This is a genomic window from Amphritea sp. HPY (genome assembly GCF_050870985.1).
Classification (GTDB): domain Bacteria; phylum Pseudomonadota; class Gammaproteobacteria; order Pseudomonadales; family Balneatricaceae; genus Amphritea.
Map to the genome: position 1 here is coordinate 975,139 of NZ_CP194015.1, position 111,958 is coordinate 1,087,096.

Here is a 111,958-nt window from a genome sequence, read left to right on the forward strand (position 1 = left end):
TTCCCCGGAAAATTGATTCTCAAGTAGTGAGTCTGGAACCTGGCGAAGGTTCAGCCTAAAGCAGATTGATTGTCGAGAAAAGGGGAGGGTAAAAATAGTTGAGGATATCAGTCTGGGGTATTACGCCAGACGGGAGAGGTGCCCGGCGTAATGTCTTTATCTTCGGGTCATATTTACTGCAGTTGCTGCCAATCTACAGCACCGACGAAGATTGAAGTGGCATCCGGAATCAGATCAACAAAAGACCAGGCATCTTTCATCTCGATATCCAGCTGTTTGATTTTCTTCTCGTCGGCTACTTCCAGGCGCAGTTCGGTACCATCATCGGTAGTACCAGTGAAAACTAAAACGCCGTTGCGGACACGGCTCAGGTTAAGTTGAGTGTCGTTGTATATGTACAGTTCGCTCATTGACATACTTTAATCCTCCAGTTTTTTATTTTATCAGCAAGAACGATTGGCTCGTTCTGCATCTTTTATCGTACTTTTTGGGAGAGAGCGTAAGATTATGCAGATCGGGAGTTAATGTTAAAGTGATACGCAATTATAAGTTGTTATAGTTGATCTGTATCATTAAATTTTATGTGGAACTAGTGATCACGCTCAATATATTAATAATGAATTGGCTGCCAGAGGCGCTATGGGTCTTTTTCACACCTTCCTAAGCTTCTTCTATACTTCTGTTTATTGCGGGATTGTATGGTTGAGCTGATGACGGAACAGATAGAAGAGATTTTAAATTTCTGGTTTGGCAGATTGGAAAATGGATTTGCACTTCCGGAGCGAAAAAATCTGTGGTGGTATGGCGGTGATCATACCGATAAGCTAATCGCGGAACTATTCGGCCATAAGGTACGTCAGGCAATGTGGGGGCAGTTGGATGGCTGGGCGGGACAACCGAGGGGGCGGTTAGCGCTGATCTTGTTATTGGACCAGTTTGCGCGCAGTATTTACCGCGGCAGTCCGGATGCGTTTGCCGGAGACGATATGGCTCAGTCGATATGCCGCGAGGGTATTGATAACGGTCACGACAGGGCGTTGGAATATAGCGAAAGACTGTTTTTCTATATGCCACTTGAGCATGCAGAAAGTCTGACGGATCAGAATCTATGTGTGGCCCGGCTTGAATCAATGCTCTGTGAGACCCCTAAAGAGTATCGTCATCACATAGATAACGCGCTTGATTTTGCCCACGAGCACCGTGATCTGATCATCCGTTTTGATCGGTTTCCGCACCGGAACAGGGTGCTGGATCGTTCATCTACGCCGGAAGAACTGGCTTATCTCAACCAACCTCATAAACGCTACGGTCAATAACAGCAGAACCACTGAGACCACTAGAGTTATTGGGGAGGTAAGGGTTTGCATCGCCATTAAAAAAAGTATTAACTAAACAGTAATATAGCCGTCCAGAATAGTAGGGGACAGACTTTGGTTGATACCAGTTTGCAGAAGAAAGACAGTAAAGTTCAGCCAGCGCTGCTTATTATCGCGGCATTAATGGTTTTTTCAGCACTTTATGTCGGAGTGCGATCTTATGAAGAAAGAGTTGCTGTACAAGCGGTTCGCCTGGCCGTGGAGCATCGGGTGGATGAGGTCGATTACGAGCTTGTTGGCAAGGCTAAAGGTATCGATGAACTCTGGTCCGCTTATGGTCCGCAGCAGGAATTGACGGAAAGTGATTTTTACAGTCTGGCTGATCCGATAGTTGATAGTCATCACACATTTCTGCCGTTGTTTATTTCATTGATGGGGGGCGGGTTGTCCTTTGTTATGCTTGGTATGGCAATGAGCCTGTCGGGTCGGAGCAAAGAATACCATCAGATTATCGAGCATAAGAATCAGGAACTAAAAAGACATAAGCAGAAACTGGATCAGGCATCCATTATTGATGATGAGACGGGGCTGATAAATCGCAGGTACTTTGATACCCAGCTTAATACGGAATGCCGTCGGGCGGTACGTGAGTTCAGCCCTTTGACTCTGTTACTGATTGAAATAGATCCGGTTGAGAATGAGCATATTACCGAGAGCTTTCCAGCTGAGTGCGTTGCACATATATCAGACCTTCTCAAAACAGCAATTTCCCGCCCGGGAGATGTTGCTGCACGTTTTGACCAACGTAGTTTCGCATTGTTGCTGCCTGCGACGAATGAGCAATCCCCGGTGTTGGCAGACAGGTTATGTGAACAAGCCAGAGAGATTGAGCTCAGTGAACAGAATCTGAGCATCAGTATCGGTATATGTACGATGCAGCCATCGGCTCTGTTAAGTTCTAAAACAATTTTACTGACTACACAGAAAGCGTTGGAGAAAGCGAGAAAACAGGGAGGGGATCAGGTCTGTTCTGATACTGAGGCGCCAAGAGATTTTCCAGTAACCTATTGAGATTGATAAAAGGCCTGCATATATGCGGGCCTTTTGTTTTCTGGAACACATGTTTTCAGCGTCATATGATATAGACGAGAATTAAAGGCTGTTCAGCAGGAGGAGGAATGGGAAGTTCGATAGAAGATCAGCATCTTTCATTTGCCGACCGGCTTATCGCCCATCGCGGTTATGCTGCCCGGTTTCCTGAAAACACATTATTGGCGATAGAAAGAGCTCTGCATCAAGGTGCTCGCTATATTGAGATTGATCTGCAGTTGAGCGCTGATCTGCAACCCGTTCTGTACCATGATCGGGATATGCAACGCCTGTCGGGTATTAACAATACTATTCAGTCACTGACCTATGACCAGTTGGAACAATACCGCCTCTATAACCCCGCAATGTTTGGTGATCGATTCGATGATGAGCCCATTGCCCATCTGCAACAGCTGATAAGCCTTATTAGACTGTACCCGCAAACGACATGGTTTATTGAGTTTAAACGGGTAGCGTTGGAAGCATTTGGTGTGCAAGCGTTTCTTGATGCTGTATTACCCCTTTTGGAGCCCGTTGGCGGCCAGGTCGTTTTGATCAGTTATTCCGAAGGTCTGGTCTGTGAAGCATCTGCTCAGGGATGGTCCGTGGGGTTGGTAAAAAATCAATTACCTGAACCGCACTGGCAGCAGCGGTTAGGAATAAATCCGGATTATCTGTTTCTTAACTATATAGCGCTGCAGGGACAAGTTCTGCAGCAGCACCGTCGTAATTGGAAGCCAGTACAGGTTGCAGTGTTTGAGGTGGCTGATCCCGAGCAGGCTCGACAGTTCATGTTAAGTGGTGTCGATCTGGTGGAGACTTTTTCTATCGCTATGATGCGCCAGCAATTAGGATCAGCGGGTTGAAATGTAATGGTCTATGACATTCTGGTGGTCGGCGGTGGGATTCACGGGGTTGGAATTGCTCAGGCTGCAGCGGCAGCTGGTTATTCAGTGTTGGTGTTGGAACAAACCGGCTGGGCCAGTGCGACTTCCAGTCGTTCCAGTAAACTGATTCATGGTGGGCTGCGCTATCTGCAAAACGGTCAGTTGGGCCTGGTGCGAAGGTGTCTGAGTGAGCGTCGCTTGTTGTTGGAGTTAGCCCCTGAATTGGTGCAACTGAACGATTTTTATATTCCCCGGTATCGCGATAGTTATTACCCCGGTTGGCAAATCAGCCTTGGGCTTGGCCTGTATCAGGTACTGGCCGGTGAAAGTCCGTTTGCCTCATCCCATCTGCCCCGCCATCAATGGTCGCAATTAGATGGCCTGCAACAGGATCAGCTACAAGCGGTTTATTGTTATAGAGATGCACAAACGGATGACCGCCTGCTGACTTTGGCGGTTAAAGCTTCAGCCCGGGAATTGGGGGCGAACTTTTGTTGCCCTGCACAGATGGTTGCAGCCCATATCGGACATGGATCGGTACGGGTTGATGCACTGCTTAATGAAAAGGAGGTTAGTTTTCATGCTAAGGTCATGATCAATGCGGCCGGGCCATGGGTGAGTCATGTGATGACGAGGATTAACCCCGGGCTGCCACGGTTGCCAGCTATAGAATTGGTGAGCGGTAGTCATCTTGTGCTGCGTTCACAGCTTAGTCGACGATGTTTTTATCTGCAGGCTGCAGACCGTAGGGTTATCTTCCTGCTGCCATGGCAGGGAAAGACTTTGGTGGGCACAACTGAACAACCGTTTACCGGGGAGCCTGGCAGTGTGTCTGCTTCGGCTGAAGAGATAGATTATCTGCTTACTACCGTCCACCGTTACTTTCCACAGGCAGATCTGAGTATTGATGAAACCTTTGCCGGGGTCAGGGTTCTGCCCGTGGCTGGTGGTGCCGCTTTTTCCCGGGTCCGGGAAACCCGGATCTATTATGATTGCCCCGATAATCCTAAAGTGGTTGCCCTGTACGGTGGTAAGTTGACCGATTATCGGGCTGTATCAGAGGGACTGGTTGATTCGCTTGCCGATCGTTTAGGGCCTTCGTCGGGGGTTTCAACCGCAACTATTTCACTGTCACGAACGCTAGCCATCCGCGAGCGGGATAACCCGTTCGAGATGATCTGAGAACTGTTCAGACCAGCGCTTGTAGCGTTGTTTCAGTGGCTTATTTTCAGAAGGTTTAAATATTTTTTCCGGTTTTTGGCTACGATGGCTGTTGGGTAGCGCGAGCCAGGCAGCTCCCAGGGCGGTAATCTCAATTTCCTGGTAGCGGGTTACCGGAATACCGGTCAGATCAGCCATTTTCTGACATAAACTGTTAAGGCTGGAAATACCACCGCCGACCAGAATTGAGGTCGGAGTATCAAGTTCTTCCATAGCGCTCATGTTGCGTTGAATCAGGAACAGAATGCTTTCGAGTACCGCAACTAATCGGGCTTTAGGGTCCTCTTCATTTTCGTCAATCCAGATCGAGCGATCCAGGGGGCACCAGTCAGGCGAACCGACACCGCCGATCATATTCAGGAACAGTGGCGGGTGTTTAATCTCAGTTGCCCATTGATCAAGGTTACGGCTATGGGGGCGGCAGGTATTAAATCCCCAGTCGAGGGCGTTAGCCGCACCGTTGATGGTGGCTTCCGCGCTGAAGCGTGAGCGGTTCCCGGCCAGAATGAGGTGGTGTAGCAGACGTAGCGGAGGTTGTTGCTTACGGGTCGGTAGCACCCGGTTGAGAAAGGCACCACTGCCGAGATTGATAAATAGTTGTTCCGGAGTCGGGTCGCCGAAAGCGAACAGCGCTGCAGCCTGATCACCACTGACAAACTCCAGCGGTAACTGACATCCGGCCAGCTTAAGCTGACCATAATGGTGTTGGCAGGGGAGTATCGTCGGGAGCATCGATTCTTCTAATTTGAATAGATCCAGCAGCTCCTGATCCCAGTTTTTTTGTTGCAGTGAGTAAAGCATCGTACGGGCAGCAGTGACGCCATCGATCAGGTCGGGTTGCTCGCGCAGCAGGTTTTTCATCAGCCAGGAACTGATCGGGCCGTATTTTATACGGTTGCTGGCGGTTTCGAATTTAAAGTGTTCCATACACCAGCGTAGTTTAGATGCCGGGGTATGGGCGTTAGGGTAGAGCCCGGTGACTTTTCGGATCCATTCACTCTGGTCGCTAAGCTGATCGATATAATGACTACCGCGACGGTCTTGCCAGCTGAGTACCGGGGTCAGGGCTGCGCCGCTATCGGCATCCCAGCATAGTACACTTGATCGTTGAGTAATCAGGGCCGCGGATTTCAGCCTGGATCGATCTGTTTGATTCAAGCGGCTTAAGGCTTCCAGAGCTGCGCGTTTTAACGCTAGAAGAATCTCATCCGGTTGCTGTTCGGCATGGTTTGGCGGGGTAAGTTGAATATGTATCGGCACAGCAGCCTGAGCGAGACAGACTCCAAAGCGGTCAAATATCAGGGCGCGGCTACTGTGGCTGCCCTGATCCAGTACCAGGCAAAGGTCAGAGTGCATCCGATTCTCCCATATAACCCTCCTGTTAAAGGTTCAGCTTATGTTTTTTCTGCGGATCTGACTGGGCCTCGGAGAAAGAGCAGTGTAGACTTTTTACACTTCTCGCCAGTCGCCTTTTGTCAGCGGTCGGTACCAGCTATTTTATATTGCCATTCCTATAAGGATAGATCAGTGACCGGGATTGAGCCTGTCTGTCAATTTATCATGCATTTACAGCAAGTTCAGAGATTTTCTCCCTGGCGGCAGCTGTTACTGATCAGTGGTGAAAAAAACTGGTCAGAGCGGTTATTGCATCGCGCATTCAGCGCCGCAGAAAATTGTCTCTGGATCGGCGATCAGGCAGTGGGTGGGATGCAGCCTTGTATCGGGATGGAGCAGATAAGCCCGAAGCAGGCACATCAGGTATTGGGGCAGGAACGTGAGGTTTTAATTTTTGATAGCTGGAGCGGTTTCAATCCCAACGCTTTTGGCCAGACCTCTGGCATTGTTGTGGCCGGTGGCATATTGGTGCTGGTAATACCCGCGCTGGACAGTTGGCAAGCCTACGATGATCCGGAATACCGGAGTATTGCAACAACCCCCTACCGAACAGAGGATGTCGGTCGGCGATTCATCTCTCATCTGCGACGTTGTATCGGGCTGGATGAGCGATTGACATTGGTTGAACAAGATAAACCATTACCTGAGATATGGCTCCCTGATCAACCTGATCCCAGAACAGACTTTCTGCCACCTTATCGCAGTGATGATCAGCAGCAAATGGTTGAGCAGATAGTCAGGCACTTCTTGTCACCTGAACAGCCGTTATTGACGTCTTCTGCGGAACCGGTTGTGATAACCGCTGATAGGGGGCGAGGCAAGTCTGCAGCGCTGGGGATTGTTGCCGCCAAATTGTTGCAGGCCGGATACCGAGATATAGCGGTTACTGCGCCATCAAAGGCCGCAGTTCAACCTTTGATGATGCTCGCAGAGCAGCAATCACAGCCCTGTGAGCAAAACTCCGGCCTGATTCATACCGCGCAAGGGCAGATCTGTTTTTATACGCCGGATAAGCTGTTGGCTGAGCGGCCGCGGGCGGATCTGTTGCTGGTAGATGAAGCCGCAGCAATTCCCGCGCCGGTACTGAAACAGATGCTGGAGCAGTATCCCAGAATAATATTCGCATCCACTATTCATGGCTATGAAGGAACCGGGCAGGGCTTTGCGGTCCGGTTCCGTCAGGTGCTGGATCGGTTAACACCTGGCTGGTTATCGTTAACACTATCGCAACCTATTCGCTGGGCGAACGATGACCCACTGGAGCAGTTTACCTATAGCGCGCTGCTTCTTGATGCAGAGCCTGCCTCCGAGGTGTCAGTGCAGGGTGGCGCTATCAGCTATCGTCGCCTGAATCGTGATCAGGTGATCGCTGATCCTGGCTTGCTTGAGGAGCTGTTTGGCCTGTTAGTGCTGGCACATTATCGTACTACTCCCGGTGATCTGAGGATTATGCTGGATAGTCCCAACCTTCAGGTCTGGGCGGCATTTTCTGACACCGCCACTAATAGCGGATCAGAACGACATCTTTTGGCAACGGCGCTGGTCGCGGAAGAGGGGCCGATTGAGCCGGATCTGGCTGCTGCGATTATGGCGGGTAAGCGACGCCCCCGTGGGCATCTTATCCCACAGACCTTATTAGCTCATTCCGGTATACAAGCGGCGGCAAGTTATAGCGGTTTGAGAGTTATGCGAATCGCTGTTCATCCTGCGTTACAGCGCCGAGGGATTGGCCTGAACCTGTTGCACTATATCGAGTGTGCTGCCCGGCAGCAGGCTATCGACTGGCTGGGTACCAGTTTTGGTCTGACTTCCGGCTTACATGATTTCTGGAATCGGGCCGGTATGATCGTGGCCCGGGTTGGCTTTACCCGGGATAAAGTCAGCGGTACCCATGCTGGCGTGATGTTGAAGGGAGTCTCAGAGCAGGGTGTTGAATTTCAGCAACAGGTACAACAGCAATGGCAGCAGGCATTGCCGGAACTTGCTAAAGGGGAGCTGGCTGATCTGGAACCGGACCTGATGACCCGGCTAAAACAGGAGTGACCGGGGCCTAATTGTTAGTTGCTAAGATCCTGATAGCCTTCTGCCGTTTGCGTCTCAAGTACCTCCATAACATCACTGAGTTCAATTACTCCACTGTTAAGCGGGATCAGGTTCTGACCGAAGTGGGCTTCACCATCGCGACCTATTCGATATTGTTTGAGAGTGCTGAGAGGCTCGCGCAGGGCATTGCGTTCGCTGGTTTCAGGATCAACGGTGGTCAGAATACAGCGACCACAAGGCTTTACTACCGCAAACTCAACGCTGCCGATACGGATGCGCTTCCAGTGATCCTCGGCATAAGCTTCAGTACCGCTGATGACAATGTTGGGCCGCATATTGGCAGCAGTGATTGTATTCTGACAACGGTTGTTGAGGTCGTCCAGAGAGGCTTGAGAGATAAGCAATAGGGGGAAGCCGTCGGCAAAGGCCACTGGTTTGTCAGCGATAGCGGTCAGGCGCTGGGATTGTTCGCCGAAGAACAGCAGCTGGCAGTCCTGCTGCAGGTATTCGGAAAACCAGTGATCGTAGCTTCGCCCACAATGCTGTGCCGACACTTCATCGCCCCAGATAGTAACCCGGCAATAGTTAGCAGAAAATTCCGCGTACCGGATCTCCAGCGGCTGCATTTCGGGGGCCGTGAGGATCAATCCCGTGGGAGTCAGGGCAACCGCAATCTTAAGCAAGGCCGGTTTGGTTCGGGCGGTAATGAACTTTCCCCGACTATCACTGAGCACAAACTGGCGGTCAAAGGCCAGACCATATTCATTAATGGCACTTCTGCTGATACTGATACCTGCCGTAGATTTCAGTGGATAGATGTGTAGTTCCGACAGCGTTGCCTGCATTTTATGTTTCCCTACTGGTCGATTCAGGATCGGGTGATCAGGCAGTATAACGTAATTGCAGGAATGCTTAGTCTTTGTTGGTTAGGATCTTGGTGACTATCGGCTGCAATTATATGGCGCTGATTATCCAGTCTTATGTGACAACGCAGGAAAAATAGAAAAACCAAGTGCCAGGAGGAACAGAGGCTGTGCATGGTAGTAGGTGCCATCAGTCAGGCTGTGCAGTGTAAGTGCTATGACAACCATTAAAGCAGGCAGGCTGCTTTTGTCTTGGCTATAGCGGCAGCGCCAGGTAATCATCAGGCATTTTATAAGTCCGTAGCCAAGTAATAACAGAAAGGCCGCGCCGCCAAGAAATCCCCACTCAACAAAAAGCTGCACAAACAGATTGTGAGGCTGAACTCCAATCTGCTTATCAGGTATGAATCTATACCCTTCAGGCCCTAGCCCCAGCCAGGGGGACTCAAGGGCCGCATTGATTGCCAATCGCCACATATCCAGTCGGCCTGAAGTAAAACGGTTATATCCTTCATTGTCCGTAGGCAGTGAATTGACTCCCTGTGTAGCGTCATTCCATGGAAATACTGAGGTGAATGTGGCGATCCAGGTTGCGCTGAAGATTAATAGCAGTAACAGCAGGACGTTAGTGAGTTTGATTTTTGACAGGTATTTTAGGAAGAACCCCGCGAGTGTCAGGCTAATCAAAGCTGAGCCGATAGTTGTTCTTCCCCCCAACCAGAAGAGCAGGCTGAAATTAATAAGGGTTAGTAAAATTGCTATCAAACTGAAGCGGTTTTCCAGAGATAAATTCAATATCCAGAATCCGGATACCGTAGCACCAACAGTGCAGATAAAACCGATATGACGAACATTGGTTGCAAGGGGAGGATTTTCAATGAAATCAAATCCTGTAACCGGAGGGAAAAGTCTGAGACTGAAAAAATATACTAAGGCGATAATGCATACAGCGACAGGGATAGAATATAAAGCCTGTGAAGCGGGATATTTTAAACTGCTTAAATAGCTGGACAGGCACAGGGCGAACAAAATGTGGATTAAAATGAAACCATACTTGAGGCTGGCAGCCAGTAACTGAAGGTATGGCGCTTCATTCGCGAACAGTTGAAGCAGGGATAATGTTAATAATATAAGCCAGAATAAAGTCAGTATTAAAAGTGGCTTGTCATTGCGTAGCCATCTGAACGTGATGATTCTGTGTTCCAGCAGATAAAAATAAAGGATAAAGATCAGTTCATAGATGGCGACATAGAACGCAGTGGCAAAGCTGTTAGCGACCCCGCTGAGGCAGACGGCAACTGATATGCATACCAGCAGTGTTGCAACAGAGCGGTTTTTGTCAGCTTTAGTAAGCATTGAACTCATCTGGTTTGTCACGTTTCCCCCCAGGATGGATATTCAATAGCGGCTATGAGCCATCGTTTCGACTTGCTTACAGTAACCATGCTCATCAAATCCCGGGTCATCCTGATAGTGCTCGCACAGGGCCCGTAGCATCACTTGCCAGGGAGCATCACCCTTATAGTCGCTGAGCTGGTGCAACTGGAGGGATTGGGTATTCACCAGAACAGGTTGTTGCTGATCGGGCAGTATTGCCAGCTGCCAGTTATCTGAATAAACCGCGCGTTGTTTTTTTTCCAGCAATTCAGGGTAGAGCTCAGTTTTTAATTGCGGCCGCCCGAGACTGTTTATCTCGTATTTAGAGGCTGTTTCACTGACTACTTTCTTTTCATCGATGAAACTGGTGTTGATGGCTTTTACCGGAATCGATGATTCGGTAAAGACCAACCTGTCCCCATTGCTCATATTCGGAACGGTTTCCGGATGCAACGCTTCACCATCGAAGGCGTGGGCAGGATTGGATAAGCCAAGTTGAGAGAACAGTGTCGGCGCAATATCGATTAGCGAATAAAGCCCGTCGACGATAGCGGGAGCAATAGCGGGCTCACCATCTTGAAAACGGTTGAACGCCAATAACACCTCTGACTGGGGCTGGTTAAGTATATTGGTGCCATGGCCCCAGGCATTAACCTGAAGCTCTGTCGGCTCAGTGCTGGAGGTTGTAAGCTGGTCCCGGGGTAGATTAAATCCCTCACCATGGTCTGAGAATACATACACCAGAGCATTGTCCAGCTGACCGCTGCGTTTTAGTTGATCCATAAAAGCGCTGAATTGTGCGTCCATTTTTGGCAGCATTGCCTGATACATATAATGATTGTAATTGCCTTGCCAGGGTACCGGCAGGTCAGCAATAAATTCCCGGGAGGTATAGGGCCAGTGCAACATACAGAAATGCACTGCCACAAAGTTAGGCCGATCAGTTGCCATGCTGGAGATAACGCGTTGATTAAAGTTTTCAGGGTTATAGGCTTTACCGTAGGCCCGATTAAGATTAAGGAAAGGCATAAGGTATTCAGACAGTGAGGTATTCACCAACAGATTAACCAGAGGCAGATCTGCAGAGTGCGTAATGATTGCATCAGCAGCTCCCAGCTTTGGTCCAATCACCCGGTCGAAGCCATATTCCTCATCGATATGATTGAAGCGGCGTTCATCCATAGCGTATAGGGTTCGATAATTTTTATTTTTCAGTTGCTGCAGTAATGGAAATTTTTTATCGACTATGTCGGGGTCTGTCAGGTTGAAGCGGGCTTCATGGGTGACTGGATACTGACCTTTCAGAAGACTCATCCAGGCAACATAGGTTCGCGCCATAGGGGTATAGGTTTTATCAAAGATGATTGAATTACTAAGGAAGCTGTTAAGCCCGGGGGCCAGCTGTGGCGTCATTCCCCGGTGTGCCAGGTGGTCCGGCCTCAGGCCATCTATACCGATAATGATGATATTGGGTGATTGTTGTTTTTCCTGGTATCCGGGATATGAATTAAGGCCCGTCAGAATACCTGCTGTCAGAATGGTGAACAGAACTGATGTAGTGAAACGACCAATGAGTTGCCATAGTGCATGGAGCAATAACAGCCCGCTGGGTATAGCCAGTAAGATAACCGCTGCCCAAGAGTCGAGCAAAGTATCCCGGAGAAAAGCAAGCAGCGAGGTTGGGTAGAGGATCGAGTTCAGGGCCAGGCTAAGTGTCAGATGAGTGGTGAAAATAGTTAACCAGATCAGGGTCTTGGTATTGTCACTGTAGTTACTTTTTATCCAGGGAATACAGCTGATGGTAATGAGCATTACCCAAAACAGATGCAGGCTGATCACGACCACAATAAAATAGACAATGTCCAGGATCAGGGCCGTATTCAGCAGATGCTCCTGTTTGATATGAGTAATAGTATCGGCAATGGCCAGTGGTGTATAAAACTGGAGAATCTGGCGATAATAAAGCAGCAAGCCGATACTCAAAAGCATTAGAAAAGCGGTTCGCCAGAAGGTTCGTTTGACCGTGATCTGTGCCGGCAGAGAACTTTCGCTAGTCATTTTTCAGACCGGAATAATCGATGAGAAACCGACTATGTTGTTCGATGGGATGCAGGTAATTGTCTGCTTCAGGCCAGTCACCGAGCATAAGGTAGCGCTCTGCCAGACTGGAGCCACCAACGGTGTCGGTTTTTATCGACTGGCTGGTCTGATAGACCTTCTGTGCAGATATCAGGTTCATCAACAACAGAGTAACAAGAACAGTTACCAGGCCGAATTGAAGATAGCGCTCTGCTTTTTTCATGGCAATAATCCCCCCGCCGCTAACGACTTTTTAAGTATAGCCGTTGATCTTGAAGTGGCAGGTGGAGAAGAGAATTTTTATCTGCAGTGGCGATGATTCTGCTATGGTATGGGGCTTTTTGAGCTACTTAATGATCGACTGAATAGGACGGCTATGGATATTACCCCTGAACGGCTACAGAAACTGGCAAATATGAAGATGCCTTTTGGTAAATATCAGGGGCGGACTTTAGTTGATTTGCCGGAACCCTATCTGGTCTGGTTTGCCGGCAAAGGTTTTCCTGAAGGCGAAATTGGGATTCTGCTTAGCATTCTATATGAAGTGAAGCTCAATGGTTTGGAGGAGGTCCTGAGACCTCTTCGAAACAGGTAGTGTGGATCAGCTTAATCCCAGATGCTGCCGGATTATCGGCAGCGCTTCCTCCCCTGTCTGTAGCAGTTCTGTGCATAGTTGATCGGAGAAATCTGCACTGACGGCGAGTTGGTATGATTTTCGGTTGCTGATTGCATTAAACCATTTGGCAACTGTCGGTGCAGAAGCAAAGAATATTTCCCAGCCAAACTGCTTTATGGTCTGAAAGTAGGGGGCCATAGCGCAATCTGCTAAAGAGAACTGATCTCCTGCCAGCCACTCCTGCCGTTTCAGGGTTTGTTCCATCATATCGATAGTCGTGGCGTAAGTTTTTACTGCATCCACCACATCAGGCGCCAGCAGGCCTTGTTCGAGTAACCTGCGTTGCCGTTCTCGGCGAGGTTTTTCGACCACCTGGTTAATTAACGCTTGCTGCTCCTCTGCGGTTTTTTCCAGCAAAGCCGGGCGCATCACCAATGGCCATTGCAGAGCTCCACAGGAGGGGTGAAGTTTTGTGTCTATGTGTTTCATCCAGAATCGCATCTGAGCGGTTTCTGCCGCAGAACCTTGTCTGAGGGATATTTCCGGGTATCGGTCTTCAAGGTACTCGCAGATGATGGATGATTCGATAATGGGCGTTTCGTCTTCTACCAATGTTGGTACAACGCCCAGAGGGTTAAGCGCTAAATACCAGGGTTCGAGGTTTTCCTTTTGTTGCAGGTTTATCAGGCGCGGTTGCCAGCTGAGCTGTTTCTCAGCCAGTACAATTCTTACTTTCTGGGCGCAGGGAGACATGGGGTGGGTATAAAGGGTAATCATAAGTATGCACCTGTTCTGGATTAACGGATTGAATTGATGATTAATAGTCTAAAAGTGCATTAATGCATTTAAAACCTATAAAAATGCAAAGTAACAATGCAATAATGCAGTATGAACTGGAATGATCTTAAATATTTCCTGGCCCTGTACCGGGAAGGTTCGCTGAATGGCGCTGCCGCTAAACTCAAGGTTAATAGCACGACCGTTGCCCGGCGTATCCAGCAGCTGGAACTTGATCTTGGCTGCCGTCTTTTCCATCGGCAGAACGGCCGTTATATACTCAGTGACGACAGTACCGAGGTCTTGCAGGTAGCAACTGAGTTGGAGCGGCAATTCAGTATGCTTGATCAGCGGCTGGGTGGTCGTGATCAGGCGCTGTCCGGAAGCTTGCGTGTTACCTCGGTCAGTACTTTTATAAATGGCTATCTGTTGTCCAGGATCGGTGGCTTTCAACGCCGTTATCCTAATATCCAGCTGGAACTTATTGCCGATGCCAGTCAGTTGAGCCTGACCCGGCGGGAAGCTGATATTGCTATTCGAATGGGGCGGCCGGAGAGCGGTAATCTGGTGATTAGTAAATTAATAGATATCGCCTACGCAGTTTACGATAAACCAGGTGCTGGTGATGACCGACCTTTAAAGGATCGGCAATGGGTATGCCTGGATGAGCAGTATGCGGATCTGGCTGAGGCCAGATGGGTGGCTAAGCATTTTAAAAATGTCAGCACGGTATTACGTACTAATATCGGGCTCGGCTCGGTTGAGGCGGTACGGCAAGGGGTAGGTATCGCTTATCTGCCCTGTTTTCTGGCAAACAGTTATGGCTTAACTCAACTAAGCCAGCCGCAAGCACTACGTGAGCTGTGGTTACTTCAACATCCTCAGCTAACGCAAATGGCCCGGAGTCGGGCTTTTATTGAATGGCTTGGTAGCCAGCTGGCAGCTGATCGGGAATTGTTTGCCGCGGGTTAATCTGTAGCCCATACTTGACACACAATTTTGCGAAAAAGGATGCCGTTATGAGATTGTTTGCCAGCTTATTAACAGTACTGTTGCTGTTTTCACATCAAGTGTTCGCCGCCTCATCCCAGGAAATAAATGCGAAAGCAAACCAAGCGCTTAAAGAGTTCTATCGGCACAGCCCTGCGGGTAAAGAATTAATTTCAAAAGCGGCGGGTGTATTGGTTTTTCCTGAAGTGTATAAAGCGGGCTTTGGTATAGGCGGTGAGTATGGCGAAGGTGCACTGCGAGTGGGTGGTAAAACAGTTGCTTACTATAATGTTGCGTCCGCCTCGATCGGGTTTCAGCTAGGCGCTCAGATTAAGTCTGAGATTATTTTGTTTATGAGTCAGGATGCCCTTAAGCATTTTCGTAACAGCGATGGCTGGGAAGCGGGGGTTGATGGCAGTGTCGCAATAGCTACCCTCGGTGCCGGTGGTGAAATAGACTCGAATACTATTCAGCAGCCGATTATTGGTTTCATTTTTTCCAATAAAGGTTTGATGTATAACCTCAGTATTGAAGGTTCTAAAATAAGCCAGATTGCCCGCTAGGAGAGAATTAATGAGACAGGTAACCGCGATAGTCAGTCTTTCCCTTACCCTGATTGCTGGAGTATATGCCCAGCCAGTGTTGGCTAAGAAACCGGATTGGGCCGGGCAGGGGAAGCAAGAACATACGCCGAAGGAAAGTGAGCATTCAGCCGTTGAGAAAGTTGAATCTGGCGATGCAGCAGAACGGTTTGATAACGAAGGTTTTTCTTCCTATGAGCGGGCGCGCATTCGTGGTTACTTTCTGGAAGGAAACGACGAGTCCGGAGTGGACAGCAAGGGGCAGGGCAGAGGAAAGGATAAGTCCCGTTCGTTACCCCGGGGATTGCAGAAAAAACTGGCGCGAGGTGGTGAACTGCCCCCAGGCTGGCAAAAAAAGGTTGCAGCTGGTGAAGTACTGGATGAAGAGTTGTATGACGGGTCTGAAGCGTTACCGGATGATTTGGATCTGATTTTGAACCGGACCGGCGGTGCCGAGTACCGTCGCATAGGTACTAAGGTGATAAAAGTATTGGAAGGCGATGGCACTATTATCGATGTCATCGATATAGCTGATGGTGTGTTAAGTGGATCGACAGAATAGCGGAGTCTAAGTATGAAGGAACCTAAGCATGACACCCGCAATCAATAGCGCAAAAAAGGCTAAGATAAGCTTTCAAACCCACCAGTATAAGCATGATCCAAAGGCTGATTCCTATGGCGGAGAAGCTGCTGCTGTGTTGGGGCTCGAACCACAGCGGGTATTCAAAACCTTGCTGGTAGCACTTAACGGTGATAACAAACAACTGGCGGTTGCGGTTGTACCTGTATCCGGTCAGCTAGATCTTAAAGCTGTCGCTACAGCGCTCAAGGTAAAGAAAGTCGCAATGGCTGATCCTCAACAGGCACAAAGGACAACAGGCTATCTGGTTGGAGGGATAAGCCCCTTAGGGCAGAAGAAGCGGTTGCCAACACTGATTGATGAAACGGCGCTGGCACAAGATACTATCTATGTCAGTGCCGGTAAGCGTGGCCTTGAAATTGAGTTAAAACCCGCTGACCTGCAATATCTGACGGCAGCGGGTTTCGCGGATATAGGCCGCGGCTAAACTATATAGCAGCAAATGATCCAGAAAATGCCGGCTAAATAAAGTTAGCCGGTTTTTTTATGTAGCAGATCTGTATCTTCGCCGATCTTCTCTTTTTTCGCAGACGTCTTGAATTGTGACGCTTCAAGGTCGTGTTTATTCAAAAGTTTATAGAAGTCGGTGCGGTTGCGCTGAGCAATCTTAGCTGCCTGAGTAACATTGCCCGCGGTGATATGCAGTACTTTAGTCAGGTAGCTCTTTTCAAAGGTGGCACGGGCCTCATTGAAGGATGGAATTACCCGATCCTGATTTGCCAGGGCCTGATTGACCAGTCCTTCACTGATAATCGGTGCGCTGGACAGGGCTACCGTCTGTTCAATAACATTTTCCAGTTGCCGGACATTACCGGGCCAGGCGGCTTGTGCCAATAAATGAATGGCGGCAGGGGATATGCCTTTAACTTTCGGGTTATGCCGCTGTGCAGATTTTTCAACGAAGTGCCTGGCCAGCAATGGAATATCTTCCGGGCGGTCGCGTAATGGCGGTAACTGCAGGTTAACCACGTTAAGGCGGTAATACAGGTCCTCTCTGAATTCGCCGTCCTGCATCGCAATCTCTATATCGCGGTGAGTGGCAGAGATGATTCGGACATCGACCTCAATAGACTGGGTCGACCCTACTGGTCGAATCAGTCTTTCCTGCAAGGCTCTGAGCAGTTTAACCTGCAACGTGCTTGGCATATCGCCGATTTCGTCGAGAAACAGGGTGCCGCCCTGAGCCGCTAGAAACAGGCCTTCATGTTGGCTGACCGCACCGGTAAAGGCGCCTTTGGCGTGGCCGAAGAGCTCAGACTCAAGCAGTTGTTCCGGCAGTGCGCCACAGTTAATCGCTATAAAGGGCCCGCTAGCCCGGTCACTGGCATTATGGATCGCCTTTGCCATCAACTCTTTACCGCTACCGCTGGGGCCGGTTATCAGTACGCTGACATTGGATTTAGCGACCCGGTGTGCCTGGGATAAGCGCTGTTGCATGATCGGGCTCTGGGTAACTATGTTGCTGCCCCAGGTGCCACTTTGCTTATGAACTGAAGCCAGTGCTGAAGCAATAGTGCTGAGCAACTGATCTTTATCGATCGGCTTAGTGAGGAATCCGAAGACACCTTCCTGGGTGGCAGAAACCGCATCGGGAATAGAGCCGTGGGCGGTGATGATAATCACCGGTAGTGCCGGATCAAGTTCCTGTACGGCGGCGAATAGAGCCATGCCGTCCATGCCATCCATTTTAAGGTCACTCAGCACCAGATCAGGTTTTTCTGCCCTGATTCGTTCCAGTGCTTCGGCACCGGAGCTGGCGGTGTTTATTCGATAGCCTGACGCGCTCAGGCGCAGACTGAGTAGTTTTAGTATTCCGGTGTCGTCGTCAACAATCAGAATAAGTGGTTGAGTAGACATCTTACTTACCTATCCTCTTTTTTCTGGATTGAAAGATCTCTTTCAATCTCAGTCAGGGCTCTGATCTGATCGAGCAGTTTGTTACGCTCATTGAGTAGTGCTTTACGTTGTGCGGTCGTGCTGTTGAGGTTCTGTTGTAGCTGCAAAGTCCCGCGAGCATACTGGTAGCGTACATAAATATAGCGATCAGTCAGGCAGTTTGAATCCGGTTGCAGTTCCATCTTGCGGAACAGCGTCAGTGATCTTGATAGTTCTGTTTCAGAGTTGCCAGGCTGGCTGAGTAAAATAGCCAGGGGCGTTGGGTTTGAATCTTTTCGTGCCTTGGCGAGTAACTTCACCTTCTGTGCTTCTGCCGCGCTCTGATAACGTTGTTCAAGAGATACCCAGTGACCGATGTCACCAGGTTTTACAGCGCAGCTGATAGTATCACCGGCCTTGATGAGTGAGTCTTTGACCTGGCATCCGCCCAGGGCGAAGGCAATAGCGATCAGTATGGATGTTCTAATCATCAGTCTCAGCTTCTTTTTTTGGCAGGGTTATTATAAAACTGACAACCCCGTTGTTGTTTTTGTTCAGAATAAGGTCGCCATCCTGGGCGCGTACAGCTTCTCTGGCAATGCTCAGGCCGATCCCCGAACCCTTGATAGATCCCTGGCGACGGTTTTGTCCCTGATAGAATGGATCAAATAGCTTATCCAGATCCTCTGTCGGGATGGTTGGGCCGGTATTTGAAACTTCGATCATTAACAGCTCTTTGCTATCAACCATATCAACGGTCAGAGCGCCAGCCTGGTTACCATATACCGCAGCATTGGAAATCAGATTACTCAAAGTGCGTAATAATAACCCCTTATCGACCCGGCACTCCACTTCATTCTCGGGTAAAGCGACTGATATTTCCTTTTGTTGTAATAATAATTGATGGGCAGCAAGTGCTTCTTTGATTATTGGTCCTACTGGGGATATTGAATATTCCGGCTCGCCGCTATGTTGCAGGCGGTTGTAGTCAAGTAATTGTTCTATAAGAGATTGCAATGCCAGGCCATTTTGCTGCATCAGCTGAAGGATCTCCTGCTGGCTATCATTGAGCGGTCCGGCCAGCTCTTCTGCCAACAGGTCGGTACCTTCACGCAGAGTAGTCAGTGGTGTTTTAAGCTCATGGGACATATGCCGCAGAAAGGCTTGTTTTTCCTGCTCCAATAGCTGTAGATGTTCTTCCAGCCAGTCCAGTTGCTGATTAAGTGCGATAAACTCCCTGGGTCCGCTGAAAGATATGCCGAGTGAATTCTGGCCATAGCCCAATGCCTGAATACGTTTCTTAAGGTGTTTAACCGGTGTCGTAATACGGATACTGAAGAACAGGATCAGTACTGAAGACATCAGAATCAGCAGTCCTGCCTGTAACCAGAGCAGGTTCTGTTGGTGCTGGGCTCTGGCATTAAGCGATTCAAGCCGCTGTTCCAGTCTCTGGCGGGTGTCATCGTAAAGGGTGCTGGTCAGGGCAACCAGTTTGATTACCTGATCGACACCTTTCTTATTGGGTTTTTTTTGTTTCAGGTCTTGCGTCAGCTCAAGCAGTTCGGAGATGGTATTTGAATCGATCAAAAAAGCATGAACCTGCAATAGCTCGCTGAATTGCTCTAGCTGGCTGTTAAAGCGTTTAAGAATTTCTGGTTTTTGGACAACGACATATTGCCTCGATGAACGCACCAGATCCTCAGACAGGCTTTTCAGCTGCTGCCCCCGACCCAGGAATTCTAATGCTTGTTGGGCTTGCTCCCGCCCAAGGCGGGATAGTGTCACCATCGAGTCCGTCGCCTGGTAAATCAGCACTCCCAGGGGCATTACTACCAGGATGAATGCCAGTACTACCAGTTGCAGTAGCGATCGGGTACGCCAGGGGGAGGCGTCAGCGGTAGCCATATTGTATAGATCCAATCCCTGAATTTGGTTGTATTTATCAGATGATTCGCAGAGCCGTCAAAGACAGTAGGCGGCGTAATCCTTTAACTTCACTCTGCAGCGGCGATATCTCTCTGCGGCTGAGTACCCCGTCATTATTCAGGTCAAGTTTGTGAAAAGAATTAACTAGTCCTGGTCTGCTTCGCATCTCTCTGAAAGTCACCTGGTTATCGTTATTGCTATCAAGGGAGTCAAATATATTCAGCGTTTGCTGCTCCCTGATGCGCGTCTGCCGGGGTAATTCCGAACGGATATGTTCTATGACTTCAACGTTCGTTAATACCTCAATAGAATTGTTAACTTCCGCATGCAGCGGCGAACTCAATAAGGCGCAGATAAATAGTCCGGCAGCCTTCGTCATGGTGTTCTCCTTAATCTTCCATAGTGTGAGATAGTGTATTGTTTTTTTCTATAACAATAACTGTGCCACTTATATTGTTTTCAAATAAAACAATAAGTTAGAAGGTTGAGGTGCCATGAACACTGGTTTAATTATGGGTTATAAAAAGCCATTTGTCTGCTAAGTGCGACATTGAATCGCTTGTATGTGTAAAGTTGTAATAAATTCAAAGGGTTATAGGGTATCTTATGCCAGACAGGTACTACTCTATAACGCTGTTATTTTCAGGCTCAATAATGACCGGATTCGATAGCCGACCGATTCCTTCGATCTCAATGCTGACCTTATCGCCTGGCTTCATATAGCCCCGCGGCTTCATTTTTACGCCGACACCGCTGCAGGTGCCTGTAGCAATTACATCGCCGGGTTCTAAGGTGCAGACAGTCGATAAGGTCTCTACCAGCTGGTAACAATCGAAGATCAGATGGCGGGTATTGGAGTGCTGTCTGAGTTCATCGTTAACCCAGGTTTTAAGTTCAAGGTTGTGTGGATCGATCTCATCAGCAGTGACTATCCATGGTCCCATCGGACCATGAGTATCAAATGATTTCCCCAGAGTCCAGGTCGGTGATTTTACCTGCCAGTCACGGACCGATACATCATTTACAATGGTGTAGCCGGCAATTACTTTGTGGGCGTCGGCAACACTCACGTGGCGGCAACGTTTGCCGATGATAAAAGCGAGTTCGCCCTCATAATCAAGCTTGTCTGAAATTCGCGGACGATGGATGGCATCCCCTGGCCCGATAACACAGGTAGATTGTTTATTAAAAAGGGTGGGAAAGTCGGGGCGTTCAAGCCCGGTTTCAGCAATATGATCGGCATAATTCAGTCCGACGCCGAGATATTTGCCCGGTCGGGCGATCGGCGCCAGTAGTTTTACGTTCGTCAGAGGGATGCTGTGTTCAGCTTTATTGATTAAGCTCAGCAATGAATGCTGTAGCGTCTGATACTGATAGAGCAGTTCACTCATATCTTCTGGCAGACTGGGGTCATTGTTGAGTGGGATAATCCGATCACCCTGAACGATGCCCAGGCCGGGTTGGTTGTTATAGCAATATCGCGCCAGTTTCATAGTCGTACCTTGCTCGCCGGATAACGGAAGTGGTCAGGATGTTAACAGAGCTCATCCGGGGCAGCCAGTGGCGAACTATCCGCAATGCAGTTGTACCGGCAGGGGATAATCAGAGGTATCCTTAGGCTAGCTGATTTTCTGTTTATCTGATGCTCTATACTCTACTTTATTTGCTTAAGTAACTTTTGCCCATGATGGATCAACAATTGCTGTTACCTTTATTCATAAGATTTTTTAGACACCTGAGTCCCGTTAGTATTTTATATCGCTCGGGTGTCGTGTTACTTACGGGGCTCTTTATTACTGCCTGTAACCAGGTAAAACCGCCCCAGGATAGTCTGCACAGCGTTGCGGGAGTCCTCATTAAGGAGGATGGCCAGCTTTGGCTTCAGCCCTGCTATGAACGTAACTGGTGGCCTGTACATGACATGACAGCTGAGCAGGATCTTATGCAGTATTATGGACGTTTGAGTGGCGCGGCTGACCAGCCCGTATACATGGAGCTTGATCTGCAGCCGGGATCTGACGCTGATCCGGTCCTGAGGGCATATCAACTTCGGGTGGCCGGAGGTACTGCGACTACCTGTTCATTCCGATTGGGAGGAATGGAATATCGGGCAGCAAGTTTTTCACCATACTGGGTTGCAGATATAGATGAAGAAAATGTCACGGTGAAAAGTGCGAATCCAATCGGGCGTTACAGCTTTGCAACGGGAAAAAAGTCACTGCACAGCAGAGGCTTTGAATACCAACAAGTAGGAGTTGTCCCAGATCCTTTCAGTATCCGAATTACAGCGGGTAGCTGTGTCGATAAGAGTAATGGTACTTTGCTGAATTATCGGGCACAGATGAAGCTGTTTGGGCAAGCGTATAGCGGCTGTGCCAGGGCGGGGCAGACGAGCAACAACAATCCGGTGAGTGGTTATTATTGGTATGGAGATAGTAGCGCATCAGGCGCTGAACGGATGCTGTTTCGACTATCTGAAAATAAACGTGTGGATCTGGTTAGCCGACGTCCGGGGCAGGAAGCTATGACTGTGCGGGGGACGTGGCAGTATCTTGAGTCGGGGAAATTGATTCTGACGATGAAAAATCGTCAGAATAAGGAATTTCTGCTTATTTTTACCCGGCTAGATAATCGATCCCTTGTGCTCGAAGCAGGGCTTTCTGGATACGGCAGCAAGGGTACAGAGTATCGCTTTTGGCAGCCCCTTGATCTGCCGGGAGGCCAGTCGACACGGAAACTGATACCTCAGGCCGAAGTATTGAAACAAACGACGCAACAATTACCTAAATCAGTTGCTGAGATCGGCTTCAAAGTCGTACCCGCTCAAACAGGTCAGGTACTCCCTGAGATTATGGTTTCAGAAGAGGGGGTTACCCATTAATCTCCAATTGGCTGGGTAACCCAGGTTCTGTCTTTGCTTTACAGCAGCTCTAGTAGCAGGTCCTTAGCCCGATTAATCTTGGCTGCCAGGTAGTCACTGCCACCGCGGTCAGGATGCATCTTTTGCATCAATCGACGATGTGCTTCTATGATCTCTTCCCGGCTGGCTCCTGGCTGCAATCCAAGAATCTGGAATGCTTCTTCAGTTTCAGAGGAGGCATGACGCTGTTCGCCATGGTCATCTTCACGCCAGCTGTCCCCAAAGCGTTTGTCGAGGTAGGTTTCAAGCAAACGGGCAGATTGCGTATCGTTATCTCTGCAATAGCGTAGCAGTGAAATAAACTCCTTTTCACTGAGGCTGCCTAGTTCCCTGTTCTGCAAAGGCCCCTGAAGGACAGTGCCCTGCATTATTCCACTGTCGTGATCCAGCGTCATGTGCAGGGTACGGGTATTGACTTCAGATTGGTTGCCGCTGCTTTGACGGCTACTTTGATAGTGTTGGAACAATCGCCCGAAAATAGGTAGCAGGGGGAACAGGCGGCGGGCAAAAGGGATCAGCATGGCAAACAAAACACCCAGCCAGTGAAGCTTGCCGGTAACGGCGAGGTAAAATATCAGACAGCCGATCACGCCTAACAACAACATTAAGTTGGCCCTGCGCTGCTGAGCAACAGGCTTTGATTTAAGCCACAGGAACCACCCCAGAAAAAGTGAGCCTAACAGGAATAAGGTAATTGGATTCAAAGTGACTCCCGGTTACGTTTTAAGCTGGTGGGTGAGTTGTAGCACGGCATCGCCATGTTTATTGGCATATTGCAGTAGCGCCTGATTCCCACCCGCAGCATATACGGCAACCGCGCCGAGCAGGGTTTTTAGTTGTTGGGCGCTGCTATTATCGAATCGACAGTAAGCTCCGTTTGATAGTTTAGCCATCTGCTTAAAGGCTCGGCTGGCCGTTATATCCCGGCCTTCGTGGAAAATAAATATCGGGGTTTTCAGCAGTCCAAGCTGACCGGCTAACTGGCACAGGAAGTCAACCGGCTCTTCAACGCAATCACCGATAAAAACCAGCGCCTGAACTTGCTGTTGGCGGGTTTCTTTCAGGCTGTGCTGCAGCAGCTTACTTATCTGTGTGTGGCCACCCAGGCAGTGGACTGCATTCATATGGTTTAGCAGGGTTGCGGTATTATTAAGCCAGGGGGTGGCGGTAAAGTTGTTTAACCCGCCATAGTGGCACAGCTGTATCGAAAGTCCTCCCAGACTCTGGGTTTCAAGAAACATCTGACTTTGCAGATGGCAGGCATGATCCCAGGTTCGTTCACGGCTGGCGGTGGCGTCCAGGGCAAAAATAAGACGGCCCGTGTCGCTACTGGTGACTGCTGGCGCTTTATTGATCTGCTCCAGAAATGCTTCAACTTCCTTATCACTGGAGTGATGTGTGGCACGCAGGTCTTTGTTTTTTTTCATAGTTGTTTAACCTGATATCGGAAATATTTGCCGGTAATACAGAGAGATTACACTTGTTACTAAAAGTTTGGCAGAAAAAAAGGGGCTTAGCAGCCCCTTCTTACATACGGAAGTGGGTGCGACTAGGGGGGGGCACCAGTATAACGCTGCTTTTTTTTCTATTTAAGGTAGGCCATGTCCACTAATACCAGGCCGTCAATGCAGAAATTGAAATCGGCATCGACTCCGAAATTGAGAACACGGTTAATGAACTCAAAGCCCTGATAGTGCAGGCTTTCATCCAGGAACTTATTCACTTCCTGCTCCCGGACCAGGCGTCTGAGGCAAAACAGGGTAGGCTGCTTTAGGAAAACTGAGCGCAGGCTGAAGGAGGGAAACTTACAGTTGGTGATCTGTTCAACATTGATCACGTTATCTAACTATTATTTAATCAATTCAGACTCAAAAGGTATGAGGGTTTGACGACATGAAGATGGCAGAAAGGTGACAGAGTGATGACGGGCTGAAGTTTAACGCATGTCGGCTTTTTAAAGGTAAGTGCTTCATTCAGAAAAGCCTTGCCAGGAATAAACAACTTACACTAAGGGCTTGTATTCAAATAGTTAAATTCAAGAGTGTCATTCCTGGGTAGCTCTTAGCGCTGACCTATACCGTTGCACTGTTCAGTAGTAGAGCATTCAGTATGCGAAATGCTGTTATCAGCAGTGGATCACTCCGTTGTGCCGCCTCTCTTTTCAGATTAAGAGCTTAAAGATAGATGAATTTTCCTCATTGGCGGGCTTGTTACTTGACCCTGTGGCCCGCGCGTTGCAAACTTAAGGCTTGGAAAAGGAACTTCCAGTTGATCTAAGGGAATAGAGAGTATTATGGACAAACTGAACTCAACATTTGCACGCCGTTTATTAATTTCACATCTGGTCGTAACAATCGACCGTCCCAGTGTACCTGCCTTAATGGCTGAGACTGGCTGGCCCCGCCGAACTATTCAGGACGTTATTAAAGCCATTCCAGGTATGGGCGTTAATATCTATTTTAAGCAAGATGGTTGTCGTAATAATGATGGTTACTATGTGATCGATCATTGGGGTGCTATTGACCCGGGATGGCTAAATACCAATATTCATTCCGTCAAAGCTGCCCTGGCTTATTAGTACTGTTTTTTTGTACAGTTCTTTGTAGTAGGCTACTGTCTGATTAGCGAGTCTAAATACAGACGGGAACCTGGACATTGAGCGCTACTAAACAGAGAAAAATCATCCATTGCGATTGTGACTGCTTTTTTGCGGCTGTGGAGATGCGTGATAATCCTGCTCTGAGAGATATTCCAATCGCAGTAGGAGGGGCATCGGATCGCCGAGGCGTTATCTCTACCTGTAATTACCTGGCCCGGAGTTATGGCATTCACTCTGCAATGGCGACTGCGCAGGCGGTCAAGCTTTGTCCTGCACTGAAAGTAATTCCCGGCAATATGGGAAAGTATCGCGATGCTTCCAGTCAGATTATGGCTATCTATCGTGATTATACTGAACTGATCGAACCTTTATCGCTGGATGAGGCCTATCTTGATGTATCAGAATCCAGGATGCATGGTGGCAGTGCTACTTTGATTGCTGAGGATATCCGGCGCAGGGTTAGTGAAACGGTAGGTATTACAATTTCTGCAGGTGTTGCGCCGAATAAGTTTCTGGCAAAAATAGCCAGTGATTGGAATAAGCCGGATGGTTTATGCGTAATAACCCCGTCAGAGGTTGAAGCCTTTGTCCTGCAGCTACCGGTTAACAAGATATTTGGTGTTGGTAAGGTTACCGCGGCAAAGCTAAAGCAGATGGGAATTGAAACTTGTGCTGATATCCGCGAGCTTACGTTGGCGCAGTTAGTTAATCGTTTCGGACGTTTTGGTAAGCGATTATTCGAACTCAGTCAGGGGATTGATGAGCGGCCGGTTAAGGTGAGCAGGGATCGGAAGTCTATCAGTGTCGAACATACTTACTCTATCGATCTGCCAGATTTGGCAAGTTGTATCGAAAAACTACCGTCATTACTGGATGAGCTAGAGCAGCGTTTTTCTAAACATCGTGATACAAGGGATATAGCGGGAGCGGTGGTAAAACTTAAATTTCATGATTTTAATCAGACCACGGTAGAGCAGAAATCAATTGAGTGCTCACTGCAACTCTATGAGAAACTGTGTCAGGAAGCCTGGCATCGGGGAGAGAAAGCGGTGCGCCTGATAGGTATTGGTTACCGGCTTGAACCGCATAATCCGCAGCAGGTGGTACAGCTTCCTTTGCTGGATTGATTTTAGTCGCTGCACAGCTGCTATGATTTGTAGACTAATTGCCTGAGCGAAGCTTGTTTTAATTGGAGTTTTTCATCGCGGTTTTAAAATTATGCACGGAGCCTGTGATGCCGCAATCTCATGATCCTGATCAGTTACAAAATCTTATTCAGCGCCTTGATAATATCCATCCGGATCCACGGATGCATGATGATGCGAATGGACTTATTTGCTGTCGCCTTGCGTTAGATGCTTTAGAGCAGGGCAATTATGGGGTTGCAGCGGTACTGATTAGTCCGATGGGTGAAGTCGTTGCTCAGGCTGAAAATCGGGTATTTAGTCACGGCTATAACAGCGCCGCGCATGCTGAAATGCTCCTGCTGGACCTGCTAGAGCAGGAAACGATAGGTTATGCGCCCGCACAATTGACCATGTTAGTTAGTCTTGAGCCTTGCCCCATGTGTATGACCCGATTATTATTGTCGGGTATAGGCACTGTTCGCTACATGACAAAAGATGCCGATGGCGGTATGTTGACCCATCTGGATAAGCTACCCCCCGCATGGAGAAACCTGGCACAACTGCAGAATCATTATCCTGCGCACCTCTCTGATTCCATTAGGGAATTAGCTGCTGAACTGGCTGGCATGAACCTGGTTCATCTGCGTCATAAACTATTCATACATATACGCCCCTGAACTCTGTTGCGTGCAGCTGCACAATGCTATAATCCCGCGCCTTTTCATCGGCAGATTAGTTTGTATCTTTCTGTCGATTGAGCCCTGCTCCTCAATTAATCAGCACAGAGACCGACAATCCCATGTTGCAGTTGTTATATAAACGATCCCAAAGCCTGAAAGCGGATGTGCTTTCAGGTCTGACAGTGGCGCTGGCGCTGGTGCCGGAAGCCGTAGCTTTTGCTTTTGTTGCCGGGGTTGAACCCCTGGTCGGCTTATACGCAGCTTTCATGGTTGGTCTGATTACCGCAGCAATTGGTGGTCGTCCGGGAATGATTTCCGGTGCGACTGGTGCTTTGGCCGTGGTGATGGTCAGTCTGGTTGGGTTGCACGGAGTTGAATATCTTTTTGCCACTGTGGTGTTAATGGGTATTTTTCAGATTCTGGCGGGTACGTTCCGGTTAGGTAAATTTATTCGTATGGTGCCCCACCCGGTAATGCTGGGTTTTGTGAATGGTCTGGCGATAGTGATCTTCCTGGCTCAGATGAAGCAGTTCCAGGTTGCCGATGAGAGCGGTAATCTCGGCTGGATGCAGGGCGAGCAGTTGATGATGATGTTAGGTCTGGTTGTGCTGACCATGGCTATTATTCATTTTTTGCCGAAGCTGACTAAGGCTGTACCATCTACTTTGGTTGCGATTGTCACAGTGACTGCGATCGTGATCGGACTCGATATTGATAGCGCCCGCAGCGTGCAGGAAGTGCTGGCAGATATGACTGGCGATCCGGCTGCTTCGATTGCCGGTGGTTTGCCACAGTTCCATATCCCGATGGTACCAATCAATTTTGAAACCTTACGTATTATCGTGCCATATGCGTTGATTCTGGCTGCAATTGGCCTGATTGAATCACTTCTGACATTGACTCTTATTGATGAAATTACTGAGACCCGCGGTCGTGGTAATAAAGAGTGTGTTGGTCAGGGCGTTGCCAACGTGGCGACCGGCTTCTTCGGTGGAATGGGTGGCTGTGCGATGATCGGCCAGAGTATGATCAATATCAGTTCAGGTGGTACCGGGCGCGCGTCTGGTATCTCTGCCGCTTTGTTTCTGTTGCTGTTTATCCTGGTGGGTTCCAGCTGGATTGAGATTATACCGGTGGCTGCCCTGGTGGGTGTGATGTTTATCGTGGTAATCGGTACTTTTGAGTGGGCCAGTATCAACCTGATGCGTAAAATTCCACCGGCCGATGCAATAGTTGTTGTTATTGTTACAGTTGTTACCGTGATGACCGATCTGGCGATCGCGGTAATTGTAGGTGTCATTGTTTCGGCGCTGGTTTTTGCCTGGAAACATGCCAAGCATATGGTGGTAGAAACCAGTATGGAGAATGGAGGCTTCCTGAAGGTGTATAAGCCAAATGGCCCGTTATTCTTTGGTTGCATTCAAAATTTCCGTGATCACTTCACTCCGAAATTTGATCCGCAGGAAGTAATTATTGATTTTGAAAATTGCCGTGTAATGGATCACTCAGGTATTGAAGTCATAGACTCTCTGGTTGAGCGTTACCAGAAAGCAGATATCGATATTCATATTCGTCACCTGAGCCCAGAGTGCATCAGGCTGCTGGAAAAAGCGGGTAGTGTGGTTGAAATCGACCGTAATACGGATCCTGTTTATAAAGTTGCCGACGATAAGCTGGCCTGAGCGGGTGCTTGTTAATTCCTGAAAAACCGCGACAATAGTCGCGGTTTTTGTATCTGAGTTTTGCCTGAAGAGGGTGTTATATGGAAATTGAACTGATTATCTCCTTTGTCCTGTTGGGGTCTGTCGTTGGCTTTCTTGCAGGCTTACTGGGGATAGGTGGGGGGCTGGTAATGGTACCAGTACTAACCTCTCTGTTTGTTTGGCAGGGTTTTCCGCTGGAGAGTGTTGTCCATCTGGCGCTGGGAACTTCAATGGCATCCATCATAGTGACCTCAATATCCAGTATGCGCGCGCATCATAAAAAGGGTGGTGTACTGTGGTCAGTAGTAAAACTAATCGCCCCAGGCATTGTTGTCGGTGCTTTCATTGCTACATTTATTGCAGCTAAGCTCAGTGCAGTGTTTCTGGCGACGTTCTTTGCTTGTTTTCTGGTGTATGCCTCTGCTCAGATGTTTCTCAATAAGAAGCCAAAGCCTTCACGTTCATTGCCGGGAGCAGGAGGTTTATTTGCTGCGGGTAGTGTAATCGGAAGTATTTCTGCTTTGGTATCCATCGGTGGTGGTACGCTGACAGTACCTTTTCTTAGCTGGCATAATGTGGATGTTAAGAAGGCCATAGGTACCTCTGCAGCAATTGGCTTGCCGATTTCGGTAGCTGGTACCATCGGTTATCTGGTGAATGGTTGGGGCGTTGATATAGCCGGCGATTATATTTTTGGTTATATCAATCTTCAGGCTGTGATACTAATCTCGATTATGAGCTTTCTGATGGCGCCGGTCGGCGCACATGTGGCGCATAAGTTGCCGGTGCCAATCTTAAAGAAAGTGTTTGCAGTATTATTGCTGGGGCTGGCAATAAAGATGATCAGTTCAGTGATCTGAGGATATGTCTGACGTTGTGCTCGAGTGGCAGGCAAAAAAAAGAGCAACAGTTCCCTGTGCTCTTTTTTGTACCGGCTAGCGATTTATCCGTAATCTAACCTCTTCTCAATCCCGGAAGAGGCTTCCCGTCCCTGGAAATTTATTGCGAAATACCCGTCAGCGTCCTGCCAATAGATAAAATCCGTTTCGCGTTGATACTTCCCTGTTAGCCAGTCTGTCTAACTTTATGCCTTCTTATCCTTAAACTTACCTCTTCTCAATCCCGGAAGAGGCTTTCCGTCCATGGAAATTTATTGCGAAATACCCGTTAGCGTCCTGCCAATAGATAAAATCCGTTTCGCGTTGTTACATCCTTGTTAGCCAGTTTGTCTTACTCTTTCTCTTCAATCCATGAAGTGTGTCGATCCAACGGCGTTAAGTATGCTTAACAACAGGCCGACAATATATAGGAAAAAGTCTTAATTTGTCTCCTAATGGAGACATTTTGTTTTTGGCTGTTTTGCAGAGATAAATTTCAGGCAATAAAAAAGAGCATCAGTTCCCTGTGCTCTTTTTTAGCGGCTAATGGATTGTCCTTAATCTAACCTCTTCTCAATCCCGGAAGAGGCTTCCCGTCCCTGGAAATTTATTGCGAAATACCCGTCAGCGTCCTGCCAATAGATAAAATCCGTTTCGCGTTGTTACATCCTTGTTAGCCGGTTTGTCTTACTCTTTTCTTCAATCCTTGAAGTGTGTCGATCCAACGAAAGTGATTATGCTTAACTGATTGTTGGAGCGATATAGGAAAAATTCCTAATTTACTAACCTATTACTACTTTTCTTGCAGGGCTGGTTGGTCAAAGTTGATCCCTTGCCAGCCGTGTAGCATGAAGTTACGGATATTTCCGTGGTCAGTGCCTGTTGGGTTTTGCAGGACATCATTGCGGTAGAAGCGACCGAAGCATGTCAGCGTCTGTTGCGGAGTAAGCTCGTTAAGTTGAGCAAATGCAAAAATTTTACAAGATCCTTCATTGGTGCCCGCTTCGTTAGTTACGGAACCGTTGCTAAAGCGGGTCGGGGTATACTGATAGTTGGCTTCGATCACCGCCATCGTATCTTCAAAATCGAGCGTGTCACTATTCAGTTGTTGAATGAATGTTTGCAGATCCATTAAGCGGTCCTCTGTTAGTCCTGTCAAAGCAGGGGGATTAACCCATTTAGCAACCGGGATGATAATTCCCGGTTGAGTTGCGGTTTTTAACACAGGAAAGTTGATCTCGTCCAGTATTCAGGGGGCTTGATTTATGCGGAGAAACTCTTATGTCAGTTTTTCCTGAACACTGGTGACTTTGTCTGCCATGGTTTGATCCCGATCGGTGCGGGTGCTCAGTTTCATATGGCTGGTAATTCGTACCGCTCCGGCCTGATGAAGCTCTTCATGGCAGCGTTTGACTGCGGCTGTTACGTCTTCCCATTCGCCTTCCACGTTTGTGCCAAAGCCATGCATAGTGTGAGTAAGTCCGGCTTCTTCAAATATCTTCTGGCACATTGCGACATATGGGGATACAGAAGTACCAACGCCACCGGGTGAGACCATGATATCCATTAATACGTACATTGCTGCTGTCCTCTGTAATGATCTGAAATTTATGACTATTGCAACCTGCCGGTAAGCTGTAAGCAAGGGCCAGTCGGTAGTTTTTCATAGGCCGCAGTCAATTTAACCAGAACAGCGTAAGGTTGTTAGCGGTCTGTGGTTGTTGCTGGCTATGATTAGCCCTCTTCCAGCAATAGCAGGGAGTGCACCAGTTCAGTATTCGGAACATCAATTTTCAATTGCTTTGCGCGGTTTAATACAGCGCCGCTGATGCCTTCAAGTTCTAAGGGGCGTCCTTTTTCTTTATCAACGAGCATTGAAGTCTTTATTGCATCGAAGGTGCTGATCAGTTCAAACATTTCATCGATATCATGTCTGCTTAATTGCACATCGTCGGCCGGTGCGACTGCTGCGACTTCCTGCATCATCCGGTATACAGTTTTGCCGAATATAGGGTGTGAGGTAAGGTTTCGTGTATCCAGTCGGGTCAGTGCAGACAGCGGGTTTACGCCGTTATTGATGAGCAGTTTGCGCCACAGTTCACGGCGGATATCTGGCGCAATCAGAGTTGGAATACCGGCTTCGTTAAATGTATCAGCGAAAACCTGAAGGGCATCAGGGCTGAAGATCCGTTCGCTCTGATGATTAGGCCAGCTGCCCATGATCACCTGAGCTGGCCCCTTGGCTTGTACTTGGCCGGGCCCGGTAATATGGCCTCCAATTCGAACTGCCAGTCCACCAAGTGTACGATGGCGCCCGAGTGCTTGCGCAATAAGAGGTTCGTTATCGACACCATTTTGTAACGACAGCATCGGAATATTTTGATTTTTAAGCCACCCACTGAGCTGTTCAAGGATGGATTCTGTAGCTCCTGCTTTAAGGGTGAGCAGGATCATGTCGAAATCGTTACATCGATATTGTTGTTGCAGAGTATCGATCGCTACAGCGTCCACTTTCTCGTGAAACTGCAGTTCATCGTGGCTTACTTTGAGTCCCGTTGTCTGCATGGCCTGTAGGTGATTACCCCTGGCGAGGTAGGATACCGAATGCCCCTGTAGCTGTAGTCGCGCACCGTAGTAACAGCCAATTCCACCGGCGCCAATAATCAGAAAACGCATAGCTGATCCTTTTTAAATGCTAATCGGCGGAGCATAGCATTTACCTGGTCAGAAGAGAGTAGGAGTTTTTGGGATTATAGGTTTCATAAAAGGATAGCTCATAGTTCGGAAGAGTCTTGTAAAAAGTGGCTCGTAGCTCGTAGCTCGTAGCTCGAAAAAGCAGAAAAGCCTTCTTAATCAGTTAACAAACGGATCAAAATTTCGTTACGTTGTAAGATGATTAGGTAAATAAAACGCGCTTCGGCGCGTTTTGTTTTGCATGACAGAATGTGCGGGCCGGAAAATCTTGTCGAGCAACGAGCCTTGACTGCTTGTCAGTCGCGGCGCAGTTTGTCTGAGATCGCGATAGGGTTCGGAAAGTTGAATATCACCAGATAGGTTGATAACAGGAAGGTCAGTATTGCCGTGGCCTGAATGACGTGTGACGCCTCCTGACCGATCATCGCTGATGCGGTAGCCATATAAGCGATCAATAATGAGAACTCACTGATCTGGCCAAGTCGGAAACCGACTTCCCAGGCGAGCTGATTGTTTTCGCTGATTTTTTGTAGCAGAAATCGGAACACTATTGGCTTCAGTACTAATACAAGAGCAGTAAGAATAAGCGCTGGCATCAGGATCTCACCGACTAAAGTGAGATTGAAGCTGGCTCCGATCGAAAAGAAAAAAAGAATCAGGAAGAAGTCCCTTAATGGCTTAAGGCTGGTAGCTATATATTGTGCTATCGGGCTGGTTGCGACGCTGACTCCGGCAATAAAGGCGCCAATTTCAGCGGATAAACCGACCAGTTGAGCCAGTTCTGCAAGACCAAGGCACCAGCCGATTGCGACAAGAAAGATATACTCGTGAAAACGATCGAAACGGTGTATCAGTGGCAGCAGAATATAACGTACAAACACCAGTGCGCCGGCAATAATCAGGGGTAAGGCAATAGCTGTTCTGAGGAAGCTGATTAACTGGCTTTCACCGTTATCACCGCTGTTAAGAAATAGTAGCACCAGAATAGCTATAACGTCCTGCAGCAGTAGCAGGCCGACAACAAGTTCACCGGTATGCTTGTGGTGAAGTACCGTTGTCGGTAGTAACTTGATGCCGATAATTGTACTGGAGAACATCAGGGCGACACCGATAATAACGGCTTCTGTTTGGGTGTAGCCGAATGCTATGCCAACGCCGTAACCGATCGCCATAAATATAACGGCACTGAATATTGCGACTAATGTGGCTTTCTTCAGCATATGTACCAGGTGGCTGGGTTGCATATCGAGACCCAGCAGAAATAGCAGGAAGATAATTCCGATATGGGATATATCCGATAGCAGGCTGGTGTCCTGAATGAGGCTGTAACCGTAAGGGCCCAGAATTGCTCCGAGAACTATATAGGCAACCAGTAGTGGTTGGCGGGTATACAGGGCGACAGATGCCAGTACCGCGGCGCCGGTAAAGATCAGGAAAAATGAGAAAACCAGATTGTGTTCAACCATGCGCTGCTTAATATCCCATTGATTTAGCGGAGAAAGACCAGTGTATCGAATCTAAAGATGGATATGAACCCAGCGCTGCTTCTTCCATATATAGATAAAGGCAGCGGATGACAGGGTTCGGTGGGCCACTTGCAGTAACCAGATTCCAGTCAGGCCGAAGCCAAGATAAGGGCCTACTAACCAGGCGAGTGGCAGATAAAAGCACCACTGTCCGGCGGTAGTGATCAGCATTACTGTGCGGTTGGCTCCCGCGCCAAGTAGCGCCTGGGTGAGTACGATGGCGGCAACATCAAGGCAGATCGCCAGACCCGTGAGCATGAGTGGTAGTCTGGCTTGTTCGATAAGTATCGGATCTTGTAAGAATAACGCAAGAATTGGATCCGGTATCAGCCACATCGGTAAGCTTAAAAGTGCCATCAGGATCGTAGCTGTTTTGATGATATCCCAGCCCCAGCGGCATGCCAGTTCTGGTCGGCTTTCACCTAAAGCATGGCTGACCAGGGTTGTGGAGGCGATGCCGAAACCGACGCCAGGCAGAATCAGGAACAGCGCCAGGTTGATAAGAACATGGCCTATCGCCTGTTGATCGGTGCCCAGTTGGCCAATGATCCAGAACAGTACCGCTACAGCCGCGGCGAAGAAAAACTGTTGTATCGAATGAGGTATAGAAAGTTTTAATAATGTCCTGAGTGAGCTTGGCGAGCTCTGGCTTCTGCGGCGCATTTTCATAAAGCCTTTAGGTCGGGCGTCCTTCCAGGTCACCACTGCAATCAGGGCGCAGCCGATATAGAGCGCGATGGTAGTACCAAGGCCGGCGCCGGCAGCGCCCATCTGAGGCAGGCCGAAGTGGCCGAAAATAAGCCCGAAACTGATCAGTACGTTAGCAATATGCATGATGATCAGAATGCGCAGATAGACCATTGGGCGGTTGGTACCGTTCCAGTAACCCCGGAAACAGAGGTTCATGCCGACCGCGAGTATCGCAAGAATGCGATAACGAAAATAGTCATCCGCAATTGATAAAGCCTGATGGTCGGTGCTCATCAGGGCAACCATCTGTTCTGACACCGAGGTATAGAAGAAAGTGAGAGGCAGAGCTGTAATAAGCGCAAGAAAGATGCCCCAGTTAAGTGGACGGGCTATTTCTGAATTACGGTTTTGTCCGCGACGACGGGCAACCATCGCTTGTACACCTGATGAGAGGCCAAGGATCAGGCTGAGGGCAAGAAAGGTTGCGTAGCCGCCGATACCGATGCCTGCCAAAGCAACCTGTCCGAGAGATCCGACCATTGCGGCATCAATGAGATTTAACAAGCTCTGAGACAGCATGCCTCCAATGATAGGAAGGCCCAGCGAGAGTATGGTTTTTATCCGATCGCTACGTGTCATCTGGGCTCTTGGCGGCAGTCAAAAGAATAGGAAGTGGCGAGTTTAGCAGATATTCTGGCGCTATGTTTTGTATAATATCTGATCAATTTACTCGGGTTTAGAAAGGGTGTATCCTTGGCTCAAATTGTTAAGTGTTTTGTGACAGGAATATAGATGAATATCACGGTTACTGAATCAGCTGAAAGCTATTTGGCTGAGTTGCTGGAAAAACAGAATGTTGAGGGCATCGCGGTTCGGATGTTTGTAACCCAGCCGGGTACGCCTTATGCAGAAACCTGTCTTGCGTATTGTCGTCCTGACGAGATCGTCGAAGATGATGTCGTGATGGAAAAGGCTCTGGTGAAGTTCTACTTTGAGAATAATAGCCTGCCGTATCTTGAAGAGGCTACAGTTGATTACGCAACTGACCGTATGGGTGGTCAGCTGACGATTAAAGCGCCTAATGCGAAAGTGCCTAAGGTATCTTCGGATAGCCCGATTGAAGAGCAGATTAATTATATTCTCTACTCAGACGTTAACCCTGGTTTGGCTTCCCACGGTGGTGAAGTGAAGCTGGTAGAGCTGGTTGAGGAAGAGCAGGGCAATATCGCAATTCTTCAGTTTGGTGGTGGTTGTCAGGGCTGTAGTGCTGTCGATATGACGCTGAAAGATGGTGTCGAAAAGACCCTGGTAGAGCGAGTTCAGGGGCTGGTTGGAGTGCGCGATGTGACCGACCATACCGTGACGGACAATGCATATTATAAATAGCCCTGTCTGTGTTTTTGGAAAGGCCCGCCTGAGATTCAGTCGGGCCTTTTTTGTGGGTGATTGTTGTTTGGTCTGTGGCTTAGAAAGTGTCACATGTCTGAGTGAAAAATAATCACTCATTTTGGTACGTTGTTTACAGTCGGGTGACCTGTTATAAGTTTTACCAGTTATTGTGCATTACGGGTCGCCAAAGGTGTAATTAAATCAATATTTTTGGCTTGCTGTGGTTGTAATTTATAGTGCCGGCCCCCACGTATTGAGAAACGCTGTATCAGTTTGTTTTATCAGTTCTATGTATGTCCGTATCGGTTTTAAATACGGTCAATATCTGACAAAGGAGTAAGGTCCGTTATGGCACCACTCGAGAATAACCAAGAGATCACTACCACCACGCTGCCGGTATTGCCGTTACGCGATGTTGTTGTATACCCCCATATGGTGATCCCCCTGTTTGTTGGGCGCGAAAAATCGATAAAGGCGCTCGAATCCGCCATGGTGCAGGATAAAGAGATCCTGCTTATCGCACAGAAAAACGCTTCCGATGATGAGCCGGTTGGTAGCGATCTGTTTGAGATAGGCACAGTGGCCAGCGTGCTGCAGATGCTGAAGTTACCCGATGGTACCGTCAAAGTACTGGTTGAAGGTGATTATCGCGCCAGAATTGAAAAATTGCATGAGACCGAAGAGCATTTCAGTGCTGATGTTTCTTCTTTGCCTGCTGAACAGCTTAGCCCGGCAGAGGTTGATATATACAAGCGCACTGCTCTGGATCAGTTTGAGCGTTTTGTGCAGGTGAACAAAAAAATTCCATCTGAAGTGCTGACTTCGCTTTCGGCTATCGATGAGATTGGTCGTCTGGCGGATACTATTGCGGCGCATATGTCCCTGAAGCTGGATGAAAAACAGAAGATTCTGGAGATGCTCGGTGATCAGGCACGTCTTGAGCATCTTATGGCGCTGATGGAAACCGAAATTGACCTGGTCGAGGTTGAGAAACGTATTCGTGGCCGGGTTAAGAAACAGATGGAGAAAAGCCAGCGCGAGTATTATCTGAATGAGCAGATGAAGGCTATTCAGAAAGAACTCGGTGATCTGGATGAAAATGGCACCACCGATATCGAAGAGCTGAAAAAGCGTATCGATGAGGCGGGGATGCCGAAGGAAGCGCTTGATAAGACCATGGCCGAGTATAACAAGCTGAAGATGATGTCGCCGATGTCTGCTGAAGCGACAGTTGTACGCGGCTATATCGATTGGATGTTGCAAATTCCATGGTCTAAGCGCAGTAAAGTACGTCATGATATGAAGCGTGCCGAAAAGATTCTGAACGAGGATCATTACGGTCTGGAAGAGGTTAAAGACCGGATTCTGGAGTATTTGGCGGTACAGAAGCGGGTGCGTAAGCTCAAAGGGCCTATCCTGTGTCTGGTTGGGCCTCCGGGTGTAGGTAAGACTTCCCTGGGGCGTTCTATAGCCCGTGCAACAAACCGTGAGTATATCCGGATGGCGTTGGGTGGTGTGCGTGATGAGGCTGAGATTCGTGGCCATCGTCGTACCTATATTGGCTCAATGCCGGGTAAATTGATTCAAAAAATGGCAAAGGTGGGTGTTAAAAACCCGCTGTTCCTGCTGGATGAGATCGATAAGATGGGTATGGATCAGCGGGGAGACCCTGCGTCAGCCTTGCTTGAAGTGCTTGATCCGGAGCAGAACAGCAGCTTTAACGATCACTACCTTGAGGTCGATTACGATCTGTCGGATGTAATGTTCGTCTGTACTTCCAACTCAATGAATATCCCGGGCCCTCTGCTGGATCGGATGGAAACTATTCGCATTCCGGGTTATACCGAGGATGAAAAGCTTAATATCGCCAAGAAGTATCTGATTCCGAAGCAGTTGAAGACCAATGGTCTGAAACTCAAAGAGCTGGTGATAGAAGATGAAGCGGTGATTGATCTGATTCGCTACTACACACGTGAAGCGGGTGTGCGTGGGCTTGAGCGGGAGATCTCTAAGATCTGTCGTAAAGTGATCAAAGAGATTGCACTCGAGAATAAGAAGGATGTCAGTGTAACGGCAAACAGCGAGAATCTGGAACACTACTGTGGTGTCCGTAAGTGCAACTTTGGTATGGCGGAAGAGGAAGATCAAATCGGTCATGTTACCGGTCTTGCCTGGACTCAGGTCGGTGGTGATATCCTGACCATCGAGTCCGCAGTAGTGCCTGGTAAAGGTCGTCAGATCCGCACAGGCTCTCTGGGTGATGTGATGCAGGAGTCTATACAGGCCGCACTGACAGTAGTAAGGAGTCGTGCTGAGACTCTGGGGATCTCTCCAGAATTTCATGAGAAGAATGATATCCATATCCACGTGCCTGAAGGTGCTACACCAAAAGATGGACCGAGCGCGGGTATCGGTATGTGTACTGCCCTGGTCTCGGTGCTGACCAATATTCCGGTCAAATCTGACGTCGCGATGACTGGCGAAATTACCCTGCGGGGACAGGTTTTGCCTATTGGCGGACTAAAAGAAAAGCTGCTGGCGGCACACCGTGGTGGTATTAAAACGGTTATCATTCCAGACGAAAATAAGCGGGACTTGAAAGAGATTCCTGATAACATCAAGGCCGATCTTGAAATTTGTCCGGTCAAGTGGATTGATGAAGTACTGCAGATAGCGTTAACATACCAGCCAGAGCCGCTCGGCAAGGGCGATAAGCCAACCTCGTCTGCGAAGAAAAAGCAAGCAAAAAGTGAGCGGGGACAAATAAAACCCCATTAACACAAAATAGTTATAAAAGTGGCTGAAACCCGCTTGACACCTGATTTAGCTGCTTGGTATAAATTGTCCGACAACCTTGCTGGGCATGGACAACAGAATATATAAAAACGATTCATATAAGGGGAACAATGTGAATAAATCTGAACTGATCGACGCAATCGCAGCTTCTGCGGACATTCCAAAAGCAGCTGCTGGTCGTGCACTGGACGCTACACTGGAATCAATCTCTGGCGCTCTGCAAAATGGCGATTCCGTTGCTCTGGTGGGCTTTGGTACTTTCGGCGTTAAAGAGCGTGCTGCACGTACTGGTCGTAACCCACAGACTGGTCAGCCAATCCAGATCGCTGCGGCGACTCTGCCTACTTTCAAGCCTGGTAAGGCTCTGAAAGACTCTGTAAATAAGTAATACACTGCTAGCGCCTGATCCGTAAGGATCGCCTGGCAAAGGAGCGGTAGTTCAGTTGGTTAGAATACCTGCCTGTCACGCAGGGGGTCGCGGGTTCGAGTCCCGTCCGTTCCGCCAACACAAAGGCGCATTCTGATAGGATGCGCTTTTTTTTATCTGTACAAACCATAGAGGCCAACAGGCATCATGCTTCAGAATATCCGAGATAACTCCAAGGGGATCGTCGCTAAAATTATCGTCGGCCTGATCGCTGTCACTTTTGCGCTGTTTGGTGTGGAATCCCTGGTCAGTCTGACCGGAGGATCAAATGCCCCGGCGACTGTTAATGGCGTCGAAATCAGTGAGCGTGATGTACTGCAAGGGGCCGACTTACAACGACGTCAGTTGCTGTCACAGATGGGTGAGAATGCCGATCCTACGCTACTGGATGATAATCTGATCCGTAAAGCGACTCTGGATAATCTGATTCAGCAGGAGATACTGTTACAGTCTGCGGAAAATCAAGGTATGACAATCTCGGATCAACAACTTGATCAGATGATTATCAGTACTCCGGATTTTCAGGTAGACGGTCGATTTAATCGCGATCAATACCAGGCTGTATTGCGTAACGCTGGTTATAGCCCGCTGATGTACAAAGAATTGCTGCGCAAAGAAAAACTGCTGGAGCAGGAACGTGCCGGTTATATGCTGTCTGCTTTTTCCCTGGCTGGTGAAACTGATCGGGTTATTGAGCTGGATCGCCAGACCCGCGATATCGCTTACCTGCAGGTAGCTCTTGAAGATTATAAAAGCAGTGTTGAGTTGAGCGCAGATGAGCTGACCGCTTATTACGACTCACGCCTGAATGAATTTATGACTCAGGAGCAAGTTGTTGTTGAATACCTGCTGCTGAATAAGGCAGATCTGCTGAAGGGCGTTTCGGTCGATGATGCTGAGCTGCAAAGCCAGTTTGATCAGCGTCTGGCTGCGTTTACCGCAGACGAAGAGCGCTCCGTTGCGCATATCATGATCGAAGTATCTGATGATGTGAGCGATGAGGCCGCCCTGGCAAAGGCGCAGGTTTTGGCAGACAAGTTAGCTGCCGGATCAGATTTTTCTGAGCTTGCTAAGGTTGAGTCTGATGATCCTGGTTCTGCTCAAAGCGGTGGTGATCTGGGGGTCTATACGCAAGGTATGTTGGACGGGCCTTTTGAGCAGGCGGTTTATTCGCTGGCCAAAGACGAGGTATCGCAGCCGGTAAGAACCGAGTTTGGTTATCACCTGATTAAGCTGACCGATATTCAGAGTTCAGAACCACCAAAGTTTGATGATGTTAAAGATCAGCTTATTGCTGAGCAGTTAGACAATAAAGTTGAGCAGCTTTACGTTGAGAAGCTCGAACAGTTGGCTGATCTGACTTTCTCTGCAGGCGATCTGCAAGAGCCTTCTGAAGAGCTGGGTCTGGAAATTCTTACCACAGAGGCGTTTGGGCGTCAGGGTGGAAGCGATGAGTTGACCAGTAATCAGAGAGTGTTGCGTACCGCTTTCAATGAAGAGTTGATCCGCGAAGGCGTGAACAGTAACCCGATAGAGCTGGATTCCGGACGTACTCTGGTGCTGCGTGTTAAAGAGCACATTCGTCCCCGTCAGCAAACCCAGGATGAGGTCGCTGAACAGATTACTGCTCAGTTGACGACTGATCGCGCTGGTGAGGCGTTACAGCAGGAGCTTGATGGTTTGCTGGCAGATCTGCAGCAGGGCGCAGAACGTACTGCGGTGAAAGGTATTGAGTGGGTTGTAGCGGAAAAAGTCGGTCGTGCATCGCGTGATCTGCCGTTTGAAGTGCTGCAAGCCTCATTTAAGCTGCCTCAGCCTGCTTCAGCTGCGAGTTATACCAGTATCACTATGTCAGACGGTAGTAAGGCTATTGTAGCTGTAACAGCTGTTGCAGGCCCTGATCTGGCATCGCTGACCGATGAAGAGCGCAAGGCGATGCAGTCGGTTCTGGGTCAGCGCTCGGGGCAGTTTGACTATCAGGCGATGACTGATGCGCGCAAAGCGCTTGCTGAGATCGAAAGGTTATAAGCGAAAGAGCTAAATTGATAGCCGGGCCGACGATTACGTCTATGGCTTTATGATCGTGCAATAAAAACCTGAATACCTGTTATTACTAACGCGTAATAATAAGGATTCAGGTTTTTTTATGCCCAATTAGTGGATATTAAACTGGTGCCTTGGCATAAAAGCTGGCACATGTTTAGTCATGTTGTCTGTGACCAGATGGGCTAAATGAAAATATATTTTCATAATCTGCACGCAGCTTTTCTGCTGTTGTGCTCTGTGCTCTGTGCTCATGCTGGTGCCATGGCGGCCCATGCCGTTTCGCAATGGGTCAAACGATGGCGTTCAGGGCGGGCGTGGTAGTTTTGTATTTAAACCTTTCCCGAAAAGGGTGCTGAACACTAAACAATAAAGCCAGCTGAAATTATCTGGTTTTGTTCGAGATGATGAGGGTTACTGTTGCGTGCAGGGCTGAATTTCATTCTCTGTTTTTTGTTTAGCATCCAGGTAGTCTATCAGCCGCTCAGGGGGTAGTGGTCGGCTGTAGTAAAACCCCTGCGCCCGCTCACAATTCTCTTTAATCAGGAAGCTGCGTTGCGCGTCGGTCTCTACTCCTTCGGCTACGATTCCCAGTTGCAGGCTTTGTGCCAGGGCGATAATTGCCCGTGCGATGGCTTCATCGTTCGGGTCGTGGGGGATATCCCTGACAAATGACTGGTCAATTTTCACCGTATTAATTGGAAAGCGTTTGAGATAGCTCAGCGAGGAGTAGCCAGTGCCAAAATCATCGATGGTCAGCGTCACGCCAAGGCTTCGTATCTGATTAAGTGCAAGCAGGACTTTTTCCGGTTCATCCATCAGCACGCTTTCCGTGATCTCGAGATCAAGATGGTGCGGATTAAGTCCGGTTTCCTGCAAAATTTCGGCAACTAGTTTTGGCAGATCGCAGCGTTGAATCTGTAAGCTGGATATATTGACCGATACCTTATTCAGGGGGTAGCCAAGTTGCAGGAGTTTTTGCATCTCCTGGCAGGCGTTGCGCAGTACCCATTCTCCGATCGGAATGATGAGTGAAGTGGCTTCGGCAAGGGGGATGAAGCGGTCTGGAGTGACATTCCCAAGTTCTTTGTTATGCCAGCGTAGCAGGGCTTCCAGATGCTCTGTCTTGCCGCTTGATGGATCGACAATAGGTTGGAAATGCAAACTGAGTTCGTTATTGGTAATCGCTCTGCGCAGAGCTGTTTCCATTTGCAGACGGTCGGTGGCTGCTGCGGTGAGCTCACTGGTATAAAAACGGAAGGTGTTTCGGCCGGCGTTTTTCGCCTGGTACATCGCGGTATCGGCGTTTCTGATCAGGGTTGCCGCGCAATCACCATCATCCGGGTAGACGCTGATGCCGATGCTGGCGCCGACGAAAATTTCATTGTTATTAGGGGCAAAGGGCTCGATGAATATCGACAGAATTTTTTGTGAAAGGGTGATTATTTCGCTCTGATCCTGAATGTTTTCCGCCAGAATAATAAATTCATCGCCCCCCAGGCGGGCCACAGTATCGGTAGTGCGAAGTTCGTTTTTCAGTCTGGAGGCCACTAACTTCAGAATGCTGTCGCCAAAGGTATGGCCAAAGCTGTCGTTGATATCTTTGAAGCGATCCAGGTCGATGAATAGCAAAGCCAGCGAGTTGTTCTGGCGTGCTGCGGTGGCGATGCCATGTTCTAGTCGATCATTGAGTAAGAGTCGGTTTGCCAGGTCGGTCAGTGGGTCATGGTGCGCCAGGTATTCAAGCTGCTCTTCTGATTTCTTCAGCGATGAAATATCGGATAAAACCATAATATAGTTGGTCAGCTCTCCTTGAGGGTTGCGTATAGCAGTGATAGCCACCAGCTCAGGATTGACTGTTTTATCTTTGCAGGTATTCCACATTTCGCCGCGCCAGAGACCTTCTTTCAGTAGTGCCTGGTTAATGGTTTGGTAGAAGCTTGGCTTATGTTGAATGCTGTGACGAAAATCCAGGTTCTGGCCAATCGCTTCATGGCGCTTAAAACCGGTGATTTCAGAAAAAGCCGGGTTAACAGAGATAATATGCTGTTTGGCATCGGTTATGATAATACCTTCAGCTGTGCTTTCGAATACGGTGTTTGCCTGTTCCAGTTTCTCCTGGGTTTGCCTTTGTTCGGTGATATCCTGAATAGTGCCGCACATATGGGTCGCTTGGTGAGATTTATCAACCACGATCTCACCCAGTGTATGCAGGTAGCGTATACTGCCATCAATCTGAAGAATGCGGTGCTCAATTGAAAAGGGCTGCAGGTTGTCGCGACTTTCTACGATTGTCTGGCGTAAGCGGTTTTGATCTTCAGGATGCGTGGAGTCGATATATGCATTATTGCCGGGCACAGTTCGTTGCGGGTCCTGGTTAAGAATGCGATACATCTCATCGGACCAGCTAACCTGATCGGTGGCAAAGTTCCACTCCCAGTTGCCCAGGCTGGCGATGCGCTGTGCCCCTTTTAATGCCTGGTTGGCATCCAGTAATTCCGCGGTACGCTCGCGGACCCGGTCTTCAAGGTCTGCTTTCTGTACGGTTAGTTCGCGTTGGGTCTGGTACAAAGTGATGTGAGTATGGATCCTTGAGACAACTTCCTGACGCTGAAAGGGCTTGCTGATAAAGTCTACGCCACCGAGTTCAAAGCCCTTCAGACGGTCTTCTGAAGTATTTAGGGCACTGATGAATATTACAGGAATATCTCTTACTTCAGGGGTGGCTTTAAGACGGCGGCATACTTCGTAACCATCAATTCCGGGCATTTTAATGTCGAGAAGGATCAGATCAGGCCTGCAAAGACCGATCGATACCAGTGCTTGTTCGCCATCAATGGTGGAGCGAACTTTATAGCCTTCTTCCGACAATATTTCAGACAGTAGTCGAAGATTAATTGCCTGATCGTCAACAATAACGATCTGACCGTTGTGCTTATTAGTGCTTTTCATTGACTGCAATTTCTCACTGTAGGGTAAGAATAATTCAATGGAGCTCTATCTGTAGCACGTATAATTGGTAATCTCATCATATGAGATACCCATTGTGAGCTATTTGTTTCAGGTTAATTTGTCTGAGGCGGAAATTTGAGTGCCTGTTTCAGGACTGATACTGAAAGGCAGCGCTGAGCAGGGTGCGGGTATATTTCTGCTGCGGCTTGTTAAATATTTCTTTTGCAGGTCCTTGCTCAATCACATCGCCATGCTGCATGACGAGTAATTCATGGCTCAACACTTTTACCACTGCCAGATCATGGCTGATAAAGATGTAGGCCAGGTTGTAGCGGCGCTGTAGATCTCTCAGCAGGTCGATGATCTGGGACTGGACTGTGCGATCCAGTGCCGAAGTCGGTTCATCGAGGATAATCAGTTCCGGTTTCAGGATCAGGGCCCGGGCGATGGCGACGCGCTGGCGCTGGCCTCCGGAGAATTCATGGGGATACCGATGTCTGTCTTCCGGATCGAGGCCAACCTCTTGCAGGACGTCGATGATCATCTGTTCCCATTGGTCAGACGTACCGATCTGATGTATTTCAAGCCCTTCCCCGATCGACTCTGCAATCGACATGCGTGGACTTAAACTGCCGAAAGGGTCCTGGAATACTATCTGCATTTTGCGGCGTATTGGCGTGATCTCTTTTTGTCCGAGCTGATCGATAGACAGGCCGTTAAAATAGATGCCTCCATCACTCTGCAGCAGGCGAAGGATGGCGAGACCTAAGGTGGTTTTGCCTGAGCCGCTTTCCCCGACTACACCCAGGGTTTGGCCGGGATAAAGTTCGATGCTGGCACCATTGACTGCCTTGATGTGATCTACGGTACGTTGTAGCAGGCCTCGCTTAATCGGAAACCATACTTTCAAATCATCAGTTTTGAGGATCGCCTCTGTTGCAGGAGGTGGTGTTGCCGGTTCGCCGGTTGGTTCTGCAGCGAGTAGCTTATGTGTATATGGGTGTTGTGGAGTGCTGAAGAGCGTGTCGGTCTCTGCCCGTTCGACCATCTCTCCCTGATACATCACGCAGACTTTGTGACTGAAGCGGCGCACGATATTCAAATCGTGGGTGATCAGCAAGATCGCCATGCCCAGTTTTTTTTGCAGGTGTTGCAGCAGTTCCAGAATCTGATTCTGAATGGTGACATCCAGTGCGGTGGTAGGCTCATCGGCAATCAGCAGCTCCGGATCGTTGGCCAGTGCCATCGCGATCATCACCCGTTGGCGTTGGCCGCCTGAGAGTTCGTGTGGATAGCTTCTTAGCCGTTCTTGTGGTTGCTGTATGCCGCACAGGTCGAGTAGCTCAAGAGTGCGTGCGCGGGCCTGGGGGCCGCTCAGGCCTTTGTGCAGCAGTAGCGTCTCGCTGATCTGCTTCTCCACCGTATGCAGTGGGTTGAGCGAGGTCATCGGCTCCTGAAAGATGACGCTGATACGATCGCCTCGAAGAGCCCGCATCTGGCGCTCATCTTTTTGCAGCAGGTCTTCACCGTTATATTTGATAGTTCCGCTGGGGTGGCTGGCTTTAGGGTAGGGCAGAAGTTTCAGGATAGACATCGCAGTAACCGACTTACCTGAACCTGATTCGCCTACCAGTGCCAGCGTCTTGCCGGCTTCGATAGTGAAGCTAACGCCTTTTACAGCATCGACGGCTTTATCGTTCTGGCCGAATCGTACCGCCAGATCTTTGACTTCGACCAGCGGTGTGCTTAATGGCGCGGATACTGGTTTAGTCATTGAGAACTTTCCTTGGATCAAAGGCATCGCGCACCGCTTCGCCGATAAATATCAGCAGGGTCAGCATAACCGAAAGAGAAACAAACGCCGTCAGGCCGAGCCAGGGGGCGTGGAGGTTAGCTTTACCCTGTGCCACCAGTTCGCCCAGTGAGGCTGAGCCCGGTGGCAGGCCGAAGCCAAGAAAATCGAGCGCCGTCAGTGTCACCAGTGAGCCGTTAAAGATAAACGGCATAAAGGTCAGGGTGGCGACCATCGCGTTCGGCAGAATGTGGCGGAACATAATCAGTCGGTTGCCCAGTCCCAGTGCGCGGGCGGCACGAACGTATTCAAGGTTGCGGCCGCGCAAAAACTCGGCACGGACCACATCGACCAGCTGCATCCATGAAAATAGCAGCATGATACCCAGTAACCACCAGAAATTTGGTTCAACAATACTGGCCAGTATAATCAGTAGGAACAGTACCGGAAGGCCCGACCATATCTCGATAAAACGCTGAAAAAACAGGTCGACTTTGCCGCCATAAAAGCCTTGTACGGCGCCTGCCGCGACACCGATAACTGAGCTGGCTAATGTGAGAGTAAGGGCAAATAACACCGAAACCCTGAAGCCATAGATCACCCGGGCCAGTACATCGCGGCCCTGGTCGTCGGTCCCTAACAGGTTTTCAGTGCTTGGCGGAGACGGCGCGGGAACCGGTAGTTCCTGATTGATCGTGCGATAGTTAAAGCGCACCAGAGGCCAGATCATCCAGCCATTTTTTTGCTGTATCAGTTCTTTTATATAAGGGTCTTTATAATCCGCCAGGGTATCGAACTCGCCGCCGAACTCCAGTTCGCTATAATCGATCAATACCGGTACATAGTAGTTGTTCTGGTACTGTAGCAGTAGCGGCTTATCGTTGGCGATCAGTTCGGCAAACAGGCTTAGCAGAAACAATAGCAGGAACAGCCACAGCGCCCAGAAACCGCGTCGGTTATTACGGAAGTTTTCGATCCGGCGGCGGTTGATGGGGCTCATTTTGCCAGGTTTAATAGCAATCATCTCAGTGCTCCCGGCTCTCAAAGTCGATGCGGGGGTCAACCGCGACGTAGGTCAGGTCGCTGATCAGTTTCAGCAGCAGTCCGATCAGAGTAAAGATGTACAAAGTGGCAAAGATGACCGGATAATCGCGTTTAATCACTGCCTCGTAGCCCAGCAATCCCAGTCCGTCTAACGAGAAAATAACCTCAATAAGCATGGAGCCGGTGAAGAATATTCCGATCAGGGCGGCGGGCATACCGGCGATAATCAGTAGCATGGCGTTACGGAACACATGGCCGTACAGTACTTGCCCTTCGGTTAGGCCTTTGGCTCTGGCGGTGACTACGTACTGTTTGTTGATCTCATCGAGGAATGAGTTCTTGGTCAGCATCGACAGGGTCGCAAAACTACCAATTACCGAGGCCAGTACCGGCAGGGTGATATGCCAGAAGTAATCCTTAATCTGGCCCCACAGGCTTAACTCGTCAAAATTATTGGAGGTCAGGCCACGCAACGGAAACCAGTCAAAGTAAGTTCCGCCGGCAAAGACTACGATCAGCAGGATGGCAAACAGAAAGTTAGGAATGGCATAGCCGATAATGACTACGGTACTGGTCCAGACATCGAACGATGTGCCATCGCGCACCGCCTTTCTGATGCCGAGGGGGACTGCGATCAGGTAAGTGATTAGCGTGGTCCAGAGGCCGAGCGAGATAGAGACCGGCAGTTTTTCGATAATCAGGTCGGTGACTTTTTTGCCACTGAACAGGCTTTCACCGAAATCGAACATCAGGTAATCGCCAAGCATCTGGAAGTATCGCTCGTGGGCCGGCTTATCGAAACCGAACTGCGCCTCAATCTGCTTCACCAGGGCCGGGTCGAGTCCGCGGGCGCCACGATAGGTGCTGCCATTGCTGTCCGTCGCCGAGGTTTGAGTAGTATTGCTGAGATCTGACTGGGCAGTACCATCGAAGCGGGAGGTAGCGCTACTGTCGAGCCCTTGCAGTTGTGCGATGGTTTGTTCCACCGGACCGCCGGGTGCCGCCTGGATGATCAGGAAGTTGATGGTAAGAATACCCAGCAGGGTAGGGATGATCAGCAGCAGTCGGCGCAGTATATAGGCGGCCATCGGGGTTACTGCTCCTGTCCCGGTTTAGACCACCAGGTATCAAACCCCAGGGCATAGCGGGGCCGGGTTGCCGGGAAATCAAATTTATCCCAGTAGGCGATCCGGTAGCTGTTGATGTGGTATTGCGGAATTACATAATGGTTCCACTGCAGTACCCGGTCCAAAGCCCGGGTGCGCAGCACCAGTTGTTTGCGGTCCGGTGCTTTAATCAGCTGTTCTACCAGATAGTCCACCGCCGGATCCTTAATGCCGATCATATTGCGGCTGCCGGGCTGATCGGCGGTGCTGGAATGCCAGTATTCGCGTTGCTCATTACCCGGTGAGCTGGACTGGCCAAAGCCGCTGACAATGATATCGAAGTCGTAGCTGCGAATACGGTTAATGTACTGCGAGGCATCGACCAGGCGAATAGAAGGTTTGATGCCCATGCGTTCCAGGTTGCGGGTAAAAGGCGCGACCACCCGTTCAAAGGCGGGTGAAACAAGTAGGATTTCAAAGGTCATCTGCTCGCCGGCAGGGTTAAGTAGCTTGCCATCTTTTAGTTCCCAGTGTGCGCTCTTCAGCAGGCGCAACGCTTTGCGTAGTTGAGTGCGGGTTTTGCCGTCACCGTTGGTGGTCGGCGCACGATAGACCTCGTTAAAAACCTGGGCTGGCACCTGATCCCGAACCGGATCAAGAATTTCCAGTTCGGCTGCGTCGGGCAGGTTAGTTGCGGCCATCTCTGAATTGGAGAAATAACTGTGGGTACGGGTATAGGCGTTGTAAAAAATATTCTTGTTGGTCCATTCAAAGTCGAAAGCGTAGGCCAGCGCCTGACGTACTCTGCTATCGCTGAAGTAAGGCTTACGGTTGTTCAGGATAAAGGCCTGCATGCCGGTTGGGTTTTCGTGTTGCAGGGTGCGGGTGATGATTTTGCCATCATCAAATACAGCGCCGCTGTAACCGGTCGCCCAGCGCTTGGATGAGTTTTCCTCGCGGAAATCGTATTCTCCGCCCTTAAATGCTTCCAGCGCAACGGTGCCGTCACGGTAGTAATCGTAGATCAGCTGATCGAAGTTATTACGGCCCTGGTTGACTGGAAGGTCTTTGCCCCAATAATCAGCATTACGTTGATATGCGATGCGGCGTCCGGCATCGAAACTGCCAATCAGGTACGGCCCGGAGCCGACCGGGACATCCAGTGAAGGTTTCGAAAAATCACGGCTTTCCCAGTAATGCTTTGGCAAAATGCTGACTTCGCCGACGGTCAGTGCCAGCTCCCGGTTGTCAGTCTCACCGAAGTTGAATTTTACCCGCTGTGGCGTTAACGCTTCGATGCTTTGAATTTCACGGTAATAGGCCTGGTAAAAAGGAGCGCCCTGTTCGCGCAGCAGCTTGAAGCTGTATACAACATCTTCAGCGGTTACCGGCTGGCCATCGCTGAAGCGGGCCTCTTTGCGCAGGTTGAATATTACCCAGCTGCGATCATCGGCGACTTCCAGAGACTCGGCGAGCAAACCATACAGCGAAAACGCCTCATCCTGGGCCCTGCCCAGCAGTGAGTCATAAATCAGGCCTGTACCATCGGCAGCGGTACCTTTAATAATAAAGCCGTTAAAGCTGTCAAAGGTGCCGATAGCCGCTTGAGTGACGCTGCCGCCTTTGGGGGCGTCGGGATTAACATAGTCAAAGGCTGTAAAGCCGCGGGCGTACTTGAGATCGCCGTGCATGGCGATGCCATGAGCTTTATCGGCGGCGTACAGCGGGGTGAAAAGTGAACCTGATAGCAATAGCGTCAGGGCGAGGCAGTGACTTGTCAGCTGTTTGAAAATCATCCGTAAATATCCGGTAGGCTACAAATAGATCAGGGCATCACTAGTTATATCAGTGACTTGCGGTGATGGCCAGTGCTCGGTACTAACTACTTGGAGCTTAGTACAAGGTATGAGTACAAGAGCTGTGATTACGGATTAGCGCATTTGTTCAAACTGTTGCGCCAGATCGGTCAGCAGGGCGTGCTGCTGCTTACGTTTTACTTTCTCTGCCTTCATCTCTTCAAGTTGCTGGCAGAGAAATTTGTGCTTGTCCGGGTTGCCCTGTGCCAGGCCTTTAAGCAGGTCCTGATCCATCCAGTTACAGATCTTGCGGTATAGCACTATCTTGAACAGCAGTGCCGTTGCTGTGGCAAATAGTATGATTCCGATGCTCAGGGCGTCCATTCAGATTCTCCTTGCTGATCAATGGGTATTCGTTACATCCACATACAAGGTCAGGCGTTGCCCGGGCTGCAGGTACTTATCTCCATTGAGCTTATTCCAGCGTTTGATGTCTTTTACAGTTACCCGGAACTTCCCTGCGATACGCGCCAGAGAATCACCGCTGCGGACCTGGTAGCCAACTTTACGAATCAGCTGCTGGTCGTTGCGGCTTAAGGTTGTGCTGTTATCTGTTTTCCAGATTACCAGTGTCTGACCGCTACGCAGAGGATCGCCCGGCGCCATCTGATTCCAGGATGCCAACTGACGCACGCTGACCTTATACTGTCGCGATATTTTCCAGAAGCTATCGCCGGATTGTACGGTATAGGTCTGCTTTTTGCGGTTACTCTGGGCCAGCTGCGACTGCTTACGATTAAAGCGTTGTGCTTTACTCAAGACATAGTCACTGGATTGGTTTCTGGCGGTAGGGATTAGCAGGTATTTGCCCGCCCGGATGTTATTTCGGGTCATCTTGTTGGCGCTGCGGATGACCTCAGTCGTTGTGTCAAAGCGGCGGGCGATGGTGCTCATAGTATCGCCGCTACGGATCTTGTAACGGGTCCAGTTGACACGGTCTTCTGCCGGAAGCTGAGCCAGTTCCCGGCGGAACTGCTGACTGCTGCTGACCGGAATCAGCAAGCGGTGAGGGCCTGCAGGATCGGTTGCCCAGCGATTGAACCCTGGGTTGAACTGATATAACTCCTGAGTGCTGATATCTGCCAGGTCGGCAGCCTGAGCCAGGTCGATCTGGCTGTCCAGCTCGACAATCTCGAATACCGGTTTGTTGGCAAGTTCAGGTAATGTCAGATTGTGTTGTTGCGCATCCCGGATCATTTTTGAGACCGCCAGTAACTTAGGCACGTAGGCTTCGGTTTCTTTTGGCAGGTCCAGCGACCAGAAGTCCGTTGGCAGGCCTTTTTTCTTATTACGCCGTATCGCCTTAGAGACGTTGCCGCCACCGCAGTTGTAAGCGGCCAGTGCCAGCTCCCAATCACCAAATCGTTTATTGAGTTGCTGCAGGTAAGTCAGTGCGGCATCGGTGGAGGCGACGATATCCCTGCGGCCGTCATACCACCAGCTCGATTTCAGGCCGAAATGCTTCGCTGTACCCGGAATAAACTGCCAGGGGCCGGCAGCCCGGCCGTGGGAATAAGCGAAAGGGTCGTAAGCGCTTTCTACGATTGGCAGCAGGGCTATCTCAGCTGGCATGCCGCGTTTCAGTACTTCACCCAGAATGTAGTGGTAATAACGTCCGGCCCGTACGGCAACCCGCTGCATGTATTGTGGGTGTTTGCTATACCAGTTGAGCTGGCTGGTGATACGTTGTTGCGGCTGATCCAGGTTGAGGGCGAAGTTATCGCGGCTCAGCTGCCATAGATCGCTGGCTTGCTTTGGCTGATGTCGTACCGCGGTAGCTGGTTTGCTACTGCTGCTCTGTTGTGTGATAGCTACGCTTTGTTCAGGCGCTTCCTGTTTGACCAGTGCGTTGTTTTGGCAGCCGCTGACAAGCAAGCCGGTAGTCACAATTACAGCAAATTTATTGAACAGCCCCATACAGCCGAAAGCCCTGATTTAATAAAATAAAGCGAGGATTCTATGGGGCTGATGGAGGCGGGTCAACCGTCGCCATCAGATGTTCGTAGAATAATGCTAAATCAGTTAAAAACTGTCGCGCTATCAAGTCGGGTAGTATGGGAAATAGCGTCACTTACGGTTTTAAAACTGATTTCAGAACTGATTCTTCCACTCCCGGATAGTTGCGAAAACATCAGTTTCTGAACCTGGTTTGCTACCGCTGAACAGTTCGGCTGCCTGACGGACGCTTGCTTCTGCTGTGCGCATAAATGGGTTGATCTTTTTTTCTGCGCCGATTGTGCTGGGGAGGGTTGGCGTTTGCTGCTGGCGCAGGCTGTTACAGTGGCTGATGCTATCCTGGATTGCGTCGTTGTCAGGTTCTACTGCAGCGGCGAAGGCCAGGTTAGCCAGTGAGTATTCGTGGGTGCAGTAGATCTCGGTATTGTCGGGCAGGGCTTTGAAGTAATTCATCGCCGAGAACATCTGTGCTGCACTGCCTTCGAACAGGCGGCCGCAACCTGCCAGAAACAGGGTGTCACCGCACAACAGTTGCGGCGTGGCGGCAGCGTGAAAATAGCTGATGTGATCGAGAGTGTGCCCCGGTACTTCCTGAATGGTTAAACTCTGGCCGAACAGATCTATAGCGTCGCCGTTACCTAATACCTTCTGGATGCCGTCAAAGGGTGAATTGGCCGGGCCGTACACGGTTAGTTCATAGTCTGCAGCCAGTTGCTTAACGCCGCCGGTGTGATCCTGATGGTGATGGGTAATCAGAATTGCACTCAGGTTTAACTGGTTGGCTTTCAGATAGTGCTTAACTACTGCCGCATCGCCGGGATCGACTACCGCAATATCTTTACAGCCAGGAACGCTGATGGCCCAGATATAGTTATCGTTAAACGCGGGGATTGCAGTAATATTAAACATGCCGGGCCTCAAAGCTGAAAACGGTTGAAATAGGGCGTACTACTACCGCCTAATCAGATAATAGTGGTACACAAATACCTTGCAGAAGATTACCCTAACAGGCGTAGTGAGTTAAGGACAAACATTAAGCTATGGCATTTAAGCAACAACCACCATTGTCAGAATGGTTACCGGGACTGCGGGAATGGTTTGGCACCGAGCTTGGGCAGCAGCTGTTAAATGCTGAACGCTCTCTGTTAGACCGCGTGTTACCGACCATGTTCGGCTATCATCTGGTGCAGATCAGTATCGATAACCGGATCGAGCTGTGCCGTGAAAGCCCGATAAAACATCGAATTCAGATCAATCCGGTGATTGAGCTGGGGTTGAGTGAAAGCTGTATCATTGCAAAAAATGAAGAGTTGCCGCTGGCGCACAACAGTGTTGATCTGGTGGTGCTGCACCACACTCTGGACTTCGCGCAAAGCCCGCACCAGGTCTTGCGGGAAGCGGCGCGAATTCTGCGGCCGGGTGGTTACCTTGTGCATATTGGATTTAATCCGTTGAGCTGGTGGGGTGTGTATCGACAACTGAAGTTCGATAAACAGACAGTACCCTGGCAGGGGCATTTTATCAGCCCGCAACGGATGCATGATTGGCTGGCGCTGCTGGAACTGACAGAAACGCGGGTGTTGAGCGATTTTTATATGCCGCCTTTTGAAAAAGCGTCCTGGCGCCAGCGTAGTCGTTTACTGGAGAGCTTTACCCGACGCTGCTCGTCGGGTAGTGGAGCATTTATGTTGCAGGTTGCCCGTAAAGATGTAGGTGGCATAACGCCGATTACACCGGCCTGGAAAAAAAGAAAACTGATTAACCTGCCACTGGCGGAACCAACTGCCCGTGGTGCCCGAGGAAAAATGAGTGAAGAAAACCGTTAAGATCTACACCGATGGTGCCTGTAAAGGCAATCCTGGTCCGGGAGGCTGGGGCGCTGTATTGCAGTATGGTGATAATGAGAAGCAGCTGTTCGGCGGCGCGATGGATACTACAAACAACCGCATGGAGTTGATGGCGGCCATCGAAGCGTTGGCCGCCCTGACCGAATCCTGCCAGATTATCCTGACCACCGACTCGCAATATGTGCGTAAAGGAATTACCGAATGGATGGCTGGCTGGAAGCGTAACGGTTGGAAGACCTCAGCTAAGAAGCCGGTTAAAAATGCGGATCTCTGGCAGCAGCTCGATGCCGAATCGAAGCGTCATGATATAGATTGGAAGTGGGTTAAAGGTCATAGTGGCCATCCGGGCAATGAGTTGGCCGATGATCTGGCCAATAAAGGCGTCGAACTAGCAAAAGAGCAGGCATAATCATGCGTCAGGTAGTACTTGATACAGAAACCACCGGTATCGATCCGAAAGAGGGCCACCGGATTATTGAGATAGGCTGTGTTGAAATGGTCAACCGCCGCCTGACCGGGCGTACCTATCATCAATATATCAACCCCCAGCGGGTGGTCGAAGAAGAAGCGATCGGTGTGCATGGTATAACCAATGAGTTTCTTGCCGATAAGCCACTGTTCGCTGATGTTCAGAATGAATTTGTCGAGTTCATCCGTGGCGCTGAGCTGGTCATCCACAATGCCGCTTTCGACGTTGGCTTTATGGATCACGAGTTTGGTCTCAATGGGTTTCGCGAGAAAACGGCCAGTTTTTGTGGCGTGCTCGATACGCTGGCGATCGCCCGTAAAAAGCATCCGGGGCAGAAGAACAACCTCGACGCTCTGTGTCGCCGTTACGGTATCGATAACTCCCATCGCGAACTGCACGGTGCACTGCTTGACTCCGAGATCCTCGCTGACGTTTACCTGCTGCTGACCGGCGGTCAGAAAAGCCTGATTCTGGGGGCCGATGATGAGGGCGACGGGGTAGGTGGCGATACCATTCGTCGCCTTGATCCTGCACAGTTCAATCTGACAGTGCGTCGCGCCGATGCGGACGATCTGGCGGCGCATCAGGCCTACATCGATAAGCTGGATAAGAAAGGTGGCAGCATCTGGAGCCAGCTCGGCGCGGAGTCTTCTGTACAAGAGTGAGTTTTATGTGGGGTATCTAAGGTAGAGCTATAAGTTGTACTAAATATGTCACAGGGTTTGATATAGCAAAACCACATCAAACGATGTGGTTTTTTTGTGGCTGTTGAAGTTAGTAATTGTTGTTAAAGTTCAGGCACTAAAAAAGCAGGCATAAAGCCTGCTTTTTCGTTATACAGATCAGTTGATCAGAGGAAGTTAGTTACTGCGAAGTAACCGACGAGGCTCATCACGATAGTATATGGCAGCGCCATCCATACCATCTTACCGTAAGACAGGCGGATAAGCGGAGCCAGAGCCGAGGTCAGAAGGAACAGGAATGCTGCCTGGCCGTTAGGTGTGGCTACACTCGGAATGTTAGTACCGGTGTTGATCGCGATTGCCAGCAAATCGAATTGCTCGCGGCTGATAGTACCGGCTTCAAGAGCAGCAACCACTTCATTAATATAAACGGTCGCTACGAACACATTATCACTGATAGCTGAAAGAAAGCCGTTCGCGATGAAGAAGATGCCGGGTTGAACCGCCTCATCCATCTCCAGTACTGCAGCAATAATTGGCTGGAACAGGTGCTGTTCGTGGATAACAGATACGATAGCAAAGAAGACGACTAACAGCGCAGTGAAGGGCAGGGCCTCTTCAAATGCTTTGCCGATCTGATGCTCTTCAACAATGCCGTTAAAGGCTGTCAGCAAGATGATCACCGTGAGGCCGATCAGGCCAACCGCTGCGAGGTGAAATGCCAGTGCCATAACCAGGAAGAGTGCGACCAGTACCTGAACCATCAGTACCATTTTGTCGCGTTTAGTCTGCTTCTTGTCCTGCTCTGCAGAATAATCTTCCAGTACCTTGCGAACTGACGCTGGTATTTCAGAGCCGTAATCAAACCATTTCAGCTTTTCCAGTGCCATACAGGTCAGCAGTCCTGCTACCAGTACCGGCATCGTTACCGGTGCCATCAGCAGGAAGAACTGAACGAAGTCCCAGCCGGCTTTTTGAGCGATCAGCAGGTTTTGTGGCTCGCCGACGAGGGTGCATACGCCACCCAGTGCAGTACCGACAGCGCCATGCATCAGCAGGCTGCGCAGGAAGGCACGGAACTGAGCTAGAGTTTCGTGTTTATCTTCGTGCACGTGGTCGTCATCGCCATGATCGTGATCGTCATGGTGGAAGTGCTTACCGGAGGCTACCTTGTGGTAAACCGCATAGAAACCAACACCAACACTGATCAGAACGGCGGTTACTGTCAGCGCATCGAGGAACGCAGACAAAATCGCGGCAAACAGTGAAAACATCAGTGACAGCAGCATTTTGGAGCGAACATTGAGCAGCAGCTTTGTAAAAGTCCACAGCAGCATGCTCTGCATGAAGTAGATACCGGCAACCATAAACATCAGCAGCAGGATTACTTCCAGGTTAGCCTGGACTTCATGGTATACGGTTTCCGGACCGGCCAGGCCAATAATAATCGCTTCAATCGCAAGTAAACCGCCGGGCTGCAGCGGGTAGCATTTAAGTGCCAGTGCCAGCGTGAAGATGAATTCAAAGATCAGAATCCAGCCGGTTACGACCGGGCCGGCGGTAACGAGCAGAATTGGGTTAAGAATCAGAAACAGTACAATTGCCTGTTTGTACCATACTGGTGAATTGCCAAGAAAGTTCTTGATAAGAGCCTGCGATGTGGTCATCGATACTTAGTCCTGTGCCATTGCGGGGGCTTATATAAGCGTAAGGTTGTTATTATTGCGGCGTAGACTATCAGGACTGTTGCAAAATCAAAAGCCCGCTGCTGGGCTTATGGGCTTATTCGGGGTATCTTTTCCACCTTAGAGTGGTTTTTATCATCCTGGATTGCTGACTGGTAGCATTAGTAGCAATGCTCTGCGGGCTATAAAAAATTATGAAAATAGAATATATCTATGCTGCCGGACACCGGATATGGTCTGACCTGTCCGATTGCTGGTTGTTTTCTGAGCCGCGCCATGATCACCGGTCTGCGCTTGGAGTCTATGAGATTGGGCTGGAGCCCGGACATCACCTGAAGCTTGTGCTTATGCCGGAAGATAGTCAGTCGATGGTTGAGGCGGGGGCTGGTTTGCGACGCCTGCTGGCGGCGAGCGACGAAGCGGGTTTTGCGTCGCTATCGCGGGCGGCGCAGGTATCGACCTGGCATAAGGATCACTGTTTTTGTCCCCGCTGTGGTAATGGCTTGCAGCATCACAATCAGGATCTGGCCAAAGAGTGTGTCAATTGCGGTTTGTTGCAATACCCACGTTTATCGCCTTGTATTATCACGCTGGTAACCGATGGTGATTATTGTCTGCTGGCCCACGGGATCCGCTTTGCGGAAGTGCGCTACAGCACATTGGCAGGGTTTATCGAAGCGGGGGAAAGTGCAGAAGCTGCACTGGTCAGGGAGGTTAAAGAAGAGGTTGGGGTTGATGTTAAAAACATCCGCTATTTCAGAAGTCAGTCCTGGCCATTTCCCCATGCGTTAATGTTTGGTTATTTCGCCGAATATGCCGGTGGTGAGATCGTCCTCCAGCCGGAAGAGATCGTGGATGCTCAATGGTTTCACTATGCTGAGCTGCCTGCCATGCCGCCGGGCTTTTCAATATCCCGGCAGCTGATTGATCACTTTGTAGCAGAGCGTACCGCGGTAAATGCTTAGCGCTGTTTTTCCTTGCTGAAATACTTACTCAGTTTTGTCGCCAGCATGACATTGCCTTCGGCCCGAAGCTGGCCTTTAAGGAATGCGCTCATACCGTCCTGTTCGCCGGTCACTACCCTGATGAAAGTCTCGCTATTGAGGATCAGTGTTATATCCGGATCAGAATGTTCACCCTGTGCGACTACCAACGATTGCTGATCGATACAGAAGTGAAAATCTTCGGCATCATCAAGCATGAACTGATAGGTCGCAGTCACTCCGTTGGCCTGTTCCGGCATGAAGCGGCTGGATAGTTTATTGATCACTTTCGTGACGGTAATAGTGTCAGACATTTTTTACGGCTCTTAATGGTGAAATCAGTAATCTGGATGTTCAGTCTATGGTACATTACCCGGCTTCAAATCAGTAATCGGTTTGTGATTGTTTTTGGTTTTCAGGTTTTAGGTTTCAGGAGAGGGATGTGATCGATTTTCTAGCAAATTACGGGTTGTTTCTGGCCAAGGCGCTGACCATCGTTGGGGCTGTTGTATTGGTGATTGCGGCCGTTGGTGCTGTTTCGGGCAGGAATAAAAAGGACTCCGGCGATGGTTATATCGATATCCATAGCATGAATGAAACCCTGGATGATATGGAGGACGCGCTTAAAGAAGCTGTGCTTGATAAAGATCTGTATAAACAGCAGCAGAAAGATGAGCATAAGCAGGAAAAAGCGGAAGCTAAAGCGCGTAAGAAGGCCCTTAAGAAAGGTACTGCTACAGCTGAACCGGAGCGTAAGCGGGTTTTTGTACTGGATTTTGATGGCGATATTAAAGCCTCTGAGCTTGAGCCGTTACGTGAAGAGATTACTGCGGTGTTAACACTGGCAACTGAGCAGGACGAAGTCGTGGTTCGTCTGGAAAGTCCCGGTGGCATGGTACATAGCTACGGCCTGGCTTCATCCCAGCTGGAGCGGATCAAGCGTCACGGCGTGCCGCTGACGGTTTGTGTTGATAGGGTGGCGGCAAGCGGTGGTTACATGATGGCCTGTCTGGCAGATAAAATTGTTGCCGCACCTTTCTCTGTTCTCGGCTCTATCGGTGTTGTGGCGCAGCTGCCAAATTTTCATCGCCTGCTAAAAAAGCATGACATCGATTATGAAATACTGACGGCGGGTGAGTATAAACGCACTCTGACAGTCTTAGGTGAAAATACCGAGAAAGGCCGGGAGAAGTTTGTTGAAGACCTGGAAGATACTCATAACCTGTTCAAAGAATTTGTCGGTGAGTTCCGGCCCCAGGTCGATCTCGAGAAGGTCGCTACCGGTGAGGTCTGGTTTGGCCGCAGGGCGCTGGATGTCAATCTGATCGATGAAATATCCACCAGTGATGAGTATCTGATGAATGCATGCGGCGAGGCTGATGTATTTGTTGTACGGTATGAATTTAAGAAGACCCTGCAGGAACGAATTTCTGATATGTCTATTAAAACAGCCGATTCGCTCCTGATTAAGTGGTTTAGCCGGATAACGAATGTACGTTTACTGGCTAAGTAACCAATTTGGTTAGAGAATTACTGTTTTTGGTAGAACTGACTTATAATTTTGATGTATATGTTTGAAACATATTCTACAGGTCTGTTTGAATTCTGCTTCAGACCTGTGGGTTTGTACCCGAAAGTGTTAGTCAGGAGTGTCGATGCGACAGTCAGCGACAGCTAAAAAAATTATGGTAGCGGCGGAGTCTCTGTTTGCTGAGCAGGGCTTTACCGAAACGACCATGCGTGAGATTACCAGTGCAGCCAGCGTCAATCTGGCTGCTGTTAATTACCATTTTGGATCCAAAAAAGGTCTGATCAATGCGGTTGCTGAAAAGTATCTCAGCCCGTTTGCTGCTGGTCTCAGTGATGCGGTGGCAGAAAGGCTTGCCGCTGATATAGAAGGTACGGTGACCGTTGAAGAATTGTTAGAGATTCTTATGCGAGCATTACTGAAAACGGGTAAAACCAAACAGTTTGCGCTGCCGGTATTTATGCGATTGCTGGAACTGATCTATATGAAAAATCAGGAAGAACTGCGCGATGCCCTGGTCGAGCGCTACGGTTCGCAGTTCTCTGAATTTATCGCTCTGCTGAAGAAGGATTCAGCGGCGATGCAGGATGATGAGTTCTACTGGCGGTTGCATTTTTTGCTTGGCTCTATCGTGTTTACCTTGTCTAATTTTCAGACGTTGGTGGCCATCGAAATGCGCGAGTTTGAACGCAGCGCCGAAATTGAACGTATTCTGCATCGTATGATTCCCGTGTTGGTTGCCGGATTCGAAGCCAGGGCTGAGCATACACCGTTCAGCCGGATCTGAAATTGTGTGGTCTGACGCTGTAAATTCTATGTGTTATTGGTTATATGTTTCTTAAACTTTCCCTCTCGCAGCAGTCCCTTAAACTTTCCCTCTCGCAGCAGTCCCTTAAGCTGATGGAGGGGGATGTTTGTCTGTGTCGCTATATTGTTTCAACAGCATTGAGGGGGGCTGGTGAACAAAAGAATAGTGAGCAGACGCCGCGTGGTGCTCATTATGTCCGGGCTAAGATAGGTCATGACAGGCCGCTTAATGCAGTCTTTGTCGGGCGGCGCTTCACTGGCGAAATATATAGCCCTGAACTGGCGCAGCGGTTTCCCGGTCGGGACTGGATTTTGACTCGTATTCTCTGGTTGTGTGGTAATGAACCCGGACGAAATCGTCTCGGCAATGTTGATACTATGCAGCGTTATATTTACATTCATGGTACGCCGGACACGGAAGCCATGGGTGTACCTCTTTCCCATGGCTGTATCCGTATGCGAAACAGCGATCTGGTCGATCTGTTTGATCGGGTCGCGCTGGGAACCTCTATTCAAATTGAAGAGTAAAAATTAATGTCTGGTGCTTTGATGCTTGATGTCGCCGGTCTGACGCTGACAGAGGAAGATAAAGCTCTGTTGCAGGACCCGGTCGTAGGTGGATTGATCCTTTTTAGTCGAAACTATGAGTCTCCTGGGCAGCTTGCCGCGCTGGTTGCAGATATCCGAGCCTGTGCACCTGAAATTCTGATTGCTGTTGATCAGGAAGGAGGGAGGGTGCAGCGCTTTCGTGATGGTTTTGTGCGTTTGCCGCCTATGGCGAGTCTGGGTAAGTTGTATTTACAGGATTCTGCGCAGGCGTTGGTCGCAGCAACGGAGTTGGGCTGGCTGATGGCCAGTGAGCTGCTTGCCTATGGTGTCGATATCAGTTTTGCGCCGGTGCTGGATCTGGATTTTGGCGTCAGTGAGGTGATTGGAGATCGCGCTTTTTCTGATCGGGCTTCGATAGCTGTGGAATTAAGTGGCGCCTTTATTCGGGGGATGCGAGAAGCGGGTATGGCTTCTACTGGTAAGCATTTTCCCGGGCATGGCTGGGTGGCTGCCGATTCGCATCTTGAGATTCCGGTTGATGAGCGTTCGCTGGCAGATATAGAAGCGCTCGACATGGCAGTGTTTGCCCGGCTGATGGAGCAGGGGTTGGATGCGGTTATGCCGGCCCATGTTATCTATCGCGAGGTGGATAGCCAGCCTGCAGGTTTCTCCGAGTTCTGGATGCAGGGTATCCTGCGTCAGAAATTGTCATTCAATGGTGTTATCTTCAGTGATGATCTGACCATGGAGGGTGCCAGTGTTGCGGGCGGGTATCCGGAGCGTTCTGCGGTCGCGTTGAAAGCTGGTTGCGATATGCTGTTGGTGTGTAATAACCGGAAAGCTGCGCTGGAGGTGCGGGATTATCTGCATAGCATCGACCATGGCGGTTCTGAACGAATCGCTTCAATGCTGGCGCGTGATAGGGCTGATATCGTTGCGTTGCAGGCAAGTTCTCGCTGGCAGAGTGCTGAAAATCTGGCGGCTGAACTTATCGCGGTATAGTCGTATGTAATAATTGGATTCATTGGAGAGCGGGATGCAGGAGCAGTTTAATCAGTGGTTTGCGGTATTAGGCTTAGCGGATCAGTCTTCTGGCTGGATTATTCAGGTGTTTGTCATCGTCTTTATGACGATGCTGTTGAACTTTCTGTCTAACCGTATTTTTCGCCGGCTTGAGTTGCAGCTGGCAAAAACTAAAAATGTCTGGGATGATATTCTGCTGGCTGCGGCACGCAAGCCGGTGGCTCTGCTGATCTGGGTGCTGGGTGCAAGTTGGGCGCTGGAAGTTGTTGATCAGCAAACCGGTACTATCTTGCTTGATGTGGTGCAGCCACTGCGGCGGGTGCTGGTGATTGTGATGATCGCCTGGTTCCTGAATCGCTTTATCCGTCTCGCTGAGGGTGTGCTGGTGCATCCCGAGAAGATAAAAAAACCGATGGACGAAACAACCGTCGGTGCGATCGGTAAATTATTGCGTCTGTCTATCATCATAACCTCTGCTTTAGTTGTGTTGCAGAGTTTTGGTTATAGCATATCCGGTGTCCTGGCATTTGGTGGTATCGGCGGGCTTGCGGTTGGCTTTGCGGCGAAGGACTTGCTGGCGAACTTTTTTGGCGGCCTGATGATCTATCTTGATCGGCCGTTTAAGGTCGGTGACTGGATCCGTTCGCCTGATCAGGATATCGAAGGTACGGTGGAGGATATCGGTTGGCGTCAGACCCGTATTCGTACGTTTAGTAAGCGCCCGTTGTACGTACCTAATGCGACATTTGCCAGTATATCGGTGGAAAATCCATCGCGCATGACCAATCGACGTATCTATGAAACCATTGGTTTGCGGTATGAGGACGCCGATAAAGTGTCGGCGGTGGTTGATGCGGTGCGGGCAATGCTGAGTCAGCATCCTGAGATTGATACCAATCAGACCCTGATTGTTAATCTCAATAGCTTTAGCCCCTCTTCGTTGGATTTCTTTGTCTATACCTTTACTAAAACCACTGACTGGGTGAAGTTTCACGCAATTAAACAGGATGTGATGGCAAGGATTATTGATATCGTTGCTGAGCATGGTGCTGAATTTGCGTTTCCGACTCAGACTATTCATCTGCCTGATGAGCTAAAGCTGCAGCAGGGAGCTGCTGAGTAGTTTTTTGACAAAGGAAAAGCCGCCTGTTAGCGGTTTTTTTTGTTTCGGACGATGATTGCTATGACCTGTGCTGGTTTTAGATTATCCTTGCGCTTGTTTTTTTAATTTGAAGTGAAGCTAAAATGTCCGATTCTATAGATCAGTCCTCCGTTAATGCTATAACCGGTTTTGATGCCGAGCAGCGTTTTGATTTTCTCGTTGCTGAAGTGATCGCCAATGGCGAGCTCTGGGTTCTGACCGATGATCTCGGCAGTGTTATGCTCAATACCGATGATGAAGATTGTGTTCCGGTATGGCCGGGTCGGGCGTTTGCAGAGCAATGGGCAACTGATGAGTGGTCTGAATGCGAGCCGCTGGCAATTCCATTAAAGGAATGGAATTTCCGCTGGACACCGGGCCTGGAAGAAGATGGTTTTGCCGTGGTGGTATTCCCGATGACCGGCGAAGCAGAGCAGGATGGTCTGGTGGTATCACCGGAGGAGCTGGATCGGGCTCTTACGAAGGCGCTGAAGGCATCCCGCGGTTAAGGCAGGGCTTACTGTCCATGCTATAAAAAACGGAGCTGAATGCTCCGTTTTTTTATGGCTTGAAAAAAGGCTTGGTAGGACTGTTGAGCGGCTTATTTTTCTGTTGGTGTGATCAGTACCAGTGCGCCCATCAGTGGGTGGTCGAGATAATGTAGTTCTTTACTGCGCATACGACGCCCGGTTTTCATCTCTACAGTGAGGAAGTCAGGGACATTGCTGCGGGTCAGGTAGCGGTTGCCGTTACTGCTTGGCTGAGTGCTTGCTGTGTCCGGGATTTCGGCTTCGGGAGATGCTGGAGGCGCAGGGTTTAAGTGCTGTGCTTCGGCAGCTGTCAGCTGACGGCTGTGAAACAGATCGCTGCGGAAATGCAGGTAGCGGGCTTTGTCGATTGCGATATAGCCTTCAAGCTCATACAGTCCGTTATCGAGTATGTCGCCGCCGGTGATGTGGATAGTATCTTTGCCTTTTTTCTCGCCGATAGGTTGTACCCAGGCTTCGTGAAACAGGATGCGATAATCGCCGCTGCGACGCAGGCTGACTTGTTTCTGGCTCAGTTCCAGTTCGGATTTTGGCAGGCGGGTAAAGTAATTTATCTGCTGTCCGCCTTTGTTGTATGCCAGGTCGCGCGTATTGGCGCGTGAAGGTACTTCGTTAATGGCGGGCCAGAGCTCGTCATCCAGCGTGTCGGATGGCAGGTAGTTGAAGATCAGTATTTCCACTTTGTAGTTGGATGTGTCAGCCATCCCGGGTGTGGCAGCAAAGCAGGCCAGAGTCAGAATGGCCAGTGCAGTCCTTGTAACCGTTTTTATCATCATGATTTTTCAGCCAGCTCAGAAAGAAGTTGTTCTACCGCCTTAAAGCGGTGCTCTATTTTATCCATGTTTAAGGTGAACTTCAGCTGACTGGCGCCGCCAAACTGAAACTTTTTTGGTTGCGTCTGAATTAACTGCACCAGCTTGAATGGATCAATTGGTGTGTCTTCGGCAAAATCGATACGCCCGACTTCGTTTCCGGCATCGATTTTAGTGATGCCCATCGCTTCAGCCTGTAGCTTAATCAGCGTGGTGCGGAACAGGTTTTTAGACTGTTCCGGCAGAATGCCAAAGCGGTCGATCATCTCAATTTGTAGCTCTTTCAGCTCAATCTCGTTTTTTGCGTTGGCGATCCGTTTATACATGATCAGTCGGTTGTGTACATCTGGCAGGTAGTCGTCCGGAATCAGTGCCGGCAGTCGCAGATTGATCTCCGCGCCATGTTGGAGCGGTGATTCCAGGTTGGGAGTCTTGCCCTCCTTGATAGATTCAACCGCCTGTTCCAGCATCTCCATATAGAGTGAGAAACCGATATTTTGAATCTGTCCGCTCTGATCCTCGCCTAGCAGCTCGCCCGCGCCTCTGATTTCCATGTCATGGGTGGCAAGTGTAAAGCCGGCTCCGAGTTCGTCCGCTGAGGCAATCGCTTCCAGGCGCTTAGCTGCGTCTGCTGTCATCACCTTTTTCGGTGGCGTCATCATGTATGCATAGGCCTGGTGGTGGGAGCGACCAACCCGTCCGCGTAGTTGGTGCAGTTGTGCCAGACCGAATTTGTCGGCCCGGTCGATGATAATAGTGTTTGCGCTGGGTACGTCGATACCGGTTTCGATTATCGTGGTGCAGACCAGTACGTTGTAGCGCTTGTGGTAGAAGTCAGACATCACTTGTTCCAGTTCCCGTTCACGCATCTGGCCATGGCCGATGCAGACCCGGGCTTCGGGGATCAGGGTGCTGATCTCTTCGGCGGTTTGTTCGATAGTCTTAACTTCATTGTGCAGGTAATAGACCTGTCCGCCGCGTAAAAGCTCACGGAGTATCGCCTCTTTCTTGAGTGCCAGTTCCGATTGGCGGACAAAGGTTTTAACCGACAGCCGTCGCGCCGGTGGGGTTGCGATGATCGAAAGGTCGCGAATGCCGGACATCGCCATATTCAGCGTGCGTGGGATCGGTGTGGCTGTCATTGTCAGGATATCGACTTCAGAGCGAAGCGATTTCAGGCGCTCTTTTTGTTGTACACCAAAGCGGTGCTCCTCATCGATGATCAGTAGTCCCAGGTCGCTGAATTTCAAGTCGCCCTGAATCAGTTTGTGGGTGCCGATAACGATATCCGTTTTACCTTCTTTCAGGGATTTGAACACGCCGGTGGTTTGTTTGCCGGTGCGGAAGCGGGATATGAGTTCGACATTGACCGGCCAGTCGGCGAAGCGGTCTTTGAAATTTTCGTAATGCTGCTGTGCCAGTAGGGTGGTGGGTACCAGTATCGCGACCTGTTTACTGCTCTGTACGGCCATAAACGCAGCGCGCATGGCAACTTCAGTCTTGCCGAAGCCAACGTCGCCGCAAACCAGGCGATCCATCGGTTGCTCAGAGCTCATGTCTTTTACTACGGCGGAGATCGCATTAGCCTGATCGATGGTTTCTTCGAATGGGAAGGCGGCACTGAAACTGGCGTAATGCTCGTCCGGTGCGTCGAACTGGTGGCCGCGGCGGGCTGCGCGGCGGGCATAGATATCGAGCAGCTCTACCGCAGTGTCGCGGACTTTTTCGGCGGCTTTCTTACGGGCTTTGCTCCATTGTTCGGTGCCAAGCCGGTGCAGTGGGGCAAGTTCATCGCCTGCGCCACTATAGCGGCTGATAAGGTGTAATGATGCTACCGGTACGTACAGCTTGGCTTCGTTGGCATACTCCAGCATCAGAAATTCAGAGGTCTGAGAGTCGATGTCGAGGGTCACCAGTCCCTGGTAGCGGCCAACCCCGTGATCAATATGCACGACCGGTGCGTTAATGCTCAGTTCGGTAAGGTTTTTAATGACCTGGTCAGATTGTTCCTGTTCACGGCTGCGGCGTCGGCGCTGAAATACCTGGTGGCCGAACAGTTGAGTTTCAGTAATCAGGTGAAACTTACCCGGTACGCTGATGCCCTGCTGCAGCGGATAGGTGGTAATTGCGATGGGGTAGCCATCGGCAAAGAATTGCTCAAGGGTGTCGACCTGCCGGGGTTTTATATCTATGCGTTCCAATAGTTCCAGTAGTGCTTCGCGGCGACCGGCTGATTCGGCGCAGAATAGAACGGGATCAGACGTAGTGCCAAGAAAATTATTGATGGCTGTTAGTGGTTGCGCGGCCTGAGCGTTGATAGTCAATTCAGGCGGAGTTGTAAATGGCAGATTGTAGCGTCCGGCGCGGGCCTGGGTCTTGCCTTGTTGAAGCTGGATCCTGCGAGCGGGCTTGAGAATGCTGAATAACTCATCGGTTGGGATGAACAGTTTCTCCGGCGTAAGAATCGGTCGTTCGATGTCGTAGCGCCGATCCTCGTGACGTTCCTGAATGTCGTTCCAATACTGTTTGCAGTGCTGTTCAAGGTCTGTGTCGGTAACAATGAGTATGTTGTCAGGCAGGTAATCAAACAGTGTCGCGCTCTGATCAAAAAACAGCGGCTGGTAATATTCGATACCGGGCGGGGTGATGCCGGCGCTGACATCCTGATAGACCGGGCAGCGCTGATAGTCGACATCGAAGGTTTCACGCCAGCGAGATTTAAAGTTGCGGATGGCGCCTTCGTCGAACGGAAATTCCTTAGCTGGCAGTAGCCGGATCTTATCTACCTGGGCAATTGAGCGCTGGTTTTCGGGGTCAAACGAACGCAGTGTTTCAATCTCGTCGTCAAACAGCTCGATTCGGTAAGGTGTTTTACTGCCCATCGGAAAAAGATCAATGATTGACCCGCGGATCGCGAACTCTCCGTGCTGATAAACAGACTCGGTAAGATGGTAGCCGGCATCAATCAGCTTGTGGCGCATGGTTTCCAGGTTGAGTTGTTGTCCCTGATCCAGAATCAGCGTGTTGCCATCTAGAAACTGTGGTGGAGCGACTCGGTGCATCAGGGTGCTGGCCGGTACTATTAAGATGCCGCGCTGTAGTTGCGGTAGTTGAAACAGTGTGCTCAGGCGCTGTGAAATAATATCCTGGTGGGGGGAGAAGTTGTCGTAGGGCAGTGTTTCCCAGTCTGAGAACAGGTGACAGGCCGGAGTTTGCTCTGTGCTATAGAAACGAATCTCGGATTCCAGTCGTGCGGCGCTGTCAGTATCGTTGGTGATACATAAGATTGGGCCCGGATGTTGGTTGGCGATCTCGCTGGTGATCAGGCCGCGGGCGCTGCCCTGAAGGTTGCCAATACGGCGGATGTCGCCTGCTTTTTGTGGCAGCTGATATTCAATTTCAAACACTTACGACAAGCTCCGCATCAGGATTAAACTTAAGATATTGCGTTTTGGGCCTATGTTACGGGGCGCGAAACAAAAGTACACAACTAAATAACCTGTCTTTAATTTGAAATATAACCCTAAAGTGTAGTGATTCAGATTTGCCCGCAGGTGCGGAAAAGGGGATAATGCGGACCAGTAAAAATTGACTGCTTAATTTGACTACTACCATTTTGGAGTGTGCCGTGAGCCAAGATAAAGTGTTAGCTGACTGGAAAGGTCGCGAAGCATTAGCTGAAGAGATGATACCGCTGGTCGGTCGTCTCTATCGTGATAAGAACGTTGAGACCTCCGTTTTCGGCCGTCTTGTTATCAAGCGTTCTGTTGTGGATGTGCTGAAAGCACACCGTTTTGTGCGCCAGGTTGAAGGGCAGGAGTTATCAGTTGCTGATACTCATCCTGTGCTGAAAGCGCTGGATAACATTGATGTTAAAAATGCACACGTGGATATCGGTAAGCTGGCAGCTAAGTTCCGTGAAGAGGGTAATGGCGCTTCACTGGAAGACTTCCTGGCTGAAGAGCTTGCTCCTGCGATTGGCGGTGCTGAAGCTGAAGCGACTGATGTCGTGCTGTACGGTTTTGGTCGAATCGGCCGCCTGTTGGCGCGTCTGTTGATCGAGCGTACCGGTGGTGGTCAGTCCCTGCGTCTGCGTGCAATCGTAGTACGTAAGGGTAAAGCTGCTAAAGATCTGGAAAAGCGTGCCAGCCTGCTGCGTCGTGATTCTGTGCATGGTTCTTTCAAGGGTACTATCCAGGTTGACGAAGAAAACCAGGCGATCATTGCTAATGGTAATCTGATCAAGGTTATCTACTCCGATGGTCCGGATCAGGTTGATTACACCGCTTACGGTATCAACAATGCACTGGTACTGGATAACACTGGTATCTGGCGTGATGAAGCTGGCCTGTCTCTGCACCTGAAATCTAAAGGTGTATCGAAGGTTGCACTGACTGCGCCAGGTAAAGGCATCAAGAATATCGTTATGGGTGTTAACCACGCTGATATTTCTGACGATGATAATATTTTGTCTGCTGCGTCTTGTACTACAAACGCTATCGCGCCGGTTCTGAAAGCGCTGGATGCTAAGTACGGTGTAGCTAACGGTCACGTTGAAACTGTTCACGCTTACACTAACGACCAGAACCTGATCGATAACTACCATAAAGGTGATCGTCGCGGTCGTGCTGCTGGCCTGAATATGGTTATCACTGAGACAGGCGCTGCAAAGGCTGTTTCTAAGGCTCTGCCTCAGTTGGAAGGTAAACTGACAGGTAATGCGATCCGCGTACCTACGCCGAACGTATCCATGGCTATCCTGAATCTGAATCTGGATAGCCCGGCCGATAAAGAGACTCTGAACGCATACCTGCGTGACCAGGCGCTGCATTCGCCGCTGCAGAAGCAGATCGATTACAGCAACTCGCCGGAGGCTGTATCTTCTGACTTCGTTGGATCCCGTGCCGCTGGTATTGTTGATTCACTGGCGACTATCGCTGAAGACAATCGTTGCGTACTGTACGTTTGGTACGATAACGAGTTTGGTTACAGCTGTCAGGTGATTCGTCTGGCCCAGCGTATGGCTCAGTGCACGCTACCTGCGTTCCCGAAAGCAAAGCGCTAAGCTGAGGAATATCAAGAAAAACCGCTCTAAGGGGCGGTTTTTTATTGGGTTTTTTTGCTAATTCCTTTTAAGTATAACTATATTCCTTAAAGTTCTATTAGTATCCTCGTATTAGTGATCTAAAACCGCCGTTTGGCAGACGGTTTTGTAGAAAATTTACCTCCCGATCTTTATACTTAACCGGTTTTTGGGTTGGGGTTATCCCGTCCGTTGCTTGGGTTTTAGTTTCAGTTTGTGGCATCAGGGGACAGTGTCGCAGGGCTGAAGGCTTAATTGCCCTGCAGGATGGGATCCTGAATAATTATAATAGTTATTGGGTGAGGCGGATGATCAAGATCAAACAGGGTCTGGATCTACCTATAACGGGCGCTCCTGAACAGGCTGTTTCTGCAGCTGTTGAGGTTAAGTCCGTCGCCGTGATCGGCTTCGATTATGCAGGCTTAAAGCCTACGATGCGGGTCAAGGTGGGAGATCGGGTAAAACTCGGTCAAGTTATCTTTTCTGATAAAAAGACTGAAGGTGTTGATTTCACTGCACCTGCTGCGGGTGTGGTCACAGAGATCAACCGTGGAGAACGTCGAGTTCTGCAGTCTGTAGTTATCGAAATTGATGGCGATGACGCGATAGAATTTAATAAGTATGCAGCATCTGAGTTGTCTTCTCTGACAGCTGAGCAGGTACAGGATAATCTGGTTAAATCCGGTCTCTGGACTGCTCTGCGTACACGTCCATTCAGCAAGGTTCCGGCACCAGGCTCTAAGCCTGCGTCTATCTTCGTGACCGCTATGGATACTAATCCTCTGGCTGCTAACCCTGAAGTGGTTATTGCAGAGCAGAGCGAAGCATTCACAAATGGCTTGTCACTGCTGACACGCCTGACTGAAGGCGCGGTATATCTGTGTAAAGCTGATGGTGCGAACGTGCCAACTACCGATGGTGTGACTGTTGCAGAATTCGCCGGTAAACATCCGGCAGGTAACGCAGGTACACATATCCACTATCTTGATCCGGTTTCCCAGCAGAAAACTGTCTGGACTATCGGTTACCAGGATGTGATCGCTGTCGGTCAGCTGTTTACCACTGGCCAGCTTTATACTGATCGGGTAATTGCAGTTGCAGGGCCTAAGGTTAAGCAGCCAACGCTGGTACGTACCCGTCTGGGTGCTGACCTGAACGCTGTGCTGGCGGGTCGTACTGAAGGTGATAACAACCGTGTTATCAGTGGTTCAGTATGGAACGGCCTTGCTGCTAATGGTCCTTTAGCTTATCTGGGTCGTTATGCTGACCAGGTTACTGTGCTGACTGAAGGTAATGAACGTGAGCTGATGGGCTGGCTGGTACCTGGTGCCAATAAGTTCTCCGTGCTGAATGTTTTCACTTCTTTCCTGAATCCGTCTAAGAAGTTTGACTTTACGACGACGACTAACGGATCTGAGCGGGCCATGATTCCTGTTGGACAGTTCGAAGAACTGATGCCAATGGATATTCTTCCTACGCAGCTGCTGCGTGCTCTGGTAACCGGTGATATCGTGAATGCGATGGAGCTTGGCTGTCTTGAGCTGGCCGAAGAAGACCTCGCGCTGTGCACATTTGCCTGCCCTGGCAAGTATGAGTACGGCCCGATCCTTCGCGACAATCTGACGCGTATCGAGAAAGAGGCCTGATCATGAGCTTGAGAAATATTCTTGATAAAATGGAGCCGCACTTCCATAAAGGCGGCAAGTATGAAAACTGGTATGCGCTGTATGAAGCAGCCGATACTATTTTCTACACTCCGGGTCATGTGACTAAGGCTGCGTCCCACGTACGTGATGCGGTTGACCTGAAACGGATGATGATCCTGGTTTGGGCTTGTACCTTCCCGGCGGTATTCTTCGGTATGTACAACCTTGGTCTGCAGGCAAATACTGCAATGGCTGCCCTGGGTATTACCGAGCCGACTTCCTGGCAGGGCGGTCTGGCAGCAATGTTCACCAGCTTCAGCCCGGACAGTCTGTGGGATAACATTATCCACGGTGCTATGTACTGGCTGCCAATCTACATTGTTACTTTTGTTGTAGGTGGTTTCTGGGAAGTGCTGTTTGCGATGAAGCGTGGCCACGAAGTCAACGAAGGTTTCTTCGTAACTTCTATCCTGTTTGCGCTGATTCTGCCGCCAGATATTCCACTGTGGCAGGTTGCCCTGGGTATCAGCTTCGGTGTGGTTATCGGTAAGGAAGTGTTCGGTGGTACCGGCAAAAACTTCCTTAACCCTGCGCTGACTGGTCGTGCATTCCTGTTCTTTGCATATCCTGCACAGATGTCAGGTGATGCGATCTGGACGGCGGTTGATGGTTTCTCCGGTGCTACCCCTCTGGGTCTGGCAGCTATGGGTGGTGTTGACGCTATCCTGGCGCAGAATATTACCTGGTTCGATGCTTTCATCGGTACTATTCAGGGTTCTGTTGGTGAAGTGTCTACTCTGGCAATTGCTGCCGGTGGCCTGGTGCTGCTGATCGCTAAAGTGGCCGCGTGGCGTATTGTTGCCGGTGTACTCCTGGGTATGATTGCGATGTCGACCCTGTTCAACCTGATCGGCTCCGATACTAATCCTATGTTCGCTTTGCCATTCTACTGGCATATGGTTCTGGGTGGCTTTGCCTTCGGTATGTTCTTTATGGCGACCGATCCGGTTTCAGCTTCTATGACCAATACCGGTAAGTTGTGCTTCGGTGCACTGATCGGTGTGATGGTCGTTCTGATCCGTGTGGTTAACCCGGCATTCCCCGAGGGAATGATGCTGGCGATCCTGTTCGCTAACTTGTTTGCACCACTGATCGACAACTTTGTTGTCCAGGCAAACATCAAACGGAGGGCCTTGCGCAATGTCAGCAAGTAAAGATTCTATCGGTAGAACGATTACCGTAGCTGTTTTGCTGTGTGTAGTGTGTTCCGTTGTAGTTTCCGCGGCAGCAGTACTGCTCAAGCCTCTACAGGTTGCTAACAAGAACCTTGACCGTCAGACCAATATCCTGGCTGCAGCTGGTATCGCCACTGCAGGAAAAGATATTCCGGCGCTGTTCGGTGAGGTGATCGAGAAGCGCTTCGTTGATCTGCGCTCCGGTAAGTACACTGAAGTGTCTGATCCGGCGCGTTACGATGCCAAGAAAGCGGCGAAAGAGTCTGACACTGGTGTCGCTCTGGAGCGTGGCATTGATATCGCATCTATCAAGTATCAGGCGAAAGTTATGCCTGTATACCTGGTTAAAGGCGAAAGTGAGACTGGCTTCGATAAGGTGATTTTGCCGGTACACGGTTACGGCCTCTGGTCTACCTTGTACGGTTTCCTTGCGCTGGAAAGTGACCTTAATACTGTTGTAGGTCTGGGTTTCTACTCTCATGCAGAAACTCCTGGGCTAGGTGGCGAAGTCGATAATCCGAACTGGAAAGCGGTTTGGCCTGGTAAGGAGGTATATCCTGCAGGCTCAATGGTGCCAGAGCTGGGGCTGATCAAGGGTGCTGTTGATCCCGCTAATCCGAATGCCAGGCATCAGATTGATGGTTTGGCTGGCGCGACTTTGACAGCAAACGGTGTTACCAACCTGGTTCAGTTCTGGATGGGCGAGAATGGTTATGCACCATTCCTGGCAAACCTGAAAGCAGGGGGGGCGTAACTCATGTCTCAAGCTAAAGAAGTCCTGTTAGGACCTATTTTTACCAATAACCCGATCGGTTTGCAGATCCTGGGTATCTGTTCCGCACTGGCGGTAACATCGAACCTGGGTACTGCATTTGTAATGTCACTGGCGGTAATCGTTGTAACAGCGTTTTCTAACCTGTTTATCTCGATTATCCGTAATCAGATTCCGAGTAATATCCGGATTATCTGTCAGATGGCGATCATTGCATCATTGGTAATCGTGGTAGACCAGATCCTGAAAGCCTACGCTTACGATATTTCGAAGCAGCTTTCTGTATTCGTTGGTCTGATCATTACTAACTGTATCGTAATGGGTCGTGCCGAAGCATTCGCGATGAAGAATCCTCCGGGAATCTCCTTCCTGGATGGTATCGGTAACGGTCTGGGTTACGGAGTGGTACTGATCTTTGTTGGTTTCCTGCGTGAGCTGTTCGGTGCCGGTAAACTGTTCGGTATTGAAGTGCTGCCTCTGGTAACTGACGGTGGCTGGTATCAGGCTAACGGTATGATGCTGTTACCGCCAAGTGCGTTCTTCATTATTGGTATCTTCATCTGGCTGGTTCGCTCCTTCAAGAAGGATCAGGTTGAAGCACCTGAGTTCGAACTGGCGAAAAACTCTAAGAAGGAGGCTGTGTAATGGAACAGTACATCAGCCTAGTCGTTAAGGCGATTTTCGTAGAAAACATGGCACTGGCCTTCTTCCTGGGGATGTGTACATTCCTGGCGATCTCTAAGAAGGTACAGACCTCTCTGGGTCTGGGTATCGCAGTAATTGTAGTACTGGCGATCACCACCCCGGTAAACAATCTGATCTATAACCTGCTGTTGCGCGAAGGTGCACTGGCATGGGCCGGCTATCCGGAAGTAGATCTGAGCTTCCTGGGTTACATCTCTTACATCGGCGTAATTGCGGCGATGGTGCAGATTCTGGAGATGTTCCTGGATAAGTACGTACCTGTACTATACAACTCGTTGGGCGTATTCCTGCCGCTGATCACCGTAAACTGTGCCATCATGGGTGCTGCACTGTTTATGGTAGAGCGTGACTACACCTTCGGTGAATCTGTAGTCTATGGTACCGGTGCTGGTGTCGGCTGGGCGCTGGCGATTACAGCCCTGGCAGGTATCCGTGAAAAGCTGAAATACAGCGACGTACCGGATGGTCTGCGTGGTCTGGGTATCACCTTCATTACTGTTGGTCTGATGTCCCTGGGCTTCATGTCTTTCTCCGGCGTACAGCTGTAAAGCTGTCACATGATTAACTAAAGGAAGGATTAGCTAATGAATGCAGAAATCGTTCTCGGCGTTGTCATGTTTACCGCAGTGGTGCTTGCACTGGTCGCGGTAATTCTGGCAGCCCGATCAAAACTGGTTAGCTCCGGTGATGTGACCATTCGCATCAACGAAGACGACGCTAAAACAATTACAGTACCTGCTGGCGGTAAGCTGCTGCAGACCCTGGCAGAGAAGGGTATTTTTATCCCGTCTGCCTGTGGTGGTGGCGGTACCTGTGCCCAGTGTAAGTGTCAGGTTCTCGACGGAGGTGGTTCAATGCTGCCGACTGAGGAATCTCACTTCACTATGCGTGAAGCTAAAGAGGGCTGGCGCCTGTCTTGTCAGGTTGCAGTTAAACAGGACATGGAGCTTGAACTCGAAGAGGAAATCTTCGGTGTTCAGAAGTGGGAATGTACGGTTGAATCTAACCCTAACGTTGCAACCTTCATCAAGGAACTGACCCTGCGTCTGCCTGAAGGCGAAAACGTTGACTTCCGCGCCGGTGGTTACGTTCAGCTTGAATGTCCGCCACACGAAGTGCATTACAAAGACTTTGATATCGAGGAAGAGTACCGCGGTGACTGGGATAAGTTTGACCAGTGGCGTTATGTTTCGAAAGTGGATGAAAACACTATTCGTGCATACTCCATGGCCAACTACCCGGAAGAGCGTGGTGTTGTTAAGTTCAACATCCGTATCGCTTCTCCGCCTCCGGGTACCGATGTACCTCCGGGCATCATGTCTTCGTACGTATTCAGCCTGAAGCCAGGCGATAAGATTACCGTTTACGGACCATTTGGTGAGTTCTTCGCTAAAGATACCGATAACGAGATGGTCTTCATCGGTGGTGGTGCAGGTATGGCGCCTATGCGTTCTCATATCTTCGACCAGCTGAAGCGTTTGAACTCTAAGCGTAAGATCTCTTTCTGGTATGGTGCGCGCTCCCTGCGTGAGTGCTTCTATAACGAAGAGTACGATATGCTGGCCGCTGAAAATGAAAACTTTAAGTGGCATCTGGCACTGTCTGATCCGCAACCGGAAGACAACTGGGATGGCATGACAGGCTTCATTCACAATGTGTTGTATGAGAACTATCTGAAGGACCATGACGCGCCGGAAGATTGCGAGTACTACATGTGTGGACCGCCAATGATGAACGCGGCCGTAATCCAGATGCTGGTAGATCTGGGTGTTGAACGGGAAAATATCTTCCTTGACGACTTCGGTGGCTAATATTCTGATGTCTGTATCTTTCAGACAAGGAATTCGGTGGCCGGCAGCTCTGCTGCTGGCCGCTCTGTTTCTGCCTGTTTTCTTTCTGACTGGCTGTTCCAAGCCGGTTGCTAACGTTGTCAGTCATAGCGGCATGACAATGGGAACCTCCTTTACCGTTAAGTGGGTTTCTTCTGACAGCTCGATCGATGCTGAGCTGCCTTCCCTTATCAACCAGGTTCTGGTTGATGTGAATAACAGCATGTCTACCTATCAGGCTAACTCTGAACTCACCCGGATTAATCAATTGCCGGCGGGAAGCTCAGTTACAGTGTCTGCAGGTCTTGCTGAAGTGTTACAACGGGCTCTAGAAATTAGCCAGAAATCTGACGGTGCGTTTGACGTCACTGTAGGCCCGCTGGTTAATTTGTGGGGCTTCGGGCCAGATGGCCGGATTATTAAAGCGCCCGCTGATGATGAGATCAGTACGCTGATGGCGCGGGTTGGCTATCAATATCTCGATTTTGATGTGCAGCAGGCAACATTGCTCAAACAGCGCGATATCTATATCGATCTGTCGGCTATCGCAAAAGGCTATGGCGTTGATCGCGTCGCCAGACAGCTTGAATCGAAAGGCATTACCAGTTATCTGGTTGAAGTTGGCGGAGAGTTGCGGGCTAAAGGCCTTAAACCCGACGGTGTCAGCTGGAAAGTCGCTATTGAAGCGCCGGTCATTGGTGACCGTCAAATACAGCGTATAGTCGCCGTTAACAATGTCGGTATCGCAACATCAGGCGACTATCGCAATTATTTTGAAGAAAATGGTGTGCGCTTCTCCCACACCATTAACCCTGCGGACGGTAAACCGATCCGTCATCGCCTGGCGTCGGTTACCGTGTTGGCAGATGATTGCGCCAGCGCTGACGCACTAGCCACTGCTATGATGGTAATGGGGCCGGAAAGGGCAGAAGCGTTTGCAAGTCAGCAGGGTGTAGAAGCGTTGTTGATTGTCAAAACGGATACAGGTTTTACGGAAATAATGACGCCTGGATTTAGCAAATTCCTGGTGCAATGAGGTAAAGAACTATGGGTACTATGCTTTTAACGTTTGTTGTATTGATCAGTGTTGTAATTGCGATGTCGGTCGGCGTGATTATGGGGCGTAAGCCGATTGCCGGCTCGTGTGGCGGGCTTGCCAATGTTGGCATCGATGGTGATTGCGAAATCTGTGGCGGCAACCCGCAGAAATGTGATGAAGAGCAAGAGCGTCAGCAGAAGAAATCCGAGATTGCCGATATGTCTTATGAGGTTAAAGGCGCTGCTAAATAAGCTGCTTCATTATAAAGGCTAATGTATGTGACCTGTGGCAGTGGTTATGCTCAGAACTCAGGTGTTATTCATTACCTGGGGTGTGTTTGATTGCGGTATGCAGTAAGTAAAGTGCTAAAAAATAATCAATTATTAGGGGAAAGTGATGGCTGTATATGACTATGATGTCATTGTAATTGGCTCCGGTCCTGCCGGCGAAGGCGCGGCGATGAATGCGGCAAAGAAAGGCCGTCGTGTCGCCGTTATAGAATCACAAGACTCCGTGGGTGGTAACTGTACCCATAAAGGCACGATCCCATCCAAGGCTTTGCGTCACTCGGTTAAACAGATCATCGAGTTCAATACTAACCCGATGTTCCGTGATATAGGCGAGCCGCGCTGGTTCTCTTTCCCTAAAGTGCTCAAGCGCGCGGAAAAAGTTATCTCCAATCAGGTGATGATGCGGACTAACTTCTATTCCCGTAACCGTATCGATCTGTTCTTCGGCCAGGCTGAATTCCAGGATAAGAATACCATACTGGTAAAAGGCACTGTGAAGGGCGACGAAATGCTACGCGCCAAGAATGTTGTCATTGCTACCGGTTCCCGTCCATATACGCCGGACGACATCGATTTCAAGCATCCGCGTATCTATAACAGTGATACCGTTCTGACATTGAGTCATACGCCCCGCACTCTGATTATCTACGGTGCCGGTGTTATCGGTTCTGAATATGCCTCGATCTTCAGTGGTCTGGGCGTGAAGGTTGACCTGATCGATTCTATGGATCGTCTGCTGTCTTTCCTTGATGTTGAAATCTCAGATTCCCTGAGCTATCACTTGCGTAATAACGCAGTTAAGATTCGTCACAACGAATCCTATGAAAAAGTTGAAGCAGACGAGCGCGGTGTCACCCTGACCCTGCAGTCCGGTAAGATGATTCGCGCCGATGCCTTCCTCTGGTGTAACGGCCGCACCGGTAATACTGACATGCTGAAGCTGGAAAATATTGGCCTTGAAGCGAACAGTCGTGGCCAGCTGGTTGTTGATGACCACTATCGCACCCAGTGTGAAGGTATCTATGCCTGCGGTGATGTGATCGGCTGGCCGGCATTGGCTTCTGCTGCACTCGACCAGGGTCGCGCGGCGTCATCTGACTTGCTTGGTGCAGAAGATTTTCGCTACATCAATGATGTGCCTACCGGTATCTATACCATTCCTGAGATCAGCTCAATCGGCAAGACTGAAGAGCAGCTCACTGAAGAACGAGTACCCTACGAAGTGGGGCAGGCGTTCTTTAAAGATACCGCCCGGGCGCAGATTTCCGGTCAGCCGGTGGGTATGCTGAAGATCCTGTTTAACCGTGAAACCCTGGAGATTCTCGGTATTCACTGTTTCGGTGACCATGCTTCCGAGATCGTGCACATCGGCCAGGCGATTATGAATCAGGAAGGTGAGGCGAATACTATTAACTACTTCGTCAATACCACCTTCAACTACCCGACCATGGCCGAAGCCTATCGGGTAGCTGCGATAGCGGGTCTGAACCGGATTGCCAATCTGTAAAGCTTCTGGCTTCCGATGGTAGAGTTAAAAAAGCCGCTCATCTGAGCGGCTTTTTTGTGACAGTATTATTTCTTATCTGACTTGTTCTCCGGCTCTTTATAGAAGCCGTCTTCGTAGTACTTGCCTTTCACGCCGAGGGTTTTCTCGACCCAGCGATTGTAGTATTTCCAGCAGAAGAATCCCGGCGTCATAGTAATCATGATCGCCAGCATCAGGCCTGAACCTGAGTATTTTTCTGGCAGCAGGGCGGTGATCCACTCGTGGAATCCGGTCTGCTCCATCAGCAGGTAGTAACCAAACAGGCCAAGCAGGCCGAATCCGGTCGCGATATGGTGCAGAACTTTGTTGTGGCTGGTTTCAGGCATAGTGTTGTAATCGGTTAACCAAGGTAGCGGTGCGCACGCAGGCTGGGCAGGAACAGGTCCGGGTCTATTTTGAGATCGTTGCGTTCCAGTCGGCTGCGTGTATCCGGTGGTGATAAAGGTGGCTCATTATACTCGGGCAGCACCGGATTTGCAGGGTTAAGCGCAACCAGAATTGGCAGGGATATGTTTTTTGCTTTACGGATCAGCTGATCCTGCTCTTTCCAGAGCATGTTGGCGCGTATCACCGGTGCCAGTGTCTGGATCTGGGCCAGCAGGTCGCCGGGGCGCAGTCTGCCAACGGCCTCTATCTGGCGTTGAATATGGGTCTGACTGGTGTCCATTTTCATAAGCCGGTCGAGGGCCTGTTGCGGTGTCAGTTTCTTGATGCTGCGGCCGCTGGTATACCAGCTGAAGCCGATTTTAACTGGCGCTGTTTCAAGCACCGGGATATGCCGGTAACACTGTTTAAGGTGCAGCCGTGACGCGCCCTGAAAATGCAGCAGTGTCGCGAGTTTTTCGCTGCGAAGGTGGAGTTGTTGCTGCAGTGGCAGGTCTTTGCTTAGGCGGTATTGGGTGGCGTGTCGCTGAAACTCGCACTTCGCCTGATTGACCAGTAACGCCTGTTTGATCAGTGCTGCGTCTGCGCCGATCAGGCCGTGATGGCTGATTGTGGTGCGGCCATCCCGGCCATCGCGGTACCAGATATCACTGTATAGTGCAGCGGCGCTGCTGAGATTAGCCGGTTTCAGGCCCGGCAACCAGAAGGGGAGTTGATTTGATGCGAGTTGCGCGGCAAAGCCATTGAGCCTCGTCTGAAGTTGTTCGAGGCTCTCGATCAGGTCGCTGGCGCTGCTGTTATTGTTCACCGTCGTCCTGGTCTTGCTGTTGCAGTTCTTTTGCCTGGCAGGACAGGATATGGCGGGCAACAATGGTACGGCTGCTCTCCGGCATATCGGTAAATTCGATACCGATCTTGAAGTATTCTTCCTGCTCAACGCAATGCAGCACATGACCGTACACCAGCAGGCCGGTGAGGTTGTCTTCAAAGACCAGCTTCATCGCGAGGTAGCTGTCGGCCTGAACCGGTTCGTTGCTGACAAAGCTCATGCCGCCTTCACTGAGATTGATGTTCTGGCGGGAGAGGTTTTCAAAGTCCATATCATTGGCGGCAACTACCTTGGCAATCGCATCAATCTTGGCATTGAGGGATTCAAGAAACAGGGCCAGGGCCGGATCTTTCTGAGATATTTTCCGCAACTGGTAATTGCTGTCGTGATCCAGCTCCTGCAACTGACTCAGTAAAGTAAAGAATGGCGATACTTCAAACTGAGATGGGAACATACCCCGTTCCATTTCAGTTTTGCTGACTACTTTGTAATCCAGTGAAACATTACCGTTGATGCGAAAATACTGGCGGCGTTCCTGATCCAAAATTCAGTCCTCAGGCTAGAGTCATTTTTATCGAGTATAGCGAATATTCTTCTGATTTTGTTAGAGAAATTTCACTGGCTGTGATTTAATCCTGTGCCATGTTTAAGCCATTCTCTATTTATGTCGGGTTGCGTTATACCGCAGCCAAACGCAGTAATCATTTCATCTCATTTATCTCACTGGTTTCGATGCTGGGATTGATGCTGGGTGTTGCTGCGCTCATCGTTGTGCTTTCGGTCATGAACGGTTTTGACCGTGAACTGAAAGACCGCATCCTTGGCATGGTACCCCATGCGACAATTTCCGATTACGGTCAGCCACTAACCAGTTGGCAGGAAATATCACAGCAGGTAGTTCAGAAGCCCGGTATTGTGGGTGCTGCGCCCTATATTCAGGCGCAGGGGATGCTGACCAATCGTGGCGTCGTTCGCGGTGTGTTGATCAATGGTATTGACCCGGAGCTTGAGAGCAAAATCTCTATACTTGACGAGCACATCAAGGCCGGTAGTCTCGAGGCGCTGGAGCCGAAAAGCTACGGCATTGTACTCGGCAGCTTGCTGGCTCGTTCTATGGGGGTTTCCCTGGGGGACAAGATAACGCTCGTGTTGCCTGAGGCTTCTATCAGTGTTGCCGGAGTGATTCCGCGCCTGAAACGGTTTAATGTGGTCGGGTTATTTGAAGTGGGCGCCGAGCTTGATGCCAATCTGGCCTATATTCATATCGCCGATGCTGCCCGAATCAAGCGCATGACCGATGGTGTCGATGGCTTGCGCCTGCAGTTTGAAAACCTGTTTGAAGCACCGTATCGCATTCGTCAGATAATCGAAGATCTTGGACAGTATTATCGGGCCAGTGACTGGACCCGTACCCATGGCAATCTGTTTCAGGCGATCCAGCTGGAAAAGAAAATGATCGGCCTGCTACTCTTTCTGATTGTCTTTGTTGCGGCGTTTAATATTGTTTCTACGCTGGTGATGGTAGTTACCGATAAGAAAGCAGATATTGCTATCCTGCGTACGTTGGGCGCGACGCCCGGTCGAATTATGCGGATATTTATGGTGCAAGGCACGGTTATCGGTGTGCTGGGGACGCTTTTGGGGACGGCTCTGGGTACCGTGCTTGCGCTGACCATCAGTGACCTCATCGCCTGGGTTGAGCAGACCTTCAGCATTCAGTTCCTCAATGCCGATGTGTACTTCATCAGTTACCTGCCATCGGAGCTTAATTTAAGTGATGTAGCGGTTATCGTTATTACAGCACTGAGCATCAGTTTTCTGGCAACCTTGTATCCGGCTTACCGGGCATCGCGAACCCAACCTGCAGAGGCGCTGCGTTATGAGTGATCAGGCTATGAGTGACGGCTCTGAAATCCAGGATAACGGTTTAGTGCTTGAGTGTCGTCAGTTAAGAAAGACCTATGGTGATACGGCTGCGCCTGTCGAGGTGCTTAATGGCATAGATCTGCAGTTAAAACGTGGTGAAAGACTGGCCATTATTGGTAGTTCTGGTTCCGGTAAAAGTACGCTGCTGAATATGCTGGGCGGACTAGATACCCCTACATCCGGGGATGTGCTGGTCGCCAATAAGTCGCTTTACAATATTAATGAAAACGCCCGGGCGCAGTTACGTAACCGTTCCCTGGGCTTTGTTTATCAGTTTCATCACCTGTTGCCTGAATTCAGCGCGCTTGAGAATGTAGCGATGCCGTTGCTGATCAGAGGTGTTGCTATACCAGAGGTTCGAAAACAGGCGGCAGAGCTGTTGCAAGCAGTTGGTCTGGGGCATCGGATTGAGCATAAGCCTGCCACCTTGAGTGGTGGTGAGCGTCAACGTGTGGCTATCGCGCGGGCTTTAGTGACTAACCCTGCCTGCGTGTTGATGGATGAGCCAACCGGTAATCTTGATCGGCATACGGCGCAGGATGTGCAGCTCCTGATGCAGCAATTGAACCAGGAATTTCACATCTCATTTATTGTGGTTACCCATGATCATGCTCTGGCTGAGCAGCAGGGGCGGGTGTTAGAGTTGAAAGATGGCTTGTTGCTGCCAATTAATACTTAGTCTTTTGTTTTGTTGTTTGCGCTGGCAGCAGGGTCATGGGGCTCTGCTTCGGCCTCGCTGTCTTCAGTGTGCAGCAGACAGACCTCTTCCTGTTTAGTCTTAAACCTTCTTTTTTTCCAGCTGTGGTTGACGTGCCATACCCAGAAACGTTGCATCAGGAAGTAGCCAAGACCACCGGATACGATGCCACAAACCATCGAGCCGACAATAAGTGGTAGCCAGATGGCAGACAGGCCGTTGGTAAACCATTCCCAGCTCAGTTCAAATTGAATGTCCTGCAGTGGGCTGCCCAGAATCAGCGTACCTACCCAGTAAGCAAAATAAAACATCGGCGGAATGGTTATCGGATTGGTGATCCAGACCAGGCCAACTGAGATCGGCAGGTTGCTGCGCACAAACAGTGCGATGATCGCCGCGATCAGCATCTGTGAGGGCAGTGGAATAAAAGCGCAGAACAGGCCAACAAAAAACGCCCGACAAACGGATTTACGTGTCAGGTGCCAAAGATTAGGGTCATGAATATGATCACCCAGCCAGCTGAGGTAGCGGTTTGACTTGAGCTTATGCTCATCCGGCATGTATTTTCTTATCAATTTGCGCGGCATCGGTGACGCACTTATAGTTACTTCGTGGGATTTATATTATGCCCACAGAATTCCCCTAAGCCAACCGGTGAGATCAAGGATGATCGGAATTTGTATAGGGATAATCGTAGTGGCGTTTCTGCCTGATTTGCCAGCGGTCTGGATATTGATCTCGGGCACTGTTTTTGCCGTCTATCTGATTGTTATAAATAGAAATTTCCTGTATGGAAATGTTTTATTTCGCAGCATTGCCTGGTTATTGCTGGGCTGTTGTTATGCCGGACTTTGGGGGCATTGGAATCTTGCTCACCGCATGCCGCTTGATTCATCTCCGACTGATCTTGTGGTGAGTGGTGAAGTGCTCGGTCTGCCTAAGCTAAGTCCTGGGTTGGTTCAGAAGAATGGTCGGGAGAACAGTCAGGGGCGGGTGCAATTCCTGTTTCAGGTCGAGGTAATAGAAGTCGAAACGGCAGGTGTGGCTGATTTACGAAAAATTCGCCTGAACTGGTACAGGGCTGAGCATAGGGTCGAACCCGGGCAGCGCTGGCGTTTCAGTGTTCGGCTAAAACCGCCTGTTGGGTTAAGTAATCCCGGCGCCTTTGATCTTACCGGCTGGTTGTTCCAGCAGGGTATTGATGCACGCGGCTATGTCGTATCTGAGCCTGTTCCGATGCGGTTGACCGACAGCCATTGGTCGCTTGATCGGCTGCGCTATGCTGCGTTGATCGGGTTGCAGGAGATAGGTTTGAGTCAGCGAAGTGTTGCGACGCTGAAGGCGCTGTTACTCGGCGATAAGAGCGCACTTGGTCAGCTCGAGTGGGATCTGTTACGGCAAAGCGGCACTGTGCATCTGGTTGTTATCAGTGGCCTGCATATCAGTATTGTCTGTTTGTTGGGGTATGCCTCAGCGGCTTTTCTGCAAAGGCTGGCATTGCGGTGGATACCTTTGGCGATAGATCTGCGTGGTCCCCGGGTGTTACTGGCGATTGTTGCCGGTGTGATTTATGCAGCATTAGCTGGATTCAGTATACCGACCCAGCGGGCGTTGATTATGCTTTGCGCGCTGTTCTTGCCGATGCTTCTTAGTGGAAAGGGTGTTGTATTTACGCTCTGGAAGCGCTGGTGGTTAGCGTTGACGCTAGTGTTGATGATCCAGCCGTTAAGTGTACATCAGCCGGGTCTGTGGCTTTCCTTTACTGCGGTTGCTGTGTTGTTTTGTGCAACGTCGGCGGAGGTTGGGCAAGGTCGCGCAGGGAGAGTGCGTCAGCTGATCTATAGTCAGTGGTTAATATTCATCGGTTTGTTGCCGTGGTTGCTGTTTTATACTGGTAGTGTGGCGCTTTGGGCGCCACTGATAAATTTGCTGGCGATCCCGTTTCTTAGCTTTATATTACTACCCGGAATATTGATATTACTGGTGCTCGGGCTGTTTATACCTGGTTTTTCTGTGCCTGTTCTCGACGGTCTCGTTGAACTCTTCTGGCAGGGGTTAGTGGTGGTCGTGGGTACGGGGGAGGGTGTTGTCTCAGCTGATCCAGATTTTAGCGGGGTTATGTTAGCGATTTGCGGCGTGATGTTGTTGGCATTGCCGCGATTGCTGGTGTTTCGCTGGTTAGGTCTGTTTATGTTTTTACCTCTATTGAATGTGTCGCAACCAGCGCTGCCTGATGGTCAGTTCAAGGTTTGGATATTTGATGTCGGGCAGGGGCTTGCGGTGCTGATCGAAACGCGCAATCGTACGGTGCTATATGATACCGGTGCAGGCTTCAGAAGTGGCGGTAGTGTTGCGCTCTATACTGTTATTCCAGCGCTGCAGTCGTTCTCGGTAGAGGCGATAGATCGTCTGATTGTAAGTCATTCAGATAATGATCATTCGGGTGGCTATGCTAATATCGAAAAGAGATTCGAGATCAGGAATCTTCAATCCGGGAGCCCGTCATGGCGCTCCCGTTTTGCTGCAAAGCCCTGTGTGAGTGGGCAGGCGTGGCAATACGATAACGTTCGTTTCAGTTATGTTCAGCCGCAGCATCCGGCGATAGAAAATGAAAACAATTTCTCATGTGTACTGTTAGTAGAGAGCGAACACTGCAGTTTGTTAATCCCCGGGGATGTAGAGAGCGTAATAGAGGCTCAGATTCTGCAACAATATCCCGGTCTTGAGCTCGACTGGCTGGTCGCTGCGCACCACGGCAGTCGTTTTTCGACGGATCTTACCTGGTTGCGGCAAATGCGCCCGGCGGAGGTGTTTTTCAGCGCCGGACTGGCTAATCAGTATGGTCACCCTGCAGCCGAAGTAATTGCCCGGGTTGAAGCAATTGGGGCGCGTTGGAAGAGCACTGCAACAGCTGGTGCAATTATCTTGCAGCAGCGTGGTACGGGATGCGTTAGCGAATCGTTTCGGCAGCAAAAAAAGCGTTACTGGACAGGTAGTTAATATCTATTCTGGCGTAGGCCTCTATGGTAGAGTATGGCCAGTCTTAAGGAGGGTTACAGGTGTTTGAACTGATTCAATCAGGTGGTTGGTTAATGGTGCCGATTATCGGCTGTTCTATTCTGTCGTTAGCGATCTGTCTGGAGCGGCTCTGGGTGCTGCAGAAAAGTCGTGTGGCGCCGGGTCATTTGCTGTCTGATGTTTGGCAGCTGGTCCGTGCCGGTGAGCTTACTCCCGAAAGAATGCAGTTGTTGCGCAACCAAAGTTCGCTGGGCCAGATTATGGTTGCAGGCCTCAATAATTCAAAGCATGGCCGGGAGGTTATGAAGGAGAGTATTGAGGAGGCCGCACATCATGTGGTTCATCATCTTGAGCGTTTCCTGAATCCACTAGGCACTATCGCTGCGATCGCGCCATTACTGGGATTGCTGGGTACAGTTATCGGCATGATTAAAGTGTTTTCAGAGATCATGTTACAAGGTACGGGTAATGCGAATGTGCTTGCTGGTGGTATCTCTGAGGCTTTGATCACAACCGCAGCAGGGCTCTCTGTGGCAATACCTACGCTGATTTTTCACCGTTTTTTCCAGCGCCGGATCGAGTCTTTGCTTGTCGAGATGGAGCAGGAATCGATTAAGCTGGTGGAAGTAGTTCATGGCGAACGTGAAATTGATTACGAGTAGAAGGGGACAGGGCAGTGAAGTTCCGACAGAAACAGCCTGAAGAGGTTAATGTTAACCTGACACCGTTGATCGATGTTGTCTTTCTGTTACTCATCTTCTTTATGGTTTCGACCACGTTTACTAAAGAGACTCATCTGCAAATAGATCTGCCTGAAGCTGAAGGAGAGGTGGTTGATGCGCAGGTTGAAGTGGTGGAAGTGGTAATCAATGTGGAAGGTGGTTACAGCGTCAATGGTAACGGATTGATTAATAATCAGCCTGAGACGTTGCGCCGTGCCATTGTCGATCAGGCCGGTGATAACCGGAAGCTGCCATTTATCATCTCTGCTGATGCCGATACGCCGCATCAGGCGGTTGTGACCGTGATGGACGTGGCGGGCAGGCTGGGCTTTGCCAGTTTGAGTATTACAACGCAAAAGCACCAGGCGGAGCAGTAATCGTGAGTCTTGAAACGGCCTGGTATAAAAGCAGTGCCTGGCTGGTTTTGTTGCGTCCTCTGGAAAGGTTGTTTTGTTTTCTTGCCAGACGTCGGCGTCAGCAATATCAGCACGGTACAAAGTCGGTCTGGACTGCGCCGGTGCCGGTTATTATTGTCGGCAATATCAGTGTTGGCGGTACCGGCAAATCCCCTCTGGTTATCTGGCTGATCGACTGGCTGCGTCAGCAGGGATATAAACCGGGTGTTGTCAGTCGTGGCTATCGGGCGCAACCTCCTTGTAAGCCATTTTTTGTCACTGCCGGTTCCAGCGTTGCCGAAGCGGGTGATGAGCCGCTGATGATTGTGCGCCGTACCGGTGTGCCTCTGGTAATCGATGCTGATCGTGTCGCAGCAACAAAATTACTCCTGCAACAAACTGATTGTGATCTTGTTATCAGTGATGATGGCCTGCAGCACTATGCTTTGGGTCGAACTATTGAAATCGCAGTTGTTGATGCGAAGCGAGGCTTTGGTAATGCTCGTTGCCTTCCGGAGGGGCCGCTGCGAGAGCCAGTGAGCCGTCTGGATGATGTTGATCTGGTGGTGTTTAACGGTGAACCAGAGCGCTCGCTTGTGCAGCCGGATATTGAGACAAAATGCAGTGTTATGCAGATTCGGGTTGCTGGATTGCAAGCGGTTGGTTCGGATTCAGCAAAGCATGCTGAAGGTGAGAGGTTTGTCGGGATGGATCAGTGGCAGGGTGAGCGTAAGGTTCATGCCGTTGCCGGTATCGGTAATCCCCAGCGTTTTTATAACAGTCTGGCCAATGTCGGTTTTACGCTGCAGCAGCATTCATTTCCTGATCATCATCAGTTTCGTATCGATGAGCTTCAGTTTGATGATGGTTTGCCGCTCATAATGACTGAAAAAGATGCCGTAAAGTGCGATCATATGCAGCTTAGGAATGCCTGGTATCTTCAGGTGGGCGCGCAGCTGGAGCAAGGTTTTGAGTTGCAGCTGCGGGAAAAGTTGACGCGCTCTTCCAGTAAGTAAGCGTTATATAAGTGTTATAAGAAAGAATTAAAGGCAAATATATGGATAAGAAACTTCTCGATATACTGGTTTGTCCGGTATCCAAAGCGCCAGTAGAGTGGAATAAAGAAACCAATGAGCTGTTCTGTCGCAGTTCTGGATTGGCGTATCCGATCCGTGACGATATTCCGGTAATGCTGGAATCTGAGGCGCGCACTTTAAATTCTGATGAACGGCTGAAGAAATAGGATCGATTATGGCTTTCTCTGTTGTTATACCTGCGCGTTTTTCATCTTCCCGCTTTCCCGGCAAGCCGCTGGCTGATATTGCCGGCAAGCCGATGGTTCAGCATGTCTATGAGCGGGCGCTGCAGAGTGAGGCGGAGCGAGTGATTATTGCCACCGATGATCAGCGTATCGCGGATGCTGCAGTCAGTTTTGGTGCTGAAGTCTGTATGACGTCGTCTGAGCACCCATCCGGAACGGACCGGCTGCAGGAAGTGGTTCATAGTCTGGGGTTTTATGCTGATGATATCGTGGTCAATGTACAGGGTGATGAGCCGCTGGTTCCGCCCCGGGTGATTAACCAGGTCGCGCATAACCTTGCTGCAGTACCTGAGGCCAGTATTGCGACGTTGAGTGAACCGATTGAAGATCTTGTCAGCGTGATGAATCCGAATGTTGTTAAAGTGATTGCCGATGCCAATGGCAAGGCGCTTTATTTTAGTCGGGCGCCTATTCCCTGGCCGCGGGATGCATTTGCTGATCAGGCCGGGCGGTCACAGTTTCCTTCAGATGTGAATTATCAGCGTCATATTGGTATCTACGCGTACAGGGTCAAGTTACTGAATGATTTTGTTCGCTGGGCGCCAGCGCCGATCGAAGAGACTGAATGCCTCGAACAGTTGCGGGCGATGTGGAATGGTGCATCGATCCATGTTGATGTGGCCGATGAGTTACCGCCTGCCGGTGTTGATACGCCGGAAGATCTGGAGCGCATCCGTAAGTTGTTTGAGTCCTGAGCAGGGTCTTAGCTGGTAACGTTGTTATCTCTTCGTTAGATCCAAATAATTCTGACATAAAATCTGAACTATGAAAAAAGTCCTCTTTGTTTGTCTTGGAAATACACGAACTGGTTCGTAATAGGCTGATTTTGAAGGACTTAATTTTATTTTCTCAAAACTTTCTTAAAAGTTTCTGAAAACTAAATAGCTAAGTCGGCGTTCACGACTGTCCATTCAATTCCGTGGCCGTCCAGATAATGGGCGGTCATCTTCGCATCCGTATGCCCTAACAAGGCTTGCGGATCGATTCCTTGTTCCTGGTATAAGTGTGCCCCTAGAGATCTGATCTCATGGAAAGTAGGGCGCTCTTTTGCTGGCATGCTGTCGAATAAACCTGTCCGGTTCCGGGCTGAAGCAAACCCCCGGGTAATGTTATCCGGTTGCAGCGGCATACCTGCTTTCACTTCTTTATGTGTGGCGCCAGCAGAACGCCTGCTTTGAATATGATGAATCAGGTATTTGGATAATATCCCTGACTGCCGGCACTGTTTGATAATGGGCTTTAACTGATCGGTAACAGCGATTCTTAAGTGCGCTGCGTTATTGGTGCTGTCTTCGCGCTTCCTCTTCTTGGATTTCTCTGTCTTCTGTTGCACGACATGGAGGAATCCATCTTTGATCTTGGAGAACTTCATGGCGGCTATGTCTTCCCGGCGCTGCAATGTGATCAATCCCAGCAGCATTGCGTTCTGAATATGCGGCGGTGCGAGCTCAAGAATGGCGTCGAACTGATCTTTAGTCAGCCGCTTCCGGGTAACTTGCACCGAAACTTGTAGGGTTTTTTGAGCCGGATTGGAATCAACCAGACCGTGACCCATCGCAAACTCAAAGCACTTTACGAGCTGGCTGCGCATTCGCTTGGCCATTCTGCGCTTACCTTCTGATACCCAGGTATCGAGAAAGTCCGAGCAATGAAATACTGTGATGTCGATAATCGGGAACGGCCCCAGCTTTTCACGCATCAAGCCAATGTCGTATGTTAACTGGTCCTGAGTTTTCTTCGCCAGGCCTTCGGTGGATCGGAGCTCAGTATATTTATCGAGCCAGCTATCAAAGGTATTGGCCCGACCAAGCACACGATCAACCAGTGATACTTCTGTAATTAGCATCGTATTCAGCTGATTGGCTGCAAGAATTGCCTGAATGCGATCTGAGCCCATAGAGGTGCGGTCACCCGTCTTCGGATGCTTGTAGCTGAAGTAGACCGCTTTACCTTTACGAGTCGCATAAAGGTTGTATGGCAGATCTCTATTCCCAGGCTTTCTTGGTCTGTTCACGATGCTTTCCGTAGTACCTTATCAATCAGCTGATCAGCAACAGTAATCTGCTCATATACCCAAAATTTACCGCCCAGCTCTACGCCAGGCACCACGCCCTTTTTAATCCAGTTTACGACTGTCTTACGGCATGGGCGAGAGTCGGCGGTGAATTCCTGATCCAAATATTCATCAATGCTCATTTTACGCTGTGCCATAGTTCCCCCTGCTGCTGAAGTGTCGTGCTAACGGTTTTGGTAAGTAAATCTGCTTTATTTATCATTCCTTCTTCGTCTCTTAGCTAGTGCAACGCTCTTCAAGCCCGCGCCCGATCAGTTGCTTTACAGTCAATTCCAAGTGCGAATCATTCCTATACAAAGCAGCAAAACTAGCCGATAGTTAAAGTGAACCTTGGGACCGGAGAGCTGTCTTTTTATCGTCCTTGGCAGCGTCCCCCTACGTTGTCTTGTACGTCTCCATTCAAAGGTGGCTCTCCCCTATCATTCCTTCCTCTATCTCTTTGCTAGTGTGGTTAGGCTGATGATCGGTTGAAGTACCGCTTCACTTCGGTACCGATCCAGTGACCCACCGGCTCAGATACGCCGTTACCGATACCGCGGTAAGCTGCAGTGTCGTTGCATTCAAACTTGAACCAGTCTTCTACGCCCTGAAGGCGAGCCCATTCCCGGACAGAATAGGGGCGAACCCCCAACGGGAAGCGCTTATCTTTAACCAGGCGAGTACTTTTATCTTTGGCGTAATGTGCAACGCAGGTCGGCGCGATATCGTCGTTAGCCGGATCAGAGATAATCGGCAGATCCCGGTAAACACCATTCATCCGGTTGGCAATCGCCTTTGGCAAAGTAATGCGCGGATCGTTCTCCAGGATATCTTTCAGTCGCACTCGCTTGCCGGCCTCTGGTGGTCGGAAGTTAAACGGCTTTTTTGTGCCGAAGATAATCAGGCGCTTGCGCTCCTGGGGCAGCCAGACGTTGGACTGGATAGGGCAGAACACTTGCATGTAGTAATCCGGCATCTTGGTCATTGCTTCCATGACTACAGGAAATTTACGCAGGCCCGGCACGTTCTCAAGCCAGAACAGCTCTGGGCGAGCAACTGCCATGTGGCGTAGAGCATGAAGATACAGACCATCACCGGTACGGGTGCCGTGAATATCAGCAATAGCGCTGTACTTGGTGCAAGGATAGGTAAAGCCCATGGCGTCACAGCTGTCTTGCTCCAGTACCAGTTCTTGAGTGATATCGCACTGCTTCATGTGGTCGCCCAGGTTATCCCGGTATACCTTGCATGCGACTGGATCTAGTTCGAATGACTGTCCGATCTCAATGCCTGCTCTGATTACTCCGGCATCACCAATGCCCATTCCGCTGAAATAGGTGTTTGCTACCGGTGTGTATGCTGCATTCATTCGTAAATCCTTCTCTCGTATATTGCCGCTATCGACCCCATCATTACTGCTGCGCATACCATAAATAGGGTTAGGTGCAGAGTCTCGGTGAGGACGTAGATCATGTGTTCTCGGCCAGCTGTGTCACGTTTAAGAAATCGTCAAATCGTGACATGTCACGTTTGATGGAGTGCGCGGCGACATGAATCAGGCGAGTTACTACCTCGGCCGGCTCTTCAAACTGACCCGCTTCCATAAGCCAATTTAGTTGTTCTCGGGTGCCTTTATACATTTCCATATTGAATGGAGCAGCTCCCATATTGGCTTTGTGCTCCGCATCTCGCATGCGCTGGTCAGCTTTTCGTTCTGCTGCTGTTTTGGCCATCTTTATGCTCGCTTCAATTCCAGCGTTAATTGATTAGTTCTATAAACAAATCCATTAACCCCGGGCTTCTCGAATCTCTGTACTACTCCCCCCAGAGATGCCTCCCGCAGAACCATTGCCACCTTGTTGGCGGATACTCCGCAAACCTCAGCTAAGAGACTGGCGGTGTATTCCTGGTCCGGGTTCATGTTGGCGATAATTGCGGTACCGCCTGTATCGGTTGCTGTGGCCATGATGGTCTCCAGTTTTATTAAAGGGGCCGCACCAGTCGCTGGTAGTGGGGGAGCTGAGGCCAGCGCTGGTGGGCGTAAATCGTTAAAAAGGTATGTCGTCGTCAAAGTCGTCACCGGCAGGTACTGGAGCAGGAGCTCCCTGTGGTGCATGCTGCGGGCTCTGCTGTGATTGTTGTGCTGGTGGATTGTCACCACGGCTATCCAGCATCTGCAGTTCATTGGCAACGATCTCAGTGGTGTAACGATCCTGTCCGGACTGGTCCTGCCACTTGCGGGTGCGTAGCTGGCCTTCCACATAGACCTTTGAGCCTTTGCGCAGGTATTCCGCTGCTATCTCTGCCAGACGGTTGAAGAACACAACCCGGTGCCATTCGGTGCGCTCCTGCTGCTGACCGGAGTTCTTATCCTTCCAGCTCTCAGAGGTGGCGATTGTGATATTGGTAACCGCATTGCCTGACGGCAGGTATTTGGTTTCCGGGTCATTGCCCAGATTACCGATCAGGATTACTTTGTTTACGCCGCGAGCCATTAGCGGATCTCCCTTACAAATAATGTTCTTTCTGGCCAGTTGAGCCTGGCTGCTGTTCTTGCCGCTTCGATATTCGAATGGCTTAGGGTGATATCACCCAAGTACTGATTGGTTTTCTTGTCCTTAACTACGTACTTCATTCCTTAATCGCCTCTGTATTTCCCGCCGTTCTTGTCCTTTAGCTCACCGTATGGATCAAACTCTGGCTGATGCTTCTTCAGTTGCTCTATCTGAGCATTTAGCTTTCGAATGTGCTTACGCATTGCCCGGATCACCGCGCCTTGTTCTACCTGCTCGCCAGTCTCTCTGTTGAGTACTCCGGTAGCGTTGCAGGCGTGGCATTCAAGTTCGTAAAACATATTCTTCGTTTGGCCTGACCCTTTGCAGTCGCCGCATTTTTTAAGGGGTGGCACATCAAGCTGTAGATCGGGCCCTGCTTTCTTTACCATCCCGCTCGAATTTCCCTGGTTGCTTCGCCGATACCGATGCCTGTTTTCCAACCGTAAAATGCATATCCAGCCAGAACGGTTAGATAGCCAAACAGCAGGAATAGGGCGCAAACTGCGATAATTAGTAGCGCGATAAACAAGGCTTCAGTGTTCATACAGCCACCTCATAGTGGCCAATCAGCCAGTCGTTTTGCAGATAATCAGGTAGGTCTGAAGCTTCCTCGATGGAGGCGAAGTCACGACCGCGGCGAGTCCGTACCCGGCGGGCTATGTTGTCATCGAAGTCATTGGCCAGATTGATCAGCATAGAGAAGATCACGCATAGGCGGATGATTGCCCCCAGATCGATCAGCTTATCCAGAGTTACTACAACGTCATTAGTGCGGAGCTTGTAGTAAAGGCTCTGCCAGTACTGTTTCACGTTGGAAACGCTACAGTGAAGTTCCTGGGCAGCTTGCTTCTGGCTCATGCCGTTCTTTCGGCATATCGCTGCTCGCACTTCCCCGGCGGTTATCTTCTCGCCTGAAGCTAGAGCGACTGGACGGCCTTCCCAGTTCAGTAGTGCATATCCATTTGCTGTTCTAGAGATCATAAGAGCTGCCTAATAACTTTAAGTTGTAATTATGCTATTACTTAAGATTGTTTGAGTCAACAACATAAAGTTGTTTTGTTGTGTGTGCTGCATTTTATGGGTGATTGATTGCTAGAGTTGATTAGTTAACAAGGAAAAGGAGTTAGGTATGGTTAAGTTACTCACACCTGGTACAGGCAACCAGAATGCAAACCGGCGGCTAGCGATAGATTACATTGCAGAGAATGTTATGGATGTGGATTCTATTGACTATACCAAGGGAAACATCGCTACTGCTGATGGTAAGGAATACCATGTTTCTGCTTATGCAGAATCTGGGGCTGCATTTGTATCAACTCCGGGCATGGATAAATCAAAAAATAGCATTTACGAATCTGGTTTGACTAGCTTGATGTATAGGCAGCTTAAAAAAGATAAGCGATCATTTGTATATGAGGTCGATCCCAAATTGATATCCGTTCCCCGAGGTTCGTCCACTGCAAGTTGGGAGGAGATTGATAAGTGTTCTTCAAGGGTCTGGATTTGTGTTGGAAATGAGGTGAGAGTATTTGATCGGAGATAGTAGATCAGGCAAAAGAAAGCCCGCGAGTAGCGGGCTTTTTTTAATGAGTTGTAGTGAGTTTTTCAGATTCTTGAGATTTAGCAAAATTTACAATAGCTTTAGTATTTGAAAACTGAACTGTATTTACTCCTAGGTGAATAAGTTCATTTTCAAAATCTTTGATGTAATCTCGAACCTTTACGTCTTTTGTAATGGGCTGATCAAGGGTTACCAATAGGTTTTCTGGCTTAACGGCTCCATTTTTAGCAAGCCTGCCAATTTTCATTAACCATAGATCTGCATGATCAACTATCTTGGCTCGAATATTTTGATCGAAAGCTATTGGCTTGATAACGCTTACAGGTGTTTCTTCGGTTACTCTAACAAGAGGAAGAGACACATCCGTGATTCCATCGTTTAACCTCACCTGTTTATAGTATCCATCCAGCTTAAGCTGCTTTAGACAGCTACGAACATTTCGAACCATATCTTGCTCACGATACTTTTTAGTAACAAAGCTACGTCCGACATAGTGTTGGTATAAGTCGTCAGCTTTGACATCTAAGTCATGAGTTAAGATGACTCGGACATCAGAGAAACGGAGTATAGATCCTTTGTTTCTAAGTGTTTCGGCAAACAGTGCAGTGCCAATCTCACTGTTGGGATGCTCAGTGAGCATTCTTTCCAAATTCTCGAGTTCATGCTTTAACCGAAGAATTACATTCTTGTAAAGTTTTGGTTCCAATCCATCAAAGAATTGGGTAACCCTTGCGAAGCGAGTTGGCGTAATCCTGTAAGTCATTTTGCCAGTGGAAGGGCAATAGATCGCTATACCAATATTGGCAAACTCTTCCGTCTCAATAAACGGTGCAAAGCGAATAATATTGTACTGGCATGCGTACTTCTTCATGTCAGTGCCTCCCAAAATTTATCGTGTTGATAATCTAGCAATTGTGCCTTTATTGCACCAATACGTGCTGCGAGTAGAAATGGGTCATGGTCCGCCCACTCATCAGGTATTTGTTTTATGCAATTGTCCAAGTGCAATAATGCTTCAGCAAAGCGATCTTCGTAGAGAGCTCTATCGATCATGTCGATTGGCTTCTCCTTAATCTTAGCCGCAAAGACGTGATAGTCTAACAGGTCTTGAACCGAAAAATCATTTGCAAACGCTAAGTTGTGGTCAATGATCTGGATCGAATTATCATTAGGATCGAACAAAATGTTAGGGTTGCCGCCACTACTGCTAAGTTGTCTATCATTATGCTTGATCCAGTAATCGAACATGAAAATATCGCGCTGAAGGGGTGACGGTACGTGATTGACATCTATGAAACTGATCACATCACAGGGCGAAATTGATAACGATCCAAAATAGTGTTCGTATCTTAGGTCATCCTGCCATTCATGTTTCACCCATCTTACCATTGTGGGATCAAGGTAAAGAATTTCATGGGCCGGTATGGGTAGTCTGAAGGCTGCCGCTAGATTTGCACATATCCATTCACGAATTAATCCCGGGCCGGTTGCATTAGCACCCTTTACGTAATACTTTTCTGAGTTATTGGCCTTGCAGATAAAGGGCTCTAAGAAGCCGGTCTTAATATCGCATCGCTTAAGAATTTCTTCGATTTCCAGCATATTCCTTTGCTCTATAAATCCCCCATCAGAACTTTAACTGCTCGTCCGATGATGCGTAGTTGTTCAAAATTGTGATGAGAGATTGTCTCATCCACGTATGCCGGGTTGGTTTTGTTGTCAGAGCTGATTATCCAGCTGCCGTCCATGCGCTTTAGAAGCCGCTTTACTCTAAGTTCGTTATCAACTGCGATAGCGTAGATATTACCGGATACGGGCTTATTATCTGCTGTATTAACCAGCAGCATGTCCCCATTCTGGAGTCTTGGACTCATTGAGTCGCCAATAACGGTAACAGCTTTGAGTGCCGCTTCTGGATAGCGTTGCTCTATAATCCACTGGCGGGAGATTGGTACCCAGTCAGTTGCATGTTCCAGATCAGCAACAGAGCCGCTACCAGCTGAGAGCTCTACTTCAAGAATAGGAATGTTTACGTAGTTGATGGCGGCTGCGTGTGACTCATTTTCTGAGCCAAACTGAAGCCATTCTGGGGTGACATTTAGAAGCTTGGCTAATTCATCCAGTTTTCGCGGTCGAACCGTTTCTCCAGACTCAATCTTATAGATAGTGGTCTGGCTTACATTTGCTTGTTTCGCAAGAGACTCTTGGGTGAGTCCAATTTGCTCGCGTGCACTTTTAAATCTGTCTTTAAGCATCTAGTGATTATTACAACTTTTGGTTGTATCGACAAAAAGGATTAAGTTGTTGAAAATAACAACTTAAAGTTTTATTCTTTCGTTAATTTCTACTCTTGGAGCTATAGATGTCCGCATATGAATCATTAAAGAAAGCTATAAACCTTGCTGGTGGGCAGACCGAACTGGCCCGTCGAGTAGCTGATTTATCTGGTAAAGATGTTAAGCAACAGCACGTGTACAACTGGCTTCATCGACAGCGCCAATGCTCTAAGTGCTTCGCTCGTTACGTTGAAGAAGCGGTTAGTAATGAAGTTACAAAAGAGGATTTGTGTCCTGATTTGTATTCACCCATTGCTAAGAAAACATCTTAAACGGTAGGGCCTTTTTATTTATCACTAGCGGTATATGGGTAGATATACAGGTATCGCTGATAGGGATTGAAACAGTGATTTAAGAAACGTGACATGTCACGAAACGAGGAATTAGCAATGCCGGAATTGGATTCAGAAGGCTATGTGAAGTTTGAGCCAACTAACGATAAGCAGCGAGAGCGGCAGAAGCAGCCTAAAACCCTCATTAACAAGGTCCGAGCTGCTTCTGTAGTTACAACTATTGGCGCGGCGAATACCGGTTACTCAACATTAATGACGCTTATGTGGCCGGTCGAGAAGTTCACACTGAGTGACGCCACAACTGAGGCTTTCAATATTTTTGGAGATGCCCTAGCTGCTGCGCTAGAAGATATGCCTCGTCATCGTTCTGACCAGATTTTGAAAGCTCAAGTTGATCGGCTGATTTGAGTTGGTTGATTTTAGTAATGCAGTGGTAGTCGCCGTTATCGATCTGAATTACATCACCCACCTGAGGGGGTAGATCGGTTGAATAGGTTTTAGGCTGCATATCGTCGGCATCGGCGAGATATTTCAGTCGAAAGGAATAGGTTTTATCAGACATGCGTAGCTCCGTTACTTGATGTGTGTAGGAACTTGATAGTAGCGGTGTTGCGCATCTTTTTATAGCAAGGAAGGGCGGTCACTCCCTAAAGCTCACTAGGCCGGGAGTGACCAAACAGACAATAAAAAACCGCTATCAATGGGCGGCAACCCTAAGCGGTTTTTTATCAACTGAGGCAGCAATTATGAATCATCAATTTGGATCTCGCAACAGGCTGGCTGACCTATGAGTATGACTTTAATGGCTAAAGCCATGGAAATGAAAGTGGGTAACCCGCTGCGTAAGCTTATCCTGCTTAAGCTGGCTGACAACGCCAATGATAAAGGTGAATGCTGGCCTAGCTATAAGCACATTGCTGATCAGTGTGAGACTAGCCGCCGGTCGGTTATTGCTCATATTGATACGTTGGTGGAAATGGGGCTGGTCAAGATCCGTCACCGTAAGGCTGCCCAGGGCAATAAGTCGAACCTTTATCAGCTGGATTTATCGGGTGGTGAAAAATCTGCACTACCTAAGCGAGGTAAGAAGGGTGGTGAAAATACTTCACCACCCCCTAGTGCAATAGATTCACCAGCTAGTGCAGTAGGTTCACCACCGGATGCTGCAGATTCACCACCTAGTGAAATTCCTGCACCACCCCCTAGTGCAGCAGCTGCACCCAGAACCAGTCACTCTCTTGAATCAGTCATGGAACCGGTCATGGAACCTGTTGCTGACGTAGATGGTTCTGAGGTTGATTTGACCACCAGCGAACACGGCGTCGATGAAAATCATCCTGCTCTGCGAATCGATACAACCCAAACTGCTGATCAACTTTTGGCAGTCCACCAGCCCCGTGAACGATTCGCAATGCATTTCGACTGGCAGCCATCTCAGCGATTCAGTGAGATCTGCCAGGTGATGGGCGTCAACCTTTCCCTGTTCAACGAAGACCAGCAGGAACAGACCTTGGGTGAGTTTCGGGTTTACTGGAGCAGCCGTGATAACCAGCTCAATCAGACTGGCTGGGAACACAAACTGGCTAACCGGGTTAAAGCGCTTCAGGTAACGCAGGCAGCCAATGACAGCCAGCAGAGCCCGCAAGGCAAACGAGCAGCGGTAAGCGCTGCGATTATGGATATCAACGACCAGGATTGGTGAGGTGAGTATGAAAGTAAAAGCATTTCCGGCAGGGGCGACCCACCAGCACAAGAACACATTCCAGTTTTTCAAGGTTGATCGTAACCGGGTGTTCAGGATCGGCAGTGAGGGCACGTGGGTGGCATCGACGGTTACCCGGGAAGAGTTGAAGTATCGCGGTGAAGCTTTGGAGGATGTAGCTAGTGCCTAAGTCCAAAACCAAGTCTGAAAAGCAGTATCACCAGGACGTAGCTGATTTGGGTTGCCTGGTATGCAAGAACATTGGTCACCCTGGTTCACCTGCAGAGATTCACCATATTCGCGACGGTGCCGGAGTAGGGCGGAAGGCGAGCCACTTTGAAGTAATCCCGCTTTGCGCTTCTCACCACCGCACAGGAGGCTGGGGTATAGCTTTTCATGCTGGTAAGCGTGAGTGGGAAGAGCGTTACGGCAGTCAGACTGCTTTGCTTAATCAGGTAGAGCGAGAACTTATTGAATACCGGGAACGGATAGTGGGGCGCTAATGCTTCATAACGAACACGTTTATAAATGGTACCGGTGGAAAGGTTGGGTTGCAGGTCAGCGTAAGAGATGGATGCGGAGAGACTTTATGTATCAGTGGGCAGAAGACGAGAGGGCAGCACAGTGACAGCAATGATTATCGGGATTGATCCGGACCTGGTTAAGAGTGGGGTGGCTGTAACAGCTGGTGGCAGGATCTTAACGCTGGATGCAATGAGCTTCTTTGATCTGATTGGCTTTATTGATGAGCATAAGCACCAGGCGGTTTTCCATGTTGAGAACGTGGAGTACTGCAAGGCGGTTTATCCACGGAAGGGTGCTGATTCCCCTGGAGCAAAAGCGAAGATTGCACAAAATGTGGGTCAGGTTAAAGCTATTGGCCGGTTGCTGGAGGAGTATCTAAAAGGATCTGGCGCTAATTATAAGCTGATCAGGCCGCTGGTGGGTACGGTCAAGAAAAAAGCCAAGAAGGATGCTGAGTTCTTTAACCGGCAGACTGGCTGGCAGGGTAAGAGCAATGAAGATAAGCGTGATGCTGCCTTGTTGGCCTTGTACGGGAAGTGAGGCCAGAACACGAAGCGGCTAATGCTGCCCTGGCTCACTGGCCAGATAAAAGAGCAATGCGTAAAGAACTGCAGAACTACGATAGAAGTATAAAGCTGGTGGCTGGTGGATTGGTTAAGCGCCAGATGCTGATGTTCGATTTTGAAGACTACCGATATCTGCCCTGGTGCAAAGTGAGGCCTAACGATGGTAAACGATCTGAGGATCAAGAACGTAGTTGACCGGTTTATCTCAGTAGAGATTGCTCGGGAGCTAAATAAGGATGCTGGCTATCGTGCTGAGCACCAGCTAGGTCGGATAATTGATTACATGGGTGATCTGCCGGAAGGAGGGCAGGGTGGGAATAGCAATGGAGCTATGATCTACCAGGTAAGCATGATGTTTAAAGAGCCGGATGACCCTCAGACAATGTGGACATGTAAGGCGATGCGATTCCTAGAACGGAAAAGTGAAAAGCAGTATAAGGCGCTGGTGGCTTGGGTGTTGTTTTCTAACCGGCCAGACCCTGAAAATGAGTGCGATTATCACACTAAGGAAAGGATCGCAGTGCTGGTGGGGATGAGCCGTTCTGCATTTCATAACAATTTAGAGGCAGGGAAGCGGTTTATAGCTGAGTTGATAGAGCTTTCTGAATGTGGGGCGGTGTGTTCTTGAATTTTAAAACCCACTGTATAAAAACATAAGTTATCGATTTGTTGCTTGATATTCTTTGCATACGTATGTTTTAGAGGGGGGCGGAGGCATTTAAACAGAAGAGCCATTGACTGAATCAATGGTTCTTCTATAGGGGGGGAAAGATCATAGCTTTACGAAGTTAAATGACTTGCCATGAAGGCATATTTATTAGGGTGCCTTCAACCTACCAGCTAAGAGAGTAGCCGCACGAAGAGAAATCGCCATCATTGTAAGAGTTGGATTTTGAGGTCCCGAGCTAGGGAAGCATGCTCCATCCACAACGAGCAGATTAGGTGCATCCCAACAGGTGTTGTCAGGAGCCACAACAGAGTTTTTAGGGCTAGTTCCCATACGTGCAGATCCTACTTCATGGACACACAGCCCAGGAGTGCCTGCTTCTTTTCTGATGGAAGTAACACTTAGTCCCGCCTCAGAGGTCATCTCTTGAAGTGTTTGTACCATATCTTCTATCATCATTTTGTCGTTAGGACCGTATGTACACTTGATCTTTAATGTCGGCAATCCCCATGCATCCTTCTTTTTAGTCAATTCAACTTTATTCTCAGAACGGGGAAGCATCGGCCCAAAAGCAGTTAAATAGAAACGAGCAGGGATATTATCTGTTCGGATACTTTCTTTTAGTACTGTTCCGAATCCAGGACGTTTTTTGATATCTCGTGGAATCATATAGTGCTTTACAGCACCTTCTATTCCGTAACCTCTAATGAACTTTGTTTCAGGATCTTTACCGGGAATGTTCTTGAACTGCGGTATATATATTCCGTTTGGTCTTCCTTCATCGTGAATGCCGGGAGGGCGAACGACCTCAGGTAACCAACCAACTGCCCAAACCGAATGGACATGGCCATGCAAGTAGTGACCCAAGGCCCCTGATTTGGCACCGATACCATTTGGTAGCTTCGAGGTACGACTCGAAAGCAGTATTCGAGTCGTGGCAAGAGTCGATGCTGCGAGTACAACGGCCTTGGCTTCAACCCGTACGGTTTCGCCAGTCTGTTTGTTCACATATTCAACGCCACGAGCCTGTGAATTGTCGCTGGTCATCAAAACGTGGCTTACATGAGCATCAGTTGTAATGCGTAAATTACCTGTCGAATTGGCCTCTTTAAGTGTGGAGCCCACACTACTGAAAAAGGAGAAACTCCCGCACCCACGATAGCAATGACCGCAATAGTGGCAGGGGGTGCGTGAATTTACACTCTGGGTTAAAGTTGCCGTTCGACCTATGATCACCCTTCGTTCCGGCCATTTTGTTTCTACTCTGGACTTCAAATGGCGTTCACCTTCGGTAAAATACATTGAAGGAAGGAAAGGACCATCAGGAAGTGTAGGTATTCCATCTCGATTCGCACTCACGCCGATATAACTTTCTACTTCGTCGTAATACGGTTCCAGATCGGCATAGCTGATAGGCCAATCCACACCGAATCCATCTGTACTAGCAGCTTTAAAATCATGATCTGAATACCGATAGACTTGGCGTCCCCACATATTCGTTCTACCACCTAATTTTGATCCCCTAACCCAAACATAAGGTTGATCTTCTTGCGTCTGATACGGATTGAGATCATCGCGGTCGAACATATGATGAGCATATTCATTACAGGCCCAGACTTTTGATTGTACTTTCTGTGTTTTGGCATACATAGAAGTGTTAGACAGCATGTTGCGGTACGGTAGGTCATACGGAAAATCATGTTCTCGAAAGTCGTTTTTGGGGCGTAAATCAGACCCCGCATCCACAACAAGAACTTTGAAGCCCGCTCGTGTAAGGGCCAACGCAGCCCATCCTCCGGTGGCTCCTGAGCCTACTACAATTACGTCGTAAAAATCTTCTGGTGGACCTACATTCAGGCTGCTTGAAACTGGTGGATGCATATTGGGATGCTTAGCTACCCGCAGTTCCTGATGAAGGCCGTGCTCAGTTCGATAGTATGAATTGATGGCAGTTGATTTAGCCATTAGGGAAAAGGTAGCTGCCTTGTTTCCTGTGTGATTAGCGTCAAGCAATTCGCCCATAATTCTTGTGGCTTGACTAAGTGATGCTGAACTAAATGACTGCCCCGTGGTGCTGATAGCGTAATCATTTAAATGTCGAATACCATTTCGCCATGATTGTTGATTATCTTGGGGAGATTTAGCCGTGATTGTATCAATAAAAGATGGTATGCCTAGAAAAACAGCGCCTGGACTGTCTGGCTCAGACGGAATTAACAAGTCTATGAAGCGTGTTATGGTTTGTAGTTCCTCTTCGGTGAAGAAGCCTTTACTCTCGGGCATTTATCCACTCCTATGGAATATCATGTTATTCCTAAAGTATGCGAAGGTGACTCAAGATTTCACTTGGTTGCGCAGAAGCTTAATGATATTTCGTCGTATCTGGCTGCAAGTAGCTCTTCACGGGAAGTGAATGGAATCTTGAGCTTTCGTAGATGCTATAAAGTCGAAACCCTCTCTAAAAGTTTACAATAAATTCCTACTCGAAAAAGCTGCCGGCACGGTGAGGTAAGTAAGCTGATCCCTACATACAATCATAAAAGTATCAATAACTAGAGTTGCGTGTAGATGATTCTCCTAAAGCTAACCTAGAACAGGTTAGTTTATAATAGGAAAAAAGCATAATTACTGCCGATTATCTTCTTTTATATTTTTTATGTGCCTTTGTGGTCGATTTCTGCATCTTATGTGAATACAGTGGAGTTTTGGTCTTTGAATAGACGCTAACGACACAGAGAAATATTAAGTAATCAGTAAAAATAATCGCTCTCTGGTAGTTTAAAAGAGGAGCTGGGAATTACCCGAGAGCAGCGTTTTTATAAGCCTTAGCAGCTTGGATAAAAACAGCGATTGTCACCATCATGCCTCATGCTCCAACCAAGAGCAGATATTGGGTCTCTCCGACCACCTGGTCCAAATAATTCAATATGAACATGATCTTCCCTACCACCGCATTTGTTAGCTGATCCACAGTATGTTGTATTGCCTGAACAACCACTGGTGCAAATGACCTCACCACGGGTAACTTTTCTATTTCCGTTACCAACAGCACTACTTAGATGCGCATACACGATTGTGTAGTTATTACCGCCACTCTTGTAGTTAAGGAATATATGGTTTCCCCATTTTCCACCTGAGCCCCGTGGATTCCATTGAATTGAGCCGTTAACTAGTGCTACTAATCTTGTTCCAGAGTTAGCGTATATATCAGCTCCTTTGTGATTTCCGCCACGGCCATTGAATTTGCTTTGTTTGGGGCACCAGCGAGGCCTGTTACGCGAACCATACCATCCGCGATATTCTGCATTGTATGCAAGTGTTTTTAATTCTGTGTCCTCATCTTCGGTAAGGCGGTCTTCATATCCATCAATTTCTTCGAGATCTTTGTGTGCATCTCCAGACTGAAGAAAATTGATAATATCTTGATCAGATAACGCTTCCGGATAAAGGTCAGTGACTTTTTCGTCAAGAGTGTTCTCGTTCTTTAGACCCATTAGTTTTCTCCTTTCATTTAAGATGTTTCCCTGACTTAGAATTAGTAAGGTTTGACGTTTTGATAATCGATGATTATCAGTGGTTTAAAGACCATTGAAACTTTCTTGATTCTATATCTGGAGACATCTATCTGGCGCCTTTTCATGTCAAATTATAAAGGTTTGATTAGCTGGGCCTGTATTACTGTAGATGGTGTTTTATAAATAAACTCTAGGAGTTTTTCCTATTTTTTCTGTTAATAAGAGGAAATGTAGAATTTTTTATAAGTAATTCGATAGCTGCGTTTCAAGTTCGGCACGTCTATCTAAGGAAAAGAGTCATTGATCCGAGAGTCAATGGTTGATGCTTTGTGAGCTAAGGTTCGTAGCACAAAAATGTAATTGTGGTTCTACCTCCCGTTTTGGCCACATGTGGCTGATAATCAGGAACTTACCTGCCAATTAATTAAAAACATATGATTACTTAGAACCATCATTTATCGTGTTGATTTGTATGGGATATTCGAAAATCATAAGCGTTATCATGTCTGTCGACTACAATTAGGTGATTATAGGATATGACTGGCTGAAGTCAGTTAAGAGTAGCCGCTTACACTGAGATATTTATATTCTCGTTCTTACGAGGGGCGTAGAAATTTTATGCTAGGGATCATTATGAGAAAGCTTTATTTTATTGGCCCGAAAGATGTTTCTGTAAATATTTTTATTCAGTGGATTATAAGAGACGAATCTTATGGCGTTTAATTACTACCTTCCAGTGACACTTTCTGACGGGAAAGATACACAGGCATATTGGTCAAAGAACCCATCAGGGCATGCATTAATCTTTGTACACGGCTTCGCTGGTAACTCTGTTGCTACGTGGCAAAGCTTCCCTATTATGTTACAGGCGTTAGATGAATGCGAAGGATGCGACTTGATTTTCTATGGCTACGACAGTAAGCATACACGCTCGAGGGATAGCGCTATTGATGTACGTGATTTCCTCCAAAAACTGTCCACTAATCCTCTAAGTGTCATAAATAGTTCATTGCCGCCAGAAGACGCGCGCCGCAATGCTTTTGCTTATTCTAGAATAACAGTGGTCGCACATTCTCTTGGTGCCATCGTAACTCGTGAAGCCCTTCGGCAAGGTTACTCAAATCAAGCGAAGTGGGCTCCTATGACCAATTTAGTTCTGTTTGCACCTGCGCATAGTGGCGCCAATATAATTGAACTGTTTAAGAGCTCCATCTTGTTCCCCTGTGCGATGCTAGTAAGTACTGCCCAGCTTTTGGGGTGGTACATCGTATTACAAGACTTGGAGCCTAATTGCCGGACGTTAAACGATCTTCTTAATATGACAAACTTTGCAATATCCAATTCTAACGCAGCTACGCTGGTAGCCAAGAAAGTATTGGTCGCGGGAAATGATAGAGTAGTTGACCCCGCTTTGTTCCCCAATGACCCTCCTCCGCGAAGGATCCCAGGAACTAATCACCAAAACATCTGTAAGCCAAACCAAGTCAACGTTCAGCCTATTTGGGAGGTTATAGATGTCATCTGATCTAATGCGATTAGAATCTTTATTTAAGTCGAATCTGAGACAGCTACGGAAAAGTTATCAGGACCGAATGAAGCGTTATGAAATTGGAGGGACTGATCTCTCTCCCTTTGCGGAACGGGTCAAGGTTCCCTACAAGGAGGAAGTTCTGAAAGATGCCATCAGATTTTATAGTGTGATTGAAGTTGGGTGTTTAGCTTCAGCGTTACCCAAGCCGTTGCCTTTGGAATTCCAGGAATCTGCAGGAGAAGAACTCAGGGCTTTAGCTGAGTTTCTGCCGCCTAGTGACGAACTATCTCTGCGGCTGGTCAGATTATTTCAAGAGCGCCTAGCTGGGCATTGGGGGGAGGACCAAGACGACCATCAGATAGATGAAACTATTCCTATTTTTTCACAATTTCTGTCTATGAACATGGAGGTTGAAAACAATCAAAATATTCAAAAATTTTTAGGGCCTCTTACAGGCAGTGACGATAGTGCATGGCAAGAAATATTAAACGCTCTAGAGGATCCTACAAGGGTTGTCGAGAGGCTTTACACCCACTCCACTAAAGGGCCCCTCAATCAATATATTCAAGGCTTCTCGGATTACCTTGAGATGGTAACGGGTATTGATGAGCTTCTCAGCTTGGCGAACGAACATAGTCTTTTACAGTCAGGCATCTGGCATTATCATTCTGAAGTCCTAGGAAATGCTGTATCAATGGAGAGGCTTCTGATGTGGTTTAGAGTGTTTAGGCCTCTCTTGAGAAATGTAGAGCATATAGACGAAGAAGACGTAAAAAACTGGGGGGTGGCGACCGAGAATGCACTATCAAGGTTAGGAGAGGATAAATATTCAATGACACTAGTAAAATCAATGGCGACTGCTTAGGAGATTATGGTTCTTAGCACGAAAGTTTAATCGCTTGCGATGAAGGTGGTTAATGTGTTGTTAAAATAAAATGGTGATGAATCTAAATCATGTATTGATATTTTGGTACATGCTTAGTACCCTGATTTGTAAGTTGGGAGAGTTGCCTAAAGGCTCTCCATTAATTAAACCTCGCCTCGGCGGGGTTTTTTTGTGCCTGCGAGAAACTTCATGGTCAGACTATTGTTGGAACGTTTCGCATATATGCCAAGCGGGGTACTTGGACGCTTATATATGCCATTCGATAAAGAGCCGTTTCTGTTCACAGTCGAAAGGCCGTGGCTTGGGAATGCTCCTAATAAAAGCTGCATTCCTGAAGGTGTGTATTCCGTAGAACATTACTCAAGCGCGAAGTATCCCGATCACTTTGAGGTTAAAGGGGTGCTAGAGCGCAGTTACATCCTTTTCCATTCGGCAAACTACCCCAGTGAGTTGCAGGGCTGTATTGCTCCAGGCTTGGCGCTGATGCCTAACAAGCTGGGAGTTCAGAACAGCAGTGTAGCAATGGATCTTCTCAGAGAAGCAGTGAAGGGCGCTGAGCAAATTGAATTGCAGATTACACACTTTACCCCGGAATATCCCTGATGCCTGAAAAAGATCCGACAACGTATAGCCTAATAACTTACCTTTGGGTGTTAGGTATTTCCTCAATGGGTGGCATTGCCAATTATGTGCGGAGGGTTAAGGCCGGAACCGCTGAAAAGTTTTCCATTATGGAAGTTGTAGGGGAAATTTTTATCTCTGGTTTCACAGGTCTGATTACTTTCTGGTTCTGTGAGTCTGCAGATATTGATCCACTTTTGACTGCGGCCCTGGTTGGAATCTCTGGGCACATGGGAAGTAGAGCTATCGCTCTTTTTGAGCATGAGGTGAAACGTCGATGGGGTGTGCGGGAATGAGGTTAAAGCTGATTGCCATAAGTCTGTTCTTGTCTGTCTTTGCCCTTCTCTGGAGGCAGGTACAGCAGAACGGCGAGCTAAAAGCGGTTAATGCTCAGTATCAGGCAGCTGTTGAGGATCTGAATACGGCCATTAATGATCTGGCTGATCGCAACAAGAAAACTTTTCAGGTACTGGCCGACACTCACAGGCAGTTTCAAATAACACAGCAGAAGGCGTGGAGCTTATCAAATGATCTTCAGAATCTACCTGATGACTGTGCTAGCTCTGTTATTGATAAGTCTGTCGTTGATCGGGTGCGGCAGTACACAGACGATTAAAACGCAAATCGAGCGAGAGCCGATCCCTGATATCTTACTGGTTCCGATTCAGTCGCCTATAAGCCCCGGTATCACCTGGGGAGAGTATGCGGCTCATTGTGAGTTAGCCATTAAGCAATGCAATATCGATAAGGCTCAGATTAGGGAGTGGTCTAATGCCAGCGCGAATCCCTAAAGCCTGCAGGTTGCGAGGCTGCCCAAGCACGACCACTCACCGCCACGGTTACTGTGATGGTCATGCTGACAGGGCGCGTACCCAGTTTTGGAAAGGAAGTGGTAAAGGCAGAGGTGGGAGGCCTTGGCGTAGAAAACGTGATCGGATACGTGATCGGGCTAATGGACTGTGTGAAGAGTGTGATAGAAACGGTTTAGTTGTTCCAGGTTGTATTTGTGACCACATCACCCCAGAGGCTGAGGGAGGCGCCGACTGCGACGATAACTTGCAGTGGTTGTGTCAGTCATGTTCAGACGAGAAGACCAAGCAGGAAGCAGTCCGCGGCCAAGCCCGGGCATTTTCTAAGGGGTAGGGGGGGGGAATCTCTACAGCCTTTGAGCCCGGACACCGACCCCTTAGTCACTTTTTTATGTGGACAGAATATAAAATTAAAACTGGGGCGGTCTGATGGCTGGCGTGAAAGGGAAATCTGGCGCTAAGCCTAAGCCGAACAGCAAGAAGCTCCTATCTGGAAGTAAGCATGCAAATGCTGACGCTGTTGAATTCGATCTAATTCAGAATGTTGATTCCCCTTGTTGGCTTGATGAGTTGGCCACCCAGATGTGGAATACGATTTGTCCGCATCTCTGCCAAGAGAAAGTCTTAGCTGTTACTGACCTGCATAACCTTGAAGCGTTTTGTTCTGCTTATTCAACGTTTCGCGCCGCTGAAGAAGAAGTTAGAAATGATGGGATAACTGTTACGGGCGCTACGGGCGGCCCAATAAAGAACCCTGCACTTACCGCAAAAAATGAGGCGCTTCGCCAGATGTCGATGTTTGGTTCAGCGCTCGGTTTAGATCCTGCCGCCAGGGGCCGGTTAATGGGGCCCTCTGGTGGCTCCGGAGGGAATGACTTTAAGGATTTCTGATGTATGGCCAGTTACCCAAACGTCAACGCTGCGAATAAGTATGCGCGTGATGTGGTGGCTGGTCGAATTGTGGCCTGTCGGTATGTGCAACTCGCTTGCCAGCGTCACCTTGATAACCTCAGAGATTCAAAGACTAAGGCGTTTCCTTATCGGTTTGATCGTGATGCTGCTGAGCGTATTTGTAAATTTGTTCAGAAGCTGCCGCACACAAAAGGGAAATGGTCTCAGCTCGGACTGAAGATAAAGCTTGAGCCCTGGCAGCTGTTCCAGTTCGCCGTAGTGTTTGGCTGGAAGCGAAAGAAAGACGGTCTTCGCAGGTTCCGAGAAGCTTATTCAGAGATACCGCGTAAGAACGGTAAGTCAGCGATAGGCGCCGGGTTCGGTGTTTATATGTTCGCCGCGGATAATGAAGGCGGCGCGGAAGTATATTCAGGTGCGACTACTGAGAAGCAGGCATGGGAAGTATTCCGGCCTGCTCGTCAGATGTGTTTGAGAACGCCTGATCTTACTACGTATTTTGGCATAGAGATTAATGCCAAGAATTTAAATAGGCCTTCTGATGATGCCCGCTTTGAGCCGATCATTGGTGATCCTGGTGATGGTGCTTCACCCTCTGCAGCTATAGTCGATGAGTATCACGAGCATAGTGATGATGCACTATACGACACGATGATTACCGGCATGGGTGCGCGTGAGCAGCCTCTGATCTGGGCTATCACGACAGCGGGTTCTGATATCGCTGGCCCGTGCTTTGATCATCGCCAACGCGTTATTGAAATGTTAGAAGGTATCACGCCGGATGACGCTCTGTTCGGGATTATCTACACCATTGATGAGGGCGATGACTGGACTTCAGTTGATGCTCTTCGTAAGGCTAACCCCAACATGGGGGTATCGGTGTATGAAGATTACCTGATCAGCCAGCAGCAGCGGGCAATTAAAAACCCGCGCCACGTAAACACCTTTAAAACAAAGCATCTGAATATCTGGGTTCAGAGTAAAACTGCATTCTTCAATATGGAGAAGTGGAAGGCTTGCGAGGATGCCAGCCTGACTCTGGAGCAGTTCCAGGGTGAGGAATGTACTCTCGGCTTCGACTTGGCCCGAAAGCTGGATATGAACAGCATGCCGCGCTTGTTCTGGAAAGATATCGAAGGCAAGCGGCATTACTATTGTGTTGAGCCGGCTTTTTGGGTGCCAGAAGACACAGTTTTTGATGACGATAATAAGCGTCAGGCAGAGCGATATCAGAAGTGGGTGAATACCGAACACCTGATACCGACAGATGGTGCCGAGATCGATTACCGGGAAATACTCGCAGAGGCGATGGACACCCAATCGATAGCGCCAATTGTATGTTCGGCAATCGACCCGCACGGGGCAACAAACCTATCGCACAATCTGTCAGACGAGGGATTAAACCCCGTCACCATAACCCAGAACTACACAAACTTAAGCGACCCAATGAAGGAATTGGAGGCGGCGATTAATGCTGGCCGGTTCCACCATGACGCTCATCCGATCATGACCTGGTGTATTTCAAACGTTGTCGGGAAGTTTTTGCCCGGGAATGACGATGTTGTTCGCCCGATTAAAGAGGGTAATGACAACAAGATCGATGGTGCTGTGGCGCTAATGATGGCAATAGGACGAGTGATGCTTCAAGAAGCTGAAGGTCCTAGTGATTCAATTTACGATTCAACGGATGTGGCCTGCTAATGATTATTCTCAGTTTTGTTATCGGCCTGCTTGGGGTTGCTTTGGTTTCTTTTGGTGCCTGGCTTATTTATCAGCCTGCCGGTCTTATCGTCTGTGGGACGCTGTGTTTAATCTGGTCTTTATTAATGTCAGTTAGCTATTCCCGGAAAGCAACTCCTGTATCCGGAGGTGATTCTTAATGTTTTTGCCTGGGATGTTTAACAGAGCGGCTGGTAGTTCTTCAGGCCAATCATCCGACTGGAGTAGTTGGATCAGCTCAATGTCTGGTAGAAAAACCAAAGCTGGAATGATGGTGACTACAGAAACGGCTTTGGCCAATTCAGCATTAAGGTCCTGCGTCACTCTGCTGGCTGAATCTATTGCTCAGTTGCCGTGCGAGCTGTATCGACGTGATGAGAATGGTGGGCGTAAAAAGGCTACAGATCACACTCTCTATGATGTGATTCGTCACCAGCCAAACCGTAAGGATAACGCTTTCGAATATTACGAGCAGAGCCAGGGATCTTTAGGTCTTGAAGGAAATCAGTTCTCTCTGATAGAGCGGAATGGTGCCGGATATGTAACAGAGTTGCTGCCAATTAATCCGAAGAAAGTGTCGGTGCTAAAAGGCCCAGACCTAATGCCTTATTACGATATTCAGGGCATTGACGGCATCTTGCCTATGCGGATGGTTCACCACATTCGCGCGTTCTCATTAGATGGATATGTTGGGTTGTCACCGCTACAAACCAGTGCTGATGTTATCGGCTTGGGATTGGCTACCGAAGAACACGCAGCTGCTGTTTTTAGTCGCGGTACTACGATGAGCGGTGTGATTGAGCGGCCTCATGAAGCGGGGGCAATAAAGACGCAAGAGGGTGTAGATCGGCTGCTATCTAAATTTGCAGATAGGCATAGCGGCTTAAGTAATGCGTTCTCAGTCGCAATGTTGCAAGAGGGGATGAGCTATAAGCCTCTGTCGATGGATAACGAAAAGGCACAGCTGATAGCCAGTCGAAGCTTTAGTGTCGCGGAGATTTGCAGGCTTTATAAGATCCCTCTGCATATGGTGCAGCATCAAGATAAAGCTTCGTCATGGGGTTCTGGTATTGAACAGATGTCCTTAGGGTTCGTGATCTACACGCTGCTCCCATGGATAAAGCGTCATGAAGCGGCAATGATGAGGGATCTTTTACTCCCTGAAGATCGCAAATCTCTTTATATAGAATTTAATATTTCCGGGTTGTTACGAGGCGATCAAAAGTCACGCTATGAATCTTACGCTATTGGTCGGCAGTGGGGATTCTTATCTGTAAATGATATTCGCCGAATGGAAAATATGCCGCCGATACCTGGTGGTGATAAATATCTCACACCGTTAAATATGGCTGACTCAAATCAGATTCAGCAGTCTATGAATGCCACTCCAGAACAGATGAAAGAGATTGAGGGAATTCTATGTCTCGCCAACAAATGATGATTAATTATCCGCATATAGCGGCCATGGTATTTAACACGCCGCTGTATGCAACGCCTGAAGTTGTGGCCTCAGTGAAGGCGGTGTTAATTCCTCGCCTGACTGGTCAGCAATTGCCAGATACTCATCTTGATGTTGATAGCGCCCAGCCGCTTGATGGCCAGGCAATGCAGCTGTCTGATGAAGAGCATGAAGTTCAGCATATGTGCATTGTAGGGAAAGTTGCCGTGATTCGAGTCCATGGCGTCTTGGTGGCGCGACGCGGAACTATTGATTCTGCGTGTACTGAGCTGATCAGCTATGAACGACTGCGAACTCAGATTAGTGCTGCCCTAAAGCATGAGTTAGTAGAAGAGGTCGTGCTTGATTTTCATACCGGCGGCGGCATGGCAATGGGCTGTATGGAGCTTGCTGATTACATTCATGAAAGCACCAATGTTAAGCCTATCACTGCCATCGTTAACTTTGCTGCTTATTCGGCAGGCTACTATCTAGCTTCGGCTTGTTCCCGAATCATCTGTAGCCCAACCGGCGGTGTTGGCTCTGTTGGCGTAATAATGGAAACCTTTGAGGTTAGTAAGTGGGAAGAAGAGGTTGGTATTAAATACAACACCTTCTATCGCGGCGGTCATAAAAATGATTGCAGCCCACATGAGCCAATCACTGAGCAGGCCATTGCTGAAATAAATAGCAGGCTAGATATCTCTTACGAACAGTTCACTTCATCAGTAGCAAAATATCGTGGTATTGAGTTACAAGCTGTGATCGACACTGAAGCACGATTGCTCACGCCAGAGGAAGCACTATCTATCGGATTTGTGGATGAGATTGCGCCTGCTCAGGATGCCATTAACAACATTGCTGCAAAGCATATTACAGCTGCACCTCCGCGCACTGCCATTGGTAT

General features: G+C 49.1%; 118 protein-coding genes and 1 tRNA gene (1 of these 119 cut by a window edge). 69 read left to right on the top strand and 50 right to left on the bottom strand.

The window, feature by feature from the left end:
* Positions 1–173: 173 nt before the first annotated feature.
* Positions 174–416, bottom strand: coding sequence for a hypothetical protein (locus ACQUQM_RS04110; protein WP_432473215.1), 243 nt, complete (start codon positions 414–416; stop codon positions 174–176).
* A gap of 294 nt (positions 417–710) precedes the next feature.
* On the opposite strand from ACQUQM_RS04110, the gene ACQUQM_RS04115 reads away from it, so the two are divergent.
* From ACQUQM_RS04115 to ACQUQM_RS04130, 4 genes are all read left to right on the top strand, one after another.
* Positions 711–1,316: a DUF924 family protein gene (locus tag ACQUQM_RS04115; RefSeq protein WP_432473216.1), complete on the top strand. Its 606-nt coding sequence runs from the start codon at positions 711–713 to the stop codon at positions 1,314–1,316.
* Positions 1,317–1,430: 114 nt separating this feature from the next.
* On the top strand, positions 1,431–2,387 hold the full coding sequence (locus ACQUQM_RS04120) for a GGDEF domain-containing protein (RefSeq protein WP_432473217.1): 957 nt from the start codon (positions 1,431–1,433) through the stop codon (positions 2,385–2,387).
* Positions 2,388–2,494: 107 nt separating this feature from the next.
* On the top strand, positions 2,495–3,271 hold the full coding sequence (locus tag ACQUQM_RS04125; RefSeq protein ID WP_432473218.1) for a glycerophosphodiester phosphodiesterase family protein: 777 nt from the start codon (positions 2,495–2,497) through the stop codon (positions 3,269–3,271).
* A 6-nt stretch (positions 3,272–3,277) separates the two neighbouring features.
* Complete coding sequence (locus ACQUQM_RS04130) at positions 3,278–4,474, top strand: FAD-dependent oxidoreductase (RefSeq protein ID WP_432473219.1); 1,197 nt, start codon at positions 3,278–3,280, stop codon at positions 4,472–4,474.
* On the opposite strand, the gene ACQUQM_RS04135 is transcribed toward ACQUQM_RS04130, so the two are convergent.
* Positions 4,433–5,869: an FGGY family carbohydrate kinase gene (locus ACQUQM_RS04135; protein ID WP_432473220.1), complete on the bottom strand. Its 1,437-nt coding sequence runs from the start codon at positions 5,867–5,869 to the stop codon at positions 4,433–4,435. The two genes, ACQUQM_RS04130 and ACQUQM_RS04135, sit on opposite strands and share 42 nt — an antisense overlap.
* A gap of 204 nt (positions 5,870–6,073) precedes the next feature.
* On the opposite strand from ACQUQM_RS04135, the gene ACQUQM_RS04140 reads away from it, so the two are divergent.
* Positions 6,074–7,951 carry a tRNA(Met) cytidine acetyltransferase TmcA gene (locus ACQUQM_RS04140; RefSeq protein ID WP_432473221.1) on the top strand — a complete coding sequence of 626 codons (1,878 nt, stop codon included), beginning with the start codon at positions 6,074–6,076 and terminating at the stop codon, positions 7,949–7,951.
* A 14-nt stretch (positions 7,952–7,965) separates the two neighbouring features.
* Here the strand turns inward: ACQUQM_RS04140 and ACQUQM_RS04145 are convergent, their stop codons facing one another.
* The 4 genes from ACQUQM_RS04145 to ACQUQM_RS04160 form a co-directional block, all read right to left on the bottom strand.
* Entirely contained in the window at positions 7,966–8,796 is an 831-nt protein-coding gene (locus tag ACQUQM_RS04145; protein ID WP_432473222.1) for an MOSC domain-containing protein, read from the bottom strand.
* 123 nt (positions 8,797–8,919) lie between these two features.
* Positions 8,920–10,170, bottom strand: coding sequence for an O-antigen ligase family protein (locus ACQUQM_RS04150; protein WP_432473223.1), 1,251 nt, complete (start codon positions 10,168–10,170; stop codon positions 8,920–8,922).
* Between the two features lie 42 nt (positions 10,171–10,212).
* On the bottom strand, positions 10,213–12,249 hold the full coding sequence (locus ACQUQM_RS04155) for a sulfatase-like hydrolase/transferase (protein ID WP_432473224.1): 2,037 nt from the start codon (positions 12,247–12,249) through the stop codon (positions 10,213–10,215).
* Positions 12,242–12,493 carry a hypothetical protein gene (locus ACQUQM_RS04160; protein ID WP_432473225.1) on the bottom strand — a complete coding sequence of 84 codons (252 nt, stop codon included), beginning with the start codon at positions 12,491–12,493 and terminating at the stop codon, positions 12,242–12,244. Before ACQUQM_RS04160 ends, ACQUQM_RS04155 begins: the two co-directional genes overlap by 8 nt.
* 153 nt (positions 12,494–12,646) lie before the next feature.
* On the opposite strand from ACQUQM_RS04160, the gene ACQUQM_RS04165 reads away from it, so the two are divergent.
* Complete coding sequence (locus tag ACQUQM_RS04165; RefSeq protein ID WP_432473226.1) at positions 12,647–12,865, top strand: DUF3820 family protein; 219 nt, start codon at positions 12,647–12,649, stop codon at positions 12,863–12,865.
* A gap of 6 nt (positions 12,866–12,871) precedes the next feature.
* Here the strand turns inward: ACQUQM_RS04165 and ACQUQM_RS04170 are convergent, their stop codons facing one another.
* Positions 12,872–13,663 (bottom strand): glutathione S-transferase family protein, encoded by a 792-nt coding sequence (locus tag ACQUQM_RS04170; RefSeq protein ID WP_432473227.1) that lies wholly within the window; start codon positions 13,661–13,663, stop codon positions 12,872–12,874.
* Between the two features lie 111 nt (positions 13,664–13,774).
* On the opposite strand from ACQUQM_RS04170, the gene ACQUQM_RS04175 reads away from it, so the two are divergent.
* Genes ACQUQM_RS04175 through ybaK form a run of 4 tightly spaced genes read left to right on the top strand, consistent with a single transcriptional unit; the run spans position 13,775 to position 16,301 of the window.
* On the top strand, positions 13,775–14,635 hold the full coding sequence (locus tag ACQUQM_RS04175; protein ID WP_432473228.1) for a LysR family transcriptional regulator: 861 nt from the start codon (positions 13,775–13,777) through the stop codon (positions 14,633–14,635).
* Positions 14,636–14,682: 47 nt separating this feature from the next.
* The gene (locus ACQUQM_RS04180; protein WP_432473229.1) at positions 14,683–15,216 is read left to right on the top strand and encodes a BPSL1445 family SYLF domain-containing lipoprotein; all 534 of its coding nucleotides are present in this window, start codon (positions 14,683–14,685) and stop codon (positions 15,214–15,216) included.
* A 10-nt stretch (positions 15,217–15,226) separates the two neighbouring features.
* Positions 15,227–15,796 (top strand): hypothetical protein, encoded by a 570-nt coding sequence (locus ACQUQM_RS04185; protein ID WP_432473230.1) that lies wholly within the window; start codon positions 15,227–15,229, stop codon positions 15,794–15,796.
* 28 nt (positions 15,797–15,824) lie between these two features.
* Entirely contained in the window at positions 15,825–16,301 is a 477-nt protein-coding gene (gene ybaK, locus ACQUQM_RS04190; protein WP_432473231.1) for a Cys-tRNA(Pro) deacylase, read from the top strand.
* 44 nt (positions 16,302–16,345) lie between these two features.
* Here ybaK and ACQUQM_RS04195 read toward each other — a convergent pair whose 3' ends face one another.
* The 5 genes from ACQUQM_RS04195 to ACQUQM_RS04215 form a co-directional block, all read right to left on the bottom strand.
* Positions 16,346–17,731, bottom strand: a complete 1,386-nt coding sequence (locus tag ACQUQM_RS04195; protein ID WP_432473232.1) for a sigma 54-interacting transcriptional regulator — start codon at positions 17,729–17,731, stop codon at positions 16,346–16,348.
* Between the two features lie 5 nt (positions 17,732–17,736).
* A complete protein-coding gene (locus ACQUQM_RS04200) occupies positions 17,737–18,240 on the bottom strand; it encodes a hypothetical protein (protein ID WP_432473233.1) in 504 nt (167 codons plus the stop codon).
* Positions 18,233–19,654, bottom strand: a complete 1,422-nt coding sequence (locus ACQUQM_RS04205) for a sensor histidine kinase (protein ID WP_432473234.1) — start codon at positions 19,652–19,654, stop codon at positions 18,233–18,235. Before ACQUQM_RS04205 ends, ACQUQM_RS04200 begins: the two co-directional genes overlap by 8 nt.
* A 37-nt stretch (positions 19,655–19,691) precedes the next feature.
* The gene (locus tag ACQUQM_RS04210) at positions 19,692–20,054 is read right to left on the bottom strand and encodes a hypothetical protein (RefSeq protein ID WP_432473235.1); all 363 of its coding nucleotides are present in this window, start codon (positions 20,052–20,054) and stop codon (positions 19,692–19,694) included.
* Positions 20,055–20,295: 241 nt separating this feature from the next.
* On the bottom strand, positions 20,296–21,168 hold the full coding sequence (locus ACQUQM_RS04215; protein WP_432473236.1) for a fumarylacetoacetate hydrolase family protein: 873 nt from the start codon (positions 21,166–21,168) through the stop codon (positions 20,296–20,298).
* 449 nt (positions 21,169–21,617) lie between these two features.
* On the opposite strand from ACQUQM_RS04215, the gene ACQUQM_RS04220 reads away from it, so the two are divergent.
* Positions 21,618–22,556, top strand: a complete 939-nt coding sequence (locus tag ACQUQM_RS04220; RefSeq protein WP_432473237.1) for a hypothetical protein — start codon at positions 21,618–21,620, stop codon at positions 22,554–22,556.
* 38 nt (positions 22,557–22,594) lie between these two features.
* Here ACQUQM_RS04220 and ACQUQM_RS04225 read toward each other — a convergent pair whose 3' ends face one another.
* From ACQUQM_RS04225 to ACQUQM_RS04235, 3 genes are all read right to left on the bottom strand, one after another.
* Positions 22,595–23,299 carry a DnaJ domain-containing protein gene (locus tag ACQUQM_RS04225; RefSeq protein ID WP_432473238.1) on the bottom strand — a complete coding sequence of 235 codons (705 nt, stop codon included), beginning with the start codon at positions 23,297–23,299 and terminating at the stop codon, positions 22,595–22,597.
* Positions 23,300–23,311: 12 nt separating this feature from the next.
* Positions 23,312–24,022, bottom strand: a complete 711-nt coding sequence (locus tag ACQUQM_RS04230) for a VWA domain-containing protein (protein WP_432473239.1) — start codon at positions 24,020–24,022, stop codon at positions 23,312–23,314.
* 158 nt (positions 24,023–24,180) lie between these two features.
* Positions 24,181–24,318, bottom strand: a complete 138-nt coding sequence (locus tag ACQUQM_RS04235; protein WP_432473240.1) for a hypothetical protein — start codon at positions 24,316–24,318, stop codon at positions 24,181–24,183.
* A gap of 570 nt (positions 24,319–24,888) precedes the next feature.
* Between ACQUQM_RS04235 and ACQUQM_RS04240 the strand changes: the two genes are divergently transcribed.
* From ACQUQM_RS04240 to ACQUQM_RS04260, 5 genes are all read left to right on the top strand, one after another.
* Positions 24,889–25,173: a helix-turn-helix domain-containing protein gene (locus tag ACQUQM_RS04240; RefSeq protein WP_432473241.1), complete on the top strand. Its 285-nt coding sequence runs from the start codon at positions 24,889–24,891 to the stop codon at positions 25,171–25,173.
* 77 nt (positions 25,174–25,250) lie between these two features.
* Positions 25,251–26,321: a DNA polymerase IV gene (gene dinB / locus ACQUQM_RS04245; RefSeq protein WP_432473242.1), complete on the top strand. Its 1,071-nt coding sequence runs from the start codon at positions 25,251–25,253 to the stop codon at positions 26,319–26,321.
* A gap of 107 nt (positions 26,322–26,428) precedes the next feature.
* Entirely contained in the window at positions 26,429–26,998 is a 570-nt protein-coding gene (locus ACQUQM_RS04250) for a deaminase (RefSeq protein WP_432473243.1), read from the top strand.
* A 122-nt stretch (positions 26,999–27,120) separates the two neighbouring features.
* Positions 27,121–28,683, top strand: a complete 1,563-nt coding sequence (locus ACQUQM_RS04255; RefSeq protein WP_432473244.1) for a SulP family inorganic anion transporter — start codon at positions 27,121–27,123, stop codon at positions 28,681–28,683.
* 80 nt (positions 28,684–28,763) lie between these two features.
* Complete coding sequence (locus ACQUQM_RS04260; RefSeq protein WP_432473245.1) at positions 28,764–29,564, top strand: sulfite exporter TauE/SafE family protein; 801 nt, start codon at positions 28,764–28,766, stop codon at positions 29,562–29,564.
* An 811-nt stretch (positions 29,565–30,375) separates the two neighbouring features.
* Here ACQUQM_RS04260 and ACQUQM_RS04265 read toward each other — a convergent pair.
* The 5 genes from ACQUQM_RS04265 to ACQUQM_RS04285 all read right to left on the bottom strand — a co-directional run bounded on the left by ACQUQM_RS04265 (position 30,376) and on the right by ACQUQM_RS04285 (position 35,131).
* On the bottom strand, positions 30,376–30,714 hold the full coding sequence (locus ACQUQM_RS04265; protein WP_432473246.1) for a HopJ type III effector protein: 339 nt from the start codon (positions 30,712–30,714) through the stop codon (positions 30,376–30,378).
* A 147-nt stretch (positions 30,715–30,861) separates the two neighbouring features.
* Positions 30,862–31,161, bottom strand: a complete 300-nt coding sequence (locus ACQUQM_RS04270; protein ID WP_432473247.1) for an MTH1187 family thiamine-binding protein — start codon at positions 31,159–31,161, stop codon at positions 30,862–30,864.
* Positions 31,162–31,316: 155 nt separating this feature from the next.
* Complete coding sequence (locus ACQUQM_RS04275) at positions 31,317–32,258, bottom strand: ketopantoate reductase family protein (RefSeq protein WP_432473248.1); 942 nt, start codon at positions 32,256–32,258, stop codon at positions 31,317–31,319.
* A 314-nt stretch (positions 32,259–32,572) separates the two neighbouring features.
* Positions 32,573–33,742: a cation:proton antiporter gene (locus tag ACQUQM_RS04280; protein ID WP_432473249.1), complete on the bottom strand. Its 1,170-nt coding sequence runs from the start codon at positions 33,740–33,742 to the stop codon at positions 32,573–32,575.
* Positions 33,743–33,793: 51 nt separating this feature from the next.
* Entirely contained in the window at positions 33,794–35,131 is a 1,338-nt protein-coding gene (locus ACQUQM_RS04285; RefSeq protein WP_432473250.1) for an MATE family efflux transporter, read from the bottom strand.
* A 153-nt stretch (positions 35,132–35,284) separates the two neighbouring features.
* Here ACQUQM_RS04285 and nfuA point away from each other — a divergent pair, with 153 nt between their 5' ends.
* The 5 genes from nfuA (at position 35,285) to ACQUQM_RS04310 (ending at position 41,132) form a co-directional block, all read left to right on the top strand.
* Positions 35,285–35,878, top strand: coding sequence for a Fe-S biogenesis protein NfuA (gene nfuA / locus ACQUQM_RS04290; protein WP_432473251.1), 594 nt, complete (start codon positions 35,285–35,287; stop codon positions 35,876–35,878).
* Positions 35,879–36,229: 351 nt separating this feature from the next.
* Positions 36,230–38,659, top strand: coding sequence for an endopeptidase La (lon, locus tag ACQUQM_RS04295; protein ID WP_432473252.1), 2,430 nt, complete (start codon positions 36,230–36,232; stop codon positions 38,657–38,659).
* 130 nt (positions 38,660–38,789) lie between these two features.
* On the top strand, positions 38,790–39,065 hold the full coding sequence (locus ACQUQM_RS04300; RefSeq protein WP_432473253.1) for an HU family DNA-binding protein: 276 nt from the start codon (positions 38,790–38,792) through the stop codon (positions 39,063–39,065).
* A 40-nt stretch (positions 39,066–39,105) separates the two neighbouring features.
* Positions 39,106–39,182 (top strand) — tRNA-Asp (locus ACQUQM_RS04305).
* A 69-nt stretch (positions 39,183–39,251) separates the two neighbouring features.
* Positions 39,252–41,132 carry a SurA N-terminal domain-containing protein gene (locus ACQUQM_RS04310; protein ID WP_432473254.1) on the top strand — a complete coding sequence of 627 codons (1,881 nt, stop codon included), beginning with the start codon at positions 39,252–39,254 and terminating at the stop codon, positions 41,130–41,132.
* A 429-nt stretch (positions 41,133–41,561) separates the two neighbouring features.
* On the opposite strand, the gene ACQUQM_RS04315 is transcribed toward ACQUQM_RS04310, so the two are convergent.
* The 8 genes from ACQUQM_RS04315 to gloB form a co-directional block, all read right to left on the bottom strand.
* Positions 41,562–44,099, bottom strand: a complete 2,538-nt coding sequence (locus ACQUQM_RS04315; protein ID WP_432473255.1) for a two-component system response regulator — start codon at positions 44,097–44,099, stop codon at positions 41,562–41,564.
* Between the two features lie 148 nt (positions 44,100–44,247).
* Entirely contained in the window at positions 44,248–45,873 is a 1,626-nt protein-coding gene (locus tag ACQUQM_RS04320; RefSeq protein ID WP_432473256.1) for an ABC transporter ATP-binding protein, read from the bottom strand.
* Positions 45,866–46,915 carry an ABC transporter permease gene (locus ACQUQM_RS04325; RefSeq protein ID WP_432473257.1) on the bottom strand — a complete coding sequence of 350 codons (1,050 nt, stop codon included), beginning with the start codon at positions 46,913–46,915 and terminating at the stop codon, positions 45,866–45,868. Before ACQUQM_RS04325 ends, ACQUQM_RS04320 begins: the two co-directional genes overlap by 8 nt.
* Before the next feature lies 1 nt (position 46,916).
* Positions 46,917–48,023: a microcin C ABC transporter permease YejB gene (locus ACQUQM_RS04330; protein ID WP_432473258.1), complete on the bottom strand. Its 1,107-nt coding sequence runs from the start codon at positions 48,021–48,023 to the stop codon at positions 46,917–46,919.
* Positions 48,024–48,028: 5 nt separating this feature from the next.
* The gene (locus ACQUQM_RS04335) at positions 48,029–49,837 is read right to left on the bottom strand and encodes an extracellular solute-binding protein (RefSeq protein WP_432473259.1); all 1,809 of its coding nucleotides are present in this window, start codon (positions 49,835–49,837) and stop codon (positions 48,029–48,031) included.
* Positions 49,838–49,972: 135 nt separating this feature from the next.
* The gene (locus ACQUQM_RS04340; protein ID WP_432473260.1) at positions 49,973–50,221 is read right to left on the bottom strand and encodes a hypothetical protein; all 249 of its coding nucleotides are present in this window, start codon (positions 50,219–50,221) and stop codon (positions 49,973–49,975) included.
* A gap of 18 nt (positions 50,222–50,239) precedes the next feature.
* A complete protein-coding gene (locus tag ACQUQM_RS04345; RefSeq protein ID WP_432473261.1) occupies positions 50,240–51,814 on the bottom strand; it encodes a LysM peptidoglycan-binding domain-containing protein in 1,575 nt (524 codons plus the stop codon).
* A gap of 174 nt (positions 51,815–51,988) precedes the next feature.
* The gene (gene gloB, locus ACQUQM_RS04350; protein WP_432473262.1) at positions 51,989–52,762 is read right to left on the bottom strand and encodes a hydroxyacylglutathione hydrolase; all 774 of its coding nucleotides are present in this window, start codon (positions 52,760–52,762) and stop codon (positions 51,989–51,991) included.
* Positions 52,763–52,893: 131 nt separating this feature from the next.
* Here gloB and ACQUQM_RS04355 point away from each other — a divergent pair, with 131 nt between their 5' ends.
* The 3 genes from ACQUQM_RS04355 to dnaQ are packed head-to-tail and all read left to right on the top strand — an operon-like array spanning position 52,894 to position 54,834.
* A complete protein-coding gene (locus tag ACQUQM_RS04355) occupies positions 52,894–53,679 on the top strand; it encodes a class I SAM-dependent methyltransferase (protein ID WP_432473263.1) in 786 nt (261 codons plus the stop codon).
* Positions 53,663–54,109: a ribonuclease HI gene (rnhA, locus tag ACQUQM_RS04360; RefSeq protein ID WP_432473264.1), complete on the top strand. Its 447-nt coding sequence runs from the start codon at positions 53,663–53,665 to the stop codon at positions 54,107–54,109. The genes ACQUQM_RS04355 and rnhA overlap by 17 nt, the downstream gene beginning before the upstream one ends.
* A gap of 2 nt (positions 54,110–54,111) precedes the next feature.
* Positions 54,112–54,834 carry a DNA polymerase III subunit epsilon gene (gene dnaQ, locus ACQUQM_RS04365; RefSeq protein ID WP_432473265.1) on the top strand — a complete coding sequence of 241 codons (723 nt, stop codon included), beginning with the start codon at positions 54,112–54,114 and terminating at the stop codon, positions 54,832–54,834.
* Positions 54,835–55,019: 185 nt separating this feature from the next.
* Here the strand turns inward: dnaQ and nhaB are convergent, their stop codons facing one another.
* A complete protein-coding gene (nhaB, locus tag ACQUQM_RS04370; RefSeq protein ID WP_432473266.1) occupies positions 55,020–56,519 on the bottom strand; it encodes a sodium/proton antiporter NhaB in 1,500 nt (499 codons plus the stop codon).
* Positions 56,520–56,731: 212 nt separating this feature from the next.
* Here nhaB and nudC point away from each other — a divergent pair, with 212 nt between their 5' ends.
* A complete protein-coding gene (gene nudC, locus ACQUQM_RS04375) occupies positions 56,732–57,502 on the top strand; it encodes an NAD(+) diphosphatase (RefSeq protein ID WP_432473267.1) in 771 nt (256 codons plus the stop codon).
* Here the strand turns inward: nudC and ACQUQM_RS04380 are convergent.
* On the bottom strand, positions 57,499–57,834 hold the full coding sequence (locus ACQUQM_RS04380) for an SCP2 sterol-binding domain-containing protein (RefSeq protein ID WP_432473268.1): 336 nt from the start codon (positions 57,832–57,834) through the stop codon (positions 57,499–57,501). The two genes, nudC and ACQUQM_RS04380, sit on opposite strands and share 4 nt — an antisense overlap.
* Before the next feature lie 128 nt (positions 57,835–57,962).
* On the opposite strand from ACQUQM_RS04380, the gene sohB reads away from it, so the two are divergent.
* The 6 genes from sohB (at position 57,963) to ACQUQM_RS04410 (ending at position 63,077) form a co-directional block, all read left to right on the top strand.
* Complete coding sequence (gene sohB / locus ACQUQM_RS04385; RefSeq protein WP_432473269.1) at positions 57,963–59,033, top strand: protease SohB; 1,071 nt, start codon at positions 57,963–57,965, stop codon at positions 59,031–59,033.
* A gap of 142 nt (positions 59,034–59,175) precedes the next feature.
* On the top strand, positions 59,176–59,835 hold the full coding sequence (locus ACQUQM_RS04390; RefSeq protein ID WP_432473270.1) for a TetR/AcrR family transcriptional regulator: 660 nt from the start codon (positions 59,176–59,178) through the stop codon (positions 59,833–59,835).
* A gap of 44 nt (positions 59,836–59,879) precedes the next feature.
* A complete protein-coding gene (locus tag ACQUQM_RS04395) occupies positions 59,880–60,383 on the top strand; it encodes a L,D-transpeptidase family protein (protein ID WP_432473271.1) in 504 nt (167 codons plus the stop codon).
* Positions 60,384–60,389: 6 nt separating this feature from the next.
* Positions 60,390–61,406, top strand: a complete 1,017-nt coding sequence (gene nagZ / locus ACQUQM_RS04400) for a beta-N-acetylhexosaminidase (RefSeq protein ID WP_432473272.1) — start codon at positions 60,390–60,392, stop codon at positions 61,404–61,406.
* Positions 61,407–61,440: 34 nt separating this feature from the next.
* Entirely contained in the window at positions 61,441–62,550 is a 1,110-nt protein-coding gene (locus ACQUQM_RS04405) for a mechanosensitive ion channel family protein (RefSeq protein WP_432473273.1), read from the top strand.
* A gap of 122 nt (positions 62,551–62,672) precedes the next feature.
* Positions 62,673–63,077 (top strand): DUF2750 domain-containing protein, encoded by a 405-nt coding sequence (locus ACQUQM_RS04410; protein ID WP_432473274.1) that lies wholly within the window; start codon positions 62,673–62,675, stop codon positions 63,075–63,077.
* A 92-nt stretch (positions 63,078–63,169) separates the two neighbouring features.
* Here the strand turns inward: ACQUQM_RS04410 and ACQUQM_RS04415 are convergent, their stop codons facing one another.
* On the bottom strand, positions 63,170–63,892 hold the full coding sequence (locus tag ACQUQM_RS04415; protein ID WP_432473275.1) for a CsiV family protein: 723 nt from the start codon (positions 63,890–63,892) through the stop codon (positions 63,170–63,172).
* Positions 63,889–67,335 (bottom strand): transcription-repair coupling factor, encoded by a 3,447-nt coding sequence (gene mfd, locus ACQUQM_RS04420; RefSeq protein WP_432473276.1) that lies wholly within the window; start codon positions 67,333–67,335, stop codon positions 63,889–63,891. Before mfd ends, ACQUQM_RS04415 begins: the two co-directional genes overlap by 4 nt.
* A gap of 221 nt (positions 67,336–67,556) precedes the next feature.
* On the opposite strand from mfd, the gene ACQUQM_RS04425 reads away from it, so the two are divergent.
* From ACQUQM_RS04425 to sthA, 10 genes are all read left to right on the top strand, one after another.
* On the top strand, positions 67,557–68,993 hold the full coding sequence (locus ACQUQM_RS04425; RefSeq protein ID WP_432473277.1) for a glyceraldehyde-3-phosphate dehydrogenase: 1,437 nt from the start codon (positions 67,557–67,559) through the stop codon (positions 68,991–68,993).
* Positions 68,994–69,319: 326 nt separating this feature from the next.
* The gene (locus ACQUQM_RS04430) at positions 69,320–70,657 is read left to right on the top strand and encodes a Na(+)-translocating NADH-quinone reductase subunit A (RefSeq protein ID WP_432473278.1); all 1,338 of its coding nucleotides are present in this window, start codon (positions 69,320–69,322) and stop codon (positions 70,655–70,657) included.
* Positions 70,658–70,659: 2 nt separating this feature from the next.
* A complete protein-coding gene (locus ACQUQM_RS04435) occupies positions 70,660–71,871 on the top strand; it encodes an NADH:ubiquinone reductase (Na(+)-transporting) subunit B (RefSeq protein WP_432473279.1) in 1,212 nt (403 codons plus the stop codon).
* Positions 71,858–72,646, top strand: coding sequence for a Na(+)-translocating NADH-quinone reductase subunit C (locus ACQUQM_RS04440; protein WP_432473280.1), 789 nt, complete (start codon positions 71,858–71,860; stop codon positions 72,644–72,646). Before ACQUQM_RS04435 ends, ACQUQM_RS04440 begins: the two co-directional genes overlap by 14 nt.
* 3 nt (positions 72,647–72,649) lie before the next feature.
* A complete protein-coding gene (locus tag ACQUQM_RS04445) occupies positions 72,650–73,309 on the top strand; it encodes an NADH:ubiquinone reductase (Na(+)-transporting) subunit D (RefSeq protein ID WP_432473281.1) in 660 nt (219 codons plus the stop codon).
* Complete coding sequence (gene nqrE, locus ACQUQM_RS04450) at positions 73,309–73,917, top strand: NADH:ubiquinone reductase (Na(+)-transporting) subunit E (RefSeq protein ID WP_432473282.1); 609 nt, start codon at positions 73,309–73,311, stop codon at positions 73,915–73,917. The genes ACQUQM_RS04445 and nqrE overlap by 1 nt, the downstream gene beginning before the upstream one ends.
* A gap of 36 nt (positions 73,918–73,953) precedes the next feature.
* Complete coding sequence (gene nqrF / locus ACQUQM_RS04455; RefSeq protein WP_432473283.1) at positions 73,954–75,180, top strand: NADH:ubiquinone reductase (Na(+)-transporting) subunit F; 1,227 nt, start codon at positions 73,954–73,956, stop codon at positions 75,178–75,180.
* A gap of 7 nt (positions 75,181–75,187) precedes the next feature.
* Positions 75,188–76,234 carry an FAD:protein FMN transferase gene (locus tag ACQUQM_RS04460; protein ID WP_432473284.1) on the top strand — a complete coding sequence of 349 codons (1,047 nt, stop codon included), beginning with the start codon at positions 75,188–75,190 and terminating at the stop codon, positions 76,232–76,234.
* Positions 76,235–76,245: 11 nt separating this feature from the next.
* Positions 76,246–76,488 (top strand): (Na+)-NQR maturation NqrM, encoded by a 243-nt coding sequence (nqrM, locus tag ACQUQM_RS04465; protein ID WP_432473285.1) that lies wholly within the window; start codon positions 76,246–76,248, stop codon positions 76,486–76,488.
* 145 nt (positions 76,489–76,633) lie between these two features.
* Positions 76,634–78,034, top strand: a complete 1,401-nt coding sequence (sthA, locus tag ACQUQM_RS04470; RefSeq protein WP_432473286.1) for a Si-specific NAD(P)(+) transhydrogenase — start codon at positions 76,634–76,636, stop codon at positions 78,032–78,034.
* A 65-nt stretch (positions 78,035–78,099) separates the two neighbouring features.
* Here the strand turns inward: sthA and ACQUQM_RS04475 are convergent, their stop codons facing one another.
* The 3 genes from ACQUQM_RS04475 to ACQUQM_RS04485 are packed head-to-tail and all read right to left on the bottom strand — an operon-like array spanning position 78,100 to position 79,830.
* Entirely contained in the window at positions 78,100–78,399 is a 300-nt protein-coding gene (locus tag ACQUQM_RS04475; RefSeq protein ID WP_432473287.1) for a hypothetical protein, read from the bottom strand.
* A 14-nt stretch (positions 78,400–78,413) separates the two neighbouring features.
* Complete coding sequence (locus ACQUQM_RS04480) at positions 78,414–79,265, bottom strand: hypothetical protein (protein ID WP_432473288.1); 852 nt, start codon at positions 79,263–79,265, stop codon at positions 78,414–78,416.
* Positions 79,255–79,830, bottom strand: a complete 576-nt coding sequence (locus tag ACQUQM_RS04485) for a PilZ domain-containing protein (protein ID WP_432473289.1) — start codon at positions 79,828–79,830, stop codon at positions 79,255–79,257. Before ACQUQM_RS04485 ends, ACQUQM_RS04480 begins: the two co-directional genes overlap by 11 nt.
* A 98-nt stretch (positions 79,831–79,928) precedes the next feature.
* Here ACQUQM_RS04485 and ACQUQM_RS04490 point away from each other — a divergent pair, with 98 nt between their 5' ends.
* Positions 79,929–81,173: a lipoprotein-releasing ABC transporter permease subunit gene (locus tag ACQUQM_RS04490; protein ID WP_432473290.1), complete on the top strand. Its 1,245-nt coding sequence runs from the start codon at positions 79,929–79,931 to the stop codon at positions 81,171–81,173.
* Complete coding sequence (lolD, locus tag ACQUQM_RS04495; protein WP_432473291.1) at positions 81,166–81,891, top strand: lipoprotein-releasing ABC transporter ATP-binding protein LolD; 726 nt, start codon at positions 81,166–81,168, stop codon at positions 81,889–81,891. The genes ACQUQM_RS04490 and lolD overlap by 8 nt, the downstream gene beginning before the upstream one ends.
* On the opposite strand, the gene ACQUQM_RS04500 is transcribed toward lolD, so the two are convergent.
* Positions 81,888–82,496: a DUF2062 domain-containing protein gene (locus ACQUQM_RS04500; protein WP_432473292.1), complete on the bottom strand. Its 609-nt coding sequence runs from the start codon at positions 82,494–82,496 to the stop codon at positions 81,888–81,890. The genes lolD and ACQUQM_RS04500 overlap by 4 nt on opposite strands.
* Before the next feature lie 79 nt (positions 82,497–82,575).
* On the opposite strand from ACQUQM_RS04500, the gene ACQUQM_RS04505 reads away from it, so the two are divergent.
* Genes ACQUQM_RS04505 through kdsB form a run of 6 tightly spaced genes read left to right on the top strand, consistent with a single transcriptional unit; the run spans position 82,576 to position 88,060 of the window.
* Complete coding sequence (locus ACQUQM_RS04505) at positions 82,576–84,909, top strand: DNA internalization-related competence protein ComEC/Rec2 (protein WP_432473293.1); 2,334 nt, start codon at positions 82,576–82,578, stop codon at positions 84,907–84,909.
* A 59-nt stretch (positions 84,910–84,968) separates the two neighbouring features.
* On the top strand, positions 84,969–85,589 hold the full coding sequence (locus tag ACQUQM_RS04510; RefSeq protein ID WP_432473294.1) for a MotA/TolQ/ExbB proton channel family protein: 621 nt from the start codon (positions 84,969–84,971) through the stop codon (positions 85,587–85,589).
* A 14-nt stretch (positions 85,590–85,603) separates the two neighbouring features.
* On the top strand, positions 85,604–86,026 hold the full coding sequence (locus ACQUQM_RS04515; RefSeq protein WP_432473295.1) for an ExbD/TolR family protein: 423 nt from the start codon (positions 85,604–85,606) through the stop codon (positions 86,024–86,026).
* A gap of 2 nt (positions 86,027–86,028) precedes the next feature.
* Entirely contained in the window at positions 86,029–87,060 is a 1,032-nt protein-coding gene (gene lpxK, locus ACQUQM_RS04520; protein WP_432473296.1) for a tetraacyldisaccharide 4'-kinase, read from the top strand.
* 41 nt (positions 87,061–87,101) lie between these two features.
* Complete coding sequence (locus ACQUQM_RS04525; protein WP_432473297.1) at positions 87,102–87,287, top strand: Trm112 family protein; 186 nt, start codon at positions 87,102–87,104, stop codon at positions 87,285–87,287.
* A gap of 8 nt (positions 87,288–87,295) precedes the next feature.
* Positions 87,296–88,060 carry a 3-deoxy-manno-octulosonate cytidylyltransferase gene (gene kdsB, locus ACQUQM_RS04530; RefSeq protein WP_432473298.1) on the top strand — a complete coding sequence of 255 codons (765 nt, stop codon included), beginning with the start codon at positions 87,296–87,298 and terminating at the stop codon, positions 88,058–88,060.
* Between the two features lie 182 nt (positions 88,061–88,242).
* On the opposite strand, the gene ACQUQM_RS04535 is transcribed toward kdsB, so the two are convergent.
* From ACQUQM_RS04535 to ACQUQM_RS04575, 9 genes are all read right to left on the bottom strand, one after another.
* Entirely contained in the window at positions 88,243–89,379 is a 1,137-nt protein-coding gene (locus ACQUQM_RS04535) for a phage integrase Arm DNA-binding domain-containing protein (protein WP_432473299.1), read from the bottom strand.
* Positions 89,376–89,576 (bottom strand): hypothetical protein, encoded by a 201-nt coding sequence (locus ACQUQM_RS04540; protein ID WP_432473300.1) that lies wholly within the window; start codon positions 89,574–89,576, stop codon positions 89,376–89,378. Before ACQUQM_RS04540 ends, ACQUQM_RS04535 begins: the two co-directional genes overlap by 4 nt.
* Positions 89,577–89,890: 314 nt before the next feature.
* The gene (locus ACQUQM_RS04545) at positions 89,891–90,787 is read right to left on the bottom strand and encodes a DNA cytosine methyltransferase (RefSeq protein ID WP_432473301.1); all 897 of its coding nucleotides are present in this window, start codon (positions 90,785–90,787) and stop codon (positions 89,891–89,893) included.
* A gap of 100 nt (positions 90,788–90,887) precedes the next feature.
* Positions 90,888–91,151, bottom strand: coding sequence for a hypothetical protein (locus ACQUQM_RS04550; RefSeq protein ID WP_432473302.1), 264 nt, complete (start codon positions 91,149–91,151; stop codon positions 90,888–90,890).
* Positions 91,152–91,153: 2 nt separating this feature from the next.
* On the bottom strand, positions 91,154–91,384 hold the full coding sequence (locus ACQUQM_RS04555) for a hypothetical protein (protein ID WP_432473303.1): 231 nt from the start codon (positions 91,382–91,384) through the stop codon (positions 91,154–91,156).
* A gap of 82 nt (positions 91,385–91,466) precedes the next feature.
* A complete protein-coding gene (ssb, locus tag ACQUQM_RS04560) occupies positions 91,467–91,913 on the bottom strand; it encodes a single-stranded DNA-binding protein (protein WP_432473304.1) in 447 nt (148 codons plus the stop codon).
* Positions 91,914–92,056: 143 nt separating this feature from the next.
* Positions 92,057–92,272, bottom strand: coding sequence for a hypothetical protein (locus tag ACQUQM_RS04565; protein WP_432473305.1), 216 nt, complete (start codon positions 92,270–92,272; stop codon positions 92,057–92,059).
* A gap of 83 nt (positions 92,273–92,355) precedes the next feature.
* Positions 92,356–92,517 carry a hypothetical protein gene (locus ACQUQM_RS04570; RefSeq protein ID WP_432473306.1) on the bottom strand — a complete coding sequence of 54 codons (162 nt, stop codon included), beginning with the start codon at positions 92,515–92,517 and terminating at the stop codon, positions 92,356–92,358.
* Positions 92,514–92,954 carry a hypothetical protein gene (locus tag ACQUQM_RS04575; protein WP_432473307.1) on the bottom strand — a complete coding sequence of 147 codons (441 nt, stop codon included), beginning with the start codon at positions 92,952–92,954 and terminating at the stop codon, positions 92,514–92,516. The genes ACQUQM_RS04570 and ACQUQM_RS04575 overlap by 4 nt, the downstream gene beginning before the upstream one ends.
* Before the next feature lie 148 nt (positions 92,955–93,102).
* On the opposite strand from ACQUQM_RS04575, the gene ACQUQM_RS04580 reads away from it, so the two are divergent.
* Positions 93,103–93,516, top strand: coding sequence for a hypothetical protein (locus tag ACQUQM_RS04580; protein ID WP_432473308.1), 414 nt, complete (start codon positions 93,103–93,105; stop codon positions 93,514–93,516).
* 40 nt (positions 93,517–93,556) lie between these two features.
* Here the strand turns inward: ACQUQM_RS04580 and ACQUQM_RS04585 are convergent, their stop codons facing one another.
* From ACQUQM_RS04585 to ACQUQM_RS04595, 3 genes are read right to left on the bottom strand one after another with little or no spacing between them, the layout of a single operon-like run.
* Positions 93,557–94,405: a DUF3037 domain-containing protein gene (locus ACQUQM_RS04585; protein WP_432473309.1), complete on the bottom strand. Its 849-nt coding sequence runs from the start codon at positions 94,403–94,405 to the stop codon at positions 93,557–93,559.
* Complete coding sequence (locus tag ACQUQM_RS04590) at positions 94,402–95,136, bottom strand: HipA family kinase (protein ID WP_432473310.1); 735 nt, start codon at positions 95,134–95,136, stop codon at positions 94,402–94,404. Before ACQUQM_RS04590 ends, ACQUQM_RS04585 begins: the two co-directional genes overlap by 4 nt.
* Before the next feature lie 11 nt (positions 95,137–95,147).
* On the bottom strand, positions 95,148–95,789 hold the full coding sequence (locus tag ACQUQM_RS04595; protein WP_432473311.1) for an XRE family transcriptional regulator: 642 nt from the start codon (positions 95,787–95,789) through the stop codon (positions 95,148–95,150).
* A 107-nt stretch (positions 95,790–95,896) separates the two neighbouring features.
* Here ACQUQM_RS04595 and ACQUQM_RS04600 point away from each other — a divergent pair, with 107 nt between their 5' ends.
* From ACQUQM_RS04600 to ACQUQM_RS04635, 8 genes are all read left to right on the top strand, one after another.
* Positions 95,897–96,142, top strand: a complete 246-nt coding sequence (locus tag ACQUQM_RS04600; RefSeq protein ID WP_432473312.1) for a YdaS family helix-turn-helix protein — start codon at positions 95,897–95,899, stop codon at positions 96,140–96,142.
* Between the two features lie 117 nt (positions 96,143–96,259).
* Positions 96,260–96,571 carry a hypothetical protein gene (locus ACQUQM_RS04605; RefSeq protein ID WP_432473313.1) on the top strand — a complete coding sequence of 104 codons (312 nt, stop codon included), beginning with the start codon at positions 96,260–96,262 and terminating at the stop codon, positions 96,569–96,571.
* A 379-nt stretch (positions 96,572–96,950) separates the two neighbouring features.
* Positions 96,951–97,865: a helix-turn-helix domain-containing protein gene (locus tag ACQUQM_RS04610; protein WP_432473314.1), complete on the top strand. Its 915-nt coding sequence runs from the start codon at positions 96,951–96,953 to the stop codon at positions 97,863–97,865.
* Between the two features lies 1 nt (position 97,866).
* Positions 97,867–98,055 carry a hypothetical protein gene (locus tag ACQUQM_RS04615; protein ID WP_432473315.1) on the top strand — a complete coding sequence of 63 codons (189 nt, stop codon included), beginning with the start codon at positions 97,867–97,869 and terminating at the stop codon, positions 98,053–98,055.
* Positions 98,048–98,368, top strand: a complete 321-nt coding sequence (locus ACQUQM_RS04620) for a Ref family recombination enhancement nuclease (protein ID WP_432473316.1) — start codon at positions 98,048–98,050, stop codon at positions 98,366–98,368. The genes ACQUQM_RS04615 and ACQUQM_RS04620 overlap by 8 nt, the downstream gene beginning before the upstream one ends.
* Before the next feature lie 130 nt (positions 98,369–98,498).
* Positions 98,499–98,930: a hypothetical protein gene (locus ACQUQM_RS04625; protein ID WP_432474795.1), complete on the top strand. Its 432-nt coding sequence runs from the start codon at positions 98,499–98,501 to the stop codon at positions 98,928–98,930.
* A 56-nt stretch (positions 98,931–98,986) separates the two neighbouring features.
* On the top strand, positions 98,987–99,151 hold the full coding sequence (locus ACQUQM_RS04630) for a hypothetical protein (protein WP_432473317.1): 165 nt from the start codon (positions 98,987–98,989) through the stop codon (positions 99,149–99,151).
* Positions 99,117–99,584 (top strand): hypothetical protein, encoded by a 468-nt coding sequence (locus ACQUQM_RS04635; RefSeq protein WP_432473318.1) that lies wholly within the window; start codon positions 99,117–99,119, stop codon positions 99,582–99,584. The genes ACQUQM_RS04630 and ACQUQM_RS04635 overlap by 35 nt, the downstream gene beginning before the upstream one ends.
* A gap of 189 nt (positions 99,585–99,773) precedes the next feature.
* Here the strand turns inward: ACQUQM_RS04635 and ACQUQM_RS04640 are convergent, their stop codons facing one another.
* A complete protein-coding gene (locus ACQUQM_RS04640) occupies positions 99,774–101,906 on the bottom strand; it encodes a GMC oxidoreductase (RefSeq protein ID WP_432473319.1) in 2,133 nt (710 codons plus the stop codon).
* Between the two features lie 542 nt (positions 101,907–102,448).
* Positions 102,449–103,117, bottom strand: a complete 669-nt coding sequence (locus ACQUQM_RS04645) for a M23 family metallopeptidase (protein ID WP_432473320.1) — start codon at positions 103,115–103,117, stop codon at positions 102,449–102,451.
* 733 nt (positions 103,118–103,850) lie between these two features.
* Between ACQUQM_RS04645 and ACQUQM_RS04650 the strand changes: the two genes are divergently transcribed.
* The 11 genes from ACQUQM_RS04650 to ACQUQM_RS04700 form a co-directional block, all read left to right on the top strand.
* Positions 103,851–104,663 carry an esterase/lipase family protein gene (locus ACQUQM_RS04650; protein WP_432473321.1) on the top strand — a complete coding sequence of 271 codons (813 nt, stop codon included), beginning with the start codon at positions 103,851–103,853 and terminating at the stop codon, positions 104,661–104,663.
* 67 nt (positions 104,664–104,730) lie between these two features.
* A complete protein-coding gene (locus tag ACQUQM_RS04655) occupies positions 104,731–105,534 on the top strand; it encodes a hypothetical protein (RefSeq protein ID WP_432473322.1) in 804 nt (267 codons plus the stop codon).
* A 210-nt stretch (positions 105,535–105,744) separates the two neighbouring features.
* Positions 105,745–106,158: a DUF5675 family protein gene (locus tag ACQUQM_RS04660; protein WP_432474796.1), complete on the top strand. Its 414-nt coding sequence runs from the start codon at positions 105,745–105,747 to the stop codon at positions 106,156–106,158.
* Positions 106,158–106,472: a phage holin family protein gene (locus tag ACQUQM_RS04665; RefSeq protein ID WP_432473323.1), complete on the top strand. Its 315-nt coding sequence runs from the start codon at positions 106,158–106,160 to the stop codon at positions 106,470–106,472. The genes ACQUQM_RS04660 and ACQUQM_RS04665 overlap by 1 nt, the downstream gene beginning before the upstream one ends.
* A complete protein-coding gene (locus tag ACQUQM_RS04670; RefSeq protein WP_432474883.1) occupies positions 106,469–106,792 on the top strand; it encodes a hypothetical protein in 324 nt (107 codons plus the stop codon). The genes ACQUQM_RS04665 and ACQUQM_RS04670 overlap by 4 nt, the downstream gene beginning before the upstream one ends.
* The gene (gene lysC / locus ACQUQM_RS04675) at positions 106,725–106,967 is read left to right on the top strand and encodes an Rz1-like lysis system protein LysC (RefSeq protein WP_432474797.1); all 243 of its coding nucleotides are present in this window, start codon (positions 106,725–106,727) and stop codon (positions 106,965–106,967) included. The genes ACQUQM_RS04670 and lysC overlap by 68 nt, the downstream gene beginning before the upstream one ends.
* Positions 106,948–107,319: an HNH endonuclease signature motif containing protein gene (locus ACQUQM_RS04680; RefSeq protein ID WP_432473324.1), complete on the top strand. Its 372-nt coding sequence runs from the start codon at positions 106,948–106,950 to the stop codon at positions 107,317–107,319. Before lysC ends, ACQUQM_RS04680 begins: the two co-directional genes overlap by 20 nt.
* A gap of 95 nt (positions 107,320–107,414) precedes the next feature.
* Positions 107,415–107,876 (top strand): phage terminase small subunit P27 family, encoded by a 462-nt coding sequence (locus ACQUQM_RS04685; RefSeq protein WP_432473325.1) that lies wholly within the window; start codon positions 107,415–107,417, stop codon positions 107,874–107,876.
* Positions 107,877–107,879: 3 nt separating this feature from the next.
* Complete coding sequence (locus ACQUQM_RS04690; protein ID WP_432473326.1) at positions 107,880–109,595, top strand: terminase large subunit; 1,716 nt, start codon at positions 107,880–107,882, stop codon at positions 109,593–109,595.
* A gap of 259 nt (positions 109,596–109,854) precedes the next feature.
* Positions 109,855–111,051 (top strand): phage portal protein, encoded by a 1,197-nt coding sequence (locus tag ACQUQM_RS04695; RefSeq protein WP_432473327.1) that lies wholly within the window; start codon positions 109,855–109,857, stop codon positions 111,049–111,051.
* Positions 111,033–111,958, top strand: the 5' portion of a protein-coding gene (locus ACQUQM_RS04700; protein ID WP_432473328.1) for a S49 family peptidase. 37 nt of this gene lie beyond the right edge of the window; the window shows 926 of its 963 coding nt (coding positions 1–926); it begins with the start codon at positions 111,033–111,035; the stop codon falls past the right edge of the window. The genes ACQUQM_RS04695 and ACQUQM_RS04700 overlap by 19 nt, the downstream gene beginning before the upstream one ends.

Bases quoted from the DNA above. Each gene is read 5' to 3' on its own strand.
- ACQUQM_RS04410 (WP_432473274.1), top strand. From the start codon at position 62,673: ATGTCCGATTCTATAGATCAGTCCTCCGTTAATGCTATAACCGGTTTT.
- ACQUQM_RS04185 (WP_432473230.1), top strand. From the start codon at position 15,227: ATGAGACAGGTAACCGCGATAGTCAGTCTTTCCCTTACCCTGATTGCT.
- ACQUQM_RS04200 (WP_432473233.1), bottom strand. From the start codon at position 18,240: ATGATTAGAACATCCATACTGATCGCTATTGCCTTCGCCCTGGGCGGA.
- ACQUQM_RS04570 (WP_432473306.1), bottom strand. From the start codon at position 92,517: ATGAACACTGAAGCCTTGTTTATCGCGCTACTAATTATCGCAGTTTGC.
- kdsB (WP_432473298.1), top strand. From the start codon at position 87,296: ATGGCTTTCTCTGTTGTTATACCTGCGCGTTTTTCATCTTCCCGCTTT.
- ACQUQM_RS04555 (WP_432473303.1), bottom strand. From the start codon at position 91,384: ATGGCCACAGCAACCGATACAGGCGGTACCGCAATTATCGCCAACATG.
- ACQUQM_RS04445 (WP_432473281.1), top strand. From the start codon at position 72,650: ATGTCTCAAGCTAAAGAAGTCCTGTTAGGACCTATTTTTACCAATAAC.
- ACQUQM_RS04690 (WP_432473326.1), top strand. From the start codon at position 107,880: ATGGCCAGTTACCCAAACGTCAACGCTGCGAATAAGTATGCGCGTGAT.
- ACQUQM_RS04640 (WP_432473319.1), bottom strand. From the start codon at position 101,906: ATGCCCGAGAGTAAAGGCTTCTTCACCGAAGAGGAACTACAAACCATA.
- ACQUQM_RS04330 (WP_432473258.1), bottom strand. From the start codon at position 48,023: ATGGCCGCCTATATACTGCGCCGACTGCTGCTGATCATCCCTACCCTG.
- ACQUQM_RS04255 (WP_432473244.1), top strand. From the start codon at position 27,121: ATGTTGCAGTTGTTATATAAACGATCCCAAAGCCTGAAAGCGGATGTG.
- lon (WP_432473252.1), top strand. From the start codon at position 36,230: ATGGCACCACTCGAGAATAACCAAGAGATCACTACCACCACGCTGCCG.
- ACQUQM_RS04325 (WP_432473257.1), bottom strand. From the start codon at position 46,915: ATGATTGCTATTAAACCTGGCAAAATGAGCCCCATCAACCGCCGCCGG.
- ACQUQM_RS04660 (WP_432474796.1), top strand. From the start codon at position 105,745: ATGGTCAGACTATTGTTGGAACGTTTCGCATATATGCCAAGCGGGGTA.
- ACQUQM_RS04430 (WP_432473278.1), top strand. From the start codon at position 69,320: ATGATCAAGATCAAACAGGGTCTGGATCTACCTATAACGGGCGCTCCT.
- ACQUQM_RS04170 (WP_432473227.1), bottom strand. From the start codon at position 13,663: ATGATTACCCTTTATACCCACCCCATGTCTCCCTGCGCCCAGAAAGTA.
- ACQUQM_RS04580 (WP_432473308.1), top strand. From the start codon at position 93,103: ATGGTTAAGTTACTCACACCTGGTACAGGCAACCAGAATGCAAACCGG.
- ACQUQM_RS04490 (WP_432473290.1), top strand. From the start codon at position 79,929: ATGTTTAAGCCATTCTCTATTTATGTCGGGTTGCGTTATACCGCAGCC.
- ybaK (WP_432473231.1), top strand. From the start codon at position 15,825: ATGACACCCGCAATCAATAGCGCAAAAAAGGCTAAGATAAGCTTTCAA.
- ACQUQM_RS04595 (WP_432473311.1), bottom strand. From the start codon at position 95,789: ATGCTTAAAGACAGATTTAAAAGTGCACGCGAGCAAATTGGACTCACC.
- ACQUQM_RS04355 (WP_432473263.1), top strand. From the start codon at position 52,894: ATGGCATTTAAGCAACAACCACCATTGTCAGAATGGTTACCGGGACTG.
- ACQUQM_RS04335 (WP_432473259.1), bottom strand. From the start codon at position 49,837: ATGATTTTCAAACAGCTGACAAGTCACTGCCTCGCCCTGACGCTATTG.
- ACQUQM_RS04140 (WP_432473221.1), top strand. From the start codon at position 6,074: ATGCATTTACAGCAAGTTCAGAGATTTTCTCCCTGGCGGCAGCTGTTA.
- nqrE (WP_432473282.1), top strand. From the start codon at position 73,309: ATGGAACAGTACATCAGCCTAGTCGTTAAGGCGATTTTCGTAGAAAAC.
- ACQUQM_RS04270 (WP_432473247.1), bottom strand. From the start codon at position 31,161: ATGTACGTATTAATGGATATCATGGTCTCACCCGGTGGCGTTGGTACT.
- nudC (WP_432473267.1), top strand. From the start codon at position 56,732: ATGAAAATAGAATATATCTATGCTGCCGGACACCGGATATGGTCTGAC.
- ACQUQM_RS04115 (WP_432473216.1), top strand. From the start codon at position 711: ATGACGGAACAGATAGAAGAGATTTTAAATTTCTGGTTTGGCAGATTG.
- ACQUQM_RS04650 (WP_432473321.1), top strand. From the start codon at position 103,851: ATGGCGTTTAATTACTACCTTCCAGTGACACTTTCTGACGGGAAAGAT.
- ACQUQM_RS04135 (WP_432473220.1), bottom strand. From the start codon at position 5,869: ATGCACTCTGACCTTTGCCTGGTACTGGATCAGGGCAGCCACAGTAGC.
- ACQUQM_RS04280 (WP_432473249.1), bottom strand. From the start codon at position 33,742: ATGGTTGAACACAATCTGGTTTTCTCATTTTTCCTGATCTTTACCGGC.
- ACQUQM_RS04145 (WP_432473222.1), bottom strand. From the start codon at position 8,796: ATGCAGGCAACGCTGTCGGAACTACACATCTATCCACTGAAATCTACG.
- ACQUQM_RS04545 (WP_432473301.1), bottom strand. From the start codon at position 90,787: ATGAATGCAGCATACACACCGGTAGCAAACACCTATTTCAGCGGAATG.
- ACQUQM_RS04475 (WP_432473287.1), bottom strand. From the start codon at position 78,399: ATGCCTGAAACCAGCCACAACAAAGTTCTGCACCATATCGCGACCGGA.
- ACQUQM_RS04600 (WP_432473312.1), top strand. From the start codon at position 95,897: ATGTCCGCATATGAATCATTAAAGAAAGCTATAAACCTTGCTGGTGGG.
- ACQUQM_RS04215 (WP_432473236.1), bottom strand. From the start codon at position 21,168: ATGAAACTGGCGCGATATTGCTATAACAACCAACCCGGCCTGGGCATC.
- ACQUQM_RS04210 (WP_432473235.1), bottom strand. From the start codon at position 20,054: ATGACGAAGGCTGCCGGACTATTTATCTGCGCCTTATTGAGTTCGCCG.
- ssb (WP_432473304.1), bottom strand. From the start codon at position 91,913: ATGGCTCGCGGCGTAAACAAAGTAATCCTGATCGGTAATCTGGGCAAT.
- ACQUQM_RS04390 (WP_432473270.1), top strand. From the start codon at position 59,176: ATGCGACAGTCAGCGACAGCTAAAAAAATTATGGTAGCGGCGGAGTCT.
- nagZ (WP_432473272.1), top strand. From the start codon at position 60,390: ATGTCTGGTGCTTTGATGCTTGATGTCGCCGGTCTGACGCTGACAGAG.
- ACQUQM_RS04635 (WP_432473318.1), top strand. From the start codon at position 99,117: ATGGTAAACGATCTGAGGATCAAGAACGTAGTTGACCGGTTTATCTCA.
- ACQUQM_RS04630 (WP_432473317.1), top strand. From the start codon at position 98,987: ATGCGTAAAGAACTGCAGAACTACGATAGAAGTATAAAGCTGGTGGCT.
- ACQUQM_RS04220 (WP_432473237.1), top strand. From the start codon at position 21,618: ATGCAGTATTATGGACGTTTGAGTGGCGCGGCTGACCAGCCCGTATAC.
- ACQUQM_RS04460 (WP_432473284.1), top strand. From the start codon at position 75,188: ATGTCTGTATCTTTCAGACAAGGAATTCGGTGGCCGGCAGCTCTGCTG.
- ACQUQM_RS04440 (WP_432473280.1), top strand. From the start codon at position 71,858: ATGTCAGCAAGTAAAGATTCTATCGGTAGAACGATTACCGTAGCTGTT.
- ACQUQM_RS04380 (WP_432473268.1), bottom strand. From the start codon at position 57,834: ATGTCTGACACTATTACCGTCACGAAAGTGATCAATAAACTATCCAGC.
- ACQUQM_RS04175 (WP_432473228.1), top strand. From the start codon at position 13,775: ATGAACTGGAATGATCTTAAATATTTCCTGGCCCTGTACCGGGAAGGT.
- ACQUQM_RS04435 (WP_432473279.1), top strand. From the start codon at position 70,660: ATGAGCTTGAGAAATATTCTTGATAAAATGGAGCCGCACTTCCATAAA.
- ACQUQM_RS04670 (WP_432474883.1), top strand. From the start codon at position 106,469: ATGAGGTTAAAGCTGATTGCCATAAGTCTGTTCTTGTCTGTCTTTGCC.
- ACQUQM_RS04695 (WP_432473327.1), top strand. From the start codon at position 109,855: ATGTCTGGTAGAAAAACCAAAGCTGGAATGATGGTGACTACAGAAACG.
- nqrM (WP_432473285.1), top strand. From the start codon at position 76,246: ATGGGTACTATGCTTTTAACGTTTGTTGTATTGATCAGTGTTGTAATT.
- ACQUQM_RS04310 (WP_432473254.1), top strand. From the start codon at position 39,252: ATGCTTCAGAATATCCGAGATAACTCCAAGGGGATCGTCGCTAAAATT.
- ACQUQM_RS04180 (WP_432473229.1), top strand. From the start codon at position 14,683: ATGAGATTGTTTGCCAGCTTATTAACAGTACTGTTGCTGTTTTCACAT.
- ACQUQM_RS04605 (WP_432473313.1), top strand. From the start codon at position 96,260: ATGCCGGAATTGGATTCAGAAGGCTATGTGAAGTTTGAGCCAACTAAC.
- ACQUQM_RS04500 (WP_432473292.1), bottom strand. From the start codon at position 82,496: ATGCCGCGCAAATTGATAAGAAAATACATGCCGGATGAGCATAAGCTC.
- ACQUQM_RS04150 (WP_432473223.1), bottom strand. From the start codon at position 10,170: ATGCTTACTAAAGCTGACAAAAACCGCTCTGTTGCAACACTGCTGGTA.
- ACQUQM_RS04645 (WP_432473320.1), bottom strand. From the start codon at position 103,117: ATGGGTCTAAAGAACGAGAACACTCTTGACGAAAAAGTCACTGACCTT.
- ACQUQM_RS04415 (WP_432473275.1), bottom strand. From the start codon at position 63,892: ATGATGATAAAAACGGTTACAAGGACTGCACTGGCCATTCTGACTCTG.
- ACQUQM_RS04285 (WP_432473250.1), bottom strand. From the start codon at position 35,131: ATGACACGTAGCGATCGGATAAAAACCATACTCTCGCTGGGCCTTCCT.
- dnaQ (WP_432473265.1), top strand. From the start codon at position 54,112: ATGCGTCAGGTAGTACTTGATACAGAAACCACCGGTATCGATCCGAAA.
- ACQUQM_RS04610 (WP_432473314.1), top strand. From the start codon at position 96,951: ATGAGTATGACTTTAATGGCTAAAGCCATGGAAATGAAAGTGGGTAAC.
- ACQUQM_RS04625 (WP_432474795.1), top strand. From the start codon at position 98,499: ATGATTATCGGGATTGATCCGGACCTGGTTAAGAGTGGGGTGGCTGTA.
- ACQUQM_RS04110 (WP_432473215.1), bottom strand. From the start codon at position 416: ATGTCAATGAGCGAACTGTACATATACAACGACACTCAACTTAACCTG.
- nfuA (WP_432473251.1), top strand. From the start codon at position 35,285: ATGAATATCACGGTTACTGAATCAGCTGAAAGCTATTTGGCTGAGTTG.
- ACQUQM_RS04540 (WP_432473300.1), bottom strand. From the start codon at position 89,576: ATGGCACAGCGTAAAATGAGCATTGATGAATATTTGGATCAGGAATTC.
- ACQUQM_RS04585 (WP_432473309.1), bottom strand. From the start codon at position 94,405: ATGAAGAAGTACGCATGCCAGTACAATATTATTCGCTTTGCACCGTTT.
- ACQUQM_RS04685 (WP_432473325.1), top strand. From the start codon at position 107,415: ATGGCTGGCGTGAAAGGGAAATCTGGCGCTAAGCCTAAGCCGAACAGC.
- ACQUQM_RS04155 (WP_432473224.1), bottom strand. From the start codon at position 12,249: ATGACTAGCGAAAGTTCTCTGCCGGCACAGATCACGGTCAAACGAACC.
- ACQUQM_RS04405 (WP_432473273.1), top strand. From the start codon at position 61,441: ATGCAGGAGCAGTTTAATCAGTGGTTTGCGGTATTAGGCTTAGCGGAT.
- ACQUQM_RS04680 (WP_432473324.1), top strand. From the start codon at position 106,948: ATGCCAGCGCGAATCCCTAAAGCCTGCAGGTTGCGAGGCTGCCCAAGC.
- ACQUQM_RS04315 (WP_432473255.1), bottom strand. From the start codon at position 44,099: ATGAAAAGCACTAATAAGCACAACGGTCAGATCGTTATTGTTGACGAT.
- lolD (WP_432473291.1), top strand. From the start codon at position 81,166: ATGAGTGATCAGGCTATGAGTGACGGCTCTGAAATCCAGGATAACGGT.
- ACQUQM_RS04590 (WP_432473310.1), bottom strand. From the start codon at position 95,136: ATGCTGGAAATCGAAGAAATTCTTAAGCGATGCGATATTAAGACCGGC.
- ACQUQM_RS04130 (WP_432473219.1), top strand. From the start codon at position 3,278: ATGGTCTATGACATTCTGGTGGTCGGCGGTGGGATTCACGGGGTTGGA.
- ACQUQM_RS04655 (WP_432473322.1), top strand. From the start codon at position 104,731: ATGAAGCGTTATGAAATTGGAGGGACTGATCTCTCTCCCTTTGCGGAA.
- ACQUQM_RS04275 (WP_432473248.1), bottom strand. From the start codon at position 32,258: ATGCGTTTTCTGATTATTGGCGCCGGTGGAATTGGCTGTTACTACGGT.
- gloB (WP_432473262.1), bottom strand. From the start codon at position 52,762: ATGTTTAATATTACTGCAATCCCCGCGTTTAACGATAACTATATCTGG.
- ACQUQM_RS04160 (WP_432473225.1), bottom strand. From the start codon at position 12,493: ATGAAAAAAGCAGAGCGCTATCTTCAATTCGGCCTGGTAACTGTTCTT.
- ACQUQM_RS04565 (WP_432473305.1), bottom strand. From the start codon at position 92,272: ATGTTTTACGAACTTGAATGCCACGCCTGCAACGCTACCGGAGTACTC.
- ACQUQM_RS04395 (WP_432473271.1), top strand. From the start codon at position 59,880: ATGTTTCTTAAACTTTCCCTCTCGCAGCAGTCCCTTAAACTTTCCCTC.
- ACQUQM_RS04320 (WP_432473256.1), bottom strand. From the start codon at position 45,873: ATGACTAAACCAGTATCCGCGCCATTAAGCACACCGCTGGTCGAAGTC.
- ACQUQM_RS04205 (WP_432473234.1), bottom strand. From the start codon at position 19,654: ATGGCTACCGCTGACGCCTCCCCCTGGCGTACCCGATCGCTACTGCAA.
- nhaB (WP_432473266.1), bottom strand. From the start codon at position 56,519: ATGACCACATCGCAGGCTCTTATCAAGAACTTTCTTGGCAATTCACCA.
- ACQUQM_RS04340 (WP_432473260.1), bottom strand. From the start codon at position 50,221: ATGGACGCCCTGAGCATCGGAATCATACTATTTGCCACAGCAACGGCA.
- ACQUQM_RS04240 (WP_432473241.1), top strand. From the start codon at position 24,889: ATGGACAAACTGAACTCAACATTTGCACGCCGTTTATTAATTTCACAT.
- ACQUQM_RS04230 (WP_432473239.1), bottom strand. From the start codon at position 24,022: ATGAAAAAAAACAAAGACCTGCGTGCCACACATCACTCCAGTGATAAG.
- ACQUQM_RS04525 (WP_432473297.1), top strand. From the start codon at position 87,102: ATGGATAAGAAACTTCTCGATATACTGGTTTGTCCGGTATCCAAAGCG.
- ACQUQM_RS04125 (WP_432473218.1), top strand. From the start codon at position 2,495: ATGGGAAGTTCGATAGAAGATCAGCATCTTTCATTTGCCGACCGGCTT.
- ACQUQM_RS04665 (WP_432473323.1), top strand. From the start codon at position 106,158: ATGCCTGAAAAAGATCCGACAACGTATAGCCTAATAACTTACCTTTGG.
- ACQUQM_RS04165 (WP_432473226.1), top strand. From the start codon at position 12,647: ATGGATATTACCCCTGAACGGCTACAGAAACTGGCAAATATGAAGATG.
- lysC (WP_432474797.1), top strand. From the start codon at position 106,725: ATGACTGTGCTAGCTCTGTTATTGATAAGTCTGTCGTTGATCGGGTGC.
- ACQUQM_RS04575 (WP_432473307.1), bottom strand. From the start codon at position 92,954: ATGATCTCTAGAACAGCAAATGGATATGCACTACTGAACTGGGAAGGC.
- ACQUQM_RS04250 (WP_432473243.1), top strand. From the start codon at position 26,429: ATGCCGCAATCTCATGATCCTGATCAGTTACAAAATCTTATTCAGCGC.
- ACQUQM_RS04550 (WP_432473302.1), bottom strand. From the start codon at position 91,151: ATGGCCAAAACAGCAGCAGAACGAAAAGCTGACCAGCGCATGCGAGAT.
- ACQUQM_RS04195 (WP_432473232.1), bottom strand. From the start codon at position 17,731: ATGTCTACTCAACCACTTATTCTGATTGTTGACGACGACACCGGAATA.
- ACQUQM_RS04260 (WP_432473245.1), top strand. From the start codon at position 28,764: ATGGAAATTGAACTGATTATCTCCTTTGTCCTGTTGGGGTCTGTCGTT.
- ACQUQM_RS04505 (WP_432473293.1), top strand. From the start codon at position 82,576: ATGATCGGAATTTGTATAGGGATAATCGTAGTGGCGTTTCTGCCTGAT.
- sthA (WP_432473286.1), top strand. From the start codon at position 76,634: ATGGCTGTATATGACTATGATGTCATTGTAATTGGCTCCGGTCCTGCC.
- nqrF (WP_432473283.1), top strand. From the start codon at position 73,954: ATGAATGCAGAAATCGTTCTCGGCGTTGTCATGTTTACCGCAGTGGTG.
- ACQUQM_RS04265 (WP_432473246.1), bottom strand. From the start codon at position 30,714: ATGGATCTGCAAACATTCATTCAACAACTGAATAGTGACACGCTCGAT.
- ACQUQM_RS04345 (WP_432473261.1), bottom strand. From the start codon at position 51,814: ATGGGGCTGTTCAATAAATTTGCTGTAATTGTGACTACCGGCTTGCTT.